This is a genomic window from Micromonospora sp. DT46 (assembly GCF_049841735.1).
Taxonomy (GTDB): domain Bacteria; phylum Actinomycetota; class Actinomycetes; order Mycobacteriales; family Micromonosporaceae; genus Micromonospora; species Micromonospora reichwaldensis.
This window is the reverse complement of sequence record NZ_JBNCKW010000001.1, coordinates 411,978-524,860: the sequence shown is the minus strand read 5'-3', so window position 1 is coordinate 524,860 and position 112,883 is coordinate 411,978. Positions and strand designations below refer to the sequence as shown.

General features: G+C 73.2%; 102 protein-coding genes and 1 pseudogene (2 of these 103 cut by a window edge). 55 read left to right on the top strand and 48 right to left on the bottom strand.

Annotated elements, in window-relative coordinates; translation table 11 throughout:
- On the top strand, window positions 1–331 hold the 3' portion of the coding sequence (locus ACLQ20_RS02355; protein ID WP_151453448.1) for a hypothetical protein. Its footprint begins 110 nt before the window's first position; only the last 331 of its 441 coding nucleotides appear in the window; its start codon lies beyond the left edge, outside the window; the stop codon is at window positions 329–331.
- 39 nt (window positions 332–370) lie between these two features.
- On the opposite strand, the gene ACLQ20_RS02350 is transcribed toward ACLQ20_RS02355, so the two are convergent.
- From ACLQ20_RS02350 to ACLQ20_RS02340, 3 genes are all read right to left on the bottom strand, one after another.
- A complete protein-coding gene (locus tag ACLQ20_RS02350) occupies window positions 371–742 on the bottom strand; it encodes a VOC family protein (protein ID WP_121396677.1) in 372 nt (123 codons plus the stop codon).
- 177 nt (window positions 743–919) lie between these two features.
- Window positions 920–2,554 carry a glycoside hydrolase family 13 protein gene (locus ACLQ20_RS02345; protein ID WP_425853986.1) on the bottom strand — a complete coding sequence of 545 codons (1,635 nt, stop codon included), beginning with the start codon at window positions 2,552–2,554 and terminating at the stop codon, window positions 920–922.
- A gap of 221 nt (window positions 2,555–2,775) precedes the next feature.
- Complete coding sequence (locus ACLQ20_RS02340; protein WP_425853985.1) at window positions 2,776–3,864, bottom strand: LacI family DNA-binding transcriptional regulator; 1,089 nt, start codon at window positions 3,862–3,864, stop codon at window positions 2,776–2,778.
- A 200-nt stretch (window positions 3,865–4,064) separates the two neighbouring features.
- Between ACLQ20_RS02340 and ACLQ20_RS02335 the strand changes: the two genes are divergently transcribed.
- The 12 genes from ACLQ20_RS02335 (at window position 4,065) to ACLQ20_RS02280 (ending at window position 18,915) form a co-directional block, all read left to right on the top strand.
- Window positions 4,065–5,318 carry a sugar ABC transporter substrate-binding protein gene (locus ACLQ20_RS02335; RefSeq protein WP_327030448.1) on the top strand — a complete coding sequence of 418 codons (1,254 nt, stop codon included), beginning with the start codon at window positions 4,065–4,067 and terminating at the stop codon, window positions 5,316–5,318.
- The gene (locus tag ACLQ20_RS02330; protein ID WP_151454463.1) at window positions 5,318–6,958 is read left to right on the top strand and encodes an ABC transporter permease subunit; all 1,641 of its coding nucleotides are present in this window, start codon (window positions 5,318–5,320) and stop codon (window positions 6,956–6,958) included. Before ACLQ20_RS02335 ends, ACLQ20_RS02330 begins: the two co-directional genes overlap by 1 nt.
- Entirely contained in the window at window positions 6,955–7,851 is an 897-nt protein-coding gene (locus ACLQ20_RS02325) for a sugar ABC transporter permease (RefSeq protein ID WP_151454464.1), read from the top strand. The genes ACLQ20_RS02330 and ACLQ20_RS02325 overlap by 4 nt, the downstream gene beginning before the upstream one ends.
- A gap of 143 nt (window positions 7,852–7,994) precedes the next feature.
- Window positions 7,995–9,806 (top strand): glycoside hydrolase family 13 protein, encoded by a 1,812-nt coding sequence (locus tag ACLQ20_RS02320; protein WP_425853984.1) that lies wholly within the window; start codon window positions 7,995–7,997, stop codon window positions 9,804–9,806.
- Between the two features lie 53 nt (window positions 9,807–9,859).
- A complete protein-coding gene (locus tag ACLQ20_RS02315) occupies window positions 9,860–10,201 on the top strand; it encodes a hypothetical protein (RefSeq protein ID WP_132231464.1) in 342 nt (113 codons plus the stop codon).
- A 277-nt stretch (window positions 10,202–10,478) separates the two neighbouring features.
- Window positions 10,479–11,543 carry a BMP family lipoprotein gene (locus ACLQ20_RS02310; RefSeq protein WP_425853983.1) on the top strand — a complete coding sequence of 355 codons (1,065 nt, stop codon included), beginning with the start codon at window positions 10,479–10,481 and terminating at the stop codon, window positions 11,541–11,543.
- Window positions 11,544–11,717: 174 nt separating this feature from the next.
- Window positions 11,718–13,349: an ABC transporter ATP-binding protein gene (locus ACLQ20_RS02305; protein WP_425854244.1), complete on the top strand. Its 1,632-nt coding sequence runs from the start codon at window positions 11,718–11,720 to the stop codon at window positions 13,347–13,349.
- On the top strand, window positions 13,346–14,707 hold the full coding sequence (locus ACLQ20_RS02300) for an ABC transporter permease (RefSeq protein WP_327030450.1): 1,362 nt from the start codon (window positions 13,346–13,348) through the stop codon (window positions 14,705–14,707). The genes ACLQ20_RS02305 and ACLQ20_RS02300 overlap by 4 nt, the downstream gene beginning before the upstream one ends.
- Before the next feature lie 3 nt (window positions 14,708–14,710).
- Window positions 14,711–15,991 carry an ABC transporter permease gene (locus ACLQ20_RS02295; protein WP_327030451.1) on the top strand — a complete coding sequence of 427 codons (1,281 nt, stop codon included), beginning with the start codon at window positions 14,711–14,713 and terminating at the stop codon, window positions 15,989–15,991.
- 14 nt (window positions 15,992–16,005) lie between these two features.
- Entirely contained in the window at window positions 16,006–16,707 is a 702-nt protein-coding gene (locus ACLQ20_RS02290) for a cytidine deaminase (RefSeq protein WP_151454468.1), read from the top strand.
- Window positions 16,708–16,843: 136 nt separating this feature from the next.
- Complete coding sequence (locus ACLQ20_RS02285) at window positions 16,844–18,124, top strand: thymidine phosphorylase (RefSeq protein WP_327030452.1); 1,281 nt, start codon at window positions 16,844–16,846, stop codon at window positions 18,122–18,124.
- Between the two features lie 110 nt (window positions 18,125–18,234).
- Entirely contained in the window at window positions 18,235–18,915 is a 681-nt protein-coding gene (locus tag ACLQ20_RS02280; RefSeq protein WP_132231450.1) for a DUF4272 domain-containing protein, read from the top strand.
- Window positions 18,916–18,923: 8 nt separating this feature from the next.
- On the opposite strand, the gene ACLQ20_RS02275 is transcribed toward ACLQ20_RS02280, so the two are convergent.
- The gene (locus tag ACLQ20_RS02275) at window positions 18,924–19,802 is read right to left on the bottom strand and encodes a putative RNA methyltransferase (protein ID WP_425853982.1); all 879 of its coding nucleotides are present in this window, start codon (window positions 19,800–19,802) and stop codon (window positions 18,924–18,926) included.
- Window positions 19,803–19,806: 4 nt separating this feature from the next.
- Window positions 19,807–20,271 (bottom strand): MarR family winged helix-turn-helix transcriptional regulator, encoded by a 465-nt coding sequence (locus ACLQ20_RS02270; protein ID WP_151454472.1) that lies wholly within the window; start codon window positions 20,269–20,271, stop codon window positions 19,807–19,809.
- 127 nt (window positions 20,272–20,398) lie between these two features.
- Here ACLQ20_RS02270 and ACLQ20_RS02265 point away from each other — a divergent pair, with 127 nt between their 5' ends.
- Both ACLQ20_RS02265 and ACLQ20_RS02260 read left to right on the top strand, forming a co-directional pair.
- Window positions 20,399–20,812 carry a PPOX class F420-dependent oxidoreductase gene (locus ACLQ20_RS02265; RefSeq protein WP_327030454.1) on the top strand — a complete coding sequence of 138 codons (414 nt, stop codon included), beginning with the start codon at window positions 20,399–20,401 and terminating at the stop codon, window positions 20,810–20,812.
- Between the two features lie 56 nt (window positions 20,813–20,868).
- Window positions 20,869–21,948, top strand: coding sequence for an adenosine deaminase (locus ACLQ20_RS02260; protein WP_132231438.1), 1,080 nt, complete (start codon window positions 20,869–20,871; stop codon window positions 21,946–21,948).
- Between the two features lie 32 nt (window positions 21,949–21,980).
- Here the strand turns inward: ACLQ20_RS02260 and ACLQ20_RS02255 are convergent, their stop codons facing one another.
- On the bottom strand, window positions 21,981–22,319 hold the full coding sequence (locus ACLQ20_RS02255) for a hypothetical protein (protein ID WP_311413734.1): 339 nt from the start codon (window positions 22,317–22,319) through the stop codon (window positions 21,981–21,983).
- A gap of 460 nt (window positions 22,320–22,779) precedes the next feature.
- Between ACLQ20_RS02255 and ACLQ20_RS02250 the strand changes: the two genes are divergently transcribed.
- The 4 genes from ACLQ20_RS02250 (at window position 22,780) to ACLQ20_RS02235 (ending at window position 27,800) form a co-directional block, all read left to right on the top strand.
- On the top strand, window positions 22,780–26,328 hold the full coding sequence (locus ACLQ20_RS02250; RefSeq protein ID WP_425853981.1) for a nitrate- and nitrite sensing domain-containing protein: 3,549 nt from the start codon (window positions 22,780–22,782) through the stop codon (window positions 26,326–26,328).
- Window positions 26,325–26,729, top strand: a complete 405-nt coding sequence (locus ACLQ20_RS02245; protein WP_007455462.1) for a roadblock/LC7 domain-containing protein — start codon at window positions 26,325–26,327, stop codon at window positions 26,727–26,729. Before ACLQ20_RS02250 ends, ACLQ20_RS02245 begins: the two co-directional genes overlap by 4 nt.
- Before the next feature lie 98 nt (window positions 26,730–26,827).
- Window positions 26,828–27,205: a DUF742 domain-containing protein gene (locus ACLQ20_RS02240; RefSeq protein ID WP_151454479.1), complete on the top strand. Its 378-nt coding sequence runs from the start codon at window positions 26,828–26,830 to the stop codon at window positions 27,203–27,205.
- Window position 27,206: 1 nt separating this feature from the next.
- The gene (locus tag ACLQ20_RS02235) at window positions 27,207–27,800 is read left to right on the top strand and encodes a GTP-binding protein (RefSeq protein ID WP_132231432.1); all 594 of its coding nucleotides are present in this window, start codon (window positions 27,207–27,209) and stop codon (window positions 27,798–27,800) included.
- 75 nt (window positions 27,801–27,875) lie between these two features.
- Here ACLQ20_RS02235 and ACLQ20_RS02230 read toward each other — a convergent pair whose 3' ends face one another.
- The 3 genes from ACLQ20_RS02230 to ACLQ20_RS02220 all read right to left on the bottom strand — a co-directional run bounded on the left by ACLQ20_RS02230 (window position 27,876) and on the right by ACLQ20_RS02220 (window position 32,913).
- Window positions 27,876–29,099 carry an ABC transporter substrate-binding protein gene (locus ACLQ20_RS02230; protein WP_425853980.1) on the bottom strand — a complete coding sequence of 408 codons (1,224 nt, stop codon included), beginning with the start codon at window positions 29,097–29,099 and terminating at the stop codon, window positions 27,876–27,878.
- 129 nt (window positions 29,100–29,228) lie between these two features.
- On the bottom strand, window positions 29,229–31,889 hold the full coding sequence (locus ACLQ20_RS02225; protein WP_425853979.1) for a transposase: 2,661 nt from the start codon (window positions 31,887–31,889) through the stop codon (window positions 29,229–29,231).
- A gap of 40 nt (window positions 31,890–31,929) precedes the next feature.
- Entirely contained in the window at window positions 31,930–32,913 is a 984-nt protein-coding gene (locus ACLQ20_RS02220; protein WP_370519015.1) for a DNA primase, read from the bottom strand.
- Window positions 32,914–32,994: 81 nt separating this feature from the next.
- Between ACLQ20_RS02220 and ACLQ20_RS02215 the strand changes: the two genes are divergently transcribed.
- Complete coding sequence (locus tag ACLQ20_RS02215) at window positions 32,995–33,336, top strand: PadR family transcriptional regulator (protein WP_151457501.1); 342 nt, start codon at window positions 32,995–32,997, stop codon at window positions 33,334–33,336.
- Window positions 33,337–33,440: 104 nt separating this feature from the next.
- Here ACLQ20_RS02215 and ACLQ20_RS02210 read toward each other — a convergent pair whose 3' ends face one another.
- The 10 genes from ACLQ20_RS02210 to deoC form a co-directional block, all read right to left on the bottom strand.
- Entirely contained in the window at window positions 33,441–34,097 is a 657-nt protein-coding gene (locus tag ACLQ20_RS02210; RefSeq protein ID WP_425853978.1) for a permease prefix domain 1-containing protein, read from the bottom strand.
- Window positions 34,098–34,188: 91 nt separating this feature from the next.
- A complete protein-coding gene (gene cydC / locus ACLQ20_RS02205; RefSeq protein WP_425853977.1) occupies window positions 34,189–36,057 on the bottom strand; it encodes a thiol reductant ABC exporter subunit CydC in 1,869 nt (622 codons plus the stop codon).
- Window positions 36,054–37,730, bottom strand: coding sequence for a thiol reductant ABC exporter subunit CydD (gene cydD / locus ACLQ20_RS02200; protein ID WP_425853976.1), 1,677 nt, complete (start codon window positions 37,728–37,730; stop codon window positions 36,054–36,056). The genes cydC and cydD overlap by 4 nt, the downstream gene beginning before the upstream one ends.
- Entirely contained in the window at window positions 37,727–38,734 is a 1,008-nt protein-coding gene (locus tag ACLQ20_RS02195; RefSeq protein ID WP_425853975.1) for a cytochrome d ubiquinol oxidase subunit II, read from the bottom strand. Before ACLQ20_RS02195 ends, cydD begins: the two co-directional genes overlap by 4 nt.
- 10 nt (window positions 38,735–38,744) lie before the next feature.
- The gene (locus tag ACLQ20_RS02190; protein WP_425853974.1) at window positions 38,745–39,995 is read right to left on the bottom strand and encodes a cytochrome ubiquinol oxidase subunit I; all 1,251 of its coding nucleotides are present in this window, start codon (window positions 39,993–39,995) and stop codon (window positions 38,745–38,747) included.
- 268 nt (window positions 39,996–40,263) lie between these two features.
- The gene (locus ACLQ20_RS02185) at window positions 40,264–41,169 is read right to left on the bottom strand and encodes a M56 family metallopeptidase (RefSeq protein ID WP_358115395.1); all 906 of its coding nucleotides are present in this window, start codon (window positions 41,167–41,169) and stop codon (window positions 40,264–40,266) included.
- A 10-nt stretch (window positions 41,170–41,179) separates the two neighbouring features.
- Window positions 41,180–41,638 carry a BlaI/MecI/CopY family transcriptional regulator gene (locus tag ACLQ20_RS02180; RefSeq protein WP_358115398.1) on the bottom strand — a complete coding sequence of 153 codons (459 nt, stop codon included), beginning with the start codon at window positions 41,636–41,638 and terminating at the stop codon, window positions 41,180–41,182.
- Between the two features lie 281 nt (window positions 41,639–41,919).
- Window positions 41,920–42,744: an aldehyde dehydrogenase family protein gene (locus tag ACLQ20_RS02175; protein ID WP_151457508.1), complete on the bottom strand. Its 825-nt coding sequence runs from the start codon at window positions 42,742–42,744 to the stop codon at window positions 41,920–41,922.
- Window positions 42,737–44,167 carry an aldehyde dehydrogenase family protein gene (locus ACLQ20_RS02170; RefSeq protein WP_132231410.1) on the bottom strand — a complete coding sequence of 477 codons (1,431 nt, stop codon included), beginning with the start codon at window positions 44,165–44,167 and terminating at the stop codon, window positions 42,737–42,739. Before ACLQ20_RS02170 ends, ACLQ20_RS02175 begins: the two co-directional genes overlap by 8 nt.
- Window positions 44,168–44,173: 6 nt before the next feature.
- Complete coding sequence (gene deoC / locus ACLQ20_RS02165) at window positions 44,174–45,133, bottom strand: deoxyribose-phosphate aldolase (protein ID WP_311413747.1); 960 nt, start codon at window positions 45,131–45,133, stop codon at window positions 44,174–44,176.
- 132 nt (window positions 45,134–45,265) lie between these two features.
- Between deoC and upp the strand changes: the two genes are divergently transcribed.
- On the top strand, window positions 45,266–45,898 hold the full coding sequence (upp, locus tag ACLQ20_RS02160; protein ID WP_089002050.1) for a uracil phosphoribosyltransferase: 633 nt from the start codon (window positions 45,266–45,268) through the stop codon (window positions 45,896–45,898).
- A 77-nt stretch (window positions 45,899–45,975) separates the two neighbouring features.
- Window positions 45,976–46,653 (top strand): GOLPH3/VPS74 family protein, encoded by a 678-nt coding sequence (locus ACLQ20_RS02155; protein ID WP_151457505.1) that lies wholly within the window; start codon window positions 45,976–45,978, stop codon window positions 46,651–46,653.
- 235 nt (window positions 46,654–46,888) lie between these two features.
- Here ACLQ20_RS02155 and ACLQ20_RS02150 read toward each other — a convergent pair whose 3' ends face one another.
- Window positions 46,889–48,613 carry a phospho-sugar mutase gene (locus tag ACLQ20_RS02150; RefSeq protein ID WP_425853973.1) on the bottom strand — a complete coding sequence of 575 codons (1,725 nt, stop codon included), beginning with the start codon at window positions 48,611–48,613 and terminating at the stop codon, window positions 46,889–46,891.
- A 47-nt stretch (window positions 48,614–48,660) separates the two neighbouring features.
- Entirely contained in the window at window positions 48,661–50,727 is a 2,067-nt protein-coding gene (locus ACLQ20_RS02145) for a protein kinase domain-containing protein (RefSeq protein ID WP_425854242.1), read from the bottom strand.
- 315 nt (window positions 50,728–51,042) lie between these two features.
- Here ACLQ20_RS02145 and ACLQ20_RS02140 point away from each other — a divergent pair, with 315 nt between their 5' ends.
- Both ACLQ20_RS02140 and ACLQ20_RS02135 read left to right on the top strand, forming a co-directional pair.
- Window positions 51,043–52,626, top strand: a complete 1,584-nt coding sequence (locus ACLQ20_RS02140; RefSeq protein WP_151455636.1) for an acyl-CoA mutase large subunit family protein — start codon at window positions 51,043–51,045, stop codon at window positions 52,624–52,626.
- Between the two features lie 707 nt (window positions 52,627–53,333).
- Window positions 53,334–54,593, top strand: a complete 1,260-nt coding sequence (locus ACLQ20_RS02135; protein WP_151455637.1) for an amidohydrolase — start codon at window positions 53,334–53,336, stop codon at window positions 54,591–54,593.
- Here the strand turns inward: ACLQ20_RS02135 and ACLQ20_RS02130 are convergent.
- Window positions 54,550–55,560 carry a DUF4349 domain-containing protein gene (locus tag ACLQ20_RS02130; protein WP_151455638.1) on the bottom strand — a complete coding sequence of 337 codons (1,011 nt, stop codon included), beginning with the start codon at window positions 55,558–55,560 and terminating at the stop codon, window positions 54,550–54,552. The two genes, ACLQ20_RS02135 and ACLQ20_RS02130, sit on opposite strands and share 44 nt — an antisense overlap.
- A 116-nt stretch (window positions 55,561–55,676) precedes the next feature.
- On the opposite strand from ACLQ20_RS02130, the gene ACLQ20_RS02125 reads away from it, so the two are divergent.
- The 4 genes from ACLQ20_RS02125 (at window position 55,677) to ACLQ20_RS02110 (ending at window position 59,163) form a co-directional block, all read left to right on the top strand.
- Window positions 55,677–56,306 carry an MBL fold metallo-hydrolase gene (locus ACLQ20_RS02125; protein ID WP_151455639.1) on the top strand — a complete coding sequence of 210 codons (630 nt, stop codon included), beginning with the start codon at window positions 55,677–55,679 and terminating at the stop codon, window positions 56,304–56,306.
- A gap of 5 nt (window positions 56,307–56,311) precedes the next feature.
- Window positions 56,312–57,262 carry a hypothetical protein gene (locus tag ACLQ20_RS02120; protein WP_151455640.1) on the top strand — a complete coding sequence of 317 codons (951 nt, stop codon included), beginning with the start codon at window positions 56,312–56,314 and terminating at the stop codon, window positions 57,260–57,262.
- A 28-nt stretch (window positions 57,263–57,290) separates the two neighbouring features.
- Window positions 57,291–58,034 (top strand): SCO6745 family protein, encoded by a 744-nt coding sequence (locus ACLQ20_RS02115; RefSeq protein ID WP_311414048.1) that lies wholly within the window; start codon window positions 57,291–57,293, stop codon window positions 58,032–58,034.
- Between the two features lie 166 nt (window positions 58,035–58,200).
- Window positions 58,201–59,163, top strand: coding sequence for a GNAT family N-acetyltransferase (locus ACLQ20_RS02110; RefSeq protein ID WP_425853972.1), 963 nt, complete (start codon window positions 58,201–58,203; stop codon window positions 59,161–59,163).
- A 91-nt stretch (window positions 59,164–59,254) separates the two neighbouring features.
- On the opposite strand, the gene ACLQ20_RS02105 is transcribed toward ACLQ20_RS02110, so the two are convergent.
- On the bottom strand, window positions 59,255–59,710 hold the full coding sequence (locus ACLQ20_RS02105) for a gamma-glutamylcyclotransferase (RefSeq protein ID WP_132233291.1): 456 nt from the start codon (window positions 59,708–59,710) through the stop codon (window positions 59,255–59,257).
- A gap of 165 nt (window positions 59,711–59,875) precedes the next feature.
- Between ACLQ20_RS02105 and ACLQ20_RS02100 the strand changes: the two genes are divergently transcribed.
- Complete coding sequence (locus ACLQ20_RS02100) at window positions 59,876–61,279, top strand: NAD(P)H-quinone dehydrogenase (protein ID WP_151455642.1); 1,404 nt, start codon at window positions 59,876–59,878, stop codon at window positions 61,277–61,279.
- Here ACLQ20_RS02100 and ACLQ20_RS02095 read toward each other — a convergent pair.
- A complete protein-coding gene (locus tag ACLQ20_RS02095; protein ID WP_151455643.1) occupies window positions 61,257–61,877 on the bottom strand; it encodes a DUF998 domain-containing protein in 621 nt (206 codons plus the stop codon). The genes ACLQ20_RS02100 and ACLQ20_RS02095 overlap by 23 nt on opposite strands.
- 95 nt (window positions 61,878–61,972) lie before the next feature.
- Window positions 61,973–62,620, bottom strand: a complete 648-nt coding sequence (locus ACLQ20_RS02090; protein WP_151455644.1) for a DedA family protein — start codon at window positions 62,618–62,620, stop codon at window positions 61,973–61,975.
- 526 nt (window positions 62,621–63,146) lie between these two features.
- On the opposite strand from ACLQ20_RS02090, the gene thrS reads away from it, so the two are divergent.
- Entirely contained in the window at window positions 63,147–64,364 is a 1,218-nt protein-coding gene (thrS, locus tag ACLQ20_RS02085; RefSeq protein ID WP_425853971.1) for a threonine--tRNA ligase, read from the top strand.
- 59 nt (window positions 64,365–64,423) lie between these two features.
- Here thrS and ACLQ20_RS02080 read toward each other — a convergent pair whose 3' ends face one another.
- The 4 genes from ACLQ20_RS02080 to ACLQ20_RS02065 all read right to left on the bottom strand — a co-directional run bounded on the left by ACLQ20_RS02080 (window position 64,424) and on the right by ACLQ20_RS02065 (window position 69,189).
- Window positions 64,424–66,385 (bottom strand): ABC transporter ATP-binding protein, encoded by a 1,962-nt coding sequence (locus tag ACLQ20_RS02080; protein WP_327031145.1) that lies wholly within the window; start codon window positions 66,383–66,385, stop codon window positions 64,424–64,426.
- 140 nt (window positions 66,386–66,525) lie between these two features.
- Window positions 66,526–68,259: an ABC transporter ATP-binding protein gene (locus ACLQ20_RS02075; protein ID WP_425853970.1), complete on the bottom strand. Its 1,734-nt coding sequence runs from the start codon at window positions 68,257–68,259 to the stop codon at window positions 66,526–66,528.
- The gene (locus tag ACLQ20_RS02070) at window positions 68,253–68,717 is read right to left on the bottom strand and encodes a MarR family winged helix-turn-helix transcriptional regulator (RefSeq protein WP_151454434.1); all 465 of its coding nucleotides are present in this window, start codon (window positions 68,715–68,717) and stop codon (window positions 68,253–68,255) included. Before ACLQ20_RS02070 ends, ACLQ20_RS02075 begins: the two co-directional genes overlap by 7 nt.
- 25 nt (window positions 68,718–68,742) lie before the next feature.
- Window positions 68,743–69,189 (bottom strand): DoxX family protein, encoded by a 447-nt coding sequence (locus ACLQ20_RS02065; protein ID WP_425853969.1) that lies wholly within the window; start codon window positions 69,187–69,189, stop codon window positions 68,743–68,745.
- Between the two features lie 83 nt (window positions 69,190–69,272).
- Between ACLQ20_RS02065 and ACLQ20_RS02060 the strand changes: the two genes are divergently transcribed.
- Entirely contained in the window at window positions 69,273–69,842 is a 570-nt protein-coding gene (locus tag ACLQ20_RS02060) for a TetR/AcrR family transcriptional regulator (protein ID WP_151454432.1), read from the top strand.
- A gap of 153 nt (window positions 69,843–69,995) precedes the next feature.
- Here the strand turns inward: ACLQ20_RS02060 and ACLQ20_RS02055 are convergent, their stop codons facing one another.
- Together ACLQ20_RS02055 and ACLQ20_RS02050 are read right to left on the bottom strand one after the other, a co-directional pair.
- Window positions 69,996–71,435, bottom strand: a complete 1,440-nt coding sequence (locus tag ACLQ20_RS02055) for a GuaB1 family IMP dehydrogenase-related protein (protein ID WP_327030470.1) — start codon at window positions 71,433–71,435, stop codon at window positions 69,996–69,998.
- Between the two features lie 107 nt (window positions 71,436–71,542).
- A complete protein-coding gene (locus ACLQ20_RS02050) occupies window positions 71,543–72,139 on the bottom strand; it encodes a LysE/ArgO family amino acid transporter (RefSeq protein ID WP_425854240.1) in 597 nt (198 codons plus the stop codon).
- A gap of 96 nt (window positions 72,140–72,235) precedes the next feature.
- Here ACLQ20_RS02050 and ACLQ20_RS02045 point away from each other — a divergent pair, with 96 nt between their 5' ends.
- Window positions 72,236–73,123 carry a LysR family transcriptional regulator ArgP gene (locus ACLQ20_RS02045; RefSeq protein WP_425854239.1) on the top strand — a complete coding sequence of 296 codons (888 nt, stop codon included), beginning with the start codon at window positions 72,236–72,238 and terminating at the stop codon, window positions 73,121–73,123.
- 184 nt (window positions 73,124–73,307) lie between these two features.
- On the opposite strand, the gene ACLQ20_RS02040 is transcribed toward ACLQ20_RS02045, so the two are convergent.
- Window positions 73,308–75,059 carry an acetyl/propionyl/methylcrotonyl-CoA carboxylase subunit alpha gene (locus ACLQ20_RS02040; RefSeq protein ID WP_425853968.1) on the bottom strand — a complete coding sequence of 584 codons (1,752 nt, stop codon included), beginning with the start codon at window positions 75,057–75,059 and terminating at the stop codon, window positions 73,308–73,310.
- 146 nt (window positions 75,060–75,205) lie between these two features.
- On the opposite strand from ACLQ20_RS02040, the gene ACLQ20_RS02035 reads away from it, so the two are divergent.
- The 4 genes from ACLQ20_RS02035 to ACLQ20_RS02020 all read left to right on the top strand — a co-directional run bounded on the left by ACLQ20_RS02035 (window position 75,206) and on the right by ACLQ20_RS02020 (window position 79,096).
- Window positions 75,206–75,817 carry a PadR family transcriptional regulator gene (locus ACLQ20_RS02035; protein WP_132233960.1) on the top strand — a complete coding sequence of 204 codons (612 nt, stop codon included), beginning with the start codon at window positions 75,206–75,208 and terminating at the stop codon, window positions 75,815–75,817.
- A gap of 131 nt (window positions 75,818–75,948) precedes the next feature.
- Entirely contained in the window at window positions 75,949–76,908 is a 960-nt protein-coding gene (locus ACLQ20_RS02030; protein WP_151454429.1) for an ATP-binding cassette domain-containing protein, read from the top strand.
- A 19-nt stretch (window positions 76,909–76,927) separates the two neighbouring features.
- Window positions 76,928–77,683: an ABC transporter permease gene (locus ACLQ20_RS02025; RefSeq protein ID WP_151454428.1), complete on the top strand. Its 756-nt coding sequence runs from the start codon at window positions 76,928–76,930 to the stop codon at window positions 77,681–77,683.
- 120 nt (window positions 77,684–77,803) lie between these two features.
- Window positions 77,804–79,096 carry an MFS transporter gene (locus ACLQ20_RS02020; protein ID WP_425853967.1) on the top strand — a complete coding sequence of 431 codons (1,293 nt, stop codon included), beginning with the start codon at window positions 77,804–77,806 and terminating at the stop codon, window positions 79,094–79,096.
- Between the two features lie 228 nt (window positions 79,097–79,324).
- Here the strand turns inward: ACLQ20_RS02020 and ACLQ20_RS02015 are convergent, their stop codons facing one another.
- Window positions 79,325–79,978 carry an O-methyltransferase gene (locus tag ACLQ20_RS02015; RefSeq protein WP_357577872.1) on the bottom strand — a complete coding sequence of 218 codons (654 nt, stop codon included), beginning with the start codon at window positions 79,976–79,978 and terminating at the stop codon, window positions 79,325–79,327.
- Window positions 79,979–80,132: 154 nt separating this feature from the next.
- Between ACLQ20_RS02015 and ACLQ20_RS02010 the strand changes: the two genes are divergently transcribed.
- Window positions 80,133–81,341: an RNA-guided endonuclease InsQ/TnpB family protein gene (locus ACLQ20_RS02010; protein ID WP_358115436.1), complete on the top strand. Its 1,209-nt coding sequence runs from the start codon at window positions 80,133–80,135 to the stop codon at window positions 81,339–81,341.
- A gap of 27 nt (window positions 81,342–81,368) precedes the next feature.
- On the opposite strand, the gene ACLQ20_RS02005 is transcribed toward ACLQ20_RS02010, so the two are convergent.
- The 4 genes from ACLQ20_RS02005 to ACLQ20_RS01990 form a co-directional block, all read right to left on the bottom strand.
- The gene (locus tag ACLQ20_RS02005; RefSeq protein WP_151454425.1) at window positions 81,369–82,025 is read right to left on the bottom strand and encodes a Maf family protein; all 657 of its coding nucleotides are present in this window, start codon (window positions 82,023–82,025) and stop codon (window positions 81,369–81,371) included.
- A gap of 88 nt (window positions 82,026–82,113) precedes the next feature.
- On the bottom strand, window positions 82,114–83,277 hold the full coding sequence (locus tag ACLQ20_RS02000; protein ID WP_425854237.1) for a S8 family serine peptidase: 1,164 nt from the start codon (window positions 83,275–83,277) through the stop codon (window positions 82,114–82,116).
- A gap of 1,408 nt (window positions 83,278–84,685) precedes the next feature.
- Window positions 84,686–85,165: a hypothetical protein gene (locus ACLQ20_RS01995; protein ID WP_425853966.1), complete on the bottom strand. Its 480-nt coding sequence runs from the start codon at window positions 85,163–85,165 to the stop codon at window positions 84,686–84,688.
- Window positions 85,166–85,308: 143 nt separating this feature from the next.
- On the bottom strand, window positions 85,309–85,518 hold the full coding sequence (locus tag ACLQ20_RS01990) for an acyl-CoA carboxylase subunit epsilon (RefSeq protein ID WP_151454421.1): 210 nt from the start codon (window positions 85,516–85,518) through the stop codon (window positions 85,309–85,311).
- Window positions 85,519–85,610: 92 nt separating this feature from the next.
- Here ACLQ20_RS01990 and ACLQ20_RS01985 point away from each other — a divergent pair, with 92 nt between their 5' ends.
- The gene (locus tag ACLQ20_RS01985) at window positions 85,611–87,542 is read left to right on the top strand and encodes a protein kinase domain-containing protein (RefSeq protein WP_425853965.1); all 1,932 of its coding nucleotides are present in this window, start codon (window positions 85,611–85,613) and stop codon (window positions 87,540–87,542) included.
- Between the two features lie 91 nt (window positions 87,543–87,633).
- Window positions 87,634–87,864 carry a hypothetical protein gene (locus ACLQ20_RS01980; RefSeq protein WP_327030478.1) on the top strand — a complete coding sequence of 77 codons (231 nt, stop codon included), beginning with the start codon at window positions 87,634–87,636 and terminating at the stop codon, window positions 87,862–87,864.
- Window positions 87,865–87,962: 98 nt separating this feature from the next.
- Here the strand turns inward: ACLQ20_RS01980 and ACLQ20_RS01975 are convergent, their stop codons facing one another.
- Window positions 87,963–88,715, bottom strand: coding sequence for a GH25 family lysozyme (locus tag ACLQ20_RS01975; protein WP_151454418.1), 753 nt, complete (start codon window positions 88,713–88,715; stop codon window positions 87,963–87,965).
- Window positions 88,716–88,877: 162 nt separating this feature from the next.
- The gene (locus ACLQ20_RS01970; RefSeq protein WP_192581384.1) at window positions 88,878–89,429 is read right to left on the bottom strand and encodes a Uma2 family endonuclease; all 552 of its coding nucleotides are present in this window, start codon (window positions 89,427–89,429) and stop codon (window positions 88,878–88,880) included.
- Between the two features lie 101 nt (window positions 89,430–89,530).
- Here ACLQ20_RS01970 and ACLQ20_RS01965 point away from each other — a divergent pair, with 101 nt between their 5' ends.
- From ACLQ20_RS01965 to ACLQ20_RS01955, 3 genes are all read left to right on the top strand, one after another.
- Entirely contained in the window at window positions 89,531–90,280 is a 750-nt protein-coding gene (locus tag ACLQ20_RS01965; protein WP_425853964.1) for a M50 family metallopeptidase, read from the top strand.
- Between the two features lie 69 nt (window positions 90,281–90,349).
- A complete protein-coding gene (locus ACLQ20_RS01960) occupies window positions 90,350–90,850 on the top strand; it encodes a SigE family RNA polymerase sigma factor (RefSeq protein WP_132233334.1) in 501 nt (166 codons plus the stop codon).
- Window positions 90,843–91,703, top strand: coding sequence for a hypothetical protein (locus ACLQ20_RS01955; RefSeq protein ID WP_425853963.1), 861 nt, complete (start codon window positions 90,843–90,845; stop codon window positions 91,701–91,703). Before ACLQ20_RS01960 ends, ACLQ20_RS01955 begins: the two co-directional genes overlap by 8 nt.
- A gap of 110 nt (window positions 91,704–91,813) precedes the next feature.
- On the opposite strand, the gene ACLQ20_RS01950 is transcribed toward ACLQ20_RS01955, so the two are convergent.
- Complete coding sequence (locus ACLQ20_RS01950; RefSeq protein WP_151454415.1) at window positions 91,814–93,397, bottom strand: acyl-CoA carboxylase subunit beta; 1,584 nt, start codon at window positions 93,395–93,397, stop codon at window positions 91,814–91,816.
- A gap of 105 nt (window positions 93,398–93,502) precedes the next feature.
- Here ACLQ20_RS01950 and ACLQ20_RS01945 point away from each other — a divergent pair, with 105 nt between their 5' ends.
- The gene (locus ACLQ20_RS01945; RefSeq protein ID WP_327030481.1) at window positions 93,503–94,378 is read left to right on the top strand and encodes a biotin--[acetyl-CoA-carboxylase] ligase; all 876 of its coding nucleotides are present in this window, start codon (window positions 93,503–93,505) and stop codon (window positions 94,376–94,378) included.
- A gap of 84 nt (window positions 94,379–94,462) precedes the next feature.
- Window positions 94,463–95,035, top strand: a complete 573-nt coding sequence (locus tag ACLQ20_RS01940; RefSeq protein ID WP_132233342.1) for a PH domain-containing protein — start codon at window positions 94,463–94,465, stop codon at window positions 95,033–95,035.
- A 172-nt stretch (window positions 95,036–95,207) separates the two neighbouring features.
- Here the strand turns inward: ACLQ20_RS01940 and ACLQ20_RS01935 are convergent, their stop codons facing one another.
- The 3 genes and pseudogenes from ACLQ20_RS01935 to ACLQ20_RS01925 all read right to left on the bottom strand — a co-directional run.
- Complete coding sequence (locus ACLQ20_RS01935) at window positions 95,208–95,954, bottom strand: GtrA family protein (protein ID WP_425853962.1); 747 nt, start codon at window positions 95,952–95,954, stop codon at window positions 95,208–95,210.
- 65 nt (window positions 95,955–96,019) lie between these two features.
- A complete protein-coding gene (locus ACLQ20_RS01930) occupies window positions 96,020–96,565 on the bottom strand; it encodes a GtrA family protein (RefSeq protein ID WP_425853961.1) in 546 nt (181 codons plus the stop codon).
- Window positions 96,566–96,720: 155 nt separating this feature from the next.
- Window positions 96,721–96,812: pseudogene (locus ACLQ20_RS01925) on the bottom strand (GtrA family protein); the annotation flags it as partial.
- Window positions 96,813–96,948: 136 nt separating this feature from the next.
- On the opposite strand from ACLQ20_RS01925, the gene ACLQ20_RS01920 reads away from it, so the two are divergent.
- From ACLQ20_RS01920 to ACLQ20_RS01905, 4 genes are all read left to right on the top strand, one after another.
- Complete coding sequence (locus ACLQ20_RS01920; RefSeq protein WP_425853960.1) at window positions 96,949–98,790, top strand: phosphoenolpyruvate carboxykinase (GTP); 1,842 nt, start codon at window positions 96,949–96,951, stop codon at window positions 98,788–98,790.
- A gap of 43 nt (window positions 98,791–98,833) precedes the next feature.
- Window positions 98,834–99,694: a hypothetical protein gene (locus ACLQ20_RS01915; protein ID WP_425853959.1), complete on the top strand. Its 861-nt coding sequence runs from the start codon at window positions 98,834–98,836 to the stop codon at window positions 99,692–99,694.
- Window positions 99,695–100,124: 430 nt separating this feature from the next.
- Window positions 100,125–101,321, top strand: a complete 1,197-nt coding sequence (locus ACLQ20_RS01910) for a geranylgeranyl reductase family protein (RefSeq protein WP_425853958.1) — start codon at window positions 100,125–100,127, stop codon at window positions 101,319–101,321.
- Between the two features lie 31 nt (window positions 101,322–101,352).
- On the top strand, window positions 101,353–102,123 hold the full coding sequence (locus ACLQ20_RS01905) for an isoprenyl transferase (RefSeq protein WP_132233354.1): 771 nt from the start codon (window positions 101,353–101,355) through the stop codon (window positions 102,121–102,123).
- A 33-nt stretch (window positions 102,124–102,156) separates the two neighbouring features.
- Here ACLQ20_RS01905 and otsB read toward each other — a convergent pair whose 3' ends face one another.
- From otsB to ACLQ20_RS01890, 3 genes are all read right to left on the bottom strand, one after another.
- Window positions 102,157–102,981 carry a trehalose-phosphatase gene (gene otsB / locus ACLQ20_RS01900; protein ID WP_151455786.1) on the bottom strand — a complete coding sequence of 275 codons (825 nt, stop codon included), beginning with the start codon at window positions 102,979–102,981 and terminating at the stop codon, window positions 102,157–102,159.
- Between the two features lie 104 nt (window positions 102,982–103,085).
- Window positions 103,086–103,439 (bottom strand): hypothetical protein, encoded by a 354-nt coding sequence (locus ACLQ20_RS01895; RefSeq protein WP_327030486.1) that lies wholly within the window; start codon window positions 103,437–103,439, stop codon window positions 103,086–103,088.
- Between the two features lie 162 nt (window positions 103,440–103,601).
- A complete protein-coding gene (locus ACLQ20_RS01890) occupies window positions 103,602–104,042 on the bottom strand; it encodes an XRE family transcriptional regulator (protein WP_151455784.1) in 441 nt (146 codons plus the stop codon).
- A 264-nt stretch (window positions 104,043–104,306) separates the two neighbouring features.
- Here ACLQ20_RS01890 and ACLQ20_RS01885 point away from each other — a divergent pair, with 264 nt between their 5' ends.
- The 7 genes from ACLQ20_RS01885 (at window position 104,307) to ACLQ20_RS01855 (ending at window position 111,297) form a co-directional block, all read left to right on the top strand.
- Window positions 104,307–104,651, top strand: coding sequence for a hypothetical protein (locus ACLQ20_RS01885; RefSeq protein WP_089003683.1), 345 nt, complete (start codon window positions 104,307–104,309; stop codon window positions 104,649–104,651).
- 31 nt (window positions 104,652–104,682) lie between these two features.
- A complete protein-coding gene (locus ACLQ20_RS01880; RefSeq protein WP_425853957.1) occupies window positions 104,683–105,018 on the top strand; it encodes a hypothetical protein in 336 nt (111 codons plus the stop codon).
- A 381-nt stretch (window positions 105,019–105,399) separates the two neighbouring features.
- On the top strand, window positions 105,400–106,815 hold the full coding sequence (locus ACLQ20_RS01875; RefSeq protein WP_132233364.1) for a PhoH family protein: 1,416 nt from the start codon (window positions 105,400–105,402) through the stop codon (window positions 106,813–106,815).
- Window positions 106,816–107,090: 275 nt separating this feature from the next.
- Window positions 107,091–107,789, top strand: coding sequence for a lytic transglycosylase domain-containing protein (locus ACLQ20_RS01870; protein WP_132233366.1), 699 nt, complete (start codon window positions 107,091–107,093; stop codon window positions 107,787–107,789).
- A 112-nt stretch (window positions 107,790–107,901) separates the two neighbouring features.
- Window positions 107,902–108,555: a rhomboid family intramembrane serine protease gene (locus ACLQ20_RS01865; RefSeq protein WP_151455782.1), complete on the top strand. Its 654-nt coding sequence runs from the start codon at window positions 107,902–107,904 to the stop codon at window positions 108,553–108,555.
- Window positions 108,556–108,672: 117 nt separating this feature from the next.
- Complete coding sequence (locus tag ACLQ20_RS01860; RefSeq protein ID WP_151455781.1) at window positions 108,673–109,641, top strand: NAD(P)/FAD-dependent oxidoreductase; 969 nt, start codon at window positions 108,673–108,675, stop codon at window positions 109,639–109,641.
- Window positions 109,642–109,707: 66 nt separating this feature from the next.
- On the top strand, window positions 109,708–111,297 hold the full coding sequence (locus tag ACLQ20_RS01855; RefSeq protein WP_151455780.1) for a hypothetical protein: 1,590 nt from the start codon (window positions 109,708–109,710) through the stop codon (window positions 111,295–111,297).
- 67 nt (window positions 111,298–111,364) lie between these two features.
- Here ACLQ20_RS01855 and ACLQ20_RS01850 read toward each other — a convergent pair whose 3' ends face one another.
- Together ACLQ20_RS01850 and glpX are read right to left on the bottom strand one after the other, a co-directional pair.
- On the bottom strand, window positions 111,365–112,348 hold the full coding sequence (locus ACLQ20_RS01850) for a DMT family transporter (protein WP_370518966.1): 984 nt from the start codon (window positions 112,346–112,348) through the stop codon (window positions 111,365–111,367).
- Window positions 112,345–112,883: the 3' portion of a class II fructose-bisphosphatase gene (gene glpX / locus ACLQ20_RS01845; RefSeq protein ID WP_151455779.1), read on the bottom strand. It continues 493 nt past the right edge of the window; only the last 539 of its 1,032 coding nucleotides appear in the window; its start codon lies beyond the right edge, outside the window — the gene reads right to left on this strand; the stop codon is at window positions 112,345–112,347. Before glpX ends, ACLQ20_RS01850 begins: the two co-directional genes overlap by 4 nt.

Below are 112,883 nucleotides of genomic sequence, written 5' to 3'. Positions count from 1 at the left end.
CTGCGGCCCCTACGAGCGGCCGCACGCCCTCGCGCTGGCCGAGGCGATCGTCGCCGAGGAGCAGCTGATGGCGGTGGTCGAGCCGCTGCTGCCCGCAGTCTCGGCCGAGGAGATCCGGGGCGAGATCGCCGCGGCGCAGGTCGCCGCCGAGGACGAGGCGGCGCAACTCGACCAGGCCGACCTCTACGGCGACTTCGAGGACACCATCGACGAGGAACTGGAGGCGGCGGCCGAGGAGGCCGACCTGGCGGAGCCGCTGGCGCCGCCCACCGAGGCCGAGCTGCGAGCGGGCTTCGGGCGCATCGCCGCCAAGCTCACCAACGGCGCCTGAGCCGGCCCGGGCGGGGCCGGGCTGCCCGGGCGACGCGGGTCAGCGGCGGTGGGGCGAGCTGTGCAGCACGCAGAACTCGTTGCCCTCCGGGTCGGCCAGCACCGTGAACCCCTCGTCGCCGCGCTGCCCCACGTCCGTGGGCCGGGCGCCGAGCCCGATCAACCGGCTCACCTCGTCCGCCGGATCGCCGTCGGCGACCACGTCCAGGTGCAGCCGGTTCTTCCCGTGCTTGGGCGTGCCGGAGCCCTGCAACCAGACGGTGGGAGCCCCGACCCGGTCGTCCGGGGGATGGAGCTTCGCGCTGCCGTCGCCGCCGGCGTCGACGGCGTAGCCGAGCGCCGCCGCCCAGAAGCCGGCCATCAGGTCGAGATCGACGACGTCGAGGGTGTACTGCGCGACGCGAACCACCATGGGTCCGTCGTACCCGCAGGGGCCGGGGGCGACACGCGCTCCGATGGACGCCGGCGCCGCCGGAGCGGACTCCGATGACGCCGGCGCCACCTCACCCCCCACCACAAGGGGTCGGTAGCCCAGTCGCCCGTCGGCGCGGGGCACAACGGACGACCAGGTCGATGACGGGTTACCCGCTCAGCGCCGTTCGAACCAGGCCGCCGCGTCGACTCCGAGCAGATGGCCGGAGCCCTGCCCGGTGAGCGGCTCGCTGGCGGCGATCGGCACGCCGTACCCGTCGATCAGGGCCGGCGCACCGCTGATGTTGACCACGCAGGTCAGCACGGTGTCGCCGGCGGCGCGGCTGAAGGCGAGCACGCCCGGCCCGGCCTCCAACCAGGTGACTCCGCCCGCGTCGGCGGCCAGCGCCGGGTGTTCCCGGCGGATCCGCAGCGCGGTGCGGTAGAGCTCCAGCGTCGAGCCGGGCACGCCGGCCTGGGCGGCGACCGAGAGGCCGCGCCAGGTCGCCGGGGCCGGCAGCCAGCTCAGCTCGCTGCCCTGCGGCCCGAAGCCGTACGGGGCCAGCTCGCCGCTCCACGGGATCGGCACGCGGCAACCGTCCCGGCTCTGGCCGGTGCGCAGGAACGCCGGGTCCTGGCGCAGCTCGTCCGGCAGGTCGAGCACCTCCGGCAGGCCCAGTTCCTCGCCCTGGTAGATGTAGGCGCAGCCGGGCAGGGCGAGCATCAGCAGGGTGGCGGCCCGCGCCCGGCGCAGCCCCTCGGCGCCGTCGCCGTAGCGGGTGACGTGCCGCTGCTTGTCGTGGTTGGACAGCACCCAGGTGGTGGGCGCGCCGACGATCGTCGACTCGGCGAGCGCGGTGTCGATGACCTTGCGGAACGAGTCGGCCGACCAGGTCGCGTCGAGGAAGTCGAAGCTGAACGCCTGGTGCAGCTCGTCCGGGCCGATGTAGCGGGCGAGGCGCTGCGGGGTCTCGGCCCACGCCTCGGCGACCGCCATCCGGCCGCCCGGGTAGCTGTCCAGGATCGGCCGCCAGGCGCGGTAGATGTCGTGCACCTCGTCCTGGTCGAAGTAGGGGAGCCGGCCCTTGCCGAGCAGTTCCGCCTGGCGCTGGCCGGTGGTCATCGAGCTGAACCCGACGTCCGGCAGCCCCTCGGCCTTGATCATGCCGTGCGCCACGTCGATCCGGAAGCCGTCCACGCCCCGGTCGAGCCAGAAGCGCAGGACGCCCTCGAACTCGGCGCGCACCTCGGGGTGGCGCCAGTTCAGGTCCGGCTGGGCCGGGTCGAACAGGTGCAGGTACCACTGGCCGTCGTCGATGCGCGTCCAGGCGGGGCCGCCGAAGATGCTCTCCCAGTCGTTCGGGGGCAGCTCGCCGTTCTCGCCCTTGCCCTCGGCGAAGAGGTAGCGCGCGCGCTCGGCGGAGCCCGGTCCGGCGGCCAGCGCGGCCTGGAACCACGAGTGCGCGCTGGAGGTGTGGTTGGGCACCAGGTCGACGATGATCCGCAGGCCGAGGGCGTGCGCGTCGGTGATCATGTTGTCGAAGTCGGTGAGGGTGCCGAACATCGGGTCGACGTCGCGGTAGTCGGCGACGTCGTACCCGCCGTCGATCATCGGGGAGGTGTAGAAGGGGGTCAGCCAGAGCGCGTCCACCCCGAGGTCGCGCAGGTACGGCAGGCGCTCACGGATGCCCTGGAGGTCGCCGACGCCGTCGCCGTTGGAGTCGGCGAAGCTGCGTACGTACACCTGGTAGACGACCGCGGAGCGCCACCAGTCGTCGTCGGAGGTCAGCGGCGTGGGGTTGCTGACGGTCATCGGTGGCGTTCCCCGTTCTGTGGCGCGGGACGGCGGCACCCGGCGTGGCGCGGGTGCGGGTGCGGTGTCTGAGCAGAATGCCGCCCGCGACTGCAAGAGTCAAGCATTCCTTGCGCAAGAAATGGCAATGATCACGCCAAGACTCCGCCGGCTCACGCCCGGTGAGCCCTTCCGGGCGTGCGGCTGGGTCGGAGAGGGCGGTCGGGCGGGAGTCGGGGCGGTCAGGCCGGGACGGCGAGCGCGGGCGGGGCCGGGCGCTGCCGCGTCGCGCCGCCCGGGGCCGGCCGCGCGGCGTCGGTGGGGGCGACCGCGGTGGAGCCGCGCACCACCAGTTCCGGGCGGAACACGTACTCCGAGTGCGGGGCGGCGTGCCCGTTGATCTCGTCGACCAGGGCCCGGACGGCGGCGACGGCCATCGCGGTCACCGGCTGCCGCATGGTGGTCAGCGGCGGGTCGGTGAAGGCCATCAGCGGGGAGTCGTCGTAGCCGACCACCGACAGCTCGCCGGGCACCGACATGCCGCGCTGCCGGGCGGCCCGGATCGCGCCGAGCGCCATCAGGTCGGAGCCGCAGACGATGCCGGTGACGCCGCGCTCCAGCAGCCGGGCGGCGGCGGCCTCGCCACCCTCCACACCGAACAGGGAGAGCTCGGCCAGCTCGTCGAGGCCGGCCTCGTCGACGCCGACCAGCCGGCCCATCGCGGCCCGGAAGCCGGCCACCCGGCGCTGCACCGGCACGAAGCGGTCCGGGCCGGTGATCAGGCCGATGCGGCGGTGCCCGAGCGCCACCAGGTGGGCCACGGCCAGCTCGGTGGCCTCGCCGTCGTCGCAGGAGACGAAGGGCGCGGGGATGCCGGGCGCGTACCCGTTGATCATCACGACGGGCAGCGGGCGGGCGATCAGGGCCCGGTAGCGGTCGTGGTTGGCGGCGGTGTCGGCGTGCAGGCCGGAGACGAAGACTATTCCGGAGACCTGCCGGTCCAGCAGCATCTCGACGTACTCGTCCTCGGTGACCCCGCCGGCCGTCTGGGTGCAGAGCACGGGGGTGAAGCCGCTCTGCGCCAGGGTCGACTCGATCACCTGGGCGAAGGCGGGGAAGATCGGGTTGTCGAGTTCGGGGACCACCAGACCCACGAGACCGGCGCTGCGCTTGCGTAGCCGGGCCGGGCGCTCGTAACCGAGCACATCGAGGGCGGTGAGTACGGCTTGCCGGGTCTCGGGGGCCACTCCCGGGCGGTCGTTGAGCACCCGCGACACCGTGGCCTCGCTGACTTCGGCCTGTAGGGCGATGTCGGACAGTCGAGCGCGCATGGGCGCACTTTAGCTCAAAGGCAAGTTCTTGCGTACACTTCTGCAAGCCCTTCCATTCTCTGCAACCTCTTGCTAACGTCCCCGCAACACGCGAGAGCAGCGGCGCAGCACGCCGAGCGCCGGTTGGCAAGAAACTTACAGAGCTTCCACTGGCGGGATCGCCTCTCCCCCGGCGTGCCGCCATGACGACAGGAGTACCGATGCGCATCCGTACCGCGGGTGTGGTCGCCGTCCTCGGCCTGGCGCTCGCCGCCTCCGGCTGTGGTGGCGACAGCAACGACGAGCCGGCCGCGAAGGAATCCAGCAAGGCCGCCACCGGCGGCAAGCTGGTGATCTGGGCCGACGACAAGCGCGCCGCCGCCCTCAAGCCGTTCGGCGAGAAGTTCGGCAAGGAGAACGGCGTCACGGTCGAGGTCCAGGCCGTCTCCAAGGACCTCCAGACCAACTTCGTCACCGCCTCCCAGCAGGGCAGCGGCCCGGACGTCGTGGTCGGCGCGCACGACTGGATCGGCAACCTGGTGCAGAACGGCGCCATCGACCCGGTCCAGCTCGCCGCCGAGCAGAAGAGCGCCTTCAACGAGACCGCCGTCAAGGCCGTCACGTTCAACGGCCAGCTCTACGGCGTGCCGTACGCCATGGAGAACCTGGCGCTGATCCGCAACACCGAGCTGGCTCCCGAGGCGCCGAAGACCATCGAGGACCTGGTCGCCGCCGGCAAGAAGCTCAAGGCCGAGAAGAAGGCCAGCGAGATCCTCTGCCTCCAGTCCGGCCAGAACGGCGACGCGTACCACATCTACCCGCTCTACACCTCGGCCGGCGGCTACCTCTTCGGCACCGCCGCCAACGGCGACTACGACCCGAAGGACCTGGGCGTGGGCAAGCCGGAGTCGATCGCGGCGTTCCAGAAGATCGCCAAGCTGGGTGAGAAGGGCGAGGGTGCGCTGAAGCGCTCCATCACCGGCGAGAACTCCATCGCCACCTTCACCGGCAAGAAGTGCGCCTTCCTGGTCTCCGGCCCGTGGGCCATCGCCGACGCCAAGAAGGCCAACATCAAGTACGACATCTCCCCGGTCCCCGGCTTCGCCGGCGGCAAGGAGGCCCAGCCGTTCGTGGGCGTCCAGTCCTTCTACGTCGCGGCCAAGGGGCAGAACAAGGCCCTGGCGCAGGAGTTCGTCGCGAACCACGTGACCACCCCGGACCTCGCCATGGCGCTCTACAACGCCGAGCCGCGTCCCCCGGCGCTGACCGCCGCGCTCGACCAGGTCAAGGGCAGCGACCCGGACCTGGCCAAGTTCCAGGAGGCCGGCAAGAACGGCCAGGTGCTCCCGGCGATCCCGGCCATGGCCGCGATCTGGGACCCGTTCGGCAAGGCGGAGGCCGCCATCATCGGCGGCGCCGACCCGGCCAAGACGATCACCGCCGCCGGTAAGACGATCGCCGGCCAGATCAAGTAATGAGCACGTCGTCGTCCGGCCCGGGGACTGCCACGCAGCCCCCGGGCCGGGGGCCCGTACGGTCCGGGTCCCCGCGCACGTCCCGTACCGCGCGGAACCACGCGCCGATCACCCTGACGGGCCTGCTCGTCAAGGTGGTCCTGCTCGGCCTCGTGGCCGGGATCGCGGTCTGGGCGGCGTTCCCGCTCATCGAGGCCGAACTCTGGGTCGGGTTGGCGGTCCTGCTGGCGACCACCGCCGGCCTCTTCTACCTCTACCTGACGCCCCGGCACATCCCCGTCAAGTACCTGATCCCGGGCACGCTCTTCCTGGTGGCGTTCCAGATCATCCCGGTGCTCTACACCGCGAGCACCGCCTTCACGAACTTCGGCGACGGCCACCGGGGCAGCAAGGACGACGCCATCGTCGCCATCCAGAGCGGCTCGGTGACGCAGGTCCCCGGCTCGGTCCAGTACCCGCTGACCGTCGCCACGAAGGGCGACCCGGCCACCGGCGCGCTGGTCTTCCTGGTCACCGACCCGCAGACGAACACCGTCTCCGTCGGCGACACCGAGGGCCTGCGCCCGCTCGACGCCGGCAGCGTCACCGTCGCGCCGGGCGGCAAGGTCACCGCCGCCGACGGCTACCAGATCCTCAACTTCGGCGAGGCCAGCACGCGGAGCAAGGACATCACCGACATGGTGGTGCCGACCTCCGGGGGCGCGCTGCGCTCGTCCGGCCTGTCGCGCGCCTACGAGGGCAAGGCGGTCCGGGCGTACGACGCGGGCTGCGACTGCATCCGCGACAGCGAGACCGGTAAGACCTGGACCGCCGACGGGAAGGTCGGCTCCTTCGTCGCCGCGGACGGCGAGACGCTGGCCCAGGGCTGGCAGGTCAACGTCGGGCTGCGCAACTTCGCCGACGTGCTCACCGACCCGGCCATCTCCGGCCCGTTCTTCAGCACGCTGATCTGGAACTTCGCCTTCGCACTCGGTTCCACCGGCTTCACGTTCCTGCTCGGCATGGGCATCGCGCTGGCGCTGCACTCGCCCCGGATGCGTGGCACGAACTTCTACCGGGTGCTGCTGATCCTGCCCTACGCCATGCCGTCCTTCGCGATGCTGCTGGTCTGGCGGGACATGTTCAACACCGACTTCGGCCTGATCAACAACCTGTTCGGGCTGGGGGTGGACTGGTTCGGCGAGACCTGGTCGGCCCGGCTCGCGGTGCTGCTGGTGCAGCTCTGGCTCGGCTACCCGTACATGTTCCTGGTGACGACCGGCGCGTTGCAGGCCATCCCACGTGAGCTGACCGAGGCCACCTCGGTCGACGGAGCGTCGCCGTTCCAGTCGTTCCGCGCGGTGACCATGCCGCTGCTGCTGGTGGCGATCTCGCCGCTGCTGATCGCGTCCTTCGCGTACAACTTCAACAACTTCAACGCGATCCAGTTCGTCACCGAGGGCGGACCGTTCCCGGCGGACAACCCGACGGCCGGCGCCACCGACCTGCTGATCACCTACACCTACCGGCTGGCCTTCGGCGCCCAGGGCGCCGAGTACGGACTGGCCGCCGCTGTCTCGATCTTCATCTTCGCGATCGTGGCGACGGTGTCGGCGATCAGCTTCTCCCGGACCCGCAAGCAGGAGGAGGTGTACTCGTGAGCACCCGCACCGAAGCGCCCGTCGCCAACCGCAACGCGACCGGACGGCGGAACCGCTGGTTCGCCCAGGTGGGATGGCGGCACCTGGTCGGCATCCTGGCGGTGGCGTTCAGTCTCTTCCCGATCCTGTTCGTCGTCTCGGCGGCGCTCAACCCGCTCGGCACGCTCTCCTCCACGGAGCTGGTGCCGACCGGTGCCTCGCTGGAGAACTTCACCAACCTCTTCGAGCGGACCGCCTTCGGTCGCTGGTTCCTCAACTCGCTGCTCCTGGCGGGGGTGGCCAGCTTCGCGTCGATCTTCCTGTCGGCGCTGGCGGCGTACGCCTTCTCCCGGATGCGCTTCGCCGGCCGCCGCGTCGGGCTGCTCTCCCTGCTGCTGATCCAGATGTTCCCGCAGTTCCTGGCGATCGTGGCGATCTTCCTGATCTTCACGAAGGTCACCGAACTGTGGCCGGTGATCGGCTTCAACACCCCGTGGGGTCTCTTCCTGCTCTACATGGGTGCCGCCCTCGGCGCGAACACCTGGCTGATGAAGGGCTTCTTCGACACGCTGCCGAAGGAGCTGGACGAGTCCGCCACCATGGACGGCGCCTCGCACGCCCAGATCTTCTTCCGGATCATGCTGCCGCTGGTGGCGCCGATCCTGGCGGTGACCGGCCTGCTCGCCTTCATCGGTTCGATCAACGAGTTCGTGATCGCCAACGTGTTCCTCACGAACACCAACTCGAAGACCCTCGCGGTCGGCATGTTCGGGCTGGTGGCCGGCGAACGCAACAACAACTTCGGGATCTTCGCGGCGGGCACCCTGCTCACCGCCATCCCGACGGTGCTGGTGTTCCAACTCCTCCAGCGCTACATCGTCAACGGCCTCACGGCCGGGGCGGTCAAGGGCTGAGCCTCCTCGGCTCACCGCTGCGGCAAGGGCGTCGGCGTCCGACGTACACCGGAGCAGTCACGGATCGACCGCCGCGGTCGGGGAACCGGCCGCGGCGGGAGACCCATTTCTCTCCCCGTCCGACCGACGCGAAAGGCGCCACCATGTCCCTGTTGCCGCACCACGACGGCTCCGCCCTGTACGTCCCCGAGCAGGAGCCCGCCCTCGGCGACGTCGTCGACGTCTTCGTCCGGGCGCCGGCCGGCGCCGACGTCCGGCAGGTGCACGTGCGCACCACCGGCGACGGCGAGCCCCGGTTCACCGAGGCGGTCGTCGACCGCACCGACGGCGCCGACGTCTGGTGGCGGGTGCCCGTCGAGGCCCGCAACCCGGTCAGCAACTACCGGTTCATGCTCACCGGCAGCCGCGGCAGCCGCTGGCTGAACGCCGCCGGCGTGGTGGGCCACGACGTGCCCGACAACGGCGACTTCAAGCTGGTCACCCACGCCCCGCCGCCCGCCTGGGCCCGCGACGCGGTGATCTACCAGATCTTCCCGGACCGGTTCGCCCGCTCCGCCGCCGCCGCGGGCCGCGAGGTGCCGGACTGGGCGATCCCGTGCGACTGGGACACCCCGGTGATCGGGCGCGGGCCCGAGACGCCCCGGCAGTTCTACGGCGGCGACCTGGACGGCGTCGCCGAGCGGCTGGACCACCTGGACCGCCTCGGCGTGAACACCGTCTACCTGACCCCGGTCTTCCCGGCCCGCTCCAACCACCGCTACGACGCGGCCAGCTTTGACACCGTCGACCCGCTGCTCGGCGGGGACGCCGCCCTGGCCCGCCTCGCCGACGCCGTACGCGCCCGGGGCTGGCGGCTGCTCGGCGACATCACCAGCAACCACACCGGCGACGCGCACGAGTGGTTCACCAGGGCCGCCTCCGACGTGTCCGCGCCCGAGCGGGAGCTGTACTACTTCGACGAGGTCTCCGGTGACTACGAGTCCTGGAACGGGGTCAAGTCGCTGCCGAAGCTGAACTGGGGCAGCGCCCAGCTGCGCCGGCGCTTCGCCACCGCCGACGACTCGCTGCTGCGCCGCTGGCTGCGCCCCCCGTACGGGCTGGACGGCTGGCGGGTGGACGTGGCGAACATGACCGGGCGGCGGGGCGCCGACGCGTACACGCACGAGGTGGCGGCGCTGCTGCGCGAGGTGGTCGCCCGGACCCGGGCCGACGCCCTGCTGATGGCCGAGCACGGTCACGACCACACCGGCGACCTCGACCGCAACGGCTGGCACGGCACGATGAACTACGTCGGCTTCACCGACCCGGTCTGGTCCTGGCTGCGGCACGGCGACCAGCCCGTACCGAACTTCCTCGGCACGCCGGGCGGGGTGGTGCGCCGGGACGCGGACGCGGTGCTCGCCACCATGGACGCCTACCGCTCGCTGGTCTCCTGGCGGTCGTACACCCACTCGTGGCAGCTGCTCGGGTCGCACGACTCCGCCCGGATCCGCACGGTGGTCGGCGACGCCGCGCGGCAGGAGGTGGCCGCCGGCCTGCTCGCCACCATGCCCGGCACTCCGATGATCTTCGCGGGCGACGAGCTGGGCCTGACGGGCAGCAACGGCGAGGGCTCGCGTACGCCGATGCCGTGGCACCGGCCGGAGAGCTGGGACGCCGCGACGTTCGCCGCGTACCGTGCCCTGGTGGCGCTGCGCCGCGCGGAGCCCGCGCTGCGCCACGGCGGCCTGCGCTGGCTGCGCGCCGACGCGGACACCCTGGTCTTCCTGCGCGAGGCCCCGACCGGCACGGTGCTGGTGCTGGCCCGCCGCGCCGCCGGCGAGCCGCTGCGCCTGACCGGGCTGGGTCCGGCCGAGAACCTGTACGGCGGCGCCCCCGCCCTGCGCCCCGACGCCGACGGCGCGGTCACCCTCCCGGCGGACGGCCCCACCTTCCAGGCATGGCGGCTGCCCTGACCCCCTACCGCCCCGCTACTACAATCCGTCGTTGATGGGGGAGGATGGTGGGCGTGGAAGCTCTGAGACTGATACTTCGCTACGTCCATTTGATCGGTTTCGCCCTGCTGCTCGGCGGCGCGATCGTCCAGTACATCAGCGGGAAGCTGCGGATCAACCCGGCCATGCTCTGGGGGTCCGTGATCATGCTGGCGACCGGGATCGGCCTCTCGGCGCCGCTGCGTGACGGCGACGAGCCGGCCCCCGCGAAACTTGTTACCAAGTTGGTGCTCGCCATACTGATCTTTGTCATGGTCTTCTTTTCCCGGAAGCGCGACGTGGTCAACCGTGGGCACTTCCTGGCAATCGTCGGGTTGACCCTGGTCAACGCGGCGGTGGCCGTCTTCTGGCGGTAACGTCACCGGCAGGGGACGACGCGCAGAACCGGACGTTCCGCGACGCCCCGCCGCGCACCCACCAGCACTGAGAGTGATCTGCCCCACCTAAGGGTTACGTAGGGGTAACAGGCGCTCAACAGTCGTGCACGATTGTCGGCCGGTGGGTGGGCGCGGGCGTACGCTCCCGTCCGTAACGTGGGACGCCGGCGGCGCAGCGCAGGCCGGCTCAAAGGGCTGCCACCGTGCAGGACGCGGTGTGCAATGGGAAGGAGACGTCTTGCGCTCTGTGCGTGGGATGCGGATTGCCTCCGTCTTCGCGATGGGTGGGCTCGTGCTGAGTGCCGCCGCGTGTGGCGAGGCTCCCGAGGAGAACAACAACGCCGGCAGTGGCGACAAGAAGTACAGCGCCTGCATGGTGACCGACGTCGGCGGCATCGACGACAAGTCGTTCAACACCTCCGCCTGGAAGGGTCTGGAGGAGGCGAAGAAGGCCAACGACAAGATCGACATCAAGTACGTCGCGTCGAAGGCCGAGGCGGACTACGAGGTCAACCTGACCCAGTACGTCAACCAGAAGTGCGACTTCATCCTGGCCGTCGGCGGCCTGATGGGTGACGCCACCTCCAAGATCGCCAAGGCGAACCCGAACCAGCAGTTCGGCATCGTCGACGCGAAGGTCCCGGAGACCAACGTCTACCCGATGCAGTTCGACACCGCCCAGGCCGGCTTCCTCGCCGGTTACCTGGCCGCCGGCATGAGCAAGAGCGGCACGGTGGGCACCTACGGCGGCCTGCCGATCCCGCCGGTCACCATCTTCATGGACGGCTACGCCGACGGCGTCGCGCACTACAACAAGACCAAGAGCAAGAGCGTGAAGGTCGTCGGCTGGGACAAGGCCACCCAGAAGGGCTCCTTCACCAACGACTTCGTCAAGCAGGACGAGGGCAAGAAGGTCAGCGACGCGCTGGTCGCCCAGGGCGCCGACATCGTCATGCCGGTCGCCGGCGGCGCGGGCCTCGGCACCACCGGCGCCGCGAAGGCGTCGGGCGGCAAGTACAACACCATCTGGGTGGACGTCGACGGCTGCGAGAGCACCCAGGACTGCGCGGCGATCATCACCACCGTCGAGAAGAACATCCCGGACGCCGTCAAGGAGGCCGTCGTCAAGGCCGCCGGCGGCGAGAAGCTGTCGGCCACCCCGGGCTACCTCGGCAACCTGTCCAACAACGGCGTCGGGCTCGCCCCGTACCACGAGTTCGACGGCAAGGTCCCGGCCGAGCTGAAGGCCGAGATCGACAAGCTGAAGGCGGACATCGCCGCCGGCACCGTCACCGTCACCTCCGCGGCCCAGCCGAAGTGAGGCTCCGCCGGCCGCCCGTGGTGAGACGATCACCCCGGTAGGCCGGCGGGCGGTACAGCACGACGATCCGGCCGCCCCGGCGTCGTGGGGGAATCCACCCCACGGCGCCGGGGCGGCCGATCCGCTCCAACCCGACGACGGCCCCGCGCCGCGAGCGGTCCACCGGCAGCTACGCTGCACCATCGCTTCGCACTCCAGGAGGTTGCGCTGAGACTCGAACTGCGCGGCATCACCAAGCGGTTCGGTGATCTGGTCGCCAACGATCACATCGACCTGACGGTGGAGCCTGGAGAGATCCACGCCCTGCTCGGCGAGAACGGCGCCGGCAAGTCGACCCTGATGAACGTGCTCTACGGGCTCTACCAGCCCGACGAGGGCGAGATCCTGGTCGACGGCGCGCCGCTGAAGCTGCGGGGACCGTCGGACGCGATCGGTGCCGGGATCGGCATGGTGCACCAGCACTTCATGCTGGTGCCCGTCTTCACCGTCACCGAGAACATCATGCTCGGCGCCGAGCAGGTCCGGGGCGGCATCGCCGGCTTCCTGGACCGGCGGCGGGCCCGGCGCGAGGTCGCCGAGGTCTCCGAGCGGTACAACCTGCGGGTCGACCCGGACGCGGTGATCGAGGACCTGCCGGTCGGCATCCAGCAGCGGGTGGAGATCGTCAAGGCGCTCACCCGCGACGTCGACCTGCTCATCCTCGACGAACCGACGGCCGTGCTCACCCCGCAGGAGACGGACGAGCTGCTCACCGTGATGCGGTCGCTCAAGGCCGCCGGCAAGTCGATCGTCTTCATCACCCACAAGCTGGGCGAGGTCAAGGCCATCGCCGACCGGATCACCGTGATCCGGCGCGGCAAGACCGTCGGCACCGCCTCGCCCGAGGCGAGCCGCGACGAGCTGGCCGCGCTGATGGTCGGCCGCAGCGTGCGGCTCACCGTGGACAAGGAGCCGGCCGCCCCCGGCAAGCCGGTCCTGGAGCTCTCCGGCCTGGTCGTCGACGACGACCGGCAGATCCGCGCGGTCGACGGGGTGGACCTGACCGTACGCGCGGGCGAGGTGCTCGGGATCGCGGGCGTGCAGGGCAACGGCCAGACCGAGCTGATCGAGGCGATCATGGGGCTGCGCCCGACGCTCGCCGGCACGGTCACCCTCGACGGGCAGCGGGTCAACGGCTGGTCGACCAAGAAGGTGCTGCGCGCCGGCGTCGGCTACGTGCCGGAGGACCGCAGCGTCGACGGCGTCGTCAAGGAGTTCTCCGTCGCGGAGAACCTGGTGCTCGACATCTACGACCGGCCGCCCTTCGGCAGGGGCCTGGCGCTCAAGCCGGACGCCATCGCCAAGTCGGCGAAGGAGCGGATCGCGCAGTTCGACGTGCGCACCTCCTCGGCCGACGCCCCCGTCGGCACCCTCTCCGGCGGCAACCAGCAGAAGGTGATCGTGGCGCGGGAGCTGTCCCGGCCGCTGAAGCTCTTCATCGCCGCCCAGCCGACCCGCGGCGTCGACGTCGGGTCGATCGAGTTCATCCACAGCCAGGTCATCCGGGAACGGGACGTCGGCACCGCCGTCATGGTGGTCTCCAGCGAGCTCGACGAGGTGATCGGCCTGGCCGACCGGATCGCGGTCATGTACCGCGGCCGGATCATCGGCATCGTCGGCCCGGACACCCCCCGCGAGGAGATCGGCCTGCTGATGGCCGGCATCACCCCCGACGCGGCGCCCGCCGCCGCGACCGGCACGACCCCGGCCGACGGCGGTGCGGCGGCCCCCGCCGCCGAGGGCCCTGGTAGCAAGGACGAGGCATGACGAACCCGAACCCCGGGTCGGGCTCCCCGGGCAACCCGAACCCCCCGTCGGGCTCCCCGGACAAGGAGCCGGCGACCGAGGCGCAGGCCGCGCAGACCGCGCTCGGCAACACCGAGCGCGCCGGTACGGCCACCTCCCCGAAGGTCCCGGCCCCGGAGGCGAAGCCCTCGCTGGGCCGGCTGTTCCTGGACAACCTCTGGGCGGCGAACACCTTCACGGTGACCCTGCTGTCGCTGGTGCTGGCGATGATCGTCGGCGCGATCCTGATGATCGTGTCCGATCCCGACGTGCTCGCCACCTACAGCTACATCACGGCCCGGCCGGCCGACGCGCTCAACGCGAGCTGGACGCTGGTCAGCGAGGCGTACGGCAACCTGTTCAAGGGCGCGGTCTTCGACCCGGACGCGGTCGGCTTCCAGGCGGTGATGAGCCCGATCTCGGAGACGCTCACCTACACCGCGCCGCTGGTCTTCACCGGCCTGTCGGTGGCGCTGGCCTTCCGGGGCGGCCTGTTCAACATCGGCGCCCAGGGCCAGGCCACCATGGGCGTGATCCTGGCCGCGCTGGCGGGCTTCCTGCTGCCGCTGCCGCCCGGCCTGCACCTGCTCGTCGCGGTGCTCGCCGGCGCGCTCGGCGGGGCGATCTGGGGCTTCATCCCGGGCATCCTCAAGGCGCGCACCGGCGCCCACGAGGTGATCAACACGATCATGCTCAACTACGTCGCCACGTACTTCCTGACCTGGATCATCGTGCAGAACGGCGTCCAGGACCCGAACCGTACGGACGCGATCAGCCGGCCGGTCGACGGCTCGGCCCAGCTGCCCCGGCTGCTCGGCGACGGGCTGCGGGTGCACGCCGGCATCATCCTGGCGGTGCTGGCCACCTGGGCGGTCTGGTGGCTGCTCAACCGCTCCACGCTCGGCTTCGAGCTGCGCGCCGTCGGCGCCAACCCCGACGCCGCGCGGACCGCCGGCATCAGCGTCACCCGGACGTACGTCCTGATCATGGTCTTCGCCGGGATCCTGGCCGGCCTCGGCGGCTCCAACATGGTGCTCGGCTCCACCGCCAGCGCGCTGACCCCGCTGGTGGTCGCGCAGATCGGCTTCGACGGCATCCTGGTGGCGCTGCTCGGCCGCGTGAAGCCGTGGGGCGTCGCGCTGGCCGCGCTGCTCTTCGGCGCGCTCCAGGCCGGCGGCAACCGGATGCAGTCCTACTCGGGGATCTCGCTGGAGCTGGTCACCGTGCTCCAGGCGCTGATCGTCATCTTCATCGCCGCGCCGGCCCTGGTGAAGGCGATCTTCCAGCTCCGGGCCGCCCGCGCCGCCCGGTTGCAGACGAGCCTGGCGAAGGGCTGGTAACTCATGTCCACCATGGCTGTCGAAGACGTCGCGGTCGCCCCCGTCGACCAGGGATTCTGGACCCGTACCCGCAAGGTCGGCGCCGTGCTGCTCGCCCTCGGCCTGCTGGCGACGGTGCTGTTCGGGGCGCTCGCCACCGGCGAGCAGGCCCGCTTCACCCTCAGCGAGGACACCGCCGGCGCCGCGCTCGAGATCCACGGCACGGTCGGCGCGATCCTCTTCGGCCTCGTCGCGGTCGCCGCCGGCGTCGCGATGCTCGCCGGGCTGCCGAAGCGCTGGTTCACCCTCGTGCTCGGCGTCGGCCTGGTCGGCTTCGTGCTGTCGTTCCTCTGCTGGCAGGTCTCCGACGCGCCGCCCGGGCAGAACTTCATGCCGCTGGTCAACATCCTCCGGAACACCTTCATCCTGGCCCTGCCGCTGATCTTCGGCGCCCTGGCCGGCGTGCTCTGCGAGCGCTCCGGCGTGGTCAACGTCGCCATCGAGGGCCAGCTGCTGATGGGCGCCTTCAGCGGCGCGCTCTTCGGCAGCCTCTCCGGCAGCGTCTGGGTCGGCCTGGTCGCCGCGGCGATCGGCGGCGCGTTCATCTCGCTGCTGCTGGCCGTCTTCTCGATCCGCTACCTGGTCGACCAGGTCGTCATCGGCATCGTGCTCAACCTGCTGGCCGTCGGCGTCACCGGCTTCCTCTACGAGCGGCTGATGCAGACCAACGCCCAGAAGTACAACAGCGCCCCCCGGTTCGGCAACTGGGAGATCCCGCTGCTGTCGGACATCCCGCTGCTCGGCCCGGCGCTGTTCCGGGGCAACATCTTCCTCTACCTCGGCCTGCTGCTGGTGCTGGTCATCCACATCGCGCTGTTCCGCACCCGCTGGGGCCTGCGCACCCGTTCGGTCGGCGAGCACCCGACCGCCGCCGACACGCTGGGCGTCAAGGTGCTCGGGCTGCGCTACCGCAACGTGCTGCTCGCCGGGGTGGTCGCCGGCATTGGCGGCGCCTCCTACACGCTGGCGCTCTACTCGTTCACCAAGAACATGATCGGCGGCAAGGGCTTCATCGCCCTGGCCGCGCTCATCTTCGGCCGGTGGAGCCCGACGGGGGCGCTGCTCGCGGCGCTCTTCTTCGGCTTCGCCGACCAGCTCGCCACCTACCTGGGCGCCATCAACAGCGTGATCCCGAACCAGTTCCTGGCCATGCTGCCCTACCTGGCGACCATCCTGGCGGTGGCCGGGCTCGTCGGTCGGGTCCGGGCGCCGGCCGCCGACGGCAAGCCGTACATCAAGGGCTGACGGGGGAGTACCACATGGAGATCGACTGGGAGCGGCTGCGGGCCGCCGCCACCGAGGTGATGCGGCACGCGTACGTGCCGTACTCGAAGTTCCCGGTCGGGGCGGCCGCGCTTGTCGACGACGGCCGGGTGGTGGTCGGCTGCAACGTGGAGAACGCCGCGTACGGCGTGGTGCTCTGCGCCGAGTGCGGCGTGGTCTCCTCGCTGCACGCCACCGGCGGCGGCCGGATCGTGGCCCTGTCCTGCGTCGACGCCACCGGCGAGCCGCTGATGCCGTGCGGCCGGTGCCGCCAGCTGCTCTGGGAGCAGGGCGGCCCGGAGTGCCTCATCGAGGCGAGGGGCGGGCCGCTGCGGATGGCCGAGCTGCTGCCGCACGCCTTCGACGTGACCGACCTGGAGGCCGTGACGGGGGAAGCCCCGGTGCCCGTGGTGCCGGAGCGGCTGGCCGCCTGGCGCGGGCGCGGCACGGTCTTCGTGCACCCCGACCTCTCCGCCGGCCAGCAGGTCTGGACCGGCTACTGGGAGCGGTCCGCGGGCGACGACGACGGCGCCGAGACCGGCGTGCTGGAGGAGGGCCCGAGCTGGGACGAGCCGGCTGAGGCGATCGCCTGGGGCCTCGCCCGTACGCCCCGGGTGGTGGTTGTGGACGCCTCGGGGGCGATCTTCTGGGCCGGCGAGGGTGAGCCGCCGATGGAGATCCCGGTCCGCTGGGGTTGAGCTTTGGGGCTCGGGCCGACCGTGCCCGGCTCCGGGCGGTCAGGCTTGATCCCTCCGCCGGGCACGGTCGGCCTGAGCCCTCGGTGGTCGCGGTCCGCGTGCCGGTATCTGCATACGACTAGGAAGATCTTTTCTGATGAGTGCTTTCACGGCGGTTGACGTCATCCGGGTCAAGCGGGACGGGGGTGTGCTCTCCGACGCGCAGATCGACTGGGTGGTGGACGCGTACACCCGGGGGGTGGTCGCCGACGAGCAGATGTCGGCGCTGGCCATGGCGATCCTGCTGCGCGGCATGACCGGGCCGGAGATCGCCCGGTGGACCGCCGCGATGATCGCCAGCGGGGAGCGGCTCGACCTCTCCGCCGTCGACCGGCCGACCGTCGACAAGCACTCCACCGGCGGCGTCGGCGACAAGATCACCCTGCCGCTCACCCCGCTGGTCGCGGCCTGCGGTGCCGCCGTGCCGCAGCTCAGCGGCCGGGGCCTCGGGCACACCGGCGGCACGCTGGACAAGCTGGAGTCGATCCCGGGCTGGCGGGCGGCGCTGGGCAACGACGAGTTCACCGCCCAGCTCCGGGACGTCGGCGCGGCGATCTGCGCGGCCGGCGCGGGGCTCGCGCCCGCCGACCGCAAGCTGTACGCGCTGCGCGACGTGACCGGGACCGTCGAGGCCATCCCGCTGATCGCCAGCTCGATCATGAGCAAGAAGATCGCCGAGGGCACCGGCGCGCTGGTGCTCGACGTGAAGGTCGGCTCCGGCGCGTTTATGAAGTCCGTCGAGCAGGCCCGCGAGCTGGCCCGGACGATGGTGGAGCTGGGTGGCGCGCACGGCGTACGGACCGTCGCCCTGCTCACCGAGATGTCCACCCCGCTGGGCCTGGCCATCGGCAACGCCGTCGAGGTGACCGAGTCCGTCGAGGTGCTCGCCGGGGGCGGTCCCGCCGACGTGGTCGAGCTGACCCTGGCGCTGGCCCGCGAGATGCTCGACGCGGCCGGGCTGCCGGACGTCGACCCGGCGGCGGCCCTGCGTGACGGCCGGGCGATGGACTCCTGGCGGGCGATGATCCGCGCCCAGGGCGGCGACCCGGACGCCCCGATGCCGACCGCGAACGAGGTCGAGATGGTCCGCGCGGACACGGACGGCTTCGTCGCGGCGATCGACGCGTACGACATGGGGGTGGCGGCCTGGCGGCTCGGCGCCGGGCGGGCCCGCAAGGAGGACCCGGTCAGCGTGCCGGCGGGGGTCGTGCTGCATCGGCGTCCGGGCGACCCGGTGCGGGCGGGCGACGTCCTCTTCGAACTGCGGGCGGAGGACGCCGCCCGGATCCCGGCGGCCCGGGAGGACGCCGCGCGGGCGGTACGGATCGCGCCGACCGCACCCGCCGCGACGCCGCTGGTCATCGAGCGGATCGGCTGAGCGCGGCGGTCACCGGGGCGGCATGGTGCCGGCCCGCTCGGACCGCTATCCTCCCTGGCCAGGGGGGACAACCGGCGCCGAGTCGTCGCGAGCAGACAGGAAATTTCGCCGTGACCGTACCTGCCCCCGATCCACGGGAGGTGCGTGAGGCGAGCCTGGACGAGCTGTCCCGGCTGGGCCTCCCGCTGCCGCCCGCCCAGTTCCCGCTCGTGTGGGAGCCCGGCGACCAGATCGAGCTCCGTCCCACCGTGGAGATCGAGGCCCGCATCGCGGTGCTGCACCTGATCCTGGCCCGCTGCTTCGGGATGCCGCCGCAGTCGGCGATGAGCTGGCTGCTCGCCTCGCACCTGGTCGAGATGGTCACGCCGCCGGAGTTCCAGTTCGTGACCGGAGGCAAGGGCGACCACCGGTCGTTCGTGCTGCACCACGACGCGCTCTTCGCGCTGGCCTGGGTGCTCGGCCTGACCAAGCAGCTCGACCCGACGCTGCCGGTCGACGAGCGGCTGGTGGAGCGGATGCCGCACATCCACGACGGGGAGACCTTCGGCCACTGGCGGGCCCGGATCCTCACCGCCCCGCAGCACCCCGCCGACGCGGCCGCCCTGCTGGACCTGCACTACTGCCTGGACTGGGCCTACCTGGAGACGGAACGGGCCGGCCGTACGCCGCCGGGGCTGGTGGACGCGAACGCCATCGGTCAGCGCCGGTGGGCCCTGGAGTGGGCGGTGATGCTGCGCGGGCCGTACCACGACGAGCCCCCCGGCTGGGAAGAGGTCGACCTCTCCACCTGACCCGGCGTTCAGCGCGGTGCGGGGCGCCAGACGGTCAGGCGTACCGCGACGGTCACCCGGACCGGCTCGGCGAGGGCGGCGACCCGGGCGGCGAGCCCGGCCGGGTCGGTGTGCCAGGCGCTGGGGCCCATCCCGACCAGCGTCGCGACCTCCGGGCCGGTCAGCGCCAGCTCCCGCCGGTGCAGGGTGGACGCCGCCGGGGTGAAGTGCCCGCCCAGGCTCTCGGCGACCCGGTCCGCCTTGGCCGGGTCCACCCGCAGCAGGCCGAGGGCGCCGACCAGCTCGGTGAGGTGGTCCTCGGCCGGCGTGACCACCAGCAGGGCGCCGGCCGGGTCGAGGACCCGGTGGAACTCCGCGCCGTTGCGCGGCGCGAAGACGTTCAGCAGCACGGCCGCGCCGGCGTCGGCCAGGGGGAGTCGCTGCCAGGTGTCGGCGAGCGCCGCCGCCGCGCGCGGGTGCGCCCGGGCGGCCCGGCGCAGCGCCGGCTTCGACACGTCCAGGGCGAGACCCGCCGCGTCCGGCAGCGCCGCCAGCACCGCCGCGAGGTGCCGGCCGGTCCCCGCCCCGGCGTCCACCACCAGGGGGTACGCCCCGTCGGCGCGCGCCTCGGCGACGTGCCGTACGGCCTGGGTCGCGGCGGCGGCGAGGGCGGCCGAGACGAGGTCGTAGTGGCCGGCGGCGAGGAAGTCGGCGCGGGCGGCCACCATCTCGGCGGTGTCCCCGGCGTGCGGGGCGCGGCCGGCGAGCAGGTTGACGTAGCCCTGGCGAGCCACGTCGAAGCTGTGCCGGCGCGGGCAGCGCAGCGCACGGGCGCCGCCGGTGGCGACCTCGGTCAGCGGCTCGGCGCAGACCGGGCAGCGGAGCCGGTCCACGATGCGGGGGTCCACCGGCTCATTCTCCGGGTCGGGTGAGGTGGTCGACCACCCGGTGGGTGAGCGCGTCCAGCGCGGCGACCTCGTCGGGGGTCAGCAGGTCGATGAGGTGTCGACGGACGGCCGCCACGTGACCGGGGGCGGCGGCCTCGATGGCGCGCCGGCCCTCGGCGGTGAGTACGACGACGGCGCCGCGCCCGTCCGAGGCGCACTCCTCGCGGGTGACGAGGCCGCGCTGCTGCATCCGGGTGAGGTGGTGGGAGAGCCGGCTGCGCGACCAGAGCATCCGGTCGGCCAGCTCGCTGAGCCGCAGCCGCTGGTCGGGTGTCTCCGAGAGGTCGGAGAGCACGTCGTAGTCGGGCTCGGAGAGCCCGGCGTCGCGCATCAGCTCGCGGGCCAGCTCCAGGTCGAGCAGGCGGCGCATCCGCCGGTAGCCCCGCCAGGCGTTCTGCTCGCGCTCGTCCAGCCAGCGTGGTTGTGCCATGCCGATCATCCTAGCTATCTGGTTGACATGTCATCAACCTGCCTCCTACGGTGAGTGACATGTCAACCAGATTGCCGGGCCGGCTGGCCCGACTCACCGCCGCCCTCGCCCCGCTGCGGGTGACGGCGTGACCGCCCGGCTGTGGGAGCTGTTCGGCGAGCGCGGCCGGGGCGTGCTGGTGACCCTGCGCCGCGACGGCCGGCCCCAGCTGTCCAACCTCGACTTCCTCGCCGAGCCCGGCCTGATCCGATGCTCCACCACCGACGGCCGGGCCAAGGTGCGCAACCTGCGCCGCGACCCGCGGGCCAGCCTGCACGTCACCACCGCCGACGGCGGGGCCTACGCGGTCGCGGAGGGCGTGGTCACGCTCACCCCGCCCGCGGCGGCGGCCGGTGACGCCACCGTCGAGGAGCTGGTCGAGGTCTACCGGCGCATCCGCGGCGAGCACCCCGACTGGGCGGACTACCGGGCGGCGATGGTCGCCGACGGCCGGCTGGTGCTCCGGCTCGCCGTCGAGCGGCTGTACGGCTGGCGTCCCTGACCGGATCCCGGCCGGTCCCGTCGGCCGCTTCCCGTGCGGCCGACTAGGGTCTGAGCATGGTCGCGACAATCCGTTACGAGGACATCGTCAAGGTCCCGAAGGCGCTGCTGCACGATCACCTCGACGGCGGCCTGCGGCCGGCGACGATCGTCGAACTGGCCGCCGAGGTGGGGCACGAACTGCCCACCACCGACCCCGAGGCGCTCGGCCGCTGGTTCGTCGAGGCGGCCGACTCCGGCTCCCTGGAGCGCTACCTCGAGACGTTCGCGCACACCGTCGCCGTCATGCAGACCGCGTCGGCGCTGCGTCGGGTGGCCCGGGAGTGCGCCCAGGACCTGGCCGCCGACGGGGTGGTCTACGCCGAGGTGCGGTTCGCCCCGGAGCAGCACCTGGAGCGGGACCTCACCCTGGACGAGGTGGTCGAGGCGGTGCTGGCCGGCTTCGTCGAGGGCACCGCGCTGGCCGCCGAGGAGGGCCGGCAGATCCGGGTCGGCACGCTGCTCACCGCGATGCGGCACGCCGCCCGGTCGCAGGAGATCGCCGAGCTGGCCGTCCGGCACCGGGACGCCGGGGTGGTCGGCTTCGACATCGCCGGTGCCGAGGCGGGCTTCCCGCCCACCCGGCACCTGGACGCCTTCGAGTACCTCCAGCGGGAGAACTTCCACTTCACCATCCACGCCGGCGAGGCGTTCGGCCTGCCGTCGATCTGGCAGGCGATCCAGTGGTGCGGGGCGGACCGGCTCGGCCACGGGGTGCGGATCGTGGACGACATCACGCCCGGCCCGGAGCCGGTGCTCGGCCGGCTGGCCGCGTACGTGCGGGACAAGCGGATCCCGCTGGAGCTGTGCCCGTCCTCGAACGTGCAGACCGGCGCCGCCCCCTCGATCGCCGAGCACCCGATCGGGCTGCTACGGGACCTGCGGTTCCGGGCGACGGTGAACACCGACAACCGGCTGATGAGCGGCACGTCGATGTCCCGGGAGATGGCCCTGCTGGTGGACGCCTTCGGCTACGGCTGGAAGGAGCTCCAGTGGTTCACCATCAACGCCATGAAGAGCGCCTTCATCCCGTTCGACGAGCGGCTGAAGATCATCGACGAGGTGATCAAGCCCGCGTACGGCAAGCTGCTGGGCTGACCACGGCGGGCCGCCGCGTTCCGGCGGTCCGGTCAGGTGCGGTGCGGGTGGCCGGCGAGCAGGCCGGCCACCGCGCGCAGCACCTCGCCCGCCCGGGCCGCCTCGGCACCCAGGCCGGTCTGCCGCCGCAGCACCGCCGGCTCGGCGCGCAGCAGCGCCAGGCCGCGGCGCACCAGCACCCCGGGCGCCTTGCGCTGCTCGGCGAGGTCGCGCGCCAGCCGGCGGACGAAGGTCGCCCCCCGGGGGCGCCGCAGGGCGTACGCCCCGGCCAGGACCCCTCTCCGGCGGCACTCCTCGACGATCTCGGCCGCGAAGATCCCTTCGGCCACGAAAAGTGGCGAACCGGCGACCTCGAATGGCCGGGTGGACACCCGACGGTCCGCACCGATCGCATAAACCGGCACATCGGCCTTGCCCTCCCTGGCCAGTCGGGCAATCGTCTCCACGGCCGCTGCGGCGTCCCAGGAGCGCGGGGACTCCCAATCCACCAGGCCGTTTCGTCGCGGCAACGTAGGGTCGTCACCGTCCTTGTAGAAGTCGTCCAGACAGAGCACCGGAAGACCGGTTCGCTGCGCTATGTACGACTTTCCGGACCCGGATGGACCGGCGAGCAGGACAACGCGATGGGGCTGCTTCATTACCTTCAGTGACTCCGGCCAGACGGATTGCTATCAAATTGCATCAACATCTCATCACACCGCTGGCTGCGGCCAACCTGGGCTTTCTCTTTCGCAGGTAGCGTGATGGAATCTCGGATGGTCCGGCCCGCAGGGTCGGCCGCTGGTCCTTGTCCAGGGGCAACGCGGATCCAGAAATCGCGAGGGCGGTGACGTGAGCAAACGGCCAAAGCCGGCGGGCTCCTTCCTGTCGCGTCTGCGCCGGCCGGCCGGTCGGTTCCGCGACATGCCGATCTGGTCCAAGCTCGGTCTCATCATGATCGTGCCGACCATCGCCACGGTGGTCGTGGGCACCAGCGGTCTGGTCGACCACCTGGAGACCCTCAACAACGCCAACCGGGCCGGCGACCTGGCCAACCTCGTCGGCTACTCGGGCGACCTGGTCGACACCCTCCAGGACGAGCGGACCAACGCGCTGCGCCTGCTGGGCGTCCCGCGCGGCCAGGACAACGCTCGCTACAAGCAGGCGTACGAGCGGGCCAACGCCGAGGTCGACGAGGCCAAGAAGTCGTACTCCCAGCAGCGGGCCGAGGTCGAGGACCTTCCGGCCAACCTCGACGGCCTGCTGGGCGAGATCGACCAGACCCTGACCGACCTGCCCGGCACCCGCAGCCAGGTCTTCAACGGCAAGCTCGGGCTCGTCCCGGCCATGCAGGCCTACGACGGCCTGATCGACGACCTGATCAGCATCCGCGACTCGGCCACCCAGCTCGCCGGCGACAACGAGCTCAGCGACAAGATGCGCGCGTCGACCGCCACCGCCCGGAACAAGGAGTTCCTCTCCCGCCGCCGCGACGTGGTGCACCGGGCATTCATCCAGCAGCGGCTCACCCCGAACCTGCGCAACGAGTACATCGCCACCAGCACCGGCTCCAGCCAGTGGCTGCAGAGCTTCCAGGTGGTGGCCAGCCAGCCCGAGCAGGAGTACTACGCCCAGGTGGTCGCCGGCCCCGACCTGCGCGAGGCGAACACCTACAACAGCTGGCTCAACGGCATCACCACCGCCGACAGCCTGACCGGCGCCCCGTTCGACGCCGACCAGTGGGACGCGGCGATGGTGGCCAACGCCAAGCTGATCCGCACGGTCGAGACGAAGATCGACCGCGAGGTCGTCGCGGGCGCCGAGAACCTCCGCTCCGACGTACAGCGCCAGGTGTTCCTGGAGACCGGCCTGCTGCTCAGCATGCTGCTCCTGGCGATCCTCTTCGCCTACCTGGTCGCCCGCTCGATGGCCCGCTCCCTGCGCGACCTGCGTCAGGGCGCCCTCTCCATCGCCCAGTACGGCCTGCCCCAGGCCGTGGCCCGGCTGCGCGACCCCAAGGTGACCGGTCAGCTCTCCCCGGTGCAGCTCGCCAACCAGATCGCAGAGCCGCTGCCGGTGCGCAGCAAGGACGAGTTCGGCCAGGTGACCGAGGCGTTCAACGCGGTCCACCTGGAGGCCGTCCGCACCGCCGCCGAGCAGGCCGCGCTGCGCGCGTCCGTCGCGACGATGTTCGTCAACCTGGCCCGCCGCTCGCAGATCCTGGTCGACCGCCTGATCGGTCACCTCGACCGGCTGGAGCGCGGCGAGGAGGACCCGGACCGGCTGGCCGAGCTGTTCCAGCTCGACCACCTGGCCACCCGGATGCGCCGTAACGACGAGAACCTCCTGGTGCTCGCCGGCGCCGACTCCACCCGCGTGCAGCGGCAGCCGGCCGCGCTGATCGACGTGCTCCGGGCGGCCCAGTCCGAGGTCGAGCACTACACCCGGATCGAGTTCGGGGTGATCGACCGGGACATCGAGGTCGCGGCGCACGCCGTCAACGACCTGGTCCACCTGGTCGCCGAGCTGTTCGACAACGCCACCGCCTTCTCGCCGCCGGACTCGCACGTCATGGTGGAGGCCCGGCGCGTCGGCGACCGCGCGTCGCTCTACGTGGAGGACCGGGGCATCGGGATCAGCCCCGACCAGCTCCACGACCTCAACGAGCGGCTCGCCACGCCGCCGCAGGTCGACGTGGCCGTCTCGCGGATGATGGGCCTGGTCGTGGTCGCCCGGCTGGCGTCCCGCCACGGCGTCAAGGTCGAGCTGCGTCCGGGTACCGACCGGGGGACCGTCGCCGAGGTGGTCATGCCGACCTCGGTGCTCGTGCCCCGGGCGCTCTCCGGCCGCCCGCAGTCGTCGCCCGCACTGCCGGCGCCCGGCCCGCAGTCGCACGGCCCGGCCCCCGCCTTCGGCGCGCTGCCGGCGCTCGGCAACGGCCCGGCCAACCCGATGCCCACGCAGCGCCCCGGCGAGTCCGGCAACCAGGTCACCCTGGGCGGCCGGCCGTTCGACCCGGCGCCGCGCAACGGGGCCGGCACCCCGGCCTCGGCCGGCTCGACGCGGTCCATGCCGGCCTGGTCGGACCTGACCGGCGCCAGCGGCTTCAACGGCGGCGAGGCCTACCGGCCGCGCACGTCGAACGGCGAGCCGATCGACCCGCTGCCGCAGCGCCGGTTGACCGACGACCAGGACACCACGGGCCAGCAGCAGGCCGTTCCCCGGCAGCTGCCCAGCAGCCCCGAGGCCCGGCCGTACTCCGTCCCGCCGGTCTCCGCGCCGCCCGTGCCCTACGCGGGCCCGCCGGTGTCGACCCCGCCGGTTCCCTACTCCGCGCCGCCGGTGTCCAGCCCGCCGGTCTCCGGCATGCCGGTCTCGGCGTCACCCGTCTCCGGCCACCCGTACTCGGGACCGCCGGTCTCGGCCGCGCCGTACTCCGGCCCGCCGTACTCGCCGCCGTCGACCGGCCCGCTGCCGCAGCGCCCGGCCCCCGGCATGCCGGGTCCGAGCACGCCGGCGCCGCCGGCCTGGCCGCCGGTCGCCGGTGCGGACCGGGACGTGGCGACCCCGCCGGTGCCCGAGCGGCTGGCCGCCGCGCTGGACATGACGACCGAACTGCCGCGGGTGCCGCGCTCCGGCGCGCCGACCCCGGCGGCCCAGGCTCCCGCGCCGGCGGAGCGGTCGGCACCGGCCGTCCCGCAGGCGCGACCGACCACGCCGCCAGCCCAGACCCCGCAGCGGTACGCGGACGAGACGATGGAGCTGCCGATCTTCCGGGAGCTCGAGTCGGCCTGGTTCCGTACCCGCCGCCCGGGGCCGGAGGAGGCGGCGCCGGCCGCCGAGAAGACGCCGACCAACGGTGCACCGACCCAGCAGTTCGCCAGGGTCGACGCCGGCGGTCGGGCCGTGCAGCCGACACCACCCGGGACGACAGGTAACGCACCGATGGCAGACACCCCGGCGGCCGGAGGAGCGCCGCGCGAGAACGGACCGACGACCAACGGGGGTGCCCGCCCCGGCGTCGCCGACAGCTTCGGTCACCGCCGGTCCTCGCAACAGACCGGGGGTTGGCAGACCGCGGCCGACGACGGGTGGCGCGCCGCCTCGGCGGCGACCGAAGTGCCCGTCGCGGCGACCACCTCGACCGGTCTCCCCAAGCGCACCCCGATGGCGCAGCTGGTGCCCGGCGCGGTGGAGAAGCCCACCACCTCGGTGCAGCGGCGTACGCCGGAGGCTGTCCGAGGCCTGCTTTCGGCCTACCATCGGGGCGTGCAGCGGGGGCGTACGAACCCGTCGGACAGCAACCCGACCAGCCCGGAGGCGACTCCGGGAGGGCAGCAATCCTCGCAGTCTGGCTCAGGCCCAATGGCCGGGAGCGGGCAGAAGGAGCAAGAACGATGACAACTACGCAGGATCTCGGTTGGCTGCTGGCCAACTTCGCCGACCGGGTACCCGGTGTCGCGCACGCGGTCGCCGTCTCCGCGGACGGACTGCTCCTCGCGTCGTCACGGGACCTCCCGCGGGACCGGGCCGATCAGCTTGCCGCGATCGCGTCCGGCCTGGTCAGCCTCACCCAGGGCGCGGCCCGCTGCTTCGAGGGAGGCGCGGTGCTGCAGACAGTGGTGGAGATGGACAATGGCTTCCTGTTCCTGATGTCCATCTCGGACGGATCGTCGTTCGCGGTGCTCGCCGCCCGCAGCAGCGACGTGGGACAGGTGGGCTACGAGATGGCCCTGCTGGTCGACCGGGTGGGCGACGCGTTGACCCCGCAGCCACGCGCGGCTGCGGGAATGCTGGGCTGACGACACGTTGACCCGTGAGGTCGGCGGGGTGACAACGACAACGACGACGACGGCTCCATCCGGAGCCGGTGCCGGGTGCGAGGGAGGTGAGCGGCGACATGGTCGATCGTGACGAGCCGACCGGAGCGTTGGTCCGTCCATACGCCGTTACCCGTGGTCGTACCCGCCCCCGCCTCGACATCGCGCTGGAGGCGCTCGTCGAGACGACGGTGCGCGGCCGCGCCGCTGCCAATGGCAACGGCGCTCAGGGCCGCGAGCACCAGTACATCGCTGCGCTGTGTGATGGACGTGTGCAGTCGCTCGCCGAGATCGCGGCGCGGCTGCAGCTCCCGCTCGGTGTGGCACGGGTGCTCATCGCCGACATGGCGACGGACGGCCTGGTCGCGGTCCACGAGCCGACCATTCTGGACGACTCGGACGACGCGGTGGGCACTGAACTGCTGGAGAGGGTGCTGAGTGGACTTCGCAGGCTCTGACATGTCGCACCGCCCGCCGACCCCGAGTGGGCGCGTGACGTCGGCGAAGATCGTTATCGCCGGTGGATTCGGCGTCGGCAAGACGACGCTGGTCGGCTCGGTCTCGGAGATCACGCCGCTGACGACCGAGGCCATCATGACCTCCGCCGGCGTGGGCGTCGACGACACCCGGCAGGTGCCGGGCAAGACGACGACCACGGTGGCGATGGACTTCGGCCGCATCTCGATCGACCGTGACCTGATCCTGTACCTGTTCGGTACGCCGGGGCAGACCCGGTTCTGGTTCATGTGGGACGAGTTGGTCCGCGGCGCGATCGGCGCGGTCGTGCTGGTGGACACCCGCCGGCTGGCCGACTGCTTCGCGGCGATCGACTTCTTCGAGCACCGGCGGCTGCCGTACCTGGTGGCCATCAACTGCTTCGACGGGATGCAGTACCACGACCCGCAGGACGTCCGGGACGCGCTCGCGATCCCCGGCGACGTGCCGGTGGTGGCCTGCGACGCCCGTAACCGGGAGTCGACGAAGCACGTGCTGATCTCGCTGGTCGAGTACGTGCTGACCATGCGGCGCTCGCGCGCCGTGGCGCCGGCCTGATCGCTGCGACGCGCCCGGTGACGGCCTCGGCCGCCACCGGGCGCTCGTCGCTGCCCGCACCAGGGTGGCGCAGGGTCAGGACACCCGCGTCCAGGCACCCGCGCTGACGGTGTAGACGCCCAGTGAGCCCTGGTCCATGCCGCCGTGCCGGATGGGGGTGAAGGAGTACATCCCCGCCATCCCCTCGGTGACCTGGTTCTGCAGGAACGCCCGGATCCGTCCACGGTCGACGCTGGTGGACAGCCGCGCCGCGTCGGCGATCAACTGCACCGCGTCGGACGCGTACGGGGCGAAGCCGCTGAACCCGCCGTGCAGCTGGACGTAGCGGTAGACGAACTCCTTGCGGTCCAGCGCCGACATGGTGGTGTTGGCGAGCATCGCCCCGCCCAGCGAGGTCGGGTGGACGGCGTACGCGCCCTCCAGGAGGGCCGCGTTCCCGCCCTCCAGGGTCTGCTCGGCGACCCCGCCCGCGTCGAGGAACACCGGCCCGTCGTAGCCGGTCCGGCGCAGCGCCCCGACCGCGGCGGCCGAGTCCGGTGCGGTCGCCCACACCACCACCCCGTCGGGGCGCGAGCCCGTCGCCGCGCGGGCCGCCCGGCGGAGGTCCGTGCCGGTGCGGGGCAGCCGGGTGGCGGTGCTCAGCGCCACCCCCGCCGTCCGCAGGGCGCCTGTCATGGCCCGTACGCCGGAGTCGCCGTGCAGGCCGTCCGCGGCCAGCAGCGCCACCCGGGAGAGCCGCTGCGAGACGATGAGCCGGGCGAGCCGTCGGGCCATGTCGCCGGCGTCCGGGGTCATCTTGAAGACGTACGTCCGCTGCGCCAGCGGCAGCACGATCCCGTCGCCGAAGGCGAGTGAGAGGAACGGCACCCGCTCCTTCTGCGCCACCCCGGCCAGGGCCATCGAGGTCTCGGCCATGGTGCCGCCGACCAGGGCGTGTACGCCGCCCTCGCGGGCCAGTGCGGTGGCCTGCCGGGCCGCCAGCGCGGGGTCGCCGGCATTGTCCCGCACCTCCAGCCGTACGGCGCGGCGGAGGTTGCCGATCGGCACGCCCTTGGCGTTGAGCGATTCGAGGGTGATCTCCAGCGCCCGCTGCTGGAGGACGCCGAGCGCGGCGCCGGGACCGGTCAGCTCCAGGCTGACCCCGACCAGCAGCTCCTGACCGCCCGGTGCGACGGCCGTGGCGCGACCACCCTCGCCCGCCTCGCCGCGCCCGCAGGCGCCGAGCAGGAGCGTGCCGGCCGTCGCGGCCAGCAGGCCCCGACGGGTGAACACGGAGGGGCCGTTCGCCGATGTCGCCATGAGTCGCCTTCCCACCCGGCGACCCCTGCCGCCGGCTGTTCCGCCGGTATGCTCCCGGCCGCCGCGACATGGCGTCAAATTATCCGGGTGTGGGCAGGAACACGCAGGTGGGAGGCGGTTTCCCGGCGGTCAGGAACGGTAGCCGGCGGAGCGGTACTCGTATTCCCGGTCGTCGTCGCGGTCGCCCGTGTCGCGGGTGAAGTCCCAGCCGCCAGCGGCCTCCCGGCCGGGTCGGCCGCCGACCGCGAACCCGCCGATCTCCTGTCCACGGCGCCAGCCGCGGAAGTAGCCGGTGGTGTTCTCGGCGAGGCTCGCCGCGTCGCGGACGATCCGCAGGGGTCGCTCGTCCCGCAGCGGTGAGCCGGGGACGAGGTTGGCCTGGGGGACCCGCTTCGGCAGCCCTGCCGAGGTCTCGGCACCGACCGCCGGGCGGGCGGCCTGCTCGGCCGCCTGCCAGCCGGTGTCGGCCGTGGTCGACCATTCCATGTCGGACTCGTCGTCGTGCCCCACGAACCAGGCGGACTTGGCCTGGGCGAAGATCAGCAGGTCGCCGTCGCCCTCGTCGGACACGGGCGGCGGGCGGCGCTCCATCGGGGGCGCCGGGCGGTAGTCGGCCGCCGGTCGCTCGTCGCGGAGTGCCGGCCGGTACTCGGCCGCCGGTCGCTCGTCACGGGGTGCCGTTCGCTCGTCGCGGGGTGCCGGTCGCTCGTCGCGGGGTGCCGGTCGCTCGTCGCGGAGGGCCGGTCGCTCGTCGCGGAGGGCAGGCCGCTCGTCCCGGAGGGCAGGCCGCTCGTCCCGGAGTGCCGGTCGGTAGTCGGCGGCCGGTCGCTCGTCACGGGGTGCCGGCCGGTACTCGGTCGGCGGTCGCTCCTCGCGGGGGGCGGGCCGGCCATTACGGGCGGCCTCCTCGCGGTCGACCAGCCGCAGCGGGGGCGTCTCGGGCTGGGCGTCGGCGGCCGGGCCCGTTCCGCCGCGCAGCGCGCGGTCCGCCAGCGGCGGCGGCTCGACCAGCCGCAGCACCGGAGGCTCCTGGGGCAGGTCGTCGGCCAGCCAGGGCGGGGTGACCCGGCGCTCCGCCCCCGGATCGGTCGGGGCGTCGACGCCGCGCCCGTCGCGGTCGCCGTAGGAGCCGACGACCGGGTTCTTGGCGGAACTGTCGGCCGGGTCCTCCGGGTTGTTGACCAGCGGCCAGTTCGCCCGGGACCCGGGGGGAGCGGACTCCGCCCGGTCGGCCGTGGGTTCCTGGCCGGGGCGTGGCGTGGGCACGGGAACGCTCAGGTCGGTGGCGCTGAAGCCACCCGTGGGCGTGGCCGGCTCGCCGTTGGTCTTCGGGCGGGGCGGGATCACGGTGCGCTGGCGCTCCGCGCGGGCGCTCTGGATCGCCGCCGTGGTCAGGGTGGGGCGGAACGGCTCTCCCGCCTCGGCCGGCGGCACCGTGCCCCGCTGCGCCGGAGCGATGGGGGTGATGCCCGGCGGCGGAGGTGGCGGCGCGGACACCGGGCGGTTGGTCGGGCCGTCGATTCGGCTCGGCAGCGACCCGGGGCGTGTGGGGGGCGCGGAGACCGGGGGACCGGCGACCGCTGCCGGCGTCACCGGCGTCGGCGCGACCGGCGGCGGGCTGACGGGGGCCGGTGCGACCGGCGGCGGGCCGAGCGGCCGGGGGGCCGGGGGCGGCGTCGGGCCGGAGGCGGGCTCGGGCCGGCTGCGGCGGCCACCGCCCGGGGCGGGCTCGGGCTCGGCGGGCCGGAGGGCACGCAGGCCGTTGCCGGCGGGGGTGAGGCCGGGCAGAGCGCCGCCGGTGGGGGCGAGGCCGGGTGCGTCGCCGAGCGGTTCGCCGTGCCGGATCGCGGCGCGGCGGCCGGGGGCCGGGGTGGCGGGCGTGCCGACCCGGTCGTTGAGCGCGCCCACCAGCGCCTGGCAGCCGGCGTCGCAGGCCCGGACGGAGGCGACCGCCTGCCGCACGGTCTCCGCCACGGCGGAGGTGAGGGCGCGGTTGACGGTGGCGCGTCGGGGCGTCTCGCTGATGGCCACCCGCAGGGCGGTCACCGCTGAGGTGAGCTCGTCGGCGTCGGCGACCCCGTCGGCGGCGAGCCGCGCCGTGACCGCCTCGGCGGGGGCCGGGGCGTCGTCGCCGTGGCCCACGGTGCCGCTCAGCATGCCGGGCTCGGGCAGGGCGTCCAGCACGGCCAGCGAGACCGGCTCGGCCGGGTCCGGGTACGCCCGCAACGCGGCCGGGTAGAGCTCGCGGAGCACCTCCCGCAGCGCGACGGCGGCGGAGTGCCGGCCGCTGGCCAGGGCGGCGTGCGCGGCGAGGACCTGCTTGTAGCCGGCGAGGTCCCGGGGGGCCGGGAGGGTGACGGCGGAGAGGGCGCCGGCCTGCAGGGCGCGGGCCAGGCCGACGGCGCGCCGCTCGGCCGGGGGCGACTGCATCTCCTCCAGGGAGTCGTCGTCAGCGAAGCGCTCGGCGAAGTCGTCGACGGAGTCGTCGTCGGCGATCGCCAGTGGACGCCCGGCGGCGCTGAGCAGCGAGGTGACCGTGTGGTCGTCGCTGTCGGCGGCGATGGCCGCACCGCTCGGCCCGCCCGACCGCTCCACGAGCAGCGCGACCAGCTGGGCGTAGCCAGCGGGGTCGTCACCGATCTCGCAGACATGCAGCAGACGGCCTGCGTCGTCGACCACAGCGGACGTCAGCGTCGAACCGGCCGAGACCGGTCGGTCGGCCGGATCCGCCGAGGCCAGACCGCAGTACACGCGCACGAGCGCCACGGCGTCGTCCTCCTCCCGGGACACAAGGCTTTCACTGCCAGAGACTGATGCTCCCCGTAAAGGGTCAGTCGCGCCAGTCCACCGTCGCAGAGATCTTCCCGACAATGGTGCGCCAACCCAGACTTGCGGTTTGTGCCCCGATTTTCCTCAGCCGGCGCCGACCGAAGAACCCGCCCACACCGCCGTCGACCGAGGCGCGCAGCGCCTCGTCCAGGTCGTCGAGGCTGGAGCCGGCGGAGAGCATGTCCAGCACCGCGGGCAGCCGCAGCGCGTACGCCAGGTCGCGGGCCACCTCACCGGCCTCGATGAGCAGCGTCCAGTCCCAGGTGTCGTGCCCGCCGCGGAGGTTCTCCACCACCAGGTCGAGCTCGTAGACGTCCTCGTCGAGCGGCGCGATGTCGGCCGGCTCCACCCGTTCGGACAGTTCATTCCAGCTGTCCAGTTGAGACAGGTCGTTCGGCGCCCCGGAGCGGATGAAGCTGACCAGCGACTCGGGCGTCTTGAAGAGCAGCAGCTTCCCACGGTGGGTGAGGAAGACCGGCACCTCCTCGTCGCCCGCCTCGTCCTCGTCGTCCTCGGCGGCGGTCTCGGCGTCCTCGTCGTCGGTCGCGTCGCGGCGGCGGCCCTTGGCCTCCTCGTCGTCGCTCTCGGCGAACTCCTGGGCGACCTCCTCGTCGAGGATGACGACGGCCTCGTCGTCGTCCTCCTCGTCCTCCTCCGTGACCTGGCGGCGGGCCAGGAACGGGTCGTCCTGGTCGCGCTCGGTGACGTCGGTCGGGGTCAGCTCCCGCGCCGGCCGGTAGGCCCGCAGGGTGTAGCCCGTGCCGGCGGGCAGCGCGATCTCCACCGGGTCGATCCGCAGCTCGTCCCAGAGGGCGCGGGCGGCCTCGGCCGAGACGGTTGCGGTGCCGGACTCGGCCGGGGCGTCGGCGTCGTCGAGCTCGGGCTCGTCGGCGTCGGGCCGTTGGGGCGACTGGCGGGCCACGCTGACCTCCGTGTGCTTCGGGTTGCCCGCCGGCGTCCGCCGCCGGCGAGTGACTCTGGGCACATACCCTAGTGGGCGTCTCCGGGAGACCGGTGCCCGCACCCCGGTGGCGGAGCGGGCGGCCGACAAGTAGCGTTGCTACGCATGAAGGCCCAGGCGCTGCACGGACACCTCGACGCGCTGCTGCTCGCGGTGCTCGAGCAGGGCCCGCTGCACGGCTACGCGATCATCGAGGCGCTGCGCAACCGCAGCGACGGGCAGCTCGACCTGCCGACCGGCACCATCTATCCCGCGCTGCGCCGGCTGGAGCGGGCCGGCCACGTGGCCAGCACCTGGAGCACCGTCAACGGGCGGGAACGGCGGACGTACCAACTCACCGACGAGGGCCGGCGGGCGCTGGCCGGCGAGCGGTCCGGGTGGCGCGAGTTCCGCTCCACCGTCGGCCGGTTCCTCGACACCGACACCCCGCCGGCGGCGCCGGCCTGACGGGCACCGGCCAGCGCGACAGGCCGGTGTCCCTCGTCCGTCCTCCGTCGTGCGGGACGGGCGGCAGCCCTCGACCCGGGCGAGGCGCCCGATCCGTGGCCGGATCAGCGGGCCGCGAGCAGCCAGGTGCGGGCGGCCCGGCCGAGCCAGAGGTAGCCGGCGGCGGCCACCGCCGCGCCGATGATCATGGGCGGCCAGGTGAGCGCGTCGTCCCAGAGGCCGATCGACCACGCGAAGAGTGCCGAGCCGGTCAGTACGCCGAGGGCGAGGACCCCGACGAGGGCCGCCCCCACCGCCCGGTCGGCGCCGCCGCGCAGCGCCGCCCGGCCGGCCCGCAGCAGCCCTGTCGCGGCCAGCGCGAACGCCGCCGCCCAGATCCAGCCCACCGACGCCGACAGCAGCTGGTAGGCGGCCGGCGGCGGGGAGCCGCCCCAGCTCGACCCCTGCCAGGTGAGGTCGCCGGCGACGAACGCGACAGTGGCGAGCGCGATGACCCGCAGCGACAGCCCGCGCAGCGCGCCCGCCGCCAGCTCCGCCTGGTAGGCCGGGGCGAGTTGCGCCGGCGAGCCGAAATCGGCCACCGCCCGGTGCTGCGCCTCCGTCGCCGGCAGCCCGTCCGCCCGGTACGCGTCGACGGCGTCCAGCAGCCCGTGCCGTGCCTCGGTCAGCAGGTCGGACTTGAGCCGGCGCGGCCCCCGCAGGTGCGCGCCCAGCTCCCGCAGCCGTTCCTCCACCGTCGTCGCGTCGTCCTCGCCCCGCATGGCCCCACCCTGTCACGGGTCGCCGCCGGACGTCGTCGGGGACAAACCCTGGCCCGACCCGGAGCCGACGGGCGGTCGGGCCGGGCGGAGGTCAGGGGCGCAGCGCCAGGTACCCGCGTTCGGCCGCCTCCTGGATCAGCCACTGGTCCCGGTACCAGCCCGGAGCGGCGACCAGTTCGGCGTGCCGGCCGCGCTGGGCCACCCGCCCGGCGTCCAGCACCACGATCTCGTCCAGCTCGGCGAGCCCGCTGAGCCGGTGACTGATCAGCAGCACGGAGTGCCCGGCCGGGGTGGCCGCCAGCGCGGAGGCGAGCACCGCGTCGGCGGCGGCGGGATCGAGCCCCTCGGTCGGCTCGTCGAGCACCAGCACACCCGGCGCCGCGAGCAGCGCCCGCGCCAGCGCGAGCCGCTGCCGCTGGCCGCCGGAGAGCTGGCCACCCTCCTCGCCGACCACGGTGTCCCAGCCGTCGGGCTGCTCGCGCACCCAGTCCAGCAGGCCGGCCGCCGCGGTCGCCGCCGCCAGCTCCTCCTCGCCGGCGGAGGGCCGCCCGAGCAGTAGGTTCTCCCGCACGGAGGCGTGGAAGACGTACGCCTCGGCGAGCAGTCCGCCGACGGCGCGGGGCAGGTCCTCGGCCCGGTACGCCGACAGCCCGCGCCCGTCGAGGGTGACCCGGCCGTGCGCGGGGCGCACCGCGCCGGTGAGGACGGCGGCCAACGTGCTCTTGCCGGCGCCGCTGGGCCCGACCACCGCGACCCGGCGACCGGGCGGCAGGTCCAGGCTGAACCCGTCCAGGGCGGGCGGGGCGCCCTCCCGGTACCGGACGGTGACCTCCTCGAACCGGACGTCGTACGGCCCGGGGCCGACCTCGGCGCCGTCGGAGGTGGCCGGACCGGCCGGGGCGCCCAGCAGGGCGGCGACCCGGGTCAGGCCGGTCCGCAGCTGGGTCCACTGCCGGGCGGCCCCGACCAGCGCCAGCGCGATCTCCACGGCGGCGAGCGTGCCGACCGCCAGGACGCCGACCAGCACCCCGTCCGCGTCGTCGGCGAGTGCGGCGAGCACCACCGCGCCGGCGGTCAGCCCGGCCACGAGCACCCCCGCCGCGTCGACCGCGAAGCCCGTGGCGGCGAGCCGCCGCTCCAACCGGGCCAGCCGCCGGGCCCGTGCCCCGGCCGCCTCCAGCGCGTGCCCGGTGCCGCCGAACGCGGCCAGGTCGGCGGCGCCGTGGGTGAGGTCGACCGCGTCGGTGGCGAGGGCGCCGCGCAGCGGCGCCAGCTCGGCGGCGGCGCGCCGGGTCAGCGCGGTGGCCAGTGCGGGCAGCGCCACCCCGGCGACCAGCAGCCCGACCGCGAGCACCCCGGCGGCGGCCGGCGACATGAGCGCCGCCCCGCCGACCGCGAGCACGCTGACCAGCGCCGCCGCCGAGGCCGGCACCAGCACCCGCAGCAGCAGGTCCTGGACGGCCTCCACGTCGGAGACGAGGCGGCTCAGCGCGTCGCCGGAGCGCTGCCGGGCCGTCGGGCGGGCGGCGAGGGTGCCGAAGACCCGGGCCCGGACGTCGGTGATCAGCCGCAGCACGGCGTCGTGCCCGGCGAGCCGTTCGGTGTAGCGGAGCACGCCCCGGCTGATCGCCAGCGCCCGGACCGCCACGATCGCCACGGTGAGGCGGTCCAGCGGGGGCTGGCCGGCGGCGCTCATCAGCAGCCAGGTCGCGGTGGCCATCAGGGCGAGGCCGGCGAACTCGGTGGCGGCGGCGAGCAGCCCCGCGCCGAGCAGCCGGTTCAGGTACGGCCGGGCCAGCCGCAGCACGGCCCGCTCGGCGGAGCCGGCCCGCCCCGGCCCGGTCCGGGCGTCGGCAGCGTCCCCGGGGGCGTGGGTGCTCTGCGTGCCGGGTCGGGCGTCGGCGGCGGCACCGGGCGCGTGGGTGGGTCGGGCGTCGGCGGGAGGACGGTCGTCGGTCATCGGGTGGCCTCCCCGGCCGCCGTCGGCGTCAGCTCGGTGACCCGGCCGTCCTCGATGCGCAGGATCCGGTCCGCGTCGGCGAGCAGCGCCGGCCGGTGCGCCACCAGCAGCGCCGTCCGCCCGGCCACCAGCCGGCGGGTGGCGTCGAGGACGACGGCCTCGGCGGCGGTGTCCAGCCGGGCGGTCGGCTCGTCGAGCAGCACCACGGGCGCGTCCCGCAGGAACGCGCGGGCCAGCGCGACCCGTTGCCGCTGCCCGCTGGAGAGGCCGTGCCCGCGTTCGCCGAGGACGGTGGCGAGCCCGTCGGGCAGCCCGGCGACCACGTCGTCCAGGGCGGCGTCGTGGACCGCCGTGGCGAGCGCGGCGTCCGGGGTGTCCGGCGCGCCGAGCCGGATGTTGTCGGCCAGCGGGGCGGCGAAGAGGTGGGCCCGCTGCGGCACCCAGGCCACCTGGCGGCGCCAGCCGTCGGCATCGGCGTCGGCCAGGTCGACCCCGCCCACGGTGACCCGGCCGGCGGTCGGGGTGACGAAGCCGAGCAGCAGGCCGAGCAGCGTGCTCTTGCCGGCGCCGCTGGGGCCGATCACGGCGACGCGCTCGCCCGGCCGGATGGTCAACGTGACGTCGCGCAGGGCGGTGGTCCGCTCGTACGCCACGGTCACCGCCTCGAACCGGATCTCGCCGCGGCCGTCGGGGACGGCCGCGCCCGCGCCGCGCGCCGGCGCGGGGGCGGCGGCCGACAGGGTCAGCGCCTCGTCCAGCGCGGTGAGCCCCTCCATGCTGGCGTGGAACCGGGCGCCGGCGGCCCGCAGCGGGAGGTACGCCTCCGGGGTGAGCAGCAGCACCAGCAGCGCGGTCTGGAGGGTCAGCCCGCCGCCGAGCAGCCGCACGCCGACCGGCACGGCGACCAGCGCCACCGAGAGGGTGGCCACCAGCTCCAGCACCAGGGCGGACAGGAACGCGATCCGCAGCGTCTTCATGGTCGCGACCCGGTGGCCGTCGGCCATCCGGCGGACCACGTCGGTCTGCGCCCGGGCCCGGCCGAACGCGCGCAGGGTGGGCAGGCCGGCGACCATGTCGAGGAAGTGCCCGCCGAGCAGGGAGAGCCGCCGCCACTGCCGCTCGGTGGCGGCCTGCGCCTGCCAGCCGAGCAGCGCGCCGAAGATCGGGATCAGTGGCAGGGTGACCGCGATGATCAGCGCCGAGCTCCAGTCGGCGAGGAAGATCCGGGCCAGTACGGCGACCGGCACGGTGACGCTGAGCACCAGCTGCGGCAGGTAGCCGGTGAAGTACGCGTCGAGCGCGTCCAGCCCGCGCCCGGTCAGCGTGGCGAGCTGCCCGGCGCGCTGTCCCGCGACCCAGCCGGGGCCGTGCCGCCCGACCGCCCCGAGCAGGTCGGCCCGCAGCGTCGCCTTGACCGTCGCCGCGACCCGCGCCGACACCGTGCCCTGCGCCCAGACCAGCAGCGAGCGGGCGGCCACCGCGGTGGCGAAGCCGGCCAGCGCGGGCCGGTCGAGCCGCCCTTCGAACGCGGTCGCCAGCAGCGCGGCCAGCGCCGTGGCCTGCGCGACGACCAGCCCCGCGGCCAGCACGCCGAGCAGCGCGAGCACGGCGAGGTCGCGCCGGGCCCCCGGGACCCGGCGCAGCAGACGCGGGTCGAAGGGACGGCGGTTCACCAGTACACCGGTGCCCTGCCGTCGGTCCGTCCCCGGAACACCCACCAGCACATCGCCTGAAAGCCTAGTAGGGCCGGCAGGAGCGGCAGCGTCACCCAGCTCAGCAGCCGCAGCGTGGGGGTGCTCGCCGCCGCGTCGGCCACGGTCAGTGACGCGCCCGGGTCGACCGTGGAGACGAGCGCGTAGGGCCAGATGGTCGCGCCGGCCAGGGCCACCGGCAGCGCCAGCGACGCGCAGGTGGCGGCGAAGGCCAGCCCCGGCCGCCGCCGGGCGAGCGCCGCCCGGGCCGTCAGCAGCGCCGCGACCAGCAACGACAGCAGCAGTACGCCCACCACCGGCTGCCGTGCGGCGGCGCGTACGTCGGCGGAGAGCAGGCCGAGGACGGTGGCCGCGCCGACGGTGGTGAGCGCCACCGGGACGAGCCGGGCGGCCAGTCGCCCGACCGGCGCGGCGTCGGCGGCGGGCAGCCGGAGCGTGAGGAAGGTCGCACCGTGCAGCGCGACCAGCGCGACGACGGCGAGCCCGGCGGCGGCCACGAACGGGGTGAAGAGGTGGGTCACCCCGGCGACGTGGCCGTCGGCGCGCAGCGGTACGCCCTGGAGCAGCCCGGCCAGCACGGCGCCCCAGCCGAGCGCGGCGAGCACGCTGCCGACGACCACGATCCGGTCCCACCAGGCGCGGGCCCGCTGCCCGTCGGGGCGGCTGCGCAGCTGCACGCCGGCGGTCACCAGGATGACCCCGGTCAACGCGGCGAGCACCGCCGGGTAGAAGCCGGAGAGCAGTTCCCCCTCCAACACGGGGAAGGCGCCGAACAGGATGCCGACGGCGGCCACCAGCCAGACCTCGTTGCCGAGGAAGAACGGGCCGACCGCGTTGAGCGCGGCGCGGCGGCGGGCAGGGTCGGTGCCCCGGGCGAGCAGCAGGCCGACGCCGTAGTCGTAGCCGCCGAGCACCAGGTAGACGGCGAAGAAGAGCCCGAGCAGGGCGTACCAGGCGAGTTCCACGGTCGTCTCCTCAGGCGAAGGCGGGCTCGGGGTGGGGGTCGGCCGGCGGCTGGTCCGGTTGCCGGCCCAGGGCCGGGTCGTGCGCGCCCCGGGCGGCGTGCCGGGCCAGCAGCACCCAGTTCGTGACGGCGAGCGCGCCGAGCAGCAGGCTGAAGCCGATCAGCGAGGTGAGCATCAGCCAGGGGCTGACCGGCGACACCGCCTGGTCCACGGGCAGGAGCCCGTACGCGGCCCAGGGCTGGCGGCCGACCTCGCGGGCGATCCAGCCGAGGATCATCGCGACGAACGGCAGCGGCAGGGCGAACTGGAGGATCCACAGCGGGACGCGCAGCCGGATCACCCAGTCCCGCCAGAGCAGCGGGAGCATCAGCCAGAGCAGGCCGAGGGTGAAACCGATCAGGATCATGAAACCGAGGCCGACGTCGGCGAGGGCCGGCGGGGTGTAGTCGCCGGGGCCGAACCGGGCGGTCCAGTCGGCGATCAGCGGCGCGGCGGCGGCGTCGTCGCCGAACTTGGTGGGCTGCACGTCGCTGATCGCGAAGAACTGGGCGAAGCCGAAGCCCTGCACGAAGAAGATCGCCACCGCCGAGGTGATCAGGCCGATGCGTAGCCCCTTGCGGTGCAGGGCGAAGTCGTCGGTGCGCCGGACCAGGTGCCACGCGCTGACCGCCGCCATCAGCATTCCGCCGACGAGCAGCGCCGCCGTGACGACGTGCCCGAAGGCCACGCGGAAGGTGGGGTTGTCCAGCAGCGCGGAGAAGTCGGTGAGGTGCGCGACCCCGTCGCGTACCTCGTAGCCGACCGGGTTCTGCAACCAGGAGTTCGCCACCATGATCCAGAACGCCGAGGCGTACGCGGTGATCGCGACGCCCCAGAGCAGGGCGAGGTGGACGCCCCGACGCAGCCGGTGCCAGCCGAAGATCCACATGCCGAGGAACGTCGACTCCAGGAAGAACGCGACAAGCGTCTCGATGGCCAGCGGCGCGCCGAAGACGTTGCCGACGTAGCGCGACAGTCCGCTCCAGTTCAGCCCGAACTGGAACTCCATCACGATGCCGGTGGCGATGCCGAGCACGTAGTTGATCACGTAGAGCTGGCCCCAGTAGCGGGTCAGCCGTTCGTAGACCGGCTTGTTGGTGATCACCCAGGCGGTCTGGAGACCGACCAGCAGGGTCACGAGGCCGAGGGTCACCGCCACGAAGAGGAAGTGGATCGAGGTGGTGGTCGCGAACTGCAGGCGGGCGAGGAGCAGGGTGTCCATGGCCGGCTCTCCGTACGGTTGGCTCACTTGTCGTAGCGAGCCTACACGTAGATTCCCTACGCATAACTACTATGGCCCGTCGTAGACGATGCTACGACGATTTGTAGTAGCCGTGGGGGAGGGTGGGGCGCCGGGCGGTTCGCGTACGCGGGCGGTCCCGTCCCAGCATGTCCGGCGGCGATCCACGCGGCGGTAACTCCACCGTGCGCGGAGCGCACGCCGACGGTCCCCGGGTGGGCCGGAGCGGACGGGGCGGACGCCCGCCCGGTCAGTTCAGGAAGAGGGAGACCGGCAGGGCGGCCACGTTGGTCGCCACGGTCAGCGCGGCGGCCCCGAGCAGCCGGGGCGGCCGGTCGGCGACCAGGAGCCGCTGCACCCGGACGTCGAGGTCCCGGTCGCCCAGGCCGAGCGTGCCGGCCGGAGTCACCCGGTTGCCGGCCGCGGCGAACCGGCGCAGCGCACCGGCCAGCGGGGCGTCGGCGTGCGCCTCCCGGGCCTTGTCGTCGGCCCGCATCTCGACCAGCAGGGCGACCCGGTCGTGCGCCTCGCGGACCCAGGCGAACCAGGGCAGCGCCCGGCTGAGCGCGGTGAACGGCAGCAGCACCAGGTCGTGCCGTTCCTGGGCGTGCGCCCGCTCGTGGGCGAGCACGGCCGCCAACTCGGCGCTGTCCAGCAGGTCGAGCGTGCCCGCGCTGACCACCACCCGGGGCTTCATCCCGGGCAGGCAGTACGCCGCCGCGCTCGGATGGTCCAGCACCAGCGCCCCGGGCACCGTCGGGTCCCGGCGGGCGACCAGGGCGAGCAGGTCCCGGTGCCGGCGCTGGGCGCGTACGGTGCCGTGGATGCTGCGGACGGTCGTCGTCAGCAGCACCGCGCCGATGCCGAAGCCCACCCCGACGGCGGCCAGGTGCGGCGCGCCCAGCCCGACGGGCAGGGTGCCGTGGGCGAGGTCGGTGGCGAGGGCGACCAGCGCGCTGCCGGTCGGGCGGTCGTAGGCGGACAGGCCCAGCGCCATCGGCACACCCATGGCGGAGAGCCCGAGGGCCAGCCCGACCGCCTGCCAGCAGACGATCGCGACCCGGGGACTGCGCCACGTCCAGGTGGAGCGGGACAGCACCTGCGCGGTCAGCCAGCAGGCCAGCATCGACGCGGCGAAGTGCAGGGCGTACGCCACGACCGCCGCCCTACCTGTCCGCTGCCCTGTCGGCCCGGGGCGGTTGGCCGTCGACCGACGGCGCCTCGACCCGGTCGGTCAGCGCGTCCCCACCGTGCCCGGCCCCTTCGGCCTCGGCCCCGAGGGCGGCGCGCAGCACCTCGGCCTCGGTGCCGGTCACCGAGCGGGCGAAGCGCACCAGCGCGGCGTCCCGGCTGCCGCCGAGGTCGAGGGCGTCGAGCATGAGCTGGGCGATGTACGCCTCGCGGCTGGCGGCGGCCCGGTATCGCCAGGCCCGCCCCTCCCGCTCGCGCTGCACCATGCCCTTGCCGGCGAGCCGGTCCAGCACGGTCATCACCGTCGTGTACGCCAGCTCCCGGCCGTCCAGCGCGTCGGCCACCTCGCGCACGGTGATCCCGTCCGACGTGCCCGGGACCGAGTCCCACAAGACGTCCATCACCGCACGTTCGAGATCACCAAGCCGAGTCACGCCGCAATCCTACCCCCCGTAGTAGACCCGCCCCGCCCCGCACACCCGACCACCCCACCAAGGCAGCACCCCGAGCGCTCACCCCACCCGACGCAGCACCCCAGAGCCGACTCCTCCCGAGGCAGCACCCAGAGCCGAACCCCACCCGAGGCAGCACACCTGAGCCGAGCTCTCCCACGAACCTGTCCACGAACGGTTTTCCGGGGAGCCCCGCCCGCGCAGGGATCAAGCCTGACCGCCCGGAGCGGGCGGGGCTCCCCGGAAAACCCAGGACAGAACAGTCACACCCCCTTGGGGTGCCAGACCGTCTTCGTCTCCAGCAGCGTGGTCATCCGGGTGATGCCGGGGTCGGCGGACCAGTCGTGGTCGGCCGGGGCCGGCCGGAGCACCCGTTTGAGGTTCTGCGCCGCCTTGACCTCCAGTTCCGTCGCCAGCTCGGCGTCGGCCACCCCGGTCAGGTCGATGGCGTTGACGTCCATGTGGGCGGCCAGCGCCGGCACGGTCTCGGCGATCCGGCCGGTGAGCAGGTTCACCACCCCGCCGGGCAGGTCGGAGGTGGCGAGCACCTCCGCCAGGGTCACGGCCGCCAGGGGCTGCGTCGGCGAGGTCGCCACCACCACCGTGTTGCCGGTGACGATCGCCGGGGCGATCACGCTGACCAGGCCGAGCAGCGCCGGGGACTCCGGGGCCACCACGGCCACGACGCCGGTCGGCTCGGGCGCCGACAGGTTGAAGTACGGCCCGGCGACCGGGTTGGCGCCGCCGTAGACCTGGGGGAGCTTGTCGGACCAGCCGGCGTACCAGACCCAGCGGTCCACGGCCGCGTCGACCTCGTCGCCGGGCACGCCGAGGGCGACGAACTGCTCGCGCCGGCCCTCCAGCATCTCGGCGACCCGGTAGAGGATCTGACCCCGGTTGTACGCCGTCGCCCCGGCCCAGCCCTTCACGGCGGCGCGGGCGGCGACCACGGCGTCCCGCGCGTCCTTGCGGGAGGCGAGGGAAACGTTGGCGTCCTGCACGAGATACGACCGTCCCGACTCGCTGCGCGGGAACTTCCCGCCGATGAAGAGCTTGTACGTCTTGCGTACCGCGACCCGCTCAGACATTGAGGTAGCCCTCCAGCCCGTGCCGGCCGCCCTCGCGACCGTAGCCCGACTCCTTGTAGCCGCCGAAGGGCGAGGTGGGGTCGAACTTGTTGAACGTGTTGGCCCAGACGACGCCGGCGCGCAGCCGGTCGGCCATCCACAGGATCCGGGAACCCTTGTCGGTCCAGATCCCGGCCGACAGCCCGTACGGCGTGTTGTTGGCCTTCTCGACGGCCTCGGCCGGGGTGCGGAACGTCAGCACGGAGAGCACCGGGCCGAAGATCTCCTCGCGGGCGATCCGGTGCGCCTGGGTGACCCCGGTGAAGATCGTCGGCGCGAACCAGAAGCCGCGCTCCGGCAGCTCGCACGGCGGCGACCAGCGCTCCGCGCCCTCGGCGGACCCGGCGTCGGAGAGCTCCCGGATCCGCGCCAGCTGCGCGGCCGAGTTGATCGCGCCGATGTCGGTGTTCTTGTCCAGCGGGTCGCCGACGCGCAGCTGGGCCATCCGCCGCTTCAGCGACTCCAGCACCCGGTCGGCGACGTTCTCCTGGATCAGCAGCCGCGAGCCGGCGCAGCAGACGTGCCCCTGGTTGAAGAAGATCCCGTTGACGATCCCCTCGACGGCCTGGTCGACGGGGGCGTCGTCGAAGACGATGTTGGCGGCCTTGCCGCCCAGCTCCAGCGTGAGCTTCTTGCGGGTGCCGGCGACCGAGCGGGCGATGGCCCGGCCGACCTCGGTCGAACCGGTGAAGGCGACCTTGTCCACGCCCTGGTGCTCGACCAGCGCCCGGCCGGTCTCGCCGGCGCCCGTGACGATGTTGACCACGCCGGCGGGCAGGTCGGCCTGCTGGCAGATCTCGGCGAAGAGCAGTGCCGTCAGCGGCGTCGTCTCGGCCGGCTTCAGCACCACCGTGTTGCCGGCGGCCAGCGCCGGGGCGATCTTCCACGCCAGCATCAGCAGCGGGAAGTTCCACGGGATGACCTGCGCGGCCACGCCGAGGGGGCGCGGGTTCGCGCCGAAGCCGGCGTGCTCCAGCTTGTCGGCCCAGCCGGCGTAGTAGAAGAAGTGCGCCGCGACCAGGGGCAGGTCGACGTCGCGCGACTCCTTGATCGGCTTGCCGTTGTCCAGGGACTCCAGCACGGCCAGCTCGCGGGAGCGCTCCTGGAGGATCCGGGCGATCCGGAAGAGGTACTTCGCCCGGTCCCGGCCCGGCATCGGGCCCCAGACCTTCTCGTACGCCTGGCGGGCGGCGCGGACGGCGCGGTCCACGTCCTGCGCGCCGGCCTCGGCGACCTCGGCGAGCACCTCCTCGGAGGCCGGGTTGACCGTCTTGAACGTGCCGCCGTCGGTGGGGTCCACGAACTCCCCGTCGACGAAGAGCCCGTAGGAGGCTTTCAGGTCCACCACCGAGCGGGACTCGGGGGCGGGTGCGTATTCGAACATCGGCTCTCAGTCCAGGGTGAAGTAGTCGGGACCGGAGTAGGTGCCGGTCGTCAGCTTGGTGCGCTGCATGAGCAGGTCGTTGAGCAGGCTGGAGGCGCCGAACCGGAACCAGTCCGGGTCCAGCCAGTCCGCGCCGACGGTCTCGTTGACCATCACCAGGTACTTGATGGCGTCCTTGGTGGTCTTGATGCCGCCGGCCGGCTTCACGCCGACCTGCCGGCCGGTGGCGGCCCGGAAGTCGCGGACGGCCTCCAGCATCACCAGGGTCACCGGCGGGGTGGCCGCCACCGGGACCTTGCCGGTGGAGGTCTTGATGAAGTCGCCGCCGGCCAGCATCGCCAGCCAGGAGGCGCGCCGCACGTTGTCGTACGTGGCCAGCTCGCCGGTCTCCAGGATGACCTTGAGGTGCGCGTCGCCGCAGGCCTCCTTGGTGGCCACGATCTCGTCGTAGACCTCCTGGTAGCGGCCGGCGAGGAAGGCGCCCCGGTTGATCACCATGTCGATCTCGTCGGCGCCGGCCGCCACGGCGGCCCGGGTGTCGGCGAGCTTGACCTCCAGCGGGGCCTGGCCCGACGGGAAGGCGGTCGCCACGCTGGCCAGGTGCACGCCGGAGCCGCGCAGCACCTCGGCAACGTGCGGGACCATCGCCGGGTAGACGCAGACCGCGCCCACGTGCGGGCAGGACGGGTCGGCCGGGTCGGGGCGCAGCGCCTTGGCCGCGAGGGCCCGCACCTTGCCAGGGGTGTCCGCCCCTTCGAGGGTGGTCAGGTCGACCATCCGGATCGCCAGGTCGATGGCCTGGGCCTTGGCGGTGGTCTTGATGGAGCGGGTGCCGAGTTGTGCCGCCCGCTGCTCCGCGCCGACCTGGTCCACGCCGGGCAGGCCGTGCAGGAAGGTCCGCAGAGCGGTCTCGGATCGTCCCAACTCGGAGAGCTCCGACCGGGCCGACGTCGCTGTCGCCGTCATGCCCCGAAGTCTACGCACCCGGCCGGACAGTGATCTTGGTCACCGTGCTGTCGCCGGCGCGGTGGTGAGCGAGGTCGCCGGTCCGGCCGCACCCGCAGTGCCGGGACGGGTGGACCGGTAGGTTGAGCGATCGTGGACGTACACGTCATTGACCATCCGCTCGCCCAGTCGCGGCTGACCGCCATGCGGGACGCGCGCACCGACTCCTCCTCGTTCCGGGCGGCGCTGCACGAACTCACCACCATGCTGGTGTACGAGGCCGCGCGCTCCTTCCCCGTCGAGAAGTACCCGGTGCAGACCCCCGTCACCGGCACCGAGGGCACCCGGCTGGCCAACCCGCCGCTGCTCGTACCGGTGCTGCGGGCCGGCCTGGGCATGGCCGACGCCGCGCTCGGCCTGCTGCCGGAGTCCTCGATGGGCTTCGTCGGCCTGGCCCGGGACGAGGAGACCTACGAGCCGCGCGCCTACATGGAGTCGCTGCCGCGCGACCTGAGCGGCCTGCCGGTGCTGGTGCTCGACCCGATGCTCGCCACCGGCGGCTCGCTGGAGCACTGCTGCCGGCTGCTGGCCGACCGGGGCTGCACCGACATCACCGTGCTCTGCGTGCTCGCCGCGCCCGTCGGCATCGAGCGGCTGGAGCGCTCCGGCCTGCCGCTGCGCCTGGTCACCGCCTCGATCGACGAGGGGCTCAACGACCGCATGTTCATCGTGCCGGGGCTCGGCGACGCGGGCGACCGCCAGTTCGGTGGCATGCCCCGCTTCTGAGGTCCGTCGCGCGGCTGCGCGTGAATCCGTGCGCGAGTCCGTGCGCGGGATGCGCGCAGCCGCTACCGTCTCCGGCCATGACTGGTGTTGCGCTCGCCGAAGAGCTGCTTCTCCTCGCGTACGACGACGAGACCGGCAAGGCGACCATGCCGCGGATCAGCCTCGACCTGGGGATGGCCGCCGCGGTGCTGATCGAACTGGCCCTGGCCGGGCGGATCGTGTACTCCGAGGGGTCCCTGACGGTGGTCGACCCGACGCCCACCGGCGAGCCGCTCGTCGACGGGGTCCTCGCCCGCATGGCCGCCGACACGCCCCACAGCCCCTCGTCCTGGGTGCAGCGGCTGCGGCACGGCCTGCGCGACAAGATCCTCGGCGACCTGTGCGCCCAGGGCGTGGTGCGCGACGTCGACGAGACCGAGCTGGGCTTCATCCACGTGCACCGCTACCCGACGGTGGACCCGGCCGTCGAGGCGGACACCCGACGCCGGCTCGCCGAGGCGCTGGCCAGCGGCGAGCTGCCCGACGAGCGGACGGCGGCCCTGGCCACCCTGGTCGCGGTGCTGCGGATGGAGCCGGCGCTCGGCCTGAGCGGTGACGCGGCCCGGGAGGCCCGGCAGCGGCTGGAGGAGATCGCCGGCGGCGCCGGCTTCTCCGGCACCGTCAGCCTGGACGACTCCGTGGTCCGCCCCTCCGTCGGCCTCGTCGTGGCCGCCCTGGGCAGCGCCGTGGACGCCGCCCTGGGCCCCCGCCGCTAACCACCCGACCTGGACCACCCGCCCCGCCCCGCCCCACCCACCACCCACCACCCACCACCCACCACCCTCGACCGGCGGCCCCCGTCGCCGGCCCTTGTCGATCAAGAAGTTTGCGTCCTGGAGAGGCGCGTTCCCTGACGCAAACTTCTTGATCACCGGGCCTCGCCCGGGGTGCCTGGCTGCGGGGTGCCTGGCTGCGGGGTGGGTGGGGGTGGGGGTGGGGGTGGGGGCAGCGTCAGAGGCCCAGGGTCTTGGCCATTTCCGTGCGGAGGGTGGCTACCGCGGCGGTGGCGCGGGCGCGGGCTGCGGCGACGTCCCCGTCCGCCACCGGTTCCACCACCTCCAGGTACGCCTTGAGCTTCGGCTCGGTGCCCGAGGGGCGGATCACCACCCGGGCGGTGCCGGTGCGCAGGATCACCACGTCCGCCTCGGGGAGCAGGTCCTGCGCCTCGGTGACCGGCTGCCCGAGCAGCGTCGTCGGGGTGGCGGCCCGGATCCGGGCCATCGCGTCGGCGATCAGCCGCAGGTCGTCCACCCGTACGGAGAGTTGGTCCGTGTGGTGCACGCCGAACTCGGCGGCCAGCTCGTCCAGCCGGTCGGTCAGGGTGCGCCCCTGCGCCTTGAGCCCGGCGGCCAGCTCCGCCACGGTCAGCGCGGCGGTGATGCCGTCCTTGTCGCGTACGTGCTCCGGGGCGACGCAGTAGCCGAGCGCCTCCTCGTAGCCGAAGACCAGCGGCTGGGTCCCGCCGCCGGCCCGGACGATCCACTTGAACCCGGTCAGCGTCTCGTCGTACGGCAGGCCCCGGGCGGCACACATCGCCCGCAGCAGCGACGACGACACGATCGTGGTGGCGTACAGGCCGGTCACGCCGCGCCGCATGAGGTGGTCGGCCAGCAGCACACCCACCTCGTCGCCGCGCAGCATCCGCCAGCCGGGCGGGTTCGCCGCCGCCTGATCCGGGCCGGCGACCGCTGCCTGCCTGCTCACCGCGGGACCGGTGTCCCGGACGGCCACCGCGCAGCGGTCCGCGTCGGGGTCGTTGGCGATGGCGATGTCCGCGCCGGTCGCCTCGGCCAGCGCGACCAGCCGGTCCACCGCCCCCGGCTCCTCCGGGTTGGGGAAGGAGACGGTCGGGAACGCGGGGTCCGGCTCGGCCTGCTCGGGCACCACACCGGGCACGGGGAAGCCCGCGCGGGCGAACGCCGCGGTGAGCACCGCCGCGCCTACCCCGTGCAGCGGCGTGTACGCCACCGCCAGGTCGCGCGACCCGTCCGGGTCGATGACGGCGGCGGCCCGCTCCACGTAGGAGGCCACCAGGTCGTCGCCGAGCACCTGACCGGCCGGCCCGAGGGGCACCTCGGCCAGCGACCCGACCGACCGGATCGCGGCCTCGATGCCGGCGTCGGCCGGGGGCACGATCTGGGCGCCGTCGCCGAGCGTCCCGCCCAGTTCCGCGCCGAGGTAGACCTTGTAGCCGTTGTCCTGCGGCGGGTTGTGGCTGGCGGTCACCATCACCCCGGCGACCGCCCCGAGGTGGCGCACCGCGTACGCGAGCACGGGGGTGGGCAGCGGGCGGGGCAGCAGCAGCGCCGGGCGTCCCACGCCGGTGGCGACCTGGGCGGTCCGCTCGGCGAACTCGCGGGAACCGTGCCGGGCGTCGTACCCGATCACCAGCGGGCCGGAGCCGCCCTGGGCGGCGAGCCAGCCGACCAGCCCGGCGGCGGCCCGGGTGACCACCGCGAGGTTCATCCCGTTGGGGCCGGCGCGCAGCGGGCCGCGCAGCCCGGCCGTGCCGAAGGTCAGCGGGCCGGCGAAGCGGTCGGCCAGCTCCGGGGCGCTCGCCGGCAGGCGGTCGAGCACCGCCCGCAACTCCTCCCGGCTGGCCGGGTCGGGATCGTCGTCGAGCCAGCGCCGTGCTTGCTCGCGAATGTCGTCGATGTCAGTGGTTTCCGCCGGCATGTCTCTTGATAGCACGCCGGCGGATCACCACCGCGCTTCCCCCGGGCTCAGCCGGCCTCGGTGAGCTGGAACGACTTCACCATCTCGTCGAAGATCGGCCGGCTGTCGGCGAACTTCGTGTCGGTCGAGGTGAGGTAGAACGAGTAGACCTTGCCCTCGTGGACCACGCCGCGCCACACGCCGTGCCGCTTGGCCTCACCCTCGCCGCAGGTGTACTCGAACTCGGCCGCCGCCTTGCCGACCCACTGCACCTCGTTCATGGCGAGCTGGGCGTACGGCTTGGCGCAGGACTTGGAGCGGTTCTTCAGACCGTCCTCGGCGACCTCGGCCCAGCGCATCGAGTTGGTGCGGAAGTCCTCCACCAGGATCCGGACCTTGCGGCCCTCGTCCTCCGGGTCGACGTAGTCCACCCAGTTGCCGGCGCTCTTGATCTCCCAGCCCTGCGGCACCATGACCCGTACGCCCTTGCCGGTGTGCTCCTTCATCTCGGGCACGCCGGCGGCCGGGGCCTGCGACGTCGGGGCGGCCTGCGGGACGGTCGGCGCCGGGTCGTCGCCGCCGGTGAAGAGGACGACCGCCCCGATCAGCAGCAGTGCGGCCAGGCCGCCGGCGGCGGCGAGCTGCACCTTGCGCGGCCAGCCCTTGACGGTGCCGACGAGCTGGTTGCCGACGGCGCCGACCCGGCCGCCGAAGCCACCGCCCGAGTCGCTCGTGGCGGGCGCGGTGGCGGGGGTCGCCCACGGCTGCCCGGTGCCCGGCACCGACCACTGGCCGCCGCCGTAGGTGCCGCCGAGGTGCTGGGTGGCCTCCGGCGGCGGTGCGCCGAAGACGGGCGCTCCGACGCCCACCCGCTGGGTGGCCTCCGGCGGGGTGCCGAAGGTGGGCGTGCCCGCCTTCACCCGCTGGGTCGCCTCGGTCGGGCCGCTGAAGCCGACCAGGCCGGCGGCGTTGGTGCGCAGCTGCTGGGTGGCGTCCGACCCGCCGGACGTCATCCGCTGGGTCGCCTCGGCGCCGCCGTAGGTGCGGCCGGCCGGCGTGGACCCGCTCGGCGCGGGCATCGCGCCGGTGGGGGTGTGCAGCGGCCCGGCCAGGGCGTCGGCGCTGGTGTCGTCCATCGCGGCGGGGCTCGCGGCGAGGGCGGCCTGCGCGGGGCGCTCGCCCCGGCGCAGCGCCGCCAGCCGGTCGGTGAGCGACTCGCCGGGGTTGAGCATCGCCCGGCCGCCGATCTGCCCGCTCGGCTTCGGCTGCTCCGGCTCGGCGGCCGGCGGGGTCGGCACGGGCCGCTGCACCGGGACCACCGAGTAGGGGTCGGTCACCGAGTTCACGGCGGCGGCGTTGCTGGTCAGCGGGCCGGCGAGCAGCTCGCGCAGCATGGCCCGGGCGGTGTGCACGTCGAGGCGGCGGGCCGGGTCCTTCTCCAACAGGCCCATCAGCACCCGGGCCAGCGGCCCGCTGCGCTGCGGCGGGGCGGGCGGGTCCTCGACCACGGCGTGCATGGTCTCGATCGGGTCGCCCTTGTCGAACGGGGGCCGCCCCTCCACCGCCGTGTAGAGCGTGACGCCCAGCGAGAAGAGGTCGCTCGGCGGGCCGAACTCCTGGCCCATCGCCCGCTCGGGGGAGATGAAGTGCGGCGAGCCGAGCACCATCCCGGGGGTGGTGAGCTGCACGTCGGTGGGCATCCGGGCCACGCCGAAGTCGGTCAGCACGCAGCGCCCGTCGGCGCAGATCAGCACGTTGGCCGGCTTGACGTCGCGGTGCAGCACGCCGATCGCGTGCGCCACCTCCAGCGCGCCGAGCAGGGCGATGCCGATCTTGGCGACCACCCGCTGCGCGACCGGCCCGTCCTCGATCACCATGTCGGCGAGGCTGCGGGCGTCGAGCAGCTCCATCACGATCCACGGCCGGCCGCCCTCGGTGACCACGTCGTAGACCTGGACGACGGCCGGGTGCTGGATGGCCGCCGCCGCGCGGGCCTCGCGAAGGGTGCGCTCGTACATGGCGTCGCGGTCGCTGGGGGCCAGCCCCGGGGGCAGGACGACCTCCTTGACGGCCACGTCCCGCCGCAGGAGTGTGTCCGTGGCACGCCAGACCGTGCCCATGCCGCCGTTGCCCACCGCCGAGCGCAGCGAGTAGCGCTCGCCGATGGTCGTGCCGGGCGTCGCGCGTCCGTTGGGGGAACTGACTGGTCCGCCGCTCCACGTCGGGATCTGAGTCACAGAAAAGCCACCGGGGGAATTCGAGGGGGGCTGGGACACAACCCCCCTATCTTGCTGGTTCCGACGCCCGATGCGAAACCCGACGCGGCGGACGTTTGTCGAACTGGACGGTACGTGTCCGAGCGTTCACCTCTCGTCGATGCCCGTCGACGTGTCGCCCGGTGTGCGGTATCCCTCACCCGCCGACGCCGTCGCGCGTCCTACCATCCGCTAATGAGCGAACCGCGGTCAAGCGAGTCCGGTTTTCCGATCAAGGGCGTCTACACGGCCGCGGACCTTCCGGAGGACCTGGATTCCCGGCTCGGCGGCCCGGGCGAGTTTCCGTACGCGCGCGGGGTCTACCCCACCATGTACACCTCCCGCCCCTGGACCATGCGCCAGTACGCCGGCTTCGGCACCGCCACCGAGTCCAACGCGCGCTACCACCAGTTGTTGCGGGCCGGCACGATGGGTCTCTCCGTGGCCTTCGACCTGCCGACGCAGATGGGCTACGACTCCGACGACCCGATCGCGCACGGCGAGGTGGGCAAGGTCGGGGTGGCCATCGACTCGATCGACGACATGCGGCTGCTCTTCGACGGCATCCCGCTCGACAAGGTCTCGACCTCGATGACCATCAACGCGCCCGGCTCGGTGCTGCTCCTGCTCTACCAGCTCGTGGCCGAGGAGAACGGGGTCGCCGGCTCGGCCCTCAACGGCACGATCCAGAACGACATCCTGAAGGAGTACATCGCCCGCGGGACGTACATCTTCCCGCCGAAGCCCTCGCTGCGGCTGGTCGCCGACACCTTCGGCTACTGCCGCAAGGAGGTGCCGAAGTGGAACACCATCTCCATCTCCGGCTACCACATGGCCGAGGCCGGCGCGTCGCCCGCGCAGGAGATCGCGTTCACCCTGGCCAACGGCGTCGAGTACGTCCGGGCCGCGCTGGAGGCCGGCCTGGCCGTGGACGACTTCGCGCCCCGGCTGTCGTTCTTCTTCGTCGCCCGCACCACCCTGCTGGAGGAGGTGGCGAAGTTCCGGGCCGCCCGCCGGATCTGGGCCCGGCTGATGCGCGACGACTTCGGCGCCAAGAACCCGAAGTCGATGATGCTGCGCTTCCACACCCAGACCGCGGGCGTGCAGCTCACCGCCCAGCAGCCGGAGGTCAACCTGGTCCGGGTGGCGGTGCAGGGCCTCGGCGCGGTGCTCGGCGGCACCCAGTCGCTGCACACCAACAGCTTCGACGAGGCGATCGCGCTGCCCACCGAGAAGGCGGCCCGGCTGGCGCTGCGGACCCAGCAGGTGCTGGCGTACGAGACGGACCTGACCGCCACCGTCGACCCGTTCGCCGGCTCGTACGTGGTGGAGGCGATGACCGCCGAGATCGAGGCGGCGGCGACCGAGCTGATGGAGCGGGTGGCCGACCACGGCTCGGCGGTCGACGCCATCGAGGCGGGCTTCCAGAAGCGGGAGATCGAGCAGTCCGCGTACCGGATCGCGCAGGAGATCGACTCCGGCGAGCGGGTGGTGGTGGGCCTCAACCGGTTCACCGTCGACGAGGAGGAGCCGTACGAGCCGCTGCGGGTCGACCCGACGATCGAGGCGGCGCAGGCCGAGCGGCTGGCGCGGCTGCGCGCCGAGCGCGACGCCGGGGCGGTCGAGCGGGGACTGGCTGAGCTGCGGGCCGCCGCCGAGGGCACGGAGAACGTGCTCTACCCGATGCGGGATGCGCTGCGGGCCCGCGCCACGGTGGGCGAGGTCTGCGGCACCCTGCGCCAGGTGTGGGGGCTGTACCGCCCGAGCGACCGGTTCTGATCACGTCGGCCGACGGCCGTCCGACCTCCCGCCGCGTCGGGGGCGGGCGGCCGTCGGCGTCCGGTGCGGCGCCGCTTCACCCGTGCGCCGTAACCGGCCGGTGCACGTCCGGGTAACGACCCGCCCACGGCGCGTTCCTGCTGGTCGCGGGCGTGCGGGGCGGAGCGCTACAGTCGGAGCAGACGCTGGCCGCCCATCGGCGGCGCGGGCGCGTGGAGCAGTCCCGGCGACGCCGCCGGAGGGCCGCGCGCGGTGCGGGGCGACGTGGCCGACCGGCCACGGCGTGTGCCGGACGGGTTCGGGGGTAACCCGACCGGGTGGACGTGGACGCACACGGTGTGCGGTTGGTCGGCGACGGGGTGTGTGACCGTCTCGGGTGCCCTCGCTCGGGCGATGGTCGGGTAATTGTCGGAGTGTCCGTCGGTGTGACCGACTAATGCGACAATTCGGAAAAGCGGCCTCTGCGATCGGCATCGATTTCGCGGCGGCCGGGCCGATTACGCGTTGTAGGAGGTGGGGGGCGGATGACGGCGTTCGACCGCGATCTACCTGCTGTCCCGCAGATCTACGAGCGCTCCGAGCAGGGCATACGTGACGCTGCGCGGTCCGACGGCTACCGGAACGACGTTGCGCAGCGTCACCGTCGGAGGTCTAGGCTGTCTGCTGTTCCTGATGATCCATCCATCTCTAGCGAACGAGATTTCGACGTGACGAGTGCGTTGACGCTGCCCACCGGCAACCAGCTGGCGTCGTCCTGGCCGGAGGCGCCGGCCGGCTCCCAGCCCCTGCCGTTCGAGCTGGACCACCTGCTCGCCCTCCGGGTGCCCGGGCTGATCGCCACCCGTCGCCACCTCCACTCCCACCCGGAGCTCTCCGGCGAGGAGTTCGAGACGGCCGCCCTGATCGCCCGGGAGCTCACCCTGGCCGGGCTGAGGCCGCGGCTGCTGCCGAAGGGCAACGGGGTCATCTGCGACATCGACGGCCGCCCCGACGGCCCGGTGGTCGCGCTGCGCGCCGACATCGACGCCCTGCCGCTGACCGACTCGAAGGACGTGCCGTACCGCTCCACGGTGGACGGCGTCTGCCACGCCTGCGGCCACGACGTGCACACCACCGTGATGCTCGGCGTCGGCATGCTGCTGGCCCAACTCGCCGACCTCGGCGAGCTGCCCGGCCGGGTCCGGCTGATCTTCCAGCCAGCCGAGGAGATCCTGCCCTGCGGCTCGCTGGAGGTCATCGAGGCCGGCGGCCTGGACGACGTGGTGCAGATCTTCGCGCTGCACTGCGACCCCAACCTGCCGGTCGGGCAGATCGGCCTGCGGGTCGGCCCGATCACCGCCGCCGCCGACAACGTCACCGTCCGGCTCACCGGCCCGGGCGGGCACACCGCCCGCCCGCACCTGACCGTCGACCTGGTCGACGCGCTGGGCCGCCTGATCACCGAGGTGCCGGCCCTGGTCAGCCGCCGGGTGCCGGCCAACAGCGGGCTGCTGCTGGTCTTCGGCCACGCCTCGGCCGGCACCCGTTACAACGTCATCCCCTCCGAGGCGTGCGCCTCCGGCACCCTGCGGGTGATGGACCGCGACACCTGGGAGCTGGCCCCCAAGATCGTGGGTCAGGTGGTCCGCGACGTCGTCGCGCCGACCGGTGCCACCGTCGACCTGGAATACCTGCGGGGCCGCCCGCCCGTGTGCAACGACTCCCGGGCCATCCAGGTCCTGACCGGCGCCACCGTCGCCGCGCTCGGGCCGGAGGGCGTCGCCGAGACCCCGCAGAGCATGGGCGGCGAGGACTTCTCCTGGTACCTGGAGTACGTCCCCGGCGCGCTCGCCCGGCTGGGCGTCGGCCGCTCCGGCCCGAACGTGGACCTGCACCGGGCCTCGTTCGACGCGGACGAACGGGCCATCCCGGTCGGCGTACGACTCATGGTCCAGACCGCGCTGCGGGCACTGGCGGCGGCGCGGTAGGCGGCAGCGGCGCGGCCGGTCCGGTCGGCGTCATCGCCGGCGGGGCCGTACGCCGCCGCCGGCGCAGCACCACCAGCAGCACCGCCACCGGTACGCCGATCGCCAGCAGCCACGGCAGCACCGCGCCCAGCACCGTCAGCAGGATGGTCATCGAGGTCAGGAAGACCTTCCAGCCGCCCTTGAGCCCCACCAGGAAGCCGACCTCGGTCTCCTCGTCGGCGGTGCTCGCGTCGGGGCCGACCAGCGACACGGTGATCGTCGACAGGCTGGTCAGGTCCGCCAGCCGCTCCTTCTTCGCCTCCAGCGAGGCGAGGTCGGCCTCCCGGCGCGACAGCTCGTTCTCCAGCGACACCAGATCGCTGATCGAGGTGGCCCGGGCCAGCAGCTTGCGGGCGCTCTCCACCCGGGCGCGCTGCGTGGTGATCCGCGCGTCCAGGTCGACCATCTGCTCGGTGACGTCCTCCGTGCGGATCTCCCGCCGCTGCTGCCGGCCGAGCTTCGCCAGCTCGTCGACGACGCCGTGGAACTTCGCCGCCGGCACCCGCAGCTCCAGCTCGGCCCGCGCGTCCGCGTCGGCGCTGCGCCGCTGGTCGCCGCCGATGAAACCGCCGGCCGCCGTGACCGTGGCGATCGCGCTCCGCGCCGCCTCGTCCACATCGTCCACCTGCACGCGCATCGTGCCCGTGTAGATGATGGAGCGCTGGTCGACCCGCAGGTCCGGTGCGCCGGCGCCGCTGCCCTGCTCGGCCTTGCCGCCACCCCGCTCCGCCGCGCCACCCGCCGGGTCTGCAGCGCCACCGGCCTGGTCCGCCGCGCCACCGGCCCGGTCCCGCTCCGCTGGGGCCGCCGCCGGTCCGCTGTCGGCGTTGTCCCGCGCGTCGCTGCCGCAACCCGCGAGCGCGAACAGCGCCACCAGCGCGGCGGCCGTCAGCCGTACGCCTCGACGTCGCCGATCCCGTCCGTCCATCCCGCCTCCATCGTCCTCGCCCCCGTGCGGGGCGATACCTCAGACGTGACGCGTCCCCACGTCGGTTCCGGCAGACTGCGCTCAGGACATCACGATTCGATAATCTTGGAGTCACGATGCAGCTCACCAAGTACGCCCACTCCTGCCTGCGGGTGGAACACGACGGGGGAGTGCTGGTCATCGACCCGGGCGTGTTCAGCGATCCGGCTGCGCTCGACGGGGCCGACGCGGTGCTCATCACCCACGAGCATCCCGACCACCTCGACGTCGAGGCGGTCACCCGGCAGCTCGACCGACGGCGCTTCGTCATCCACGGGCCGGCGTCACTGGCCGACACCCTGGGCGACGCCGCCGAGGCGCTCGACGCGGTCCGGCCCGGACAGGCGTTCACGGCCGCCGGCGTGCCGGTACGCGCCCACGGCGGCCGGCACGCCGTGATCCACCCCGACATCCCGGTGATCGACAACCTGGCGTACCTGCTGAACGACACGGTGTACCACCCCGGGGACAGCCTGGTCGTCCCCGAGGACGCGCAGGTCGACACGCTCTTCCTGCCGATCCACGCGCCGTGGACGAAGTTCTCCGAGTCGCTGGACTTCCTCCGGGCGGTCGCCCCGCGCCGGGCGTACGCGCTGCACGACGGGCTGCTCAACGACAACGGGCTCAACGTGCTCAACGGCAACTTCACCCGGCTGTCCGACGTGGAGTACCGCCGGCTCGAACCGGGCACCCGGATCGACGCCTGACGGCGATGCCCGGCCCGCCCCGAGAGCTGGTGCACCGGCTCTACACCACCCCGCCGGACCGGTTCGTCGCGATCCGCGACGAGGCCGTCGCCGAGGCCCGCCGCGCCGGCGACCCGAAGGCCGCCCGGGAGATCGCCCGGCTGCGCCGGCCCACCGTGGCGGCCTGGCTGGTCAACCTGCTCGCCATCCGCCGCCCCGAGCTGGTCGCCGACCTGGCCCAGCTCGCCGAGGCCCTGCGCACCGCCCAACGCGAACTGCGCGGGCCCCGGCTGCGGGAACTCTCCACCCAGCGGCGGGCGGTGGTCGGCGCGCTCGTCGCCGAGGTACGCAAGCTGGCGGCCGGGGCGGAGGAGGCCCCGCCGGCCGGGAAGCTGCCGCTGGGCGAGGTGGAGGCCACCCTCAACGCCGCGCTGGCCGACACCGACGTCGCCGAACAGGTCCGCTCCGGCCGGCTGCTGCGGGCCGCCACGTACGCCGGCTTCGGCGAGGTGCCCCGCCCCCAGTTGCGGCTGGTGACCGGCGGGGAGGAGCCGGAGCCGGAGCCCCGGCCCGAGCCGACCGGGAAGCAGCGGGGCGGCGTCGACCGGGCCGCGCTCCGCGCCGAGCAGGCGGAACGGGCCGCCCGGGCGGAGCGGGCGCGCCGCCGACGGGCGCTGGAGAAGGAGCTGGCCAGGGCGCGTACCGACCAGGAACGCGCCGAGGCGGAGCTGGCCGGCGCGACGGCGGCCGAGCGCGACGGCGTCGGCGCGCTGGACGCGATCGAGGCGGAACTGGCCGAGCTGGAGCGGCGCCGGGCCGTCGCCGAGCAGGACCTGAGCCGGGCGAGGCTGGCCCGGCGCGGGGCGGAACGCACGGTGACGGCCGCGCGCCGCCGCGCCGGCGAGGTCGAGGCGGCGGTGGAGGCACTCGACGCCGAAGAGGGGGATGCCGAGTCGGGCGGCGGCGCGGCAGACTGACCCCTGTGGACGGACGGGGAGCGGGCGGATGACGCCGGAACAGGTCGCCGCGGCCAGCAAGCCGATCGTGCTGGACCTCGGCGACGTCTTCACCCGCTGCCCGACCACCCTGCGGCGGGCCCGGCTGCTCGGCATCCCCGGCTGGGCGTTCTACGTCACCGGGCGGGCCGGCGCCCTCGGGGACGTGCGCGCCGAGACGGTCGCCGCCGCCCTTGGCTTCCTGGCCCCCGAAGCGGTCGCCGACGGCTGGGACGCGGCCCGCCGGGTCGTCCCGCCGGTCGAGGTGGCCGCCGCCACCATGGTCGAGTGCTGCCGGTGGGGCGAGGAGCGGCTCGACGCCCTCGCCGGGGTGAGCCGGCTCGCCGCCCTGCTCAGCCGCGCGGTCGACGCCGCGGACGCCAGCGGCATGCCGCTCTTCGCGGCCTGGCGCGCCATGCCGGTGCCGGTCCGGACGGCCGGCGCCCGGGCGGCCGTCGGCCTGCGCCTGCTCCGGGAGCACTTCGCCGGGGCCCACCTGATCGCGGTCCGGGCCAGCGGGATGACCCCGCTGGAGGCCGTGCTCGCCGGCCCGGACGGGGAGGCGGGCGCGGTCGCCTGCGGCTGGCCGCCGCCGTACCCGCCGGTCGGGCCGTTGGTGCGCAGGCGGCTCTGGGCCGAGGCGGTGACCGACCGGCTGGCCTCACCGGCCTTCGCGGCGCTCGGCCCGGCCGACGGCGCCGAACTGGTGGAGCTGCTCACCGCGACCCGGGCCCACCTGACCGACCCGGGCTGAGCCGCCGCGCCGGACCCCGGTCCGCGCAGGAACGGGGCCCGCGCCGGACCCCGGCCCGCGCCGGACCCCGGCCCGCGCCGGACCCCGGCCCGCGCCGGACCCCGGCCGCCGGGGCGGGCCGGAAAATCGGCGGCGACCCGCCGGCCCGCCTGTCAGGATCGCCCCCGTGACTCTTCCCGCCGGCTGGCAAGCCCGCCGACCCACCCTGGACGACGTACCGGCGATCCTGGCGGTGGTGCACGCCGCCGACACCTTCGCCATCGGCTATCCGGACTTCGACGCCGACGACGTGCGCGACGCGCTCACCGCGCCGCACGTCGACCCGGAGCGGGACTCCTGGGTGGTGACCGATCCGGAGGGCGCTCTGGTGGCCTGGGCGATCCTGCAGAACGAGACCGGGATGGGCCGGGAGTTCGTCGACGTGTTCGTCGACCCGGACCGGGGCGCGGAGGTGCGGGGGCCACTGCTGGCCCGGCAGCTGGACCGGGTGGCCGCGCGGGCCGCCGAGCGCGGCCTGCCGGACCTGATCGTGCGCTGTCCCGCCTGCGAGCCCGAGCGCCGGTGGGCGGCCGAGCTGACCGAGGCGGGGTTCGACTTCGTCAAGCGGTACCAGCTCCTGCGCCGTTCGTTGGCGGGGGTGCCCGGCGAGCCGCCGCCACCGCCGCCCGGGGTGACGGTCCGGCCGGTGCGTCCCGGCGACGAGTCGGAGCTGCGCGACTTCCACCGGATCTTCGACACCGCCTTCCGCGACACCCCCGACTACGAGCCGTCGGGCTACGACCGGTGGCGGGCCCTCATCAGGCCCGGGACGGCCTGGGACGAGTGGTTCGTCGCCGAGGTGGACGGGCAGCCCGCCGGCGTACTCCGGTCGTCCGACCAGGCGCTCGACCGGAACGAGGGATGGGTCAGGAACCTCGCGGTGCTGCCCGGTCACCGGCGTCGCGGGGTGGGCGCGGCACTGCTGAACCACGCGTTCGCCCGGTACGCGGAGAAGGGCCGGGAGACCGTCGGCCTCGGGGTCGACCTGGCCAACCCGACCGCCCCGCTCTCGCTCTACCGGTCGGTGGGGCTGCGCGAGGTGCGCTGGGTCGACATGTACGAGCTGGTCGTGCCGGCCACCGGTGTGTGATTGACGACGCCGGGCGGGGCCGGATGGGGGCCCCGCCCGGTGCCGGAGCAGACTGGGGGCCGTGGGATACGCGCGGGGCCGACCGTACGGGCTAGGCCGACGCGGTGCCGGTGGGGCGGGACCGCAGCTCGGTGACGTAGTCGTCCGGCGCGCCCGCCTTCTCGGCGGCGTTCGCGATCTCCGAGAGGTACCACGCCGTGGGCAGCCCGCCCTCGTACCCGTCGAAGACGTAGATCCACGCGGTCACGTCGCCGTCGAGGGTGGAGATCCGCACGTGCAGCTTGCGGTACGTGCCGGCGGTCACCCCCTCCAGCTCGTCGAGCTGGGCGGCGTCGTAGGGGTGGATGTCGTAGATCGCCACGAAGACCCGGTCGCCGGGCGACTCGACGACCGTGCTGACTGCGCCCTCCCAGCCGATCACGTCCTCGCCCGCGAAGGTGAGCCGCCAGCCTTCCAGCCAGCCGGTGCCCACCATCGGCGAATGCGGACAGTAGGCGCGCATGCGGGCGGGGTCGAGGTTAGAGCCGTAGGCGGCGTGATGACGCACGGCGATGACGATAGCCCGCCCACGGGGTGGGGGAGAATACGACTGAGCGTGTCGGACGCGTTCGGGAGAAGAAAGTCACTGTGAGCATTGGTGGGGGGCGGGCACGGTGAGCGCGAGGAGCGCAGCGGAGCGGAGCCCCGCAGTCGCGAACGAAAGGATGGCCCTGTGAGCCGGATCGTGATCATCGGCGGTGGACCGGCCGGCTACGAGGCGGCCCTGGTCGCCGCGCAGCTGGACGCTGATGTCACCGTCGTGGAGGCCGAGGGCGCCGGCGGGGCCTGCGTGCTGTCCGACTGCGTACCGTCGAAGACCTTCATCGCCAGCTCGGAGGTGGTGACCGGCTACCGGGACACCGAGGAGTTCGGGGTGGACTCCGACGGCCTGGAGGCGGTCACGGTCGACGCCGGCGCGGTGCACGAGCGGGTCAAGCGCCTCGCGCTCGCCCAGTCCGCCGACATCCACGCCAAGCTGGTCAAGGCCGGGGTGACCTTCGTGTCGGGCACCGCCCGGCTCGGCGAGGACACCCTCGGGCACACCCATCGGGTGCTCGTCACCCCGACCGACGGCGGCGGCGAGCAGTCCATCGCCGCGTCGACCGTGCTGGTCGCCACCGGCGCCACGCCGCGCCAGCTGCCCACCGCCGTACCGGACGGCGAGCGCATCCTGACCTGGCGCCAGGTGTACGACCTGCCGGAGCTGCCCGAGCACCTGATCGTGGTGGGTTCCGGTGTCACCGGCGCCGAGTTCGCCAGCGCCTACCTGGCGATGGGCGTGCAGGTGACGCTGGTGTCGAGCCGCGACCGGGTGATGCCGCACGAGGACGCCGACGCGGCCATGGCCATCGAGCGGGTCTTCCGCACCCGGGGCATGAGCATCCTCAACAACTCCCGGGCCGACGCGGTCCGGCGTACCGCCGACGGGGTGGAGGTCGAGCTCTCCGACGGCCGGAAGGTGGCCGGCTCGCACGCGCTGATCGCGGTCGGCTCCATCCCCAACACCGCCGACCTGGGCCTGGCCGAGTACGGCGTCGCGCTGGCCCGGGGCGGCTACGTCACCGTCGACCGGGTCTCCCGGACCAACGTGCCCGGCATCTACGCGGCCGGCGACTGCACCGGGGTGCTGCCGCTGGCCAGCGTCGCCGCCATGCAGGGCCGGATCGCGATGTGGCACGCGCTCGGCGAGGCGGTCCGGCCGCTGCGGCTGCGTACCGTCGCGGCGAACGTGTTCACCGACCCGGAGCTGGCCACCGTGGGCGTCTCGCAGGACGAGGTCGACTCGGGCAAGGTGCCGGCCCGGCAGGTCATGCTGCCGCTGGACGGCAACGCCCGCGCGAAGATGGACGGCCTCGCCGACGGCTTCGTCAAGCTCTTCTGCCGCCCGGCCAGCGGGCAGGTGATCGGCGGTGTGGTGGTGGCGCCGAAGGCGAGCGAGCTGATCCTGCCGATCACCATGGCGGTGGAGAACAACCTCACGGTCAACGAGCTGGCCCAGACGATCACGATCTACCCGAGCCTGTCCGGCTCCATCACCGAGGCCGCCCGCCAGCTCATGCTGCACGAGCTGGAGTGATCCGCCGGAGCAGGGCGACCGCGACGACGACGAGCACGGCGACCTCGGTGAGGATCAGCAGGCGCTCGACCAGGCCGAGCAGCAGCCGGTCGCCGGGGTAGGCGGACCAGACCATCGCCGCCGCGAGGACCACGCTGGCCGTGGCGAGACCGCGTACCCGGCGGCCCGCGGCTGCCGGCAGGCGTCGGGCGAGCAGCCAACCGGCGGCCGGCAGCGCCAGGAAGGCGACCACCGAGGCGTACCGGTGGACGTAGGCGGCGGTGTCCATGGGCAGGCCGGGCTCGTTCGTCGGCACCACCGCGGCCAGCAGCAGCCCGCCGACCCAGGCGGCCAGGAACGCCTCCGCCGCCCGCTCCGCTCCGGCGGCGGCCGGCCGGTGGCCGCGCCACAGGGCGGGCAGGAGCACGGCGGTGGCCGCCGCGAGCACCAGCATGGCGACGTCGATGACGCCGCCTCGGTCGGAGACGGCGTAGTCGCTGACGGTCAGCGTCCACGGGTCCAGGTTCTCGCTCACCTCGACGTGGCCGATCACGGCGAGCAGCGTCGCCAGGGCGATCCCGCCGAGGGCCAGCAGTCCACTGTTCCGGGTTCCGCGCATGGCTCAGCCTGTCCCGCGAGGGACCCCAGACGGATCCGGGCCGCCCACCGAGATCGGTCCCCGGGACCACCCCTAGGCGGCGCCGGGGCGGCCGGTCACTCCGCCCCGGGCGCGTCCCGCCTCGCCGCGACGACGACCGGCACCGCGACCGACTCGGCCGCCCGCCGGGCCCCGACGGCGGTCATGGCCCAGCCCGCCGCCGCGAAGCCGGCCGCCGCGACTCCCGCGATCAGCGCCAGCCGCCACGCGGACTCGGTGAGCGCCGTCCCGCCGAGGTGCCCGACCAGTCCGCCGTACGTCGCCCAGGCCAGCGCCGCCAGGCCCTCGTAGAGCAGGAAGAGGCGGTACGGGTACCGGCTGCGGCCGGCCGAGAAGCAGGCGGCCATCCGTCCGCCGGGCACGAAGCGGCAGAGCAGGATCACGAGCGGCCCGGGTCGGCGCAGCCCCTGGGTGACCCGGCTGGCGACGCGCCGGGCCCGGCCCCGTTGGGCGTCGCGCGGCGCCCGGCGGTCCGGCGCGCCCCGCCCGAGCAGGTAGCAGGCCAGGTCCCCGACGAAGACGCCGAGCGCGCCGACGGCGATGGTCACCGGCAGGTTCAGCCCGCCGTACACGGTGAGGGCGCCCCCGGTGATCATCACGACCTGGGTGGGGATCACGGGGACGAAGGCGTCGGCGACCAGCAGCGCGAGCAGTGCGAGGTACGCCCAGGCCGGCGTTGCGATCTCAGTGAGTAGTTCGGGCACGACTGCCACCTCGCCGGACGGGGCCGATTGCGGGTACCGAGCCTGACGGGTCGCCCGGCGTCACGGGGCGGGACCCTGGCGCGTGGTGACCACCGACACGGCAGGGCCACCGGACACAACGAGCGGAGACCGCCGCAGGTGACGGATGGGCGCGGCGGCGAGGGTCGGCGGACCGGGGCACCCCGGCGTACCGTTGTCGGGGCGCGGCCCCACGACCGTCGGGTCCCCCGTTCCTGACGGTGCGGCCGCCGCGGGCCGTCGGCAGGTCCCGTGCCGGCGGCCCGCCCCTGTGCCCGTCCGCGCTTCCGCCCCCGTGCCGGAGCGCCCGGAAAAACCGGCTGCGGTCCCCGCGGGCAGGGCCGTACCGTCGCGGCATGCGCAGTGCGGTATCCACCACGACGCCGGGAGACCCCGGCGCGCCGTACTGACCTGACCGTCGACGAGGCCCCGGGGCGATCCGCCCCGGGGCCTCGCGGCGTCCGGTGACCGGGTCGACTCCGGGTCGTACCCGATCAAGGAGCGCGACATGATCGACCACCGCAAGCTCGGCCGGGAGCTGGAGCTGTTCGCCTCCGACCCGCTGGCCGGCGCCGGGCTGCCGCTCTGGCTGCCGGCCGGGGCCGCCGCCCGGCACGCCGTCGAGGAGTACGTCCGCGAGCTGGAACGCCGCGCCGGCTACCGGCACGTGTCCACCCCGCCGCTGGGCAGGCGGGAACTCTTCGAACTCTCCGGCCATCTCGGCTACTTCGCCGACGACATGTTCCCGCCGATGCGGCTCTCCGCCGACGACGAGTTCGTGCTGCGGCCGGCGCTCTGCCCGCACCACGCCCTGGTGTTCCGGGCCCGGGGCCGCTCCTACCGGGAGCTGCCGCTGCGGATCGCCGAGCTGGGCGGCATGTACCGCGCCGAGCGCTCGGGGGTGCTCGGCGGACTGTCCCGGGTGCGCGCCATCTCGCTCAACGACGCGCACAACTTCTGCGCCCTGGAGCAGGTGGGCGAGGAGGTCGCCGAGATCCTCCGGCTGATCCGCGAGGCGCACGCCGCGCTCGGCGTACGGCCGGCGGGGTTCCGGCTGTCGCTGCGCGGGCCGGGGGAGAAGTACGTCGGGGACGACGCCCAGTGGGCGCGGGCGGAGGAACTGCTGCGCGCCGCGCTCGACGGGGTGGAGTTCACCGAGGCCCCGGGGGAGGCCGCGTTCTACGGCCCGAAGATCGACATCCAGGTGCGGGACGCCGCCGGCCGGGAGTTCACCCTCTCCACCGTCCAGCTCGACTTCGACAAGCCGGAGCGGTTCGACCTGTCGTACACCGACGCGTCCGGGGCGCGGCGTCGACCGGTGATGGTGCACCGCAGCCTCGTGGGCAGCATGGAGCGGCTCTTCGCGTACCTGATCGAGGTGCACGAGGGCGCCTTCCCCGCCTGGTACGCCCCGGTGCAGCTGGTGGTGCTGCCCGTTGGCGACGACCAGGCCGGGGCGGCGGCCCGGCTCGCCCGCGACGCGCTGGCCGCCGGGCTGCGCGTCGAGGTCGACGGGGCCGGTTCGCTGGGCTCCCGCATCCGCGACGCGGCCCGCGCCCGGGTCCCGTACGCCGCCGTCGTCGGACCCCGCGAGGCGGCCGAGGGCGCGGTCTCCCTGCGGTTGCGCGGCGGCCGGGCCCTGGACCCGATGCCCGCCGCCGACGCCCTGCGGCTGATCGGCGCGGTGGTGGCCGACCGCGGCCCGGCGCTGCTGCCGACCCGCTGAGCCCCCGCCCGGCCCCGACCCCGTCGACCGCCCGCCCGTCGCCGCCGGCGGTCTCCCCGTCACCGGGACGACCCTTCGAGCGGCGCGGGCTCGGGGCCGGCCTGGAGGTCGAGGCCGGGCTGGGGGTCGGGGTCGGGGTCGGGCTGGAGGGCGGCGGTGAACTGCGACCGGTACAGGCGGTGGTACGCGCCCCGCGCGGCGAGCAGTTCCTCGTGCGTGCCCTGCTCCACGATCCGGCCGTCCTCCATCATCAGGATCAGGTCGGCGTCGCGGATGGTGGAGAGCCGGTGCGCGATGACGAAGCTCGTCCGGTCCGACCGCAGCGCGGCCATCGCCCGCTGGAGCAGCACCTCGGTGCGGGTGTCCACCGAGCTGGTCGCCTCGTCCAGGATCAGCAGCGACGGCTCGGCGAGGAAGGCCCGGGCGATCGTGATGAGCTGCTTCTCGCCGGCGCTGACGTTGCTGCCCTCCTCGTCGATCACCGTGTCGTAGCCGTCGGGCAGGCTGCGCACGAACCGGTCCACGAACGTGGCCCGGGCCGCGGCCAGGATCTCCTCCTCGCTCGCCCCGGGGCGGCCGTACGCGATGTTGTCGCGGATGGTGCCCCCGAAGAGCCAGGTCTCCTGGAGCACCATGCCGATCCGGCCGCGCAGGTCGTCGCGGCGCATCGTGGTCACGTCCACCCCGTCGAGCGTGATCCGGCCGGCGTCCAGCTCGTAGAAGCGCATGACCAGGTTGACCAGCGTGGTCTTGCCGGCCCCGGTCGGCCCCACGATGGCGACCGTGTGGCCGGGCTCGGCGACCAGGGAGAGATCCTCGATCAGCGGCTTGTCGGGGGCGTACCGGAAGGAGACGTTCGCGAACTCGACCCGGCCGTGCGGGTCGCGTACCCGGGCCGGCTCGGCCGGGTCGGGGCTCTGCTCCTCGGCGTCGAGCACGGCGAAGACCCGTTCGGCGGAGGCCACCCCGGACTGGAGCAGGTTCGCCATCGAAGCGACCTGGGTGAGCGGCTGGGTGAACTGCCGCGAGTACTGGATGAACGCCTGCACGTCGCCGAGGCTCATCGACCCCGACGCCACCCGCAGGCCACCGACCACGGCGATCGCCACGTAGCTGAGGTTCCCGACGAACATCATCGCCGGCATGATGATCCCGCTGATGAACTGGGCGCCGAAGCTAGCCCGGAACAGCTCGTCGTTCTTGGCGGTGAAGGCGGCCTCCACCTCGCGCTGCCGGCCGAAGACCTTCACCAGCTCGTGGCCGGTGAACGCCTCCTCGATCTGGCCGTTCAGCTCGCCGGTGTGCTCCCACTGGGCGATGAACTGCCGCTGCGACCGCTTGGCGATGGCGGTGGTGACGACCACCGAGACCGGGACCGCGACCAGGGCCACCAGGGCCAGCAGCGGCGAGATCCAGAACATCATGGCGAGCACGCCGACGACGGTGAGCAGCGAGGTGAGCAGCTGGCTCAGCGTCTGCTGGAGGCTCGTCGAGATGTTGTCGATGTCGTTGGTGACCCGGCTGAGCAGCTCGCCCCTGGGCTGCCGGTCGAAGTAGGGCAGCGGCAGTCGGTTCAGCTTCTCCTCCACCTCGGCGCGCAGCCGCAGCACGGTGCGCTGCACCACCCCGTTGAGCAGCCAGCCCTGCCACCACATCAGCAGGCTGGCCACCAGGTAGAGCCCGAGTGCCAGCAGCAGCACCCGCGCCAGCGCGGTGAAGTCGATGCCCTCGCCGGGCACCACGTCCATCCGGGCGAGCATGTCGGCGAAGTTGTCGTTGCCGGCCGCCCGCGCGGCGGCCACCGCCTGGTCGGCGGTGGTGCCCGCCGGCAGCTGCCGGCCGATCACCCCGGTGAAGATCAGGTCGGTGGCCCAGCCGAGCACCTTCGGCCCGACCACGCTGAGGCCGACGCTGAGCACGGCCAGCGCGATCACGGCGACGAGCTGGAGGCGCTGCGGGCGCAGCCGGCCCAGCAGCCGCCGGGCCGAGGGCCCGAAGTTCATCGACCGCTCGGCGGGCATCCCGACGCCCGCGTGCGGACCGCCGCGCTGCCCGCCGGGCGGCAGCCGCTTCGGCGTCGCGGCGTCGGCGGCCGGCTTCTGCTGCGGTACGGCGCTCGCGCCCGCGCTGCTGTGCCTGACGGTTGGCTCGCTCCGCTCGCTCACGCGACCACCTCCGTGGTGTTCTGCGACGCCACGATCTCGGCGTACGTCGGGCAGGTGAGTAGTAGCTCGTCGTGCCGGCCGATTCCGACCACGCCCCCGTTCTCGAGCACGACGATCTGGTCGGCGCCGACGATGGTGGAGACCCGCTGCGCCACGATCACCACGGCGGCGTCGGCGGTGACGGGGCGCAGCGCCGCCCGCAGCCGCGCGTCCGTGCCGAGGTCGAGCGCGGAGAACGAGTCGTCGAAGAGGTAGATTTCCGGTCGCCGGACCAGGGCGCGCGCGATGGCCAGCCGCTGCCGTTGCCCGCCCGAGACGTTCGTGCCGCCCTGCGCGATCGGCGCCGCCAGCCCCTCGGGCATGGCCTCGACGAAGTCCCGCGCCTGGGCGATCTCCAGCGCGTCCCAGAGTTCCGCGTCGGTCGCGTTCGGGTTGCCGTAGCGCAGGTTGCTCGCCACGGTCCCGGTGAACAGGTACGGCCGCTGCGGCACCAGCCCGATGCGGCGCCACAGCTCGTCCGGCGCCAGCTCCCGCACGTCGACGCCGTCGACCAGCACCGCGCCGGCGGTCGTGTCGACCAGCCGGGGCACGAGCGACAGCAGGGTGGTCTTGCCCGCGCCGGTGCTGCCGATGACCGCCGTCGTCGTCCCCGGCGTCACCCGGAACGACACGTCGCGCAGCACCGGCTCGGCCGCCCCCGGGTATTGGAACGCGACGTCGCGCAGTTCCAGCTCGCCGTGGCTCGTCACCTCGGTCACGGGGCGGGCGGCGGGCACCACGGAGGAGTCGGTGTCGAGCACCTCGACGATCCGTTCGGCGCAGACCGCCGCCCGCGGCACCATCATCAGCATGAAGGTGGCCATCATGACGGCCATCAGGATCTGCATCAGGTACTGGAGGAAGGCGGTGAGGGCGCCGACCTGGATCGCCCCGGCGTCCACCCGCTCGGCGCCGAACCAGAGCACCGCGACGCTGGAGACGTTGAGCACCAGCATCACCACCGGGAAGATCAACGCCATCAGGCGGCCGATCCGCAGGGCGGTCGCGGTGAGGTCGGCGTTCGCCGTGGCGAAGCGGTCCGTCTCGTACGGCTCCCGGACGAACGCCCGCACCACCCGGATGCCGGTGATCTGCTCGCGCAGCACCCGGTTGACCGTGTCGATGCGGGTCTGCATGAGCCGGAAGCCCGGCACCATCCGCCGGATGATCAGCCACAGGGCGACGGCCAGCACGGGCACGCTGACGAGCATCAGCCAGGAGAGCCCGACGTCCTCGCGCAGCGCCATCACCACGCCGCCGACGCTCATGATGGGCACGGCGACGAGCATCGTGCAGCTCATCAGCACGAGCATCTGCACCTGCTGCACGTCGTTGGTGTTGCGGGTGATCAGCGAGGGCGCGCCGAACCGGGCGACCTCGCGGGCGGAGAAGCGGTTGACGTGCCCGAAGATCGACGACCGGACGTCCCGGCCGAAGGCCATCGCCGTGCGCGCGCCGAGGTAGACGGCCGCGACCGAGCAGACGATCTGGATGAGGCTGACCGCGAGCATCCAGCCGCCGGTGCGCATGATGTAGCCGGTGTCGCCCCGGGCCACGCCCAGGTCGATGATGTCGGCGTTGAGGCTGGGCAGGTAGAGCGACGCCATGGTGCCGACGAACTGGAGCAGCACCACGGCGGCCAGCGGCCGGTGGTACGGGCGAAGGTGCGTACGCAGCAGCCGGGTCAGCATGCCGGGCTCCCTTCCGGGGTGCCGTGGTCGCCGTTGCCGATGACCTCGAGGAGGAACTCGCGGATCACCGCCGCCTTCGCCGGGTCGGCGTCGACCGAGGTCAGCGGCTGCCCGGAGCGGATCATGGCGGTCAGCGCGTCGATCCGGGCGCGGCCGGCCGGGGTGATCGCGATCTTGACGCTGCGCCGGTCGGCCTCGTCGCGCTGCCGCTCGACGAGGCCGTCACGTTCGAGGGTGTCGACGATGCCGGTCAGGGTGGCCGGCCGGACGAAACAGTGCTCGGCGACCGCGCGGTGCGCCAGTTCGCCGTGCTCGGCGAGAGTCATCAGAGCGACCATCCCGGCCTGGGTGAGGCCGTGCGCCTCGGCCAGGTAACGATTCCACCGCTGTCCGGTGACGTGCCCGGCGACCACGAGCAGTCGCGCTATCGGCACGTCCCGCAGCGTCAACAGTTCCATGGACGGCAGATTAGCGCCCTGAACGTCAGGCCCCAAACGAAATAGCGACGGCCACTCCGACGAAGAGGATCTGCTCCGCCGTACGCGGGCCGAGGGGGGTCGCCGGGCGGCCGGCCAGGGTCAGCCCGCGCCGCACGGCCGAGACGTTCGCCGGGAACATGGCCAGCATCAGCAGGGCCAGCCCGGCTGCGGTCCAGCGGGCGGTCGCCGGCACCAGCAGCCCGACCGCGCCCACCAGCTCCAGCATGCCGGTGACGGTGACCAGCAGGTCGGGCCGGGGCAGGCGCGGCGGCACCATCGCGATCATGTCGGCCCGGTAGGCGGGGGCGAAGTGCGCGACACCGGTCACCACGAACATCAGCGCCAGGCCCACCCGCAGCGCCGGATGCCAGCCGTCGAGGGCGGCCACTCCGGCCAGCCCGGCCAGCCGGGCGAGCGCGGTGCCGGCCACGAGTGCGATCAACGGAGCCATCGGTACCTCCTCGGTAGCAACTTGTCGCCGACAAGATTGCCGTCGGAGGTGTCATCTTGTCAATGGCAAGATATGATGGCGGCATGACCGGAACGCGCGGCTACCACCACGGCGACCTGCGTCGCGCCCTGCTCGCGGCGGCGGTGCAGGTGATCGAGGAGTCGGGCCCGGCGGCGCTGAGCCTGCGCGACCTGGCCCGCCGGGCGGGCGTCTCGCACGCCGCCCCGGCCCACCACTTCGGCGACAAGGCCGGGCTGCTCACCGCCCTCGCCACCGAGGGCTTCCACCTGCTGGCCGAGGCGCTGCACGGCGCCGGCGGCGAACTGCTCGACCGGGGCGTCGCGTACGTCGACTTCGCGGTCCGCCACCGCGCGCACTTCGAGGTGATGTTCCGTCCGGACCTCTACCGGGCCGACGCGACGGAGTTGGTGGCGGCCCGCCAGCGCGCCGGGGCCGCACTGCACTCGGGCGTCGCGGGGCTGTCCGAGCGACGCCTGACGGCGGAGGATCCGCAGGGCGACGCGCTCGCGGCCTGGTCCATCGTGCACGGCTTCGCCACGCTCTGGATCTCGGGCGCGCTGCCGCCGCGCGTCGGCGACGACCCCCGGAAGGCAGCCCGCGAGGTGATCCACCGCCTCTTCCCGCAGCCCTGACGGGCGCGGGACGGCCAGGTGGCAGTGCCCGTGCCGGTCCTGTCGAGCTGATGTCGTAGCCGATTCAGCCCGACAGGCACCGCTCTCGACGGGCACCGCTCACCGACAGGCACCGCCAGCCCACTGCGGCGCGGCCCGCCGGTGGCGGGGGTGTCACCAGCTGGTGGGCAGCGGCATCCCCTCGGTGTAGCCGGCCGTGCTCTGCACGCCGACCAGGGCCCGCTCGTGGAACTCCGCGAGGTCGCGCGCACCCGCGTAGGTGAAGGCGCTCCGTACCCCCGCGATGATCTCGTCGATCAGGTCCTCCACGCCCGGACGGGCCGGGTCCAGGTACATCCGCGCCGAGGAGATGCCCTCCTCGAAGACCGCCTTGCGGGCCCGGTCGTACGCGCTGTCGTCGGCAGTCCGCGCGCTGACCGCCCGCGCCGAGGCCATGCCGAAGCTCTCCTTGTAACGCCGGCCGTCGGCGTCGGTGTAGAGGTCGCCGGGCGACTCGTAGGTGCCGGCGAACCAGGAGCCGATCATCACGTTCGAGGCTCCGGCGGCCAGCGCCAGCGCCACGTCGCGCGGGTGTCGCACGCCGCCGTCGGCCCAGACGTGCCGGCCGAGCTGCCGGGCCGCCGCGGCGCAGTCGAGCACGGCGGAGAACTGCGGCCGGCCCACCCCGGTCATCATCCGGGTGGTGCACATCGCGCCCGGACCGACGCCGACCTTGACGATGTCGGCCCCCGCCCGCACGAGGTCGCGTACGCCCTCGGCGGTCACCACGTTGCCCGCCGCGACCGGGACCGCCGGATCCAGCGCGCGGACCGCCCGCAGGGCGGTGATCATGCGTTCCTGGTGCCCGTGCGCGGTGTCCACCACCAGCGTGTCCACCCCGGCCTCCAGCAGCGCCGCCGCCTTGCCGGTCACGTCGCCGTTGATGCCCACGGCGGCGGCGATCCGCAACCGGCCCCGGTCGTCCACCGCCGGCCGGTAGAGGGTGGCCCGCAGCGCACCCTGCCGGGTCAGCACCCCGACCAGGCGCCCCTCGGCGTCGACCACCGGGGCCAACCGGCGTCGCCCCGCCGAGAGCCGCTCGAAGCCGGTACGCGGGTCCGCGTCCGCCGGCACGGTGTGCAGCTCCGTGGACATCACGTGCCGGAGCTGGGCGAAGCGGTCCACGCTGACCGTGTCCGCCTCGGTCACCACGCCCACCGGCCGGCTCTCCTCGTCGATGACCACCACGGCGCCGTGCGACCGCTTCGGCAGCAGGTGGATCGCGTCGCCGACGGTGTCGGTCGGGCCCAGCGTGATCGCCGTGTCGTGCACCAGGTGCCGCTGCTTGACCCAGGCGACGACGTTCGCCACCACCTCGATGGGGATGTCCTGCGGGATGACCGCGATCGCGCCGCGCCGGGCGACCGTCTCGGCCATCCGGCGGCCGGACACCGCCGTCATGTTCGACACGACCAGCGGGATGGTGGTGCCCGTGCCGTCGGGGGTGGCCAGGTCGACGTCGAGCCGCGAACCCACCTCGGAACGGACGGGCGCCATGAAGACGTCGTTGTAGGTCAGGTCGTGCGCGGGGACCGCGCCGTGAAGGAACCGCACGTCGCCATCATTCACGCCCGCCGGCGCCCGCGCCCCGGGTGGTAGCCGAAAACACCCCGACCACGCCCGGAACACCAACGCCCGCACCAACGCCGCCACCGGCGCGCTCAGTCGAGCAGCAGGGTGGCCGCGACCGCCACCATCACGACGGCCACCGTCCCGTCGATCACCCGCCAGGCCACGGGGCGGGCCAGCACGGGCGCGAGCCGGTGGGCGGCGGCGCCGAGGACCGTGAACCAGACCGCGCTGGCCAGCACGGCGCCCGCGCCGAAGACCCAGTGGTGCGGGTGCTGGCGGGCCACCCCACCGAGCAGGAGGACGGTGTCGAGGTACACGTGCGGGTTGAGGTAGGTGAACGCGAGGCAGGCCAGCAGCGTCGCCCCGAGCGTGGCCGGCGGCCGGTCGGCGGGGGAGAGCGCGCCGGGACGCAGCGCGCGGCGGGCAGCCAGCGCGGCGTACCCGAGCAGGAACGCGGCGCCGAGCCACCGGACGGCGGTGAGGGCGGTGGGGTGCTCCGCCGTCGCGCCGCCCATGCCGGCGATGCCGAGCGCGATGAGCAGCGCGTCGGACGCGGCGCAGACGGCGACGACCGGCAGGACGTGCTCGCGGCGCAGGCCCTGCCGCAGGACGAAGGCGTTCTGCGCGCCGATGGCGGCGATCAGCGCGATGGCGAGGGAGAAGCCGGCGGCGGCGGAGCCGGCCACGGAGCTGCTGAGGATGTCGGGCACGAGCCGAGGCTACGAGCCCCGCGTCATGCAGCCCAGCTAAAGATTCTCATGGCGGATAAGCTCTGCTTCATCATGCTGGACACCACGCAGCTCCGGACCTTCGCCGCGGTGGTCCGCGAGGGCAGCTTCGAGGCGGCGGCGCGGTCCCTGCACGTCACCCCCTCGGCCGTCAGCCAGCGCCTCAAGGCGCTGGAGCAGTCCGTCGGTCAGGTGCTCGTCCAGCGGACGAAGCCGTGCCGGGCCACCGACGCGGGCCGGCCGCTGCTGCGGCTCGCCGGGCAGGTGGCCCTGCTGGAACGGGAGGCGCTGGACGCCGCCCGGCCCGCCCTCGGCGGGCCCGCGCCCACCCGGGTGACGGTCGTGGCGAACGGGGACTCGCTGGGCACCTGGTTCGTCGGCGCGCTGGCGCGACTGCCCACCGAGCTGGCGCTGCTGTTCGACGTCCGCCGGGACGACGAGGACCACACGGCGGAGCTGATCCGCGACGGCACGGCGATGGCGGCCGTGACCGCGCAGCGCGAGGCCGTGCAGGGCTGCCGGGTGGAGCGGCTGGGCGCCATGCGGTACGTCGCCCTGGCCGAGACCGGGTTCGCCGCCCGCCACTTCCCCGACGGTCTCACCGAGGCCGCCCTGGCGTCGGCGCCGATGATGGCGTTCGACCGCAAGGACCAGCTCCAGCAGCGGTTCGCCCGCACCGTCACCCGGCGTCGGCTCGACCCGCCGGTCCACTACGTCCCGTCCTTCGACGGCTTCAACGAGGCGGTGCGGCTCGGGCTCGGCTGGGGGGTGGTCCCGGAGCGGATCGCCCGCGCCGACGTCGCCGCCGGACGCTGCGTCGACCTCGGCGTCGGGCGTCACCTGGACCGCCCGTTGTACTGGCAGCACTGGCGGGTGGACTCCGCCACCCTGGACGCGCTGACGGCCGCCGTCCGAACGGTGGCGGGCGCCGAACTGCGCTGACCGCCCGGCGGGCTGCTTGCCGCGCCCTGTCCGGCGGGCTGGTGCCACGCCGCGGCGCACCCCGGCCGGCCGTGCCGTGCTGCGCCGCGCCGTGTTGCGCCGTGCCGTGCCGTGCCGCGCCGCACCGTGCCGTTAGGAAGGGCACCTGTACCGAAACGTCAGGAAGGTGCCCTTCCTTACACCCTCAGGCGATGGTGCAGATCGCCGCGCCGGCGGTGATGACGGCGCCGACCTCGGCCGCGAGGCCGCTGACCGTGCCCGCCTTGTGGGCGTGCAGCGGCTGCTCCATCTTCATCGCCTCCAGCACCACGACCAGGTCACCCTCGGCCACGGTGTCGCCGTCGGTGACCGCGATCTTGACGATGGTGCCCTGCATCGGGGAGGTGAGCGCGTCGCCGCTGACCGCGACGCCGGCCTTGGTCCCGCCGCTCCGGCGGGCCGGCTTGCGCGCGGCGGGCGCGGCGGTGGCCGTACCCCCGCCGAAGCCGGCGGGGAGGCTGACCTCCAGCCGCTTGCCCCCGACCTCGACCACGACGGTCTCGCGCTCGGCCGGCGCGTCGGCGGGCCCGGCGGCGGCGGTGAACGGCGCGACGGTGTTGTCGAACTCGGTCTCGATCCACCGGGTGTGCACGGTGAAGGGCTCGGCGGTGAACGCCTCGTCCCGGACGACCAGCCGGTGGAACGGCAGCGCGGTGGCCATGCCCTCGACGACCATCTCGTCCAGGGCACGGCGGGCGCGCTCCAGCGCCTCGGTACGCGTCTCGCCGGTGATGATCACCTTGGCCAGCAGCGAGTCGAAGTTGCCGCCGATCACGTCGCCGGCGGAGATGCCGGTGTCGACCCGGACGCCGGGGCCGGTGGGCAGCCGCAGCGCGGTGACCGTGCCGGGGGCGGGCAGGAAGTTGCGGCCCGGGTCCTCGCCGTTGATCCGGAACTCGATCGAGTGCCCGCGCGGCGTCGGGTCCTCGGTGAACCGCAGCTTCTCGCCGTCGGCGATCCGGAACTGCTCGCGGACCAGGTCGATGCCGGCGGTCTCCTCGGTGACCGGGTGCTCGACCTGGAGGCGGGTGTTGACCTCCAGGAAGGAGATGGTGCCGTCGGCGCCGACCAGGTATTCCACCGTGCCGGCGCCGTGGTAGCCCGCCTCGCGGCAGATGGCCTTGGCGCTGTCGTGGATCTGGGCGCGCTGCGCGTCGGTGAGGAACGGCGCGGGAGCCTCCTCGACCAGCTTCTGGTGCCGGCGCTGGAGCGAGCAGTCCCGGGTGCCGACCACGATCACGTTGCCGTGCCGGTCGGCCAGCACCTGCGCCTCGACGTGGCGGGGCTTGTCCAGGTAGCGCTCGACGAAGCACTCGCCCCGGCCGAACGCGGCGACCGCCTCGCGGGTGGCCGACTCGAACAGGTGCGGGATCTCCTCCATCGTGCGGGCCACCTTGAGCCCGCGCCCGCCGCCGCCGAAGGCGGCCTTGATGGCGACCGGCAGGCCGTGGTCGACGGCGAACGCCAACACCTCGTCGGGGCCGCCGACCGGGTCGGGGGTGCCGGGCACCAGGGGAGCGCCGGCGCGCTGGGCGATGTGCCGGGCGGTGACCTTGTCGCCGAGGTCCCGGATCGCCTGCGGGGTGGGGCCGATCCAGGTCAGCCCGGCGTCGATGACGGCCTGGGCGAAGTCGGCGTTCTCGGAGAGGAAGCCGTAGCCGGGGTGGACCGCGTCGGCGTCGGCCTTCGCGGCGACCTCCAGCAGCTTGTCGATCCGCAGGTACGTGTCGGTGGCGGTGTCCCCGCTGAGCGCGTACGCCTCGTCGGCAAGCGTGGCGTGCAGAGCGTCCCGGTCGGAGTCCGCGTAGACGGCGACGCTGCCGAGGCCGGCGTCGCGACAGGCACGGATGACGCGGACGGCGATCTCGCCGCGGTTGGCGATGAGTACCTTGCGCACCTTGCTGGCTCCTCCCGGAGGGTCACTGACCGGGAGTGTATCGGCCACCGTGGCGACCCTAACGATCGCTCAGTGTGGGATGCCGCACTGTTCACCGCGCCCTAGTCAAATTTGCTTATTACGCTCATCCGGTGTCTGCCACGCGAATGATGATCCTCGGGCTGGTGCGCTGGATGCAGCCGGTGCACGGCTACGACGTGCGCCGCGAGCTGCTGAGTTGGAGCGCCGACAGGTGGGCGAACGTGCAGCCCGGATCGATCTACCACGCCCTGCGCAAGCTGACCCAGGAAGGGCTTCTGCGCGAGGTGGCCACCGAGCAGGTGGGCGCCCGTCCGGCCCGCACCACCTACGAGGTGACGCCGAAGGGCGAGGAGGAGTTCGAGTCGCTGCTGCGCGGCCTGTGGTGGCAGCTGCACGAGCCGCCGGACCCGTTCGCGGCGGCGTTCTCCTTCCTGCCCGCGATGCCGCGCGAGGAGGCGGCGGCCGCCCTGCGCAACCGGGCGAACCTGCTGCGCGCCGGTGTCGAGTGGATGCGTACGTCGTTGAGTTCTGGCTGGATGCGTTCGACCAAGCCGGTGCACGTGGGGTGGATGTTCGAGCTGTGGACCGCCCGCTCCGAGGCGGAGATCTCCTGGTGCGAGCGGATCGCGGAACGGATCGAGTCGGGGGTGTCGTACCTGCCCGAGGGGCTGGAGCGGGCGCAGGGCTGGGAGGGCTGGGAGGAGCAGTTGCCGCCCCGGCCGACGGAGGGCGAATAATCAACGTTGACCAAAAGAGCTATATCGCGTTAGCCTGCCCGGGGCGCCACGGGGGAAGCATGCCGTCCGGCGTCGTCTCCGAGGGACAGACAGGTGGCCGGTGGCACCGGCCCGGACGACCAGGAGCAGAGATGATCGAGACCAGAGGGTTGCGGAAGTCGTTCCGCTCCCGAGAGGGTCGCCAGAAGAAGACCGTCGACGCGGTGCGGGGCGTCGACCTGAAGGTCACCGAGGGGGAGATCTTCGGCTTCCTCGGCCCCAACGGCGCCGGCAAGACCACCACCCTGCGGATGCTGGCCACGCTCATCGAGCCGGACGGCGGCGAGGCGACCGTCGCCGGGGTCGACCTGCGCAAGGACCCGGCCGAGGTGCGCCGCCGCATCGGCTACGTCGCCCAGGGCGGCAGCACCTGGGACGAGTCCACCGCCCGGGAGGAACTCGTCCTGCACGCCCGGATGTACGGCATCGGCAAGGCCGACGCGCACCGGCGGGCCGCCCGCGCCCTCGACGCCTTCCAGCTCACCGAGTACGCCGACCGCAAGTGCAAGACCTACTCCGGCGGTCAGCGCCGGCGGGTGGAGATCGCCCTAGGCATCATCCACGAGCCGAGCATCGTCTTCCTCGACGAGCCGACGACCGGCCTCGACCCGCAGAGCCGGGCGCACATGTGGGACGAGATCCGCCGGCTGCGGGGCGACGGCATGACCGTCTTCATCACCACCCACTACCTGGAGGAGGCCGACGCGCTCTGCGACCGGATCGCGATCATGGATCACGGCGAGGTGGTCGCGGAGGGCACCCCGACGGAGCTGAAGCGCGAGATCTCCGGCGACGTCGTGCTGGTCGGGCTCGACGCGGCGGCCACCCCGCAGGCCGCGCAGCTGCTCGACGGCGAGCCGTACGTCAACAAGCTGGAGACCGCCGAGGAGGGCGGGCTGCGGCTCTACGTCGACGAGGGCGCCACCGCCATCCCGCAGATCCTGCGCCGCGTCGACACCGCCGGCCTCGGGCTCAGGTCCATCGAGCTGCACCGGCCCAGCCTCGACGACGTCTTCCTCACCAAGACCGGCCGCTCGCTGCGCGAGTCCTGATCCCGACCGGAGAGATCCCATGAAACTCGCCCGTGACACCTGGCTGATCTTCCAGCGCCAGCTTCAGCTACTGCTGCGCAACCCCGTCTGGGTCTTCGTCGGCGTCTTCCAGCCGGTGATGTACCTGCTGCTCTTCGCCCCGCTGCTCAAGCCGGCGCTGAACGCGCCCACCCAGGCGGAGGCCTACAAGATCTTCGTACCCGGCCTGCTGGTGCTGCTGGCCATCTTCGGCGGCCTCTTCCAGGGCTTCGGCCTGATCGCCGAGCTGCGCGCCGGGGTCATCGAACGCTCCCGGGTAACCCCGGTCAGCCGCCTCGCCCTGCTGCTCGGCCGCTCGCTGCGCGACGTGGTGTCGCTCATCGTGCAGGCGGTCATCATCACCCTGCTCGCGCTCCTGTTCGACCTGCGCGTCTCCCTCGTCGACCTGCTGCTGGCGTACCTGATGCTCGCCCTGATCGCGCTGATGACCTCGGCCGTCTCCTACGGCATCGCGCTCAAGGTCAAGAGCGAGGACGCGCTGGCCCCCCTGATGAACACCGTGGCCCAGCCGGTGCTGCTGCTCTCCGGCATCCTGCTGCCGCTGACCTTCGCCCCCGGCTGGCTCCAGGGCATCGCCGAGTGGAACCCGTTCTCCTGGGCGGTCGACGGCACCCGGGCCCTCTTCGCCGGCCAGCTCGGCGACGACAAGGTCTGGCAGGGCCTCGGCATCATCGCGCTCCTCGCCGCCGCTGGCGTCGTCTGGGCGGCCCGGCAGTTCGCCAGCAGCGTCCGGTGAGGTGAAAGGAAGGGCACCTTCCTGACGCCTGCGGTAGCGGAAGAGGCCCTTCCTGACGCCGGGGAGAGTTGCCTCTCACCAGGGGCGGGGCACCGGCCCGACGCTTGTAACGTGAGGCCGGTGCCCCGCCTCACCCGTGACCGGCTCACCTGGCTGACCTACGCCCAGCTCGGGCTGTGGGGCTTCTTCCTCTACGGCTTCGGGCCGGTCGTGCCGCTGCTCCGCGACGAACAGGGCACCTCGGCCGCCGTCGCAAGCCTGCACAGCACCGGCATCGCCGTCGGCGCGCTGGCCGGCGGGGCGCTCTTCGCACCCCTGGCCCGCCGCCTCGGCCGGGGCCGGGCGATCTGGGTCGGGCTGGCGGGCGTGGCGGCCGGCGTCGCCGCCCTGGGCGTCGTCCGCGCCCTGCCCGCCACGATCACCGCCGTCGCCGTGATCGCCACCTTCGGCATGCTGGTGATCAGCGGTGTGTCCGTGGTACTCACCGACCGGCACGGCACCGGCGCGCCCGCCGCGCTGACCGAGGCCAACGCCGCCTGCGCCGGCGCCGGCATCCTCGCCCCGCTGGTCATCGGCGCCAGCGTCGACGCCGGGTGGGGCTGGCGACCGGCGATGGCCGTCGAGGTCGGCCTGATCGCGCTGGTCGCGCTCGCCGCCGTGACCTTCCGCGTACGCCTGCCGCAGCCCGCCCCCGCTGCCGCGGCTCCTGGCTCTCCGGCTCTCGGCTCTCCGGCTCTCGGCTCTCCGGCTCTCGGCTCTCCGGCTTCCGGCTCTTCGGCTTCCGGCGGGGTCGCCTCGGTGGCCGGCGCCCACGGGTCCGGCCGACGCCTGCCGGTGGCGTACTGGATCGCCTGGGTGCTGATGGCGGTCACCGGCTCGATCGAGGTCTGCCTGTCGCTCTGGACGGCCGACGTGCTCCGCTCGCACGCCGGGATGGCGGCCGGCGGCGCCTCGGCCGCCGTCGCCGCGATCGTCTGCGGCATGTTCGTGGGCCGGCTCGCCGGGGGTCGGCTCGCCCTGCGGTACCGGCCGGTGCCGCTGCTGCTGGCCGCGCTGGGCGTCTCGCTGGCCGGGTTCGCGCTCTTCTGGATCGCGCCGGTCGGCTGGCTCGCCGTCACCGGCCTGGTCGTCCTCGGCCTCGGCAACGCCCTGCACTACCCGCTGGCGATCTCGATCGCGCTCGCCGTCGCCGGGCCGGCCGCGGACCGGGCGGCCGGCTATGCGTCGTACTCGATGGGGGTGGGCTTCGGGATCGCGCCGGTCGCGCTCGGCTGGGTGGCCGACGGCGTCGGACCGCACCTGGCCTTCCTGCTGCTGCCGGCCTTCATCGCGGCGGCTGCGCTGCTCGCCGCCCGCCTGGGCCGCGCCCTGCGCCCGGCCCCCGCCGACCTCCGATCCCCGACCCCCGTCTGACGCCAAGCGCCCCCGCGGACCTTGGGTCCTCCGGCGGACCTTGGTCCTCCGGCGGACCTTGGTCCTCCGGCGGACCTTGCGTCTCCCGTGGATCTTGCGTCCTCCGACGGTTCTTGCGTCCCCCGTGGATCTTGCGTCCGGGTGGACCTTGGGTCCCGCTGGATCTTGGTAGGAAACGGCCCCTCCAGGGGCCGTTTCCTACCAAGATTGCGCAGACGCCGGTCAGGGTCAGTGCACTCGGGCCAGGGTGAGGCCGTCGGCGATCGGGAGCATCACCGCGTCGACGCGGACGTCGGCGAGCACCTCGTCGTTGAACGCCGCGATGGCCCGGTCGTCGGCGTTCTGCGGGGCGATCACCCGGCCACCGCGCAGCACGTTGTCGACCGCGATCACCCCGCCGGGACGCATCCGGGGCACCAGCTCCGCCCAGTAGACCGGGTAGCCGGTCTTGTCGGCGTCGATGAACGCGAAGTCCAGGTGGCGCTCGTGGGGCAGCTCGCGCAGCGTGTCGCCAGCCGGGCCGATGCGCAACTCGATCCGGTCGTCCACGCCGGCGCGGGCCCAGTACCGCCGGGCGATGCCGGTGAACTCCTCAGAGATGTCGAAGCAGGTCAGCCGCCCGCCCTCGGGCAGCCCACGGGCGATCGCCAGCGACGAGAGGCCGGTGAACGTGCCCACCTCGACGGCCTGCCGCACTCCGAGCAGCCGGGTGAGGAAGGTCAGGAAGGCGGCCTGCTCCGGTGCGACCTGCATCTGCGCGTCGTTCGGCAGGGCCGCGCGGGTCTCCTCGGCCAGGTCCCGCATGATCTCGTCCGGCGGCGCCCCGTGCCCGACCAGGTACGAATGCAGTTCCGACGTGAGCGGGATCGACTTGGTGGTCATCGAAAACCTCCGTGGAACCCCTGGCTTTAGCCGTGGGGAGGAAACGGAACTCTTGCAGAGCGGGACAGGAAAGGCCGATCCGCGGCCAAGGAGGATGGGTGTCCACCCGCATGTCACCGTAAAGCTTACTGGCTATCTTGCTAGGCTGTGAGCCATGGCCAGGGCTGTGAAGCGGGCGTTCAGGTTCCGCTTCTACCCGAGCCCCGGGCAGGCTTGCGAGCTTGCCCGCACGTTCGGGTGTGTCCGGCTGGTCTACAACATGGCGTTGCAGGCCCGCACCGAGGCGTGGGCCCTGCGTCAAGAACGGGTGAACTACAACGCGACGTCGGCGATGTTGACCGCGTGGAAGAAGACCGACGACCTGGCGTTCCTCAACGAGGTGTCGTCCGTGCCGTTGCAGCAGACGCTGCGGCACCTGCAAGTCGCGTTCACCAACTTCTTCGCCAAACGAGCCCGGTACCCGAGCTTCAAGAGCAAGAAGAAGTCGCGCCGGTCGGCGGAGTACACCACCAGCGGGTTCCGCTACCGCGACGGCCAGCTCACTTTGGCGAAGATGGCCGAACCGCTGAACATTGTGTGGTCCCGGCCGCTTCCCGAGGGCGCGAAGCCGTCCACGGTGACCGTGTCGCAGGACGCGGCCGGGCGCTGGTTCGTGTCGCTGCTGTGCGACGACCGGATCGAGCAGGCTCCGGCACCGAGCCCGGCCGTCGGGATCGATGCCGGCCTGGACAGCCTGCTCACGCTGTCCACCGGCGAGAAAGTCGTCAACCCGAAGCACGAACGCCGCGACCGAGCCGCACTCGCCAAGGCGCAGCGGAACCTGTCCAAGAAGGAGAAGGGCTCCGCGAACCGGGCCAAGGCCCGAATCAAGGTCGCCCGCGTGCACGCCCGGATCACCGACCGCAGGCGGGACCATCTGCACAAGTTGACCACTCGGCTTGTTCGTGAGAACCAAACGATCGTCGTCGAGGACCTGACCGTGCGCAACATGGTCACAAACCACAGCCTGGCTCGCGCCGTCAGCGACGCGGCTTGGCGGCAGTTCCGCACCCTGCTCGAATACAAGGCCGACTGGCACGGCCGCAACCTCGTTGTTGTGGACCGCTGGTTCCCGTCGTCCAAACTGTGCTCGGTGTGCGGTGCGCTCGCGCAGCGGATGCCGCTGAACATGCGGTCGTGGACCTGCCGATGCGGGCAGACCCACGACCGCGACGTCAACGCGGCCCGCAACATTCTCGCGGAGGGGCTCTCCGTGATTGCCTGTGGAGGCGGTGTAAGACCCCAACGGACGAACGTCCGGACGGGGCGGCCGTCGGTGAAGCAGGAAACCCAGCGGGCGACCGCTGGAATCCCCCGCCTCTAGGCGTGGGAAGGAAGTCAAGAACGGACGCTAACCGAGCGGCTCGACCGTCTGGTTGCCGGGCGCGACCTTCGTCCACAAATCTGTGAGCCGCAGGTCCAACTCGGCGAGGAGGCGGCGCAGCAGCGGCAGGCTGAGCCCGATCACCGTGCTCGGATCACCCTCGATCCGCTCCACGAAGGGCCCGCCCAGGCCGTCGATCGTGAAGGCACCCGCCACGGCCAGCGGCTCGCCCGTACCCACGTACGTGGCGATCTCGTCGTCGCCGATGTCGGCGAAGTGCACGACGGTGGAGGCGACCGCCTCGGCCCGCCGCCCGGCCTCGACGTCGATCAGGCAGTGCCCGCTGTGCAGCACGCCGCTGCGCCCGCGCATCCGCTCCCAGCGCCGGGTGGCGTCGGCCGCGTCGGTCGGCTTGCCGAAGATCTCCCCGTCGAAGGCCAGCACCGAGTCGCACCCGATCACCAACGTCCGCTGGTCGTCGGCCGGCCGCAGCCGGGTGAGTACCGCCTGCGCCTTCATCCGGGCCAGTTCCAGGCAGAGCTCCTCGGCCCGCTCCGTGACCACGAGGGACTCGTCGACGCCGCTGACCAGCACATCCGTCTCGATCCCGGCGGCCTGGAGAATCTTGCGGCGGGCAGGGCTGGCGGAGGCGAGCACGAGGCGGAGCGGCAAGGACTTCGGCACGTCGCCGACGTTACCGGCTGACCCGGACGACGACGTGTCGGGTAGGACGTGTCGACCCTTCCTCGCCCGTCTCCGTCTTTTGGGTCGCTCAGCGACTGACGCGGGGCGGCGGGTCGCCGCCACGACGACGCCGACGGGCGATGAACGTCCACGCGCCGCCGGCCGCCACGATCACGCCGAGGGTGACCAGGCCACGGGCCATCGCCGCACCATTCCCGTCGCCCGCTGGCTCCGCTACCGCCGTCGTGGTCGAGGGGGTGCGGGCCGGCACGCTCGCCGTCGCCGATCCGAAACCCAGCGGCGGTACGTCAGCCGTCAACGCCGCCACCAGATCGATGACCCCCTGGCCGTACTCGTCGTCCCGTCCCGGCGGGCCCTTGTCGATCGCTGTGGCGGTGAGCCTGTGCGCCACCTCGGCGGCGGGCAGGTACGGGTACTTGGACCGGATCAAGGCGACGGCCCCAGCGACGATGGCTGTGGAGTCCGAGGTGCCGGTGCCCTTGCGATACTTGCCGTCGATGCTTGTGCTGAAGATGTCAACTGCCGGGGCGACCACGTCGATCTCTGGTCCGGTGACTGACACTGAGGCTCGCTGGCCGAGCCGATCAACCCCACCTACGGCAATTACGCCAGGGTAGGCGGCAGGGAATCCGACGTGTCGGCTAAGGGGCTTGTTGCCTGCTGCAGCGACAATAACTATGTCCGCGCGAATTGCGGCCTCGACTGCCGTATGTAATCGGCTATCTGCCGCTCCTGCTGCTGAAATGCTGATTACTTTGGCATTTTGCGTGATCGCGTAGTTGATCGCATCTTTCAATTGGTGACTGGTTCCCCCTTGGCCGTTATTCTTTACGCGTATGGGAAGGATCTTCGCCTTCGGTGCGATGCCAAGGGCGCCTTGCTGGCCAGCTCGCCCGTGGGCGGCGATTAGACCTGCCATGCCGGTTCCGTGGCTATCTCGGTCTTGTCGGCCGTCGCCACTACCTCCAGCAACAATATCTGTGCCTCGGCGCAGATTGTGCGCAAGGTCGGGATGCGGATGAACGCCGGTGTCTGGCACCGCAACCGTCACATCTTCGCCTTGAGTGATCTTGTGTGCTTCGGCGACCCTGAGAAAGCTCAGGTGCCACTGGTCCCCTCGGATCCGGTCAACTCCCTGCGGACTTGCGGCGCCACGGTTAGACCAAGCATGCGAGGCAGTCGGCGGCAGGAGTGCTGCCGTAAGAGTGAACAGCGCCAAGGCGGCCTGGATGGTCCGAGTCCTCAACGGTTGAAGCCAATAGCCGGACCTGGGTCGATGGGGCCATCTTCGTCCGGAGGGCGGACTACCGGGCTTACGCCTCGGTCCACTTCCCATGGGTGGTCCGGATCCCAGTGCCGCGACTCCTTGTCGCTGCCGTCGTACCGTCCCGACCGACCCGCCATTCCGCCTGAACGGGCAGTGCCCATGCCAGGTGCTCCGCCGATTGGCGGTATACCCTGCACCGCGCTGAGGTTGCGGCCAACCCCAGGACGGGAGCCTGCGCCCCCGGTCGGAGCGGTGCCCGCGCCCCCGCCGCCGATTACTCCACCAATCGGGTTAACTCGACGTTGCTGTGCGCCGCTGCCACTAGAGGGTCCAAATCCCATTCCGGGGGTTCCGCCGATCAGACCACCTGGTGGCATGGGCCGGGGTGATGCCGGTGGCGTGGCAGGCGGGAGCCCCGGAATGGCTCCGTTGACCGGCCGGCTGCTAGGGCCAGGCTGACCGATCGGCAACCCAGAGATCCCGTGCCCAGGCCGCACGCCTGGCGGCATCGCAGGCATCGGTCCACTGCCGGAGCCAGCGGGGAGGCCGGGTGGAGTTGGACCTGGCATTGCGGGATTGATTGGAGAAGGCGCTACACCAGGTTTCACCCCGCCGAGGACAGGCCCGACGTTACGGGTGGTTGGTGCGGAGATTTGTCGCGCGTTAGTGGTCGGCCGTGCAACGGACGAAGTAGTCGAACTTGACAACGGCACGGGAACGACGGGAGGAATTACCGGAGCGGCCGAAACGGCGCCTCCGTAGATATCGGAGTTGTGCTGGTCCGCCTCAGGCAGAGGCTTAGGCCTGGGTGGTGGTTGGCGGAGCATTACTCGGGCGTGTTGGAGTTCGCCGCTGAGGCCGTACATGATGCCGCGCGCCTGGACGTTGAGGCGTTCGAGGTCCGCGTCCGTCACGGGGCGGTCGGGGACCCGGCTGCCCATGGCCGCCTTCGGGTCGGCGAGCGTCGCGTCGTACGTCTGCTTCTCCTGGACCTTGACGGCGTACGTCTCGTAGATCTTCTTCAGTTCCGTGCGGGTGGCGCTGATGGCCTGTGTGGCGGCGGAGAGCGCGGTGTAGTTGGCGCTGGCCGCGTCGTGCGTGCGCTGCACCTTGTCGATGAGCTCGTCCAGCTCGCGGACGTAGGCCCGGGCCGCCTCGTTGGTCTCCGGGGGCCATGCCTCGGCGAGCCCCTTGCGGTATTCCTGGAGCCGGCTCAGGTGCATCCGGGCGAGGTCGCAGATCTTGCGCCAGCCGGCGACCTGCTTCCAGTGGTTGGTGGTGTCGTGGTCCTGGAGGCAGGCCCACATGCTGGCGACATCCATCAGTCGCCAGTCGGTGAGGGCGGACGTGCGGCCGCCGGTGCCCCGTTCGATCATGGCAGCACCACCGGACCCCGTCCCCGTCCCTGACCCGGTGCGGGTTCCGGCCCGGTGGGATCGGGCAGCATCGGCGGCGCGCCGCGAGGCGCCGTGGGGGCCGGGTTGGCGAGGGCCCGCTCGATGTCGGTCACGCGCGCGGCGGCGAAGGCGTCGGACCCGGTGTAGCGGGTGGCGACGGTGCCGGCGGCGACGGCCAGGTGGCCGGTGACGTCGCGGACGCCCCAGACCATGTCGGCGGTGGCCTGCTGGGTCTCGTGGTGCGCGCGCAGGAAGTCGACCAGCTCGATGAACGCGTCGGCCGGGTTGGGCACCGGTGCTGTCAGGTCCGCGGCGATGTACGACAGGTGTGGGTCGTAGTTGCGTTCCACTTCGGCCTGGAGCTTGTCGGCGAACTCGCGGAGCTGGCGGATGTCGGCCTCGATGCCGCCGTAGCCGCGGAGCCAGGACGCTGGACCGTCCTCCTCGGGGATCATCGGCCCTCCCTGCCCGTCACTGCGTCGTTTCCCTGAGTGAGGTTAATAGGTCCCCGGGGGTGTCGGCAGCCCCGCCCCGGCACACACCGGCCACCCTGCGGGTGTGCAGGGGCGCCGAGCTGCGGTGATCCGTGCGGAAAAGGTCAGCGGGGCAGGCCGGACGCCCGCCAGGCGCCGGGGCCGGCGACCGTCGCTGCGACGGGCCGGCCGGAGCGCGCCCAGGCGGACGCGGCGACCGGAGGGGTCGCGGGGGCCGGGCGGGACCGTACGACGATCGCGCCCACCAGCGCGGCCAGTTCCTCGGCGGTGGGGACCCCGCGGACGACCCGGAACAGCGGCTCTTCGGCAGACATGGCGTCAGCGTACGCGGCGGAGAGGTTGACCTTGACCGCACAGTGGCGTGCCGGCGGTGTGAGCGTCGTCGGCTCCGGGTACCGTCTGGGCGATGTCGAACGCGCTGCCCCAACTCGTCGCTGACCGATACCGGCTCCTCTCGCCGCTCGGTCAGGGCGGCATGGGTCGGGTGTGGAAGGCGCGCGACGAGGTGCTGCACCGGGACGTGGCGATCAAGGAACTCGTCCCGCCGCCCAGCCTCACCGACGAGGAACGCCGCGAGATGCGGGAACGCTCGCTGCGTGAGGCCCGGGCCATCGCCCGGCTCAACCACATCAACGTGGTCCGCATCTTCGACGTGCTGCGCACCGACGGCGACCCGTGGATCGTCATGGAGTACGTGGCGTCGAAGTCGTTGCAGGACACCCTCGCCGAGGACGGCCCGGTGACGCCGGCGCGTGCCGTGGAGATCGGCCTGGGCGTGCTGGCCGCGCTCAAGTCGGCGCACAAGGCCGGCGTGATGCACCGCGACGTCAAGCCCGGCAACGTGCTGCTCGGCGACGATGGCCGGGTGGTGCTGACCGATTTCGGCCTCGCCACGATTCCCGGCGACCCGAACGTGACCCGCACGGGAATGGTGCTCGGGTCGCCCGCGTACATCTCGCCTGAGCGGGCCCGCGAGGGCACCGCCGGGCCGGAGGCCGACCTCTGGTCGCTGGGCGCCACCCTCTACGCGGCGGTCGAGGGCAAGTCGCCGTACGCGCGACCGTCGGCGATCGCCACCCTGGCGGCGCTCGCCACCGAGCCGATGCCGCCGCCGAAGAACGCCGGGCCGCTCAAGCCGGTGCTCAACGGCCTGCTGCGCAAGGACCCGAACGAGCGGATCACCGCCGAGGTGGCGGAGAAGTTGCTGCGCCGGGCCGGCGGCAAGCGCACCCGCACGATTCCGCTGCTCGACGGCGTACGCCGGCCGGGGCCGAACGGTCCGCGTGAGCCCCGCCCGCCGCTGGTGCCGGCGCCGCGACCGGCCGAGGGCGGGCCCGACAAGCCGGTCAGCCCGCCGGCGCCGCGCGCGCCGCTGGCGGCCGCCGCCGGTGCCGCCGCGGCGTCCACCGCCGAGGACGCGACGGCGGCGCTCTCCTCGGACTCCGTGCCGACCGCCAAGGTTGGATCCTCCACCTCGGACGCGGCCCCGACGGCGAAGGTCGACCCGCCGAAGCCCGCGCTCGACGACACGAAGGCCGAGGCGGTGGACCCGGCGCCCGGCAGGCCGGCGAATCCCACCTCGGTGATGCCCGCGCCGGTGAGCCCGTCGTCCGGCCGGGCGACGGTCGTGGCGTCCAGCGGTACGAAGCCGAACAACACCCGGCGCAACGTGCTGATCGGGGCGCTGGTGGCGCTGCTGCTGATCGGCCTGGTGGTGATCGTGCCGATGCTGACCAGCGGCGACGGTGGGGACGGCGGCGGCACCCCGCAGGCCGACCCGACCGGCGCGGCGACCTCGCAGGGGCAGCCGCCGCAGTCCTCCGCGCCGGCCCCGCCCACGAGCGCCGCGCCGAGCCCGACGCCCTCGGCCACCCCGTCGCCGACCCCGGACGCGCTGCCGGCGGGCTGGAAGCTGCACAAGGACCCGGGCGGCTTCACGGTGCCGATCCCGGCGAACTGGGTGCGCCGCAACGCCGGAGCGAACACCGTCGTCTTCGACGAGCCCGGCGGGCCGGGCGAGCTGCTGGTGCAGTGGACGTCCAGCCCGAAGTCGGACGCCTACGCCGACTGGAAGGGGGCCGAACCGGCCCGCAAGAACTATGTGAAGAACTACCAGTACCTGAGCATCAAGCGCTGCGACTACTGGAAGACCTGCGCGGACTGGGAGTGGCTGGAGACCCGCGACGGCACGCGGATCCACGTCCGCAACCGGGGCTTCGTCACGGCCAAGAATCGCGGTTACGCCCTGCGCTGGGAGGTCGCCGCGAAGGACTGGCAGGCCAAGCTGGCCGACTTCGACCGGATCGCCAAGGGCTTCGTGCCCGACCGCAAGGACTGACCCGCGGGATTCGCGCCCGTTGCGAGATCGACTCGCATGACCTTCCGCCGTACGGGGTATCTGACCTTCACGACGGAAGGGAGGGTACGACATGGGTTACCGACGGAGGGACGCCCGGCCCCGAGTGGCACTGTGGATGCTCGTGGCCCTCGGCGACATCGTCCTGCTGCTCGCCGCCGCCGGCCTGCCGCTGCTGTTCGCGCTGCTCAGCGTCGTGACCGTCACCCTCGCCGGGGTGGGCGTCCGGCGCTTCGCCCGGCGGAACGCGCTCGCCCGCGAGAACGCGGCGGCCGTGCCCGTGGCGGCCCGACGGCAGGTCTGACGCCCGCGAGAGCGGCCTGGCGGCAGCCGGACCAGTTGTCGACCGTACGGTGACAACCGATCCCGCTGCCGCCAACCGCCTCCCCAGGCGAGTCAGGCTCAGGTGTTGTTGGCCAGGGCGATCAGCCGGCTCCGGTCACCGTTCCAGTGGTTGCGGTCGACCCCGCCGCTGATTCCGGCGACGCTGCCCCGGTCGGTGTACTGCCAGAAGCTCCAGAACGGCGCCCCGGCCGGCAGCGCGCCGACCGTGCTCGACCAGCGGGCGACCCAGAGCGGATGGTTCGCCCACGGGGCGCTCCAGCTGCCGGTGCACTGGTTCCACCAGCTCGTGGTGGTGTAGATGACGGCGTAGCGGCCGGTGCGGGCGCGGTAGGTGTTGAGGAAGTCCTGGACCCAGTTCCGCATGCCCGTCGTGCTCAGGCCGTAGCAGTAGCCGCCCGCGTACGGGTTGGCTTCGAGGTCCAGCGCGGCCGGGAGGGTGCGGCTGTCGGCCGACCAGGCGCCACCGTTGGAGGCCAGGTAGTTCGCCTGCACCGCGCCAGAGGAGATGTTGGGCCGGGCGAAGTGGTACGCGCCCCGGATGACGCCGGCGTTGTAGGCGGCCACGTAGTTCGTGTTGAACCGCGGGTCCTTGTAGCTGGTGCCCTCGGTCGCCTTGATGAAGGCGAACTGGATGCCCGCGTTGCGGACGCTGGTCCAGTTGATGGCGCCCTGGTAGTGGGACACGTCGATGCCGGGCGTGGTGGCGGCCGCCGCGGGGGTCGCGGTCGCGACGAGCCCCGCCGCCGCGGTGGCGAGGGCCGCGAGGGTGGCGGCCAACAGCTGCCGCAGGGATGTTCCGGTACGGGTCATGGATGCCTCCAAGGACGCCGGACTGAATAGACGTTCATCTTTGGAGATAAGCGCCCCGAATGGCAAGGGGAGCTAAGGAAATCTTCAGGAACGGCGGAAGCCGGCGCCCTGGCGGCGGTGGCACCGCGGCCGGTGAGCGGACCGGGTAAGGCGCTCTCCGCCTCAGCGCAGCGTGGCCGGGTCGACGCGCCAGCGGATCGGCTCGGCCAGGCGGAACTCCTCGCCCGGCTTCGCCACCTGGTCCTCGACGTAGTGCGCGCCGTCGAGCCGGTGCAGCCGCAGCGAGTGGCCGGCGCCGTCCTGCTCCACCAGCAGGTACCACGGAATCCCGGCGATCGCGTAGAGCTGCATCTTGACCAACCGGTCGGCTGCCGCGTTCCCCGGCGAGACGATCTCGCAGACGAGGACCACCTCGCCTGCCTCGACGACGGTGCCCTCGTCGTCGGTGTCAGCCACCACCACGTCGGGGATGACAATGCGGTCGACGCCGAGCCGGACGTTCACCGCCTCGAAGACCAGTAGGCCCTGCGGCAGCGCTGCTGGCCGCAGGCTGTTCGTCAGGCTCCACGACACCAACTGGTGCCGCTTGCTCGGGGCAGGGCTCACGATCAGGCTCCCGTCGAGCAACTCGATCCGGTTCGACGTCTCGCTCATGGCGAGGTACTCGGCCTCGGTCCACAGGCCGACGTGGGGTTCCAGGGGTGCCGCAGTCACCGGCGTCCACCTCCCGCTCCTGTCGCCACCGGATCAGCCTTCCACGATACGGGCCGGAGAGGACGCAGTGACACAGGTCGGGGCCGGTAGGCTCGCGCCCCATGGTGTCGATCGACGGGCTCGGCGGTCTCTGGGACAAGCTGTTCGCGGCGCAGCCGGACCCACCGCCCCTGCTGGTGCTGCTGACCGCCGCCGTCGCCCTGGTGGTCGTCTCCACCCAACTGCCCTGGCGGATCGCCCGCAACGCCATCACCATCGCCCACGAGGGCGGGCACGCGCTGGCCGCCCTGCTCACCGGCCGCCGGCTGCACGGCATCCGGCTGCACTCGGACACCTCGGGGCTGACCCTCTCCGCCGGCCGACCCACCGGCCCCGGAATGATCCTCACCCTGCTCGCCGGCTACGTCGCCCCGCCGCTGGTCGGGTTGGCCGGCGCGTGGCTGCTCGGCGGCAACCGGATCACCCTGCTGCTCTGGGTCGCCGTGGCGCTGCTGCTGGCCATGCTGATCATGATCCGCAACGTCTTCGGCGTGCTCTCGCTGCTGGTCACCGGCGGGGTGGTCCTTGCCGTCTCCTGGTACGCCGAGCCGCAGGTGCAGGCGGCGTTCGCGTACGCCGGGGTGTGGTTCCTGCTGCTCGGCGGCGTGCGGCCGGTGGTGGAGCTGCAACGGCTGCGCTCGCGGGGTCGGATGCCCGCCTCCGACGCCGACCAGCTCGCCGGCCTCACCCCGCTGCCGGCCCTCTTCTGGGTCACCGTCTTCGCCCTGGTCAACCTGGCCGCCCTCGGCGCCGGCGCGCTGCTGCTGGCCGGCCCGATCCTCACCGACGCCGGCCTGACGCCCGGAAATTGACCGGTCGACCGGGCAACCGGCGGCACCGTCCGACGCGTGTCCCCTGCGACCGTCACGGGGAGGTAGCAGGTGCCGGACGTCGACGGATTCGACGAGTTCTACCGGGGCAGCCGCCAACGGCTGCTCGGCTACGTCTACGCGCTGACGGGCGACCTCGCCGAGGCGCAGGACGCCGTGCAGGAGGCGTACATCCGGGCCTGGCAGCGCTGGTCGACGGTGAGCGCGTACGAGGAGCCGGAGGCGTGGGTGCGGGTGGTGGCGAGCCGGATCGCGGTCAGCCGGTGGCGCAGCCTGCGCAGCCGGGCCCGCGCCTACCTGCGGCACGGCCCAGGCGAGAGCGTGCCCGGCCCGGACACCGCCACCGTCGAGGTGGTCACCGCCCTGCGCCGGCTCCCCGAGGAGCAGCGCACCGCGATCGCCCTCTACTACCTCGTCGGCATGCCGGTCGCCGAGGTGGCCCGGCAGACGGCCGCCCCGGTGGGCACCGTCAAGGCCCGACTCTTCCGGGGGCGCGCCGCGCTCGCCGGGCTGCTCGCCGTCTCTGACCTGGAGGAGGCCGCCGATGCGTGACGAGACGACGTTCGTCGAGCAACTGCACCGGGACCTGCGCGAGGTCCGCTGGCCGGAGCCGGCGGAGATCCGCGCCCGGGCCCGCAGGCGCAGCAGGCGTACGGCGGTGCTGGCGGCGGTCGCGGTGCTCGTCGTCGTCTCCGCCTCCGCCGTGGCGGTCGGGGACCGGTCCGGGCAGCGGGGGCTGGCCCCGGCGGCGTCCCCCTCGCGACCGGCGGCGCCGGGGAAGGTCGAGATCCCCCCGGCGGCCCTGCTGCAACAGGACGACCTGACGGCGCGCAGCGGTCTGCAACTCAGCGAGGCCGGCCTGGGCGGGAGCGTCGACGTGGGCATGGCCCTCCGCCGGTGCGCCACCAGGCGCGACAGCGGTGTGCCGGCGCAGGAGACCTGGGTGAGCCGGTCCCAGACGGTGCTGCGACCGGCGACCGGCGGGGGACGGCTCGGCGACGTCCTGGTCGTCCAGGACCTGCACCGGATGCGGGACGACGGGGCCGCCCGGTTCTTCGACGGGCTGCGCCGGCAACTCACCGTATGCCGGGAGTGGCGGGAGGTGCGGTCGATCGAGTGGGGCGGCGAGTCCGTCACCGTCGAGGACGTGCACCGCTGGGACGTGCCGCGCCGCGACTTCGCCGGTGACGAGTCCCTGCTGCTGCGCCACTCCGTCGCCGCGACCCTCGACCCTGCCGACGGGCAGGTGCCCGGCCGCCCGTCCACGCCGGACGCGACCGTGGTGGTGCGGGTCGGCGACCTGGTGAGTGTGCTGATCCTGGAACCGACCGCCGAGGCCGACCTGGTCCGCCTCGCCGGGCTGGCCGCGCGGCGCATGTGCGCCGCCGCCAACCCGTCCTGCTGACCGCCGCCCACCGATCGGCCGCCCCGCCCCCGGGTCCGCGCGATGTCAGGGCAGCCGTGGCCTGCCACGGTCGACGGGGGACACCGCGCGGATCCCGCGGGGGAGGGGCGTCACAGCGGGATGTTGCCGTGCTTCTTCGGCGGCAGGGTCTCGCGCTTGGTGCGCAGCACCCGCAGCGCGCGGACGATCTGGGTCCGCGTCTCGTGCGGCGGGATGACGCTGTCCACGTAGCCGCGCTCCGCCGCGATGTACGGGTTGGCGAGGGTGTCCTCGTACTCGGCGATCTTCTCGGCCCGCACGGCGGCCGGGTCCTCGGCGGCGGCCAGTTCCGAGCGGTAGAGGATGTTCACCGCGCCCTGCGCCCCCATCACCGCGATCTGCGCGGTCGGCCAGGCGAAGTTCAGGTCCGCGCCGAGGTGCTTGGAGCCCATCACGTCGTACGCCCCGCCGTACGCCTTGCGGGTGATGACGGTGACCTTCGGGACGGTGGCCTCGGCGTACGCGTAGATGAGCTTCGCGCCCCGGCGGATGATGCCGTCCCACTCCTGGCCGGTGCCGGGCAGGAAGCCGGGGACGTCGACGAAGGTCAGCACGGGGATGTTGAACGCGTCGCAGGTGCGCACGAACCGGGCGGCCTTCTCGGAGGCGGCGATGTCCAGGGTGCCGGCGAAGTGCATCGGCTGGTTGGCGACCACGCCCACCGGACGGCCCTCCACCCGGCCGTAGCCGATGACCATGTTCTGCGCGTAGAGCGGCTGGACCTCCAGGAACTCGCCGTCGTCGAGGACGTGCTCGAGCACCCGGTGCATGTCGTACGGCTGGTTCGCCGAGTCGGGGATCAGCGTGTCCAGCTCCCGATCCTCGTCGGTCACGTCGAGGTCGGCGGGCGCGTCGAAGACCACCGGCTCGTCCAGGTTGTTCGACGGCAGGTACGACAGCAGCGCCTTGACGTAGTCGATCGCGTCCTGCTCGTCCGTGGCGAGGTAGTGCGCGTTGCCGCTGCGCGAGTTGTGCGTACGGGCGCCGCCCAGCTCCTCCATGCCCACGTCCTCGCCGGTGACCGTCTTGATGACGTCCGGGCCGGTGATGAACATGTGCGAGGTCTGGTCGACCATCACCGTGAAGTCCGTGACCGCCGGGGAGTAGACCGCGCCGCCGGCGCACGGGCCCATGATCAGGGAGACCTGCGGGATGACGCCGCTGGCCCGTACGTTGCGGAAGAAGATCTCGCCGTAGAGGCCGAGCGAGGCGACGCCCTCCTGGATGCGCGCGCCCCCGGAGTCGTTGATGCCGACGACCGGGCAGCCGATCTTCATGGCCAGGTCCATGACCTTGACGATCTTCTCGCCGAAGACCTCGCCGAGGGAGCCGCCGAAGACGGTGAAGTCCTGGGCGAAGACGCAGACCTGCCGGCCGTCGATGGTGCCGTAGCCGGTGATGACGCCGTCGCCGTACGGGCGGGTCTTCGCCAGCCCGAAGTTGGTGGACCGGTGCCGGGCCAGCTCGTCCAGCTCGACGAAGGAACCCTCGTCGAGCAGCATCTCGATCCGCTCGCGGGCGGTCTTCTTGCCCCTCGCGTGCTGCTTCTCGACCGCGCGCGCCGACCCGGCGTGCACCGCCTCGTCGACCCGCCGATCCAGGTCGGCCAGCTTGCCCGCGGTGCTGTGGATGTTGATCCCGGTCTCGGTAGTCACCCTGGGAATATAACGATGGTTCAGGCCGTCGCCGCTGTGCAGTTCGCCTCAGCCGGGCCGCGACGTCCCCGGTCGGCCGGACGGGGGCGGCCGTAGGCTGACGGGATGCCGGGCTCGCCGTACACCGATCTGGACCGCCCGCCGCTGTCGGCGGCGCGGCTGCGGCGGGCGCTGGTCGCCCCGCACGGGCCCTGGACCCGCCTGGAGTTGCGCGTCGAGACCGGCTCGACCAACGCGGACGTCGCCGAGGCGGCCCGGGCCGGCGAGCCCGAGGGCCTGGTGGTGGTCGCGGAGCGGCAGACCGCCGGGCGCGGTCGGCGCGGCCGGGCCTGGCAGTCGCCGGCCCGGGCCGGCATCGCCACCAGCGTGCTGCTCCGCCCCGGGGAGGCCGTCGCCGACCGTGGCTGGCCGTCGGCGCCCCAGACGGGGTACGGCTGGCTGCCGCTGCTCGCCGGCGTCGCCCTGGTCGAGACGGTGACCCGGCTGGCCGAGCTGGACGCGGGCCTGAAGTGGCCGAACGACCTGCTCGTCGGCGACGCGAAGTGCGCCGGCATCCTCGCCGAGGCGGTGCCGGGGCCCTCGCCGGCCCGGCCGCCCGCGATCGTGCTCGGTGTCGGCCTCAACGTCACGCTGCGCGCCGACGAGCTGCCGGAGAACCCGACGGGGCTGCCGGCGACCTCCCTGCAACTGGCCGGCGCGGCGGCCACCGACCGGGACCCGCTGCTACGGGCGCTGCTGCGCGGGATCGCCGACTGGTACGGCGAGTGGCGCGCGGCCGGCGGGGACGCGGTCGCCAGCGGCCTGCGCGACGCCTACCTGGCGAGCTGCGCGACGATCGACCGGCAGGTACGCGTGCTGCTGCCCGGCGGCGACGAGGTGACCGGCACCGCGACCGGCGTGGACGCCGACGGCCAGCTCCTGGTCGCCACCCCCGCCGGCACCCGGGCCCTGGCGGCCGGCGACGTCCTGCATCTCCGCTGATCGCGGACTCCCGCCGCGCGGCTGATCCCTCGGCGGGAGGGGAGCGGCTACGGTCAGCGCGTCCGTTTCTGCGAGGAGGTTCCCGTGGCGTTCCCCGATGACGTGCTCACCGAGGACGAGCACGTCGTGCTGCACCTGCACCCGCACTGGAAGGCGCTGATCCGGCCGGTCGCGGTGCTCGTGCTCGCCGTCGCGGCGGTGGTGGCCGGCCTGGTCCTGCTGCCGTCCGGCGGGGGCGGCTCGATCGCGCTCGCCGTCATCGGCGGCCTGGCCCTGCTGGCGGTGCTGTGGCTGGCCCTGTGGCCGTTCCTGGTCTGGCGGAGCACCCACTACCTCTTCACGAACGAGCGGGTGCTGCTCCAGCAGGGGGTGCTCTCGCGCGACCGGCGGGACATCCCGCTGACCCGGATCAACGACCACGCGATGAACCAGCGGTTCGTGGAACGTCTGCTCGGCTGCGGGACGCTCACCATCGAGTCCGCCGGCGAGCGCGGCCAGTCCGTCCTGCACGACGTGCCGGGGGTCGGCCGCGTGCAGACCAAGCTCTACGAGCTGGTGGAGGCCCACCACGACAAGCACTCCCTCGGCGACGACGAGATGCGCGACATCCTGGCGGACCTGCACGAGGGCAAGCCGCTGCGCGACCCGACCGCCTGAACCTGCGCGCCTCGACCGCCTGAACCGGCACGGCCCGACCGCCTGAACCGGCACGGCCCGACCGCCTGAATCGGTACGGCCCGACCGGCGCGGCCCGGGAGCGGGCCGGAACCGGCCGGGCCGGGACGGCGCATGGGTCAGGACGGGCGGGTGGGCCGGGACGGCGGGTGGGTCAGCGGCGGGGCGGGCGGCGGGTGGTGGCCTGGAGTTCGGCGGCCAGTTCCGCCTCCAGCTCCCGGTCGAGGGAGCCGCCGAGGCCGGCGTCGAGCGGGACGGGGCGCCCCTGGACCGGGGCCCCCGGGCCGGCCGCCGAGGCGGGTTCGGGGCCGGGCTTGCCGCGTGGGGCACGCCGCGCGGCGCCGGGCGGTGGTTCGGACTCCTCCAGCTCGGAGATCGACTCGGCCAACTCGGCCACCGGGTCCATCTCGGCCATGGTGTCCCACTCGTCGCGCGGGATGCTGTGCCACGTCTCGGCCGCGTGGGCGGGCGCCGGTTGGAAGACGAACGTGCGGTAGGACCAGAAGCGGAACAGCGTCGCGAGCAGCACGCCACCGGTCTTGGCCACGTTGAGGGCCAGCAGGCTGGTCAGGCCCAGCCCGTACTTGGCGGCGGCCAGGACGCCCAGTTCGATGAGCAGGCCCGCCCCGTTGAAGAGGAAGAAGAGGACGTACTCGCGTCGCATGGCCGATTTGGGGCGATCCCGGTACGTCCAGTGACGATTCATCAGATAAGACGTGATCGTCGCCACCACGGTCGCGATGACCGTCGCCTTCAGTTGACCGTCCACGAAAACGGTCAGTGCGAGCACATTGAACACGGCGTAATTGATTACGGTGTTGACGCCGCCGACGATTCCGAACTTGAGCGCCTCGTGGATGAACTTCTGCCAGCGCTCAGGCAGCAGACGGACAAGACGCATGCGGAACACCTTAGGGCAGTGGGCGGGGCCGGCAGGCTCCGGCCGGGACGAAGGTGGGCGGTTGGTCACGCCCGGTGGTCTCGGTCGTGCTTCTCTTCCGGAACGGAGGGGGTTCCCGCTTCGACGAAGACGAACCGTCGGTAGGACCAGAACCGGAACAGCGTCCCGAGCCCGGTCCCGACGATGAAGCTGGCGATGTTGTCGGCCAGCGGGGTCTGGAACACCTCCGGCCAGATGCTGCCCAGGCCGTAGCGGCTGACCGCCAGGCAGGCCACGGCGATCCCCAGGCCGACGCCGTTGAAGAAGAAGAACAGTGCGTACTCGCGGGCCGGGTTGGAGCGCTTGCGGTGCCGCCACGTCCAGAACCGGTTGCCGACGAACGCCACGGACGCCGCGATCACCGTCGAGATGGTCTTCGCGGTGACCTGCTCGACGCCCCGCACGCTCGTCAGGTAGTTGAAGAGGGCGAAGTCGATCAGGAAGGCGATCCCGCCCACGGTGGCGAACTTGCTCAGCTCGCGGACCAGGTGGCCGAAGCGGTCCACCAGCACGCGGACCAGACCCGGGCGGGTCTGCGGAGAGCCGGGCTCCCCGGTCGTCGTCGCGGCCACGACGCGAGCCTACCGGCTGGGGTCATCCCGCACGGGTAGCAACGGCGGACCGCTCACCCGGGTGTGCGCCTGTGGACAGAGCGTAACGAGATCGGATCGCCTGCGGGGCGGTTCGCGGGTTCCGCCGTCCGGGGCGCCGCCGGCCCGGCCGGTGACGGTTCCCCACAGGATTTGCGTGAAACTGCGCGTGAAAGCGGGTATTAGCTCGTGATGCCGCAGCGTGCCCGTACCTTGTGCAGTTCTTCACAACCAGTCCCACTGACTGGTGACCTCGCCCGGTTTACGCTGAGGCCAATCCCAGGTTTCCACGAAGACGACGCATAGCGCCGTCAAGACTCGTGCATCCCATAGATCGGTCAGCGTCGACCACAAGGAGATGTGTCATGGTTGCTCCGGCTACCGTTCGGGGTATCGATCAGGCCCCGACGTCCCACCCGAAACTGCTCGCCTGGGTCCGTGAGGTCGCTGAACTGACCACCCCCGACCGCGTCGTCTGGGTGGACGGGTCCGACGAGGAGTGGCGGCGCCTCACCGACGAGCTGGTCGAGGCCGGCACCCTGATCCGGCTCAACCCCGAGAAGAAGCCCAACTCGTTCTACGCGCGCACCGACCCGACGGACGTCGCCCGGGTCGAGGAGCGCACCTACATCTGCTCCGTCGACGAGGCGGACGCCGGCCCCACCAACAACTGGATGGCGCCGGCCGAGATGAAGCGGACGATGACGGAGCTCTACCGCGGTTGCATGCGCGGGCGCACCATGTACGTCATCCCGTTCTGCATGGGCCCGGTCGAGGCCGAGAGCCCCATGTTCGGCGTCGAGATCACCGACAGCCCGTACGTGGTCGCGTCGATGCGCATCATGACCCGGATGGGGGCCAAGGTCCTGGAAGCCATGGGCGACGACGCGGACTTCGTCCACGCGCTGCACTCCATCGGCGCCCCGCTCAACCCCGGCCAGCAGGACGTGGCGTGGCCGTGCAACGAGACCAAGTACATCTCCCACTTCCCGGAGACCCGGGAGATCTGGTCCTTCGGCTCCGGCTACGGCGGCAACTCGCTGCTCGGCAAGAAGTGCTACTCGCTGCGGATCGCCAGCGTGATGGGCCGCGACGAGGGCTGGCTCGCCGAGCACATGCTCATCCTCAAGATCACCTCGCCGGAGGGCAGGGTCTACCACGTCGCCGGGGCCTTCCCGTCGGCCTGCGGCAAGACCAACCTGGCCATGCTGGAGCCGACCGTCCCGGGCTGGAAGGTCGAGACCATCGGCGACGACATCGCCTGGATGCGCTTCGGCCCGGACGGCCGCCTCTACGCGGTCAACCCCGAGTACGGCCTCTTCGGCGTTGCGCCCGGCACCGACTGGAAGACCAACGCCAACGCGATGCGGACGCTGGACCGCGGCAACTCCGTCTTCACCAACGTCGCCCTGACCGACGACGGGGACATCTGGTGGGAGGGCATGGGCGAGCCGCCGGCGCACCTGGTCGACTGGAAGGGCAACGACTGGACGCCGGAGAGCGACAGCCTCTCCTCGCACGCGAACAGCCGGTTCTGCACCCCGATCACCCAGTGCCCGATCCTGGCCGAGGACTACTTCGACCCGAACGGCGTGCCGATCGACGCGATCCTCTTCGGTGGTCGCCGCCGGGACACCATCCCGCTGGTGACCGAGGCCCGCGACTGGGTGCACGGGGTCTACATGGGCGCGACGCTCTCCTCGGAGACCACCGCCGCCGCCTCCGGTGCGGTCGGCGTCGTCCGGCGCGACCCGATGGCGATGCTCCCGTTCATCGGCTATCACGCCGGCGACTACTTCCGGCACTGGATCGAGATGGGCAAGGGCACCGACGGCGACGAGTCCAAGCTGCCGAAGATCTACTACGTCAACTGGTTCCGCAAGGACCCGGAGGGCAACTTCCTCTGGCCCGGCTTCGGCGAGAACTCCCGCGTGCTCAAGTGGGTCATCGAGCGGATCGAGGGGCGCGCCGAGGCGGTGGAGACGCCGATCGGCATGGTCCCCGCCCAGGACGCGCTCGACGTCGAGGGCCTCGACATGACCCCGGAGGACGTCCGGATCGCGCTGAAGGTCGACCCGGAGGAGTGGCGCAAGGAGCTCCCGATGGTCACCGAGTGGTTCGAGAAGTTCGGCGACAAGCTGCCGGGCGTGCTCTGGGCCGAGCTGGACGCGCTGCGTGCCCGGCTCGACGCGGCGCCGCAGCGCTGAGGACAGGTGTGACCGACGCCCCGACGGGGCATCATCGGATCCCATGAGGACGGCCGCCGCGACCGAGGTCCGGCGGCCGTCCGCCGTCCGGGCGCTGACCGCACTGCTCGCGCTGACCGCTGCGGCCACCGTCGTGGTCGAGCTGCTCAACTGGTGGTACGCCCCGGAGCAGGGCTTCGGGCTGGCGGTGCGGACGGGCTGGGCGATGCTCCGTTCGCTCGGCTTCCTGCTGCTGATCGGGCACGTCCGTCGGGGCCGGACGGTGGCCCGGCCGTTCGGGCTGATCCTGGCGGTGACCACGGTCTTCGCGGTCGGCCGGCTGATCGTGCCCCGGCAGGGAGTGCCGCCGCTGCCGGGGCTGCTCGGGTTCGCCCTGCTCACCGTGCTCTGCGCCGCCGTGGTCTGGCTGCTCTACCGCTCGTCCGCGGTGTCCGGGCACCTGGTCCGCCACCGGCCCCGCCTGGTCATCGACCGGGAGGGCATCTCCTGGCGGGAGACCCCGCCCCGCCGGCCGGAGGTCAGCGGTTGGCTGCTCACCAGCCGGGTCGCGGCGTTCACGTACAGCCCGCTCATGCTGGTCCCGGCGCTGGTCGCCGGCGGCGCGGTGCTGGACGACCGGCTCGCCGCCGTGCCCGCCGTGCTGTTCTGGTTCGCCGCCGGGATCGTGACCAGCTACGCGGTGCTCTTCTGCACCGCCTTCCTGATGCGCGGCAAGGGCTGGGCGCGCACGCTGCTGGTGGCCGTCACCGCGATCGTGCTCGCCGTCGACCTGCCGCTGTGCTGGTGGCTGCTCGGCCCGGACGGGCTGGTCCGCGACGGCGGCCCGCTGGTGGCCGCCGCCGCGCTAACGATCTACGGCCTCTGGCGCGCCACCCGCGCCGAACGCGCCACCCGCCCGGCGTAGGCCGCCCAGCCCGAGCAGGGCCACGGGCCCGTTCCCCACCCGCCCGGGGACGGTGCCTTCGCGCTGTCGACCTGCCCCACCCACGAGACCGCCCGCGGGCCCGCCCCGCTCCGCCCCTCGTCCACGCCCACGGAAGCGTCCGCAGGCCCGTCACGCCTAGCCCTTCGCCGATCTTGGTAGGAACATGCCCCTCCAGGGGCACGTAACTACCAAGATCTCCTGCGCGCCGTCATCCCGCGATGCGTGGGGAGGCGCCGTCGCTGCCGGGGATGGTCCGGGGGACCCCGGCCGGACCTCGGCGTCTGGTTCGTGGGCCGCCGGGAGGGCCCCGCGAGGGCTTCGGGAGGGTCTCGGGAGGACGCCGGGGAGTTCGGGGTCCTCGTTGACGTGCCGGGCGGGTTTCGGCGCGGTGTGCACCCGCGGCGGCAGGATGACCCGCAGGAGCCGGACCGGCGGTGGGAGGCGACGCGTGGGCGACGAGTCCGTGGGCGACGAGTTCGACGTGGTGGTGGTGGGGGCCGGTCCGGCGGGGTCGGCCGCCGCGCTGGCGGCCCGGCGGGCGGGGGCGAGCGTACTGCTGCTGGACCGGTCCGACTTTCCCCGCGACAAGGCGTGCGGGGACGGCATCGCCGCGCACGCGCTGGACGTGCTCGACGAGCTGGGGGTGCCCGACGCGGTGACCGGGTACGCGCCACTGCCGGCGCTGCGGCTGGTCGGGCCGGGCGGCGGCGCCGTGGCCCGGGCGCTGCCCCGGCCGGCGTACACCGTGCCCCGCAGGGTCTTCGACGCGCGGCTGGTGGCTGCGGCGGTCGGTGCCGGCGCGCGGCTGCGCCGGCACGCGGTGCGGCACGTCGAGGTGCGGGCCGACCGGGTGGTGCTCGACGGCGTGCTGGCGGCGCGGGCGGTGGTCGGGGCGGACGGCGCCGGGTCCGTCCTCCGGCGGACGCTCGGGCACCGGCCGAACCCCGACCGGCACCTGGCGCTCGCCATCCGGGGGTACGCCCCGGCGCTGCCCGGCCCGCCCGAACAGCTCATCGTCACCTCGGCGCCGCGCTGGCCGGCGTACGCCTGGTCGTTTCCGATCGGGGACGGCCGGGCGAACGTCGGGTACGGGGAGGTGCTGCGGGGCGAGCCGTTGACCCGGGCGCACCTGGTCGACCGGCTCGGCGCGCTGCTGCCCGGCACGGACCCGGCCACGGTCACCGACCTGCGGGCCCATCACCTGCCGCTGTCGACGCACCGTCCCGCCCCCGGGCGCGGCCGGTTGCTGCTCGCCGGCGACGCGCTCTCCCTGATCAACCCGTTCACCGGCGAGGGCATCTTCTACGCGCTGCTCTCCGGCGCGCTCGCCGGCGCGGCGGCGGCGGGCTCGCCCGAGCAGGCCGCCCGGCGGTACGCGGCGACGCTGCGCCGCCGCCTCGGCACCCACCTGCGGCACAGCTCGCTCGCGGCGTGGCTGGCCCGGCGCCGGCGCGTGGTCGACGCGGCGGTCCGCGCGGCGGGTCGGGACGACCGCGTCTACCGGACGGTGGTGGAGCTGGGGCTGGGCGACGGGCGGCTCGACGCCCGCACGCTGGGCATGATCGGCATCGGTCTGCCGGCGTGGGAGCGGACTCCGAGGCGGTGATTCGGCGCGCAGGTCGCTACGCTGCAAGGTGATGACTCTGCGGGACCTGATCTATTCCGTGTACGAGCGTCGCCTCACGGCGAAGCTCGCGGGCAAGCCGGTGCCCCGGCACGTCGGCGTGATGTGCGACGGCAACCGCAGGTGGGCCCGGGAGATGGGCTACGTCGACCCGAACGACGGTCACCGGATGGGCGCCGTCAAGATCAAGCACATGCTGGGCTGGTGCAACCAGGCCGGCATCGAGCACGTGACGCTCTACCTCCTGGCCACCGACAACCTGCGCCGACCGGCCAAGGAGCTCGACCCGCTGCTCCAGATCATCGAGGACCTGGTGGTCGAGCTGGCCGAGGAGGGCAATCCCTGGCGGCTGCGCATGGTCGGCGCGCTCGACCTGCTCCCGGCCTCGACCGCCGCCGCGCTGAAGGCCGCCGAGGAACGCACCCGGGACCGCAGCGGCGGGACCGAGGTCAACATCGCGGTCGGCTACGGCGGCCGGCGGGAGATCACCGACGCGGTGCGGTCGCTGCTGCTGGAGTACGCCGCCAACGGCGGCACCCTCGAGGAACTGGCCGAGGTGCTGGACGTCGAGCACATCGCCGAGCACCTCTACACCCGGGGCCAGCCCGACCCCGACCTGGTCATCCGCACCAGCGGTGAGCAGCGCCTCTCCGGCTTCATGCTGTGGCAGTCGGCGCACTCGGAGTTCTACTTCTGCGAGCTCAACTGGCCGGACTTCCGGCACATCGACTTCCTGCGCGCCCTGCGCTCGTACGCCAACCGCCAGCGCCGCTACGGCGCCTGACCGACCCGGAGCACCTCGCCGGCCCCGAGGGCGTCAGGTGAGGTGTCGGGTGGCGTCGGTGAGGAACGTGCCGAGGGCGGCGGGGGAGTCCAGGGTCAGGTCGGCGGCCTCCGCGACCTCGTGGCCCGTCTCCGGGTTGGCGACGGCGACGCAGACGCCGAAGAAGTCCGGATCGGCGGCGGCCCGGGCCCGCAGCGCGGCGAACGCCTTGATGTCGGAGACGTCGTCGCCGAAGTACCAGGCGCCCTCGGCGTCCCGGACGATCTCGTCGATCACCATGCCCTTGTCGCGGTCGACCGGGGGCTTGAGCTCCAGCACCATCCGCCCGGCCTGGACCTTGAGCCCGAGCCGCTCGGCCTGGGCCTGGCCCCACCGCTCCACGGCCGCGCCGAGCTGCGGCGCGGTGCGCCAGTGCAGCGCCACGGAGAGCCGCTTGTATTCCACCAGCGCGCCCTCGGGCAGCTCGGCCCGGGCCAGGTCGGCCAGCTCGGCCATGGTGGGCACCCAGGGCAGAGCCGCCGGCTCCGTCACGGTCTCGCCGCCGGAGTGGCTGTGCTCCAGGCCGTAGAGGCCGTACAGGTCGACGCCGGTGAGCCCCCCGAGGTGGTCGCGGAGGAAGTCGACCGGGCGCGCGGAGACGATCGCGATCCGCCGTACGACCGGGGCGAGCGCCTCGATCGCCGCCAGCACCTTCGGGGCGGGACGCACGGCGGTGGGATCGTCGTCGACCGGCGCCAGGGTGCCGTCGAAGTCGAAGAAGAGCACGGTCCCGGCCGCCCTCCCGGCGGTCTTCCGCCAGGCCTGGTCGGCGTCCAACGGGTTCCTCGGCTGCTGGTTGCCCAGATTCAACGGCGGCACGCGCGACAGCGTACCCCGGGCGGGGCGGCTCAATCCCCGGCCGAGAGGTGGCCTCCGACCGGCGCCTCGGGGGGCGCGCGGTCGAGGTGCGACGGGCCCGACGGTCAGCGTTCGGCGGCTCCCCGTCCCCGCCGGCCGAACGGCACGACGGCGGCCTCCTGGCCGTGGTTGAGCAGGTAACCCTCGACGAACCCGCTGTTGCGGTCGCCGGTGCGCTCCTCGATCTCCTGGAGCCGGCCGACGAGGAAGTCGGTCAGGGCGCTGACCTTGTTGTCGAGCCGGTCGTGCAGTTCGGCGACCACGGCCAGGATCACCGCGGTGCCGGCGCAGGTGAGCGCGACGAGGTTGACGAGCAGGGGAAGCTGCCCGCCGTTGACCGCCAGGGTCACCACGTTTCCGGTCACGCCCAGTGTCAGCGACACGGTGGCGATCACGACTGCCATCCACTTCAGGGTCATGGACAGACCCCTCCTTCTGTCCCGCAGGGCTGGGTTCGGCCTTGTCCCGTCCCCCCGCCGACGACGAGCCCAAGCAGTACGAGTACGGACGCTAGCGCGCCCGTTCCGGCCCCGGAGCGAAACGAATGAGTCTGACCTGCCGTTCTTTCGCCATCTGAGGAACTAGCCGGCCTGTTTACCTCGTTTTCGGACATGGACCGGGAGGGTGGGGCGATACGCGAGATATCTGATGGTTTCCCGGATGTGGAACTTCTCCGCGTCGGAGACGTCGGGGTCCACGAGCCGCCGCAGCAGCGCCTCCACGTCCGGGTCCATCGGCGGCGTGGCCGGGGTGCTGCGCGGGGCGGTCGCGCGTTCCCAGCCCAGCGCGGCGAAGGCGGTCGCCGGGCTGAGGCCGAGGCCCTCGCAGAACGCCACCACGCGTTCGGCCTCCGGGTCGCTCGCCCAGTCGCCCCGGACCCAGCGGTTGATGGTCTGCCGGGAGACGCCGGTGCGACGGGACACCTCGGTGCCGCTCCACGCCCGGGTGGCCCGGGCCTCGTCGAGCGCCCTCCGAACGAAGGTGGCGAAGGCGATCTTCCGTGCGTTGGCCGTCTCGGTCACCCGGTGACGGTACGACCATCCGGCCACCGGTGCGTGTCCTGGCACGCTGTTGTCACGCGGACGTGACGTGTTCTTCGGGATGCCGGTAAACGATCCGGCACCGCTTCTGAGGGGTGTCACCTGGGCAGAATAGATGCCCGTAGAGGCCGCCGTAAACGGACGAAAAGCTGATACTGTCACGCCCATGAGACAATCTACGGTGTGTCACGTGCATGAGACGATCAGTGCTCACATGCGTCACGCCCCCGGCGCGAGGGGGGTGTGGTGACCGAGCTAGCCACCCGTGCCCAGGCCTTCGGCCTGATCGCGGAGGGGGTGGCCACGGGCCTGAGCGCGCCATGGCGGCTCTATCTCGCCCGGGGCTGCCGTTACCTGTCACTCAGCGTCGGCGACCGCACCGAGTGGGACGCCTGGCGTACCCACCTCGGCTGCCCCGAGGTCAGCGTCCGCGTGTACGACGCCGGCGGGGAGATCCGCCGCTCCTCGGTGGCCGAGGTCGTCCTGGACGGCTGCCGGATCAGCGTCGAGCTGGTCGAGGAGGTCAGCACCGACGACCTGGACCGGCTCCTGGTCGCCGAGCCCACGCCGACCGAGCCGGAGGAGCGATGAAGCGGGACCCGCGGCGCACCGGAGCCGCCGGATGAGCCCCTTCCTCGCCGTCTTCCTCGTCCTCGTCCTCGGCGCCACGAGCTACGCGGCCGGGCGGCTGCACGGCCAGCTCAGCTACCGCATCGGCTACCGGTTCGGCTACCGGCAGGGCTACTTCGACGGCGACCGGGGGGCCTGGAACCGACGTCGCCGCGACGCCCAGGCCGCCATCGCGTCCGCCCTGGCCGGCCCGTCGCCCGCCACCGCCCGGGTCGCCGGCACGGTGGTGCGGCCCGGCACCACGTACACCGGCTCGTCGTTCTCGACGCCGGTCGCCCCGGTCGCCGGGCGGCACCCGACCGGCACCCTGGTCCGGCGGACCGGTTGAACCCCGGTCGACGGGGAGCCCGAGGCCCCGTCGACCGGAACCAGGACACGGTGCGTCGTCCGCGGCGGACACGCACCGTAGGGACCACGTCAGACCGGTGACGGTGGTTCCCGCCGGCCGGGGTGCGCGCAGGGGGCATGCATCCCGGCCGGATCCGCCGCCGGCCGAGTTCACCCGCCAGTCCCCGGAGATCCACCGCCGACCTCTAGCCGACGGGGTCCGACGCGGCTAGCGTCTAGGCATGGCACGGGGTTCTCCCGGGCCAGCCGGTCCGCCCGGATCTGCGACCTCGCGCACGGGGTTCCGCATCCGACCCCGTGTCCCCGGGCACCGGAGGAGGCGGAACGCGGGTGGCGGGTGCCCATCCGTCGGAGCAGGCCTGTGACGACTCGCCGTACGCCCGCCGGGACCGACCAGACCCCGGCCGCGACTGCCACGACCCGCCGCGCCACCCGGAGCCGCCGCGGCGCGTCCGCCGCCCCGGTGGACACCGAGGAGCCCCGACCAGCGGGCCAGGCGTTCGTCCTGGACACCTCGGTGCTCCTGTCCGACCCGGCGGCCTTCCACCGATTCGCCGAGCACGAGGTGGTCCTGCCCCTCGTGGTCATCTCGGAGTTGGAGGGCAAGCGGCACCACCCGGAGCTGGGCTGGTTCGCCCGGCAGTCCCTGCGCATGCTGGACGAGCTGCGGGTCCGGCACGGGCGGCTGGACCGCCCGGTGCCTGCCAACGACTCCGGCGGCACGCTGCGGGTGGAGCTCAACCACTCCGACGACGGCGTGCTGCCGCCGGGGTTCCGCACCGACTCCAACGACACCCGGATCCTCTCCGTCGCGCTGAACCTCGCCGCCGAGGGGCGGGAGGTCACCCTGGTCAGCAAGGACATGCCGCTGCGGGTCAAGGCCGCCTCGGTGGGCCTGCGGGCGGACGAGTACCGGCACGGCCAGGCCAGCGACCCCACCTGGACCGGGATGGCCGAGCTGGAACTCGCCGAGGAGCAGATCGGCCGGCTCTACGCCGGCGAGGCGCTGGACCTGGACGCCGCTGCCGGGCTGCCCTGCCACACCGGCCTGGTGCTGCACTCGGGCCGGGGCTCCGCGCTCGGCCGGGTGCTGCCCGACAAGACCGTACGGCTGGTCCGTGGCGACCGGGAGGCGTTCGGGCTGCACGGCCGCTCGGCCGAGCAGCGGATCGCGCTCGACCTGTTGCTGGACGAGTCGGTGGGGATCGTCTCGCTGGGCGGGCGGGCCGGCACCGGCAAGTCGGCGCTGGCTCTCTGCGCCGGGCTGGAGGCGGTGATGGAGCGCCGCCGGCACAAGAAGGTCGTCGTCTTCCGCCCGCTCTACGCCGTCGGCGGCCAGGAGCTGGGCTATCTGCCCGGCTCGGAGTCGGAGAAGATGTCGCCCTGGGCGCAGGCGGTCTTCGACACCCTCGGCGCGGTGGTGCACGAGAACGTGCTGGAGGAGGTCACCTCGCGGGGGTTGCTGGAGGTGCTGCCGCTGACGCACATCCGGGGCCGCAGCCTGCACGACGCCTTCGTGATCGTGGACGAGGCGCAGTCGCTGGAGCGCGGCGTGCTGCTGACGGTGCTCTCCCGGATCGGCCAGGGCTCCCGGGTGGTGCTCACCCACGACGTCGCCCAGCGGGACAATCTCCGCGTCGGCCGGCACGACGGGGTGACGGCCGTGATCGAGGCGCTCAAGGGCCATCCGCTCTTCGCCCACGTCACCCTCAGCCGTTCGGAGCGTTCGCCGATCGCCGCGATGGTGACGGATCTTCTGGAGGACATCCCGCAATGACGGACGTTATGTAGGTGTTTGTCCGCATTCTCTTTGTGGCGCAGATCACAATCGGCGCTCTTCGTTTCCCATCAGCCTCACCGTGCGCGATGGTGTCCCACGAGCGCCCACGTACCGAGAAGATCGTTGGTGATCGTTCGTCACAGGACACACCAACATTCACCGGGGTACGTCGGCTGCGACCGGCACCGGGTCGGGGCGCTCGCGACGCGGACGCGACCCACCCGGGTTGACGCCCCGCGCCGTGTCCTTGCACCCGACGAAGGGACCACTTCGTGAGTCGGCTGTGGAGCCGGTTCGGCGCCCGTACGGCCGCTGTCGCACTGCTCTCCGTGGGCGTTGCCGGCGGTGTCTACCTGGGTGAAGACCGACAGACCCAGCAGCAGGGCCTGACCGCGCAGGTCGGCGCCGCTGTCGAGCAGGCCGAGTTCGAGTACCAGCGCGAGCGGCAGGCCGCCCAGCAGGTGCAGTCCGCGAAGCAGCGGACCGCCGAGTACCAGGCGAAGCTGCGCGCCGCCGCGGCTGCCAAGGAGGCCGCCAAGCGCGCCCGCGAGGCCGAGGCCGCCGCCGCGTCGCGGAAGAAGGCCCGCGAGGCCGCCGCCAAGGCCGCGGCCGAGAAGGCCGCCGAGAGCAAGCCGTACACCGGACCGATCCCGGCCTCCTGCGCCGAGTTCAGCGGCAACCGCGAGGTCGGCTGCGCGCTCATGGTGAAGGCGGGCTTCGGGATGGACCAGTTCCCGTGCCTGAACAAGCTCTGGGACAAGGAGAGCGGCTGGAACCACAAGGCCCGCAACCCCTCGTCGGGGGCGTACGGCATCCCGCAGTCGCTGCCGGGCAGCAAGATGGGCTCCGTTGCCGACGACTGGCAGACCAACCCGGCGACCCAGATCAAGTGGGGCCTCGGCTACATCGAGGGCCGCTACGGTTCGCCCTGCAAGGCCTGGGCCCACTCGCAGGACGTGGGCTGGTACTGATCGACCTTCGACGGCGGGGTGTGTGGGCGTCCACACACCCCGCCCTCGTCGTTCCGGGTACGGATCGCCGCAGAAGTGGCGGCTGTGGCCGACACCTGATAGCTCTTGACGGGTGACCCTGCACCCGGGAAGCGGCGACCCGCACCGGTTCGGCACCGAGGCGTTCTACGCCGCGCTCGGCCGGGCCTTCGTCGCCATGTGCGCGGTGGTGCCGTTCCTCTTCCTCATCGAGGCCCTCGACCAGGGGCTCGCGGTCGGCCTCGACGCCACGGCCGGAATCATCCCGAAGCGCATCGACGGGCTCGACGGGGTCTTCTTCTCGCCGTTCCTGCACCACGGCTTCGACCACCTCTACAGCAACAGCATCCCGCTGATCCTGCTCGGCACCTTCGTGCTCGCCGCCGGCGCCCGCCGCTTCCTCTGGTCGACGCTCGTCATCATCCTGGTCAGCGGGCTGGGTGTGTGGTTCACCGGCTCGTCGACCTCCGTGGTGGTCGGCGCGAGCGGGGTCATCTTCGGCTACCTGGGCATCCTGCTGACCCGGGGCATCGTCGAACGGAGCTGGTGGAACTTCGCGGTCTTCCTGCTCGTCGGCCTGCTCTACGGCTGGCAGCTGGTCGGCATCCTCCCCACCGACGAGCGGATCTCCTGGCAGGGGCACCTGTTCGGGCTGCTCGGCGGGGTGGTCGCCGCGATCATCTTCCGGCGCCGCCGGGGAGACCTGGGCGGCCCCCACCGCTCGGAGTCCACGCTCACCATGCCCTGAGCGTCGACGCGCCGGTGCCGCGCGGCCCGGTGGGACATGCTTGCCCCGGGCGCGCCGCCGGCCCTACCGTCGGGATCAGCACGCGTTGATCCGTGAGCGGAAAGCGACGGTACGCACATGCGCGAGGTCGATGTCGCGGTGATCGGGGCCGGCCCCGCCGGGCTGTTCGCGGCCTACTACGCCGGATTCCGAGGGCTCTCCGTCGCGGTCGTCGACGCGCTGCCCGAACCCGGCGGCCAGATCACCGCCATGTACCCGGAGAAGCTGATCCACGACGTCGCCGGCTTCCCGGCCGTCAAGGGGCGGGACCTGGTGGCCAACCTCGTCGCCCAGGCGGCTCCCTTCGACCCGTGCTACCTGCTCGGCACCCGCGCCGAGAAGCTCTCGTACGCCGACGGGCAGCCGGTGCTCGGCCTCGCCGGGGGCGGGCAGCTGCGGTGCGGGGCGGTGATCGTCACCGGTGGGCTGGGCAGCTTCACGCCCCGCCCGCTGCCGGTGGCGGAGCACTTCGCCGGCGCCGGGATCGTCTACTTCGTACCGCAGCCGACGGAGCTGGCCGACCGGGACGTGCTGATCGTCGGTGGCGGCGACTCCGCCTTCGACTGGGCGTCGACGCTTGAGCCGCTGGCCCGCTCGGTGACGGTGGTGCACCGGCGGGAGAAGTTCCGGGCGCACGCGGCCACCGTCGCCCGGGTGCTGGGGCTGCCGGTGCGCGTGATCGTCAACGCCGAGGTGACGAGGCTGCACGGCGACGGCACGGTCACCGGCGCCGAGATCACCGTACGCGGCGGCGCGGCGGAGCTGCTGCCCGTGGACACGGTGGTGGCCGCCCTCGGCTTCACCGCCGACCTCGGCCCGCTGGCCGAGTGGGGGCTGCGGCTGGACCGCCGGCACATCGTCGTCGACAGCGCGATGGCGACGAACCTGCCCCGGGTCTTCGCGGCGGGCGACATCACGGAGTACCCGGGCAAGGTGCGGCTGATCGCGACCGGCTTCGGCGAGGCGGCCACGGCGGTCAACAACGCGGCGGTGGCCATCGACCCGAGCGCGCACCTGTTCCCCGGGCACTCGTCCGACGGCACCTGACGCGCCGGTACCGGATGCTGCCCCGGCCGTGGCCGGATCGAGATCAACGACTGTGATCGTGGGCCGATGAGCGCTCCGCCCCCGCGCCGCGACGGCGCTCCCGCGACCCTGGCCTGGCTGGGGCACCCCGCGACGGTCGCCGCCCTCGTCCTGCTGGTGACCAACGACCACCTGCTCAAGGCGGCCTTCCCCGGCCCGGTGACCGGCAAGCTCAGCGACGTCGCCGGGCTGGTCCTCGCGCCGCCGCTGGTCGCGGTGCTGCTCGCGCTGCTCGCGCCGCGGCTGCCGGCCCGCGCCGCCGCCGGGCTCGGGCTCGGGCTCGTCGCCGTCGGGTTCACCGCGGTCAAGTCCAGCGGGTACGCCGCCGGCGTCGCCTCGGCGGCGTGGAGCGCCGTGAGCGGGCCGTCGCTGGTCCGGGCGGACGGCACCGACCTGCTCGCCCTGCCGGCGCTGGCCGTCGCGTGGTGGAGCTGGTCCCGGGCGCGGCGGGAGCCGGTGCGACGGCGCTCCGCCCGGCTGGTCCGGCTGCTGGTGCTGCTGCCGGCGGCGACGCTGGCGGTGGCGGCCACCAGCCCCGTCCACCACCCCGACGCCGTCCGGGCGGCGGTCCTCGACGGACGGTTGGCGGCCGGCATCGGCCACGGCTACGCCGACAAGGTCTTCGACGACAGTCCCGCCTGGCGGGTGAGTGACGACGCCGGGGCGACGTGGCGCGACCCGACGCGGGGCGAGGTCGAAGCGTTGACCGGTGCGAAGGGGCCGGTCGCCGGCGCCGTCAGCCGGGGCTGCTCGACCGCCACGCCGACGCGCTGCTACCGGATGGTCCCCGGCCGGCTCGCCGTGGAGCAGAGCGACGACGCGGGTCGCAGCTGGCGTCCGGCCTGGGGGGCGACCGAGGCGCAGCGGGCCGTGCTCCGCCGGCAGTACCCGGATCCGGGGCCGCGCGGGGAGCGGATCGCCGCGCAGGAGCTGACGGTGCGGGACACCGGCGACGGCCGGCACGTCGTGCTGGTGGCCAACGGCCGGGACGGCTTCGCCGTCCGTCGGCCCGACGGGAGCTGGGAGCGGCTCGGCTTCGTCGGATCCGAGGAGGCCGGAGGATATGCGTTCGACGGGCGACCACCGGCACTCGGCCGGAGCACCCCCGGGGACCGACGCGACGATCCGCTCCTGGCGCTGTTCCTGGGGCTCACGCTGGCCGGGTCGGTGCTCGCCGTGTCGGGTGTGCGGGCGGGGCTGCGGGCCGGCACCGCCCGCCTGCGGCTGATCTGCCTGGCCGCGCTCGGTGTCGCCGCCTGGGCGCTGCTGGCCGTGGTCTGGTCGGGTGCGCTGCTCTTCGCGCAGGCGGGTGTCGTCGCCCTGCTCACGGTCCTGCTCGGTGTGCTGCTGCTGTCCGTCCGGACGCCGGCCGAGCAGTCGGGGCGGTGGACGCTGGAGGTGCTGCTGGCCGCCGCGCTGGCCCTGGCGCTGGCCGCGCTGCCGCTGGTCGGCTGGCTCTACGGGCGACCCGCGTACACCCACACCGCGCTGCTGCTCGCCGTGGCGGCCACCGCGCCGGGGCTGCTGCTGGGCTGGCGGGCGGCCCGGCTGGTCACGGCGCCCGCCCACCGGGCCGACCCGCCCTGGCCAGCGGGCCCCGCCTGGCCGCCCCGCTGATCCCGCCGCCGGTGTGGTGCGGGGCCCGGCCGGCGGTTCCCTGGCCGCCGGGCGCGGTCGGCGACGGTCAGCGGACCGAGGGCCGGGGCGCGGTCGGCGCGAGGGCGGCGACGCCGACCGCGGCCAGGGTCAGCGCCGCGCCGAGCAGGGTGACGGGCCCCGGGCGGGAGGCCGCCGTGGGCAGCAGCAGGTCCAGCAGTACGGCACCGACGATCTGCCCGGCGATGGTGGCCAGGCCGAGCAGCAGCACGCCGGTGAACCGGACGATCGCCGCGGCGATCGCGATGAACACGATCCCGATCGGCCCCCCCAAATAGAGCCACGGCTCGGCCGGCGCGCCGCCCGCCGGCCAGCCCCGGATCGCGACGTCGACGGCGAAGGCGACCAGCAGGGCCACCGTGCCGACGGAGAAGTTGACGAGCGTGGCGGTCAGCGCGCTGCCGGCGGCCATCCGTACCCGGCCGTTGACCGCCTGCTGCCAGGCGATGGCCACCCCGGCGAGCAGCGGCAGCAGGGCCAGCACGAGGGTGCCCGGGTCGCCGAGCCGGTCGCCGACGGCCAGTAGGACCGCGACCACGGTCAGCGCCGCGCCGGCCAGCCGCTGGCCGGTGACCGGCTGGCGACCGCCCGGACCGATCCCGGCCCGGTCGACGGCCAGGCTGCTGCCGGACTGGCCGGCGACCACCGCGACGGTGAAGATCGCCACGCCGAGGGTGCCGATGGTCAGCCCCTGGGCGGCGACCAGGAGCGCGCCGCACGCCCCGCCGAGGCAGTGCCACGGCCGCAACGTGCCGTCGGTGAGCGCGCCGCGCAGGGCGACCAGCCCCCGCCGCCCACCCGGGGTGGCGGGGACCAGCACCAGCAGCACCAGCAGGCCCACCCCGAACGAGACGACCGCGGCGGCGATCCCGTCGGCCAGGCGTACGCCCAACTCGCCGTTGATCCGGGACTGCACGGCCACGGCCAGCCCGGAGGCGGTCGCGAGGCCCACGCCGGTGATCCGGCGGGCCGCCGACGTGGCTGGAGTGGCCAGCGTCCCGGCGACGCTCACTCCTGCTCGGCCAGCGGGCGGCCGTCGAAGTCGACGGCCGAGTAGAGCGCGAGCTTCTCCAGCCGGTGGTACGAGTCGATCACCCGGATCGTGCCGCTCTTCGAGCGCATGACGATCGACTGCGTGTACGCGCCCCCGGCCCGGTAGCGGACGCCCCGCAGCAGGTCGCCGGAGGTGACGCCGGTGGCCACGAAGAAGCAGTTGTCCCCGGTGACGAGGTCGTCGGTCGTGAGCACCCGGTCCAGGTCGTGCCCGGCGGCGAGCGCCTTCTCCCGCTCCTCGGCGTCGCGCGGCCAGAGCTTGGCCTGCATCGCCCCGCCCATGCACTTCAGCGCGCAGGCGGAGATGATGCCCTCCGGGGTGCCGCCGATGCCCATCAGCACGTCGACGTCGGACTCGCCCCGGGCCGCCGCGATGGAACCGGCGATGTCGCCGTCGGAGATGAACCGGATGCCCGCCCCGGCCCGGCGGATCTGCGTGACCAGGTCGTCGTGGCGGCTGCGGTCCAGCACGCAGACCGTGACCTCGGAGACAT

What these genes read in the sequence shown, in the direction of transcription:
- ACLQ20_RS02285 (WP_327030452.1), top strand. Translation starts at nt 16,844, where the DNA reads ATGAGTGCTTTCACGGCGGTTGACGTCATCCGGGTCAAGCGGGACGGG.
- ACLQ20_RS01955 (WP_425853963.1), top strand. Translation starts at nt 90,843, where the DNA reads ATGCGTGACGAGACGACGTTCGTCGAGCAACTGCACCGGGACCTGCGC.
- ACLQ20_RS02120 (WP_151455640.1), top strand. Translation starts at nt 56,312, where the DNA reads ATGCCCGGCCCGCCCCGAGAGCTGGTGCACCGGCTCTACACCACCCCG.
- ACLQ20_RS01935 (WP_425853962.1), bottom strand. Translation starts at nt 95,954, where the DNA reads ATGCGTCTTGTCCGTCTGCTGCCTGAGCGCTGGCAGAAGTTCATCCAC.
- ACLQ20_RS01920 (WP_425853960.1), top strand. Translation starts at nt 96,949, where the DNA reads ATGGTTGCTCCGGCTACCGTTCGGGGTATCGATCAGGCCCCGACGTCC.
- ACLQ20_RS01985 (WP_425853965.1), top strand. Translation starts at nt 85,611, where the DNA reads ATGTCGAACGCGCTGCCCCAACTCGTCGCTGACCGATACCGGCTCCTC.
- ACLQ20_RS02015 (WP_357577872.1), bottom strand. Translation starts at nt 79,978, where the DNA reads ATGACCACCAAGTCGATCCCGCTCACGTCGGAACTGCATTCGTACCTG.
- ACLQ20_RS02045 (WP_425854239.1), top strand. Translation starts at nt 72,236, where the DNA reads ATGCTGGACACCACGCAGCTCCGGACCTTCGCCGCGGTGGTCCGCGAG.
- ACLQ20_RS02025 (WP_151454428.1), top strand. Translation starts at nt 76,928, where the DNA reads ATGAAACTCGCCCGTGACACCTGGCTGATCTTCCAGCGCCAGCTTCAG.
- ACLQ20_RS01965 (WP_425853964.1), top strand. Translation starts at nt 89,531, where the DNA reads ATGGTGTCGATCGACGGGCTCGGCGGTCTCTGGGACAAGCTGTTCGCG.
- ACLQ20_RS02175 (WP_151457508.1), bottom strand. Translation starts at nt 42,744, where the DNA reads ATGTCTGAGCGGGTCGCGGTACGCAAGACGTACAAGCTCTTCATCGGC.
- ACLQ20_RS02245 (WP_007455462.1), top strand. Translation starts at nt 26,325, where the DNA reads ATGACAACTACGCAGGATCTCGGTTGGCTGCTGGCCAACTTCGCCGAC.
- ACLQ20_RS02030 (WP_151454429.1), top strand. Translation starts at nt 75,949, where the DNA reads ATGATCGAGACCAGAGGGTTGCGGAAGTCGTTCCGCTCCCGAGAGGGT.
- ACLQ20_RS02310 (WP_425853983.1), top strand. Translation starts at nt 10,479, where the DNA reads ATGCGGATTGCCTCCGTCTTCGCGATGGGTGGGCTCGTGCTGAGTGCC.
- ACLQ20_RS02260 (WP_132231438.1), top strand. Translation starts at nt 20,869, where the DNA reads ATGGTCGCGACAATCCGTTACGAGGACATCGTCAAGGTCCCGAAGGCG.
- ACLQ20_RS01990 (WP_151454421.1), bottom strand. Translation starts at nt 85,518, where the DNA reads ATGTCTGCCGAAGAGCCGCTGTTCCGGGTCGTCCGCGGGGTCCCCACC.
- ACLQ20_RS01855 (WP_151455780.1), top strand. Translation starts at nt 109,708, where the DNA reads ATGAGCGCTCCGCCCCCGCGCCGCGACGGCGCTCCCGCGACCCTGGCC.
- ACLQ20_RS02295 (WP_327030451.1), top strand. Translation starts at nt 14,711, where the DNA reads ATGTCCACCATGGCTGTCGAAGACGTCGCGGTCGCCCCCGTCGACCAG.
- ACLQ20_RS02215 (WP_151457501.1), top strand. Translation starts at nt 32,995, where the DNA reads ATGAAGGCCCAGGCGCTGCACGGACACCTCGACGCGCTGCTGCTCGCG.
- ACLQ20_RS02125 (WP_151455639.1), top strand. Translation starts at nt 55,677, where the DNA reads ATGCAGCTCACCAAGTACGCCCACTCCTGCCTGCGGGTGGAACACGAC.
- ACLQ20_RS02190 (WP_425853974.1), bottom strand. Translation starts at nt 39,995, where the DNA reads ATGGACACCCTGCTCCTCGCCCGCCTGCAGTTCGCGACCACCACCTCG.
- ACLQ20_RS01910 (WP_425853958.1), top strand. Translation starts at nt 100,125, where the DNA reads ATGACCCGCAGGAGCCGGACCGGCGGTGGGAGGCGACGCGTGGGCGAC.
- ACLQ20_RS01980 (WP_327030478.1), top strand. Translation starts at nt 87,634, where the DNA reads ATGGGTTACCGACGGAGGGACGCCCGGCCCCGAGTGGCACTGTGGATG.
- ACLQ20_RS02210 (WP_425853978.1), bottom strand. Translation starts at nt 34,097, where the DNA reads ATGCGGGGCGAGGACGACGCGACGACGGTGGAGGAACGGCTGCGGGAG.
- ACLQ20_RS01905 (WP_132233354.1), top strand. Translation starts at nt 101,353, where the DNA reads ATGACTCTGCGGGACCTGATCTATTCCGTGTACGAGCGTCGCCTCACG.
- ACLQ20_RS01915 (WP_425853959.1), top strand. Translation starts at nt 98,834, where the DNA reads ATGAGGACGGCCGCCGCGACCGAGGTCCGGCGGCCGTCCGCCGTCCGG.
- deoC (WP_311413747.1), bottom strand. Translation starts at nt 45,133, where the DNA reads ATGACGGCGACAGCGACGTCGGCCCGGTCGGAGCTCTCCGAGTTGGGA.
- ACLQ20_RS02350 (WP_121396677.1), bottom strand. Translation starts at nt 742, where the DNA reads ATGGTGGTTCGCGTCGCGCAGTACACCCTCGACGTCGTCGATCTCGAC.
- ACLQ20_RS02230 (WP_425853980.1), bottom strand. Translation starts at nt 29,099, where the DNA reads ATGGCGACATCGGCGAACGGCCCCTCCGTGTTCACCCGTCGGGGCCTG.
- ACLQ20_RS02240 (WP_151454479.1), top strand. Translation starts at nt 26,828, where the DNA reads ATGGTCGATCGTGACGAGCCGACCGGAGCGTTGGTCCGTCCATACGCC.
- ACLQ20_RS02270 (WP_151454472.1), bottom strand. Translation starts at nt 20,271, where the DNA reads ATGGCACAACCACGCTGGCTGGACGAGCGCGAGCAGAACGCCTGGCGG.
- ACLQ20_RS01995 (WP_425853966.1), bottom strand. Translation starts at nt 85,165, where the DNA reads ATGATCCCCGAGGAGGACGGTCCAGCGTCCTGGCTCCGCGGCTACGGC.
- ACLQ20_RS02150 (WP_425853973.1), bottom strand. Translation starts at nt 48,613, where the DNA reads ATGCCGGCGGAAACCACTGACATCGACGACATTCGCGAGCAAGCACGG.
- ACLQ20_RS02065 (WP_425853969.1), bottom strand. Translation starts at nt 69,189, where the DNA reads ATGGCTCCGTTGATCGCACTCGTGGCCGGCACCGCGCTCGCCCGGCTG.
- ACLQ20_RS02070 (WP_151454434.1), bottom strand. Translation starts at nt 68,717, where the DNA reads ATGGAACTGTTGACGCTGCGGGACGTGCCGATAGCGCGACTGCTCGTG.
- ACLQ20_RS02075 (WP_425853970.1), bottom strand. Translation starts at nt 68,259, where the DNA reads ATGCTGACCCGGCTGCTGCGTACGCACCTTCGCCCGTACCACCGGCCG.
- ACLQ20_RS01975 (WP_151454418.1), bottom strand. Translation starts at nt 88,715, where the DNA reads ATGACCCGTACCGGAACATCCCTGCGGCAGCTGTTGGCCGCCACCCTC.
- ACLQ20_RS02300 (WP_327030450.1), top strand. Translation starts at nt 13,346, where the DNA reads ATGACGAACCCGAACCCCGGGTCGGGCTCCCCGGGCAACCCGAACCCC.
- ACLQ20_RS02170 (WP_132231410.1), bottom strand. Translation starts at nt 44,167, where the DNA reads ATGTTCGAATACGCACCCGCCCCCGAGTCCCGCTCGGTGGTGGACCTG.
- ACLQ20_RS01945 (WP_327030481.1), top strand. Translation starts at nt 93,503, where the DNA reads ATGCCGGGCTCGCCGTACACCGATCTGGACCGCCCGCCGCTGTCGGCG.
- ACLQ20_RS02035 (WP_132233960.1), top strand. Translation starts at nt 75,206, where the DNA reads ATGATGATCCTCGGGCTGGTGCGCTGGATGCAGCCGGTGCACGGCTAC.
- ACLQ20_RS02010 (WP_358115436.1), top strand. Translation starts at nt 80,133, where the DNA reads ATGGCCAGGGCTGTGAAGCGGGCGTTCAGGTTCCGCTTCTACCCGAGC.
- ACLQ20_RS02095 (WP_151455643.1), bottom strand. Translation starts at nt 61,877, where the DNA reads ATGCGCGGAACCCGGAACAGTGGACTGCTGGCCCTCGGCGGGATCGCC.
- ACLQ20_RS02345 (WP_425853986.1), bottom strand. Translation starts at nt 2,554, where the DNA reads ATGACCGTCAGCAACCCCACGCCGCTGACCTCCGACGACGACTGGTGG.
- ACLQ20_RS01895 (WP_327030486.1), bottom strand. Translation starts at nt 103,439, where the DNA reads ATGACCCTGAAGTGGATGGCAGTCGTGATCGCCACCGTGTCGCTGACA.
- ACLQ20_RS02155 (WP_151457505.1), top strand. Translation starts at nt 45,976, where the DNA reads ATGACTGGTGTTGCGCTCGCCGAAGAGCTGCTTCTCCTCGCGTACGAC.
- ACLQ20_RS02115 (WP_311414048.1), top strand. Translation starts at nt 57,291, where the DNA reads ATGACGCCGGAACAGGTCGCCGCGGCCAGCAAGCCGATCGTGCTGGAC.
- ACLQ20_RS02335 (WP_327030448.1), top strand. Translation starts at nt 4,065, where the DNA reads ATGCGCATCCGTACCGCGGGTGTGGTCGCCGTCCTCGGCCTGGCGCTC.
- ACLQ20_RS02130 (WP_151455638.1), bottom strand. Translation starts at nt 55,560, where the DNA reads ATGGACGGACGGGATCGGCGACGTCGAGGCGTACGGCTGACGGCCGCC.
- ACLQ20_RS02235 (WP_132231432.1), top strand. Translation starts at nt 27,207, where the DNA reads ATGTCGCACCGCCCGCCGACCCCGAGTGGGCGCGTGACGTCGGCGAAG.
- ACLQ20_RS02320 (WP_425853984.1), top strand. Translation starts at nt 7,995, where the DNA reads ATGTCCCTGTTGCCGCACCACGACGGCTCCGCCCTGTACGTCCCCGAG.
- ACLQ20_RS02330 (WP_151454463.1), top strand. Translation starts at nt 5,318, where the DNA reads ATGAGCACGTCGTCGTCCGGCCCGGGGACTGCCACGCAGCCCCCGGGC.
- thrS (WP_425853971.1), top strand. Translation starts at nt 63,147, where the DNA reads ATGATCGACCACCGCAAGCTCGGCCGGGAGCTGGAGCTGTTCGCCTCC.
- ACLQ20_RS02060 (WP_151454432.1), top strand. Translation starts at nt 69,273, where the DNA reads ATGACCGGAACGCGCGGCTACCACCACGGCGACCTGCGTCGCGCCCTG.
- ACLQ20_RS02340 (WP_425853985.1), bottom strand. Translation starts at nt 3,864, where the DNA reads ATGCGCGCTCGACTGTCCGACATCGCCCTACAGGCCGAAGTCAGCGAG.
- ACLQ20_RS02290 (WP_151454468.1), top strand. Translation starts at nt 16,006, where the DNA reads ATGGAGATCGACTGGGAGCGGCTGCGGGCCGCCGCCACCGAGGTGATG.
- cydC (WP_425853977.1), bottom strand. Translation starts at nt 36,057, where the DNA reads ATGACCGACGACCGTCCTCCCGCCGACGCCCGACCCACCCACGCGCCC.
- ACLQ20_RS02080 (WP_327031145.1), bottom strand. Translation starts at nt 66,385, where the DNA reads ATGCCCGCCGAGCGGTCGATGAACTTCGGGCCCTCGGCCCGGCGGCTG.
- ACLQ20_RS02140 (WP_151455636.1), top strand. Translation starts at nt 51,043, where the DNA reads ATGAGCGAACCGCGGTCAAGCGAGTCCGGTTTTCCGATCAAGGGCGTC.
- ACLQ20_RS01860 (WP_151455781.1), top strand. Translation starts at nt 108,673, where the DNA reads ATGCGCGAGGTCGATGTCGCGGTGATCGGGGCCGGCCCCGCCGGGCTG.
- ACLQ20_RS01880 (WP_425853957.1), top strand. Translation starts at nt 104,683, where the DNA reads ATGAGCCCCTTCCTCGCCGTCTTCCTCGTCCTCGTCCTCGGCGCCACG.